The sequence below is a fragment of the Gordonia sp. J1A genome, assembly GCF_055393515.1.
In genome coordinates, this window is sequence record NZ_AP041607.1 from 681,551 (window position 1) to 795,381 (window position 113,831).

Here is a 113,831-nt window from a genome sequence, read left to right on the forward strand (position 1 = left end):
GCGAGACGAGGATCGCGTGCTCGAGTGCCATGCGTGACACCGTAGCAATGCACCTTAGTTCTATGCAATAGGGTTCATATGAACTCCGATGCATATAAAGCGGCGGGTCGGACACACCGCCGCCGATTTGCTGCTAAGACTTGGCCGTGACCTCGTTTCGCCGCATCGCCCTTCCCGGAACCGCACCCGAGGACGTGATCTGCCTGCCCGACGGGCGGGTCGTGACCGGACTCGACGACGGTCGTCTGCTGTCGGTGGAGCCGTCGACGGGGGAGATCAGCGTGCTGGCCGACACCGCCGGGCGGCTCCTCGGCCTCGACTACGGTGCCGACGGTTCGATCTACATCTGCGACCACGATCGCGGGCTGCTCGTCCTGGATCCGGATCGCTCGCGCGCACGAGTGCTCGTCGACACGGTGGACGGCAGGCCGCTGCGGTTCGCCAGCAACGTCGCCCACGCCTCCGACGGAACGCTGTACTTCTCGTCGTCGTCTCAGAACTTCATGTTCGACCGCTGGCGGGCGGACATCATCGAGCACTCCGGGACCGGCAGGCTCATGCGACTGTCGCCGAGCGGTGAGGTCCAGGTGCTGCGCGACGATCTGCAGTTCGCGAACGGCGTGGTCCTGGGCCCCGCCGAGGACTACGTGCTGGTCGCGGAGACGGGGGCCTCCCGGATCTCGCGGTACTGGCTCACCGGACCGGCGGCGGGCACCTCCGAGGTCTTCCTCGACGGTCTGGGCGGTTATCCGGACAACATGTCGATCGGCAGCGACGGGCGACTGTGGGTGGCGCTCGCCTCACCGCGGAATGCTGTGCTGGAGGGCATCTTCCGGCTTCCGCTGCGGGCCCGGAAGGTGCTCGCGCGGGTCCCGCAGGGTGTCGGTCCGACGCCGGAGGAGGTGGTCTGGGTACAGGCCTTCGACTTCGACGGCACGATGGCCCGCGAGGTGCGGATCGACGACCTCGATTTCGGTTTCGTCACCGCCGTCGCGGAGCGCGACGGGGTCCTGTATCTCGGCACCATCCTCGGCAACGCGCTCGGCGTGCTCGACCTGCGCAGCTGACACCCGGCGGATTCGTCCGTCCTCGAGTCGCACCACCTCGTCGGCGATCGCGGTCAGCCGCGAATCGTGAGTGATGAGCAGGGTGGTGCGTCCGCGGGCCAGTCGGCGCAGCGGCCCGATCACTCCGGCGACCGACTCGTCGTCGAGCGCGGCCGTCGGCTCGTCGAGGATCAGGACGGGCGTGTTCCGGAGCATCGCCCGCGCGATGGTGATCCGTCGGCGCTGTCCGCCGGACAGTTCCAAGCCGTCGCCGGCGAGCACGGTGTCGTATCCGTCCGGCAGCGCGGCGATGAACCGATGGGCGCCGGCGTCGCGCGCCGCCTCGATGATCTCCTCCCGGCCTGCCGTCGGACGGCCGAACGCGATGTTGTCGGCCACCGTCCCCGGCCGGATGTGGGCCGTCTGCGGCAGCAGCGTGACCTGTTCGCGGACCGACGCGCCGGTCACCTCGGACACGTTGTGGCCGCCGACGGTGACGGTGCCGGACTCCGCATCCTCCAGCGCGCAGATCAGCGATGCGAGCGTCGACTTGCCGGTGCCGCTGGGGCCGATGAGAGCCGTGATGGCACCCGGCCGCAACTCCAGGTCGACGCCTCGGAGGATCTGCCTGCCGTCGTACGCGAAGCAGACGCCGTCGAGCCGCACGGGCACGGGGGCGCCACTCGGGACCGGTGGCAGCGGCCGCGCGTCGCCGAGTTCGGCACGGTGCACCGGTTCGTCGAGGATCTCCGCGATCCGCTCGGCGCTCACGCATGCCTCGGCCACCGCGAGCCGCACGTCGGCGATCTGTTGGAGCTTGGGATACAGCATCGCCAGGTAGCCCGACAGTGCCAGCAGCTGGCCGACGCTGAGTGCGCCCTCACGCACCTGCCAGACGCCGACGAGGGTGACGGTGAGTGACAGACACACCTGCGCGAAGCCGAGCACTCCGCCGAAGCCGGCTTCGATGCGGGTCTGCGACACCCGGGTGCGTGCCCATCGGCGGCCGTGGCGCTCCAGCTCGTCGGCCTCGTCGCGCTCGCGGTTGTACGCGACGGTGGTCTCGTGGCCGGCCAGCGCGGAGTAGACGGCATCGGCGATGTCACTGTTCGCGGCGCGCTCGGCGTGCGTCGTCCGGCTCTGGCGCCTCCCGAAGAACGACGAGACCGCCCACAGGGCCGGGCATGCGGCCAGTGCGACCCCCGCGACGACCGGGCTCATGACGAACGCGGCAACGATCAGACCCAGCGCGTTGGCGGCCGCCACCGCCAGGGACATCATCCCGGTGCCGATCAAGTGCTCGACGGCTTCCAGGTCGCTCGAATGCCGCACGACGAGGTCGCCGAGCCCGCGGCGCCGATGCGTGATCGGCGCCAACCGCTGGACGTGCGCGAACAGAGCGGTGCGCAGCCGGAGCACCACACCTTCGGAGGCCACCGTCGACAGGAGGGTGCCGACGTAGTCGGCACCGACGCTGACCGCGGTCACGGCGAGCCACAGTGCGGCGAGACGCGCGAACGACTGCCAGTCGGAGGAACCGAGGGCACCGTCGACGACATCGGATAGGAAGAACACGCCGACGGCGTCGCATGCGGCTGCGACCAGTAGAAAGAATGCGGCACCGCTCAGTGCGACGCGATGTCCGGAGGCGAAATGGGAGAATCGGCGCATCGCGGTGAGAAATGTCATTTGGGTGATCTCCTGTAATCTTTCGAATCGGACCGATTCTTCTTCAAAAGAAATGCCGAGGCGCCGGTCCCGGAATACATTTCCGGGACCGGCGCATCCGAGGGTGTGGAACCCGATCAGTTCACACCTGGTCAGCGGACCCAGATCCAGTACCAGCGGTGATTGCGGGCATCCCAGCGACGCTCACGACGCCGACGCGGAGCGGGGTGCGCGAATCCGAAGTTCTGACGGTTGTTCTGCTCGGGGCGGCGGTTGTTGTCGAATGCCATGTCATTCTCCTTATCCGGTCGGCTCGGCGGCTATTTCCGCTCGCGTATCTCGCGTCCGACACAGATGAATTTATGGACCCCGTCTGTGGAGGATCTGGCGCGCGACTGGCAGCATTCTGGGAACATCTCGGAACCGTCGGAACTGCGGCATTCCGCCGTGTTTCAGGCTGCTCACACGGCTCCCCGCATGTCGGTGAGGGCTTCATTACGCGCCCGTGATCGCCGCGGCGACCGCCCGCAACACCGCCTGCCTAGCGTCGATCGCGACCCGGTCGAATGCCCGGGCGGACGAAGGAGGCACCGCGTGCGGATGGGACCAGCTCACACCCGACCCCGAGAACGACGAGCAGTATTCGCGTCGAGGACGATCACCGACTGGGATCCGGAGGACACCGCGGCATGGGAGGCGGGCGGATCGGCGATCGCGCGGCGCAACCTGATCTGGTCGGTGGTCGCCGAGCACGTCGGATTCTCCGTCTGGACGCTGTGGTCGGTGATGGTGCTGTTCATGCCGTCGGACGTCTACGGCATCTCGGCGGGGGACAAGTTCCTCATCGGAGCCGTGGCCACCCTCACCGGGTCTCTGCTGCGTTTCCCGTACACCCTGGCGACATCGCGATTCGGCGGCCGCAACTGGACGGTCTTCTCGGCCGTCGTGCTGACCGTGCCGGTGACGGCGACGATCGTCCTTCTCGCGAATCCGGGTCAGCCGCTCTGGGTGTACCTGCTGTGCGCCGCACTCGCCGGGTTCGGCGGCGGCAACTTCGCGTCGTCGATGACGAACATCAACGCTTTCTATCCGCAGCGCCTCAAGGGCTGGGCCCTCGGTCTGAACGCGGGCGGCGGCAACCTCGGGGTGCCCGCGGTGCAGTTGGTGGGACTGCTGGTGATCGCGTGGACCGGGGTCGGCGAACCGTACTGGGTGTGCGCGGTCTACCTCGTGCTGCTCGCGGTGGCCGGGCTCGGCGCCGCGCTCTTCATGGACAACCTCGAGGGGCCGGGCGTGGACCTGTCCGCGATGCGGTCGGCGATCACCGACCGCGACACGTGGCTGATCTCGCTGCTCTACATCGGGACTTTCGGCTCGTTCATCGGGTTCTCTTTCGCCTTCTCGCAGGTACTGGCGCTGAACTTCCTCGACCGCGGCGACACCGCGGCGCAGGCCTCACTGCACGCCGCGCAGATCGCCTTCATCGGCCCGCTCCTCGGGTCGGTGGCACGGGTGTACGGCGGCAGGCTCGCCGACCGGATCGGCGGCAGCCGAGTGACGCTCGGGGTGTTCGCCGGCATGGTCGGCGCCGCGGCCGTCCTCCTGGTGGGCTCGTCCCTCGAGGTTCAGGTGGTGGGCTTCGTGGCGCTCTTCGTGCTCTCCGGGATGGGGAACGGCTCGGTGTACAAGATCATCCCGTCGGTGTTCGACGCGAAGTCCCGCGCGCTGCCGCTCGACGAGGACGGGCGGGCGGCGTACTCGCGAGCCATGTCTGGAGCGGTGATCGGGATCGCGGGCGCGGTCGGCGGACTCGGCGGCGTCGGGATCAACATGGTGCTGCGACAGTCGTATCTGAGCTCCGGGTCGGCGACCGTCGCGGTGGTGGTCTTCGCCGCCTTCTATCTCGTCGCCGCGGCCGTCACCTGGCGGGCGTACGTCGGAGTGCCGCGCGCGGCGGCCGATGCGCCCGGCGCACCGCAGTCTGCGAAGCTGTCTTCATGAGTTCTGCCACCACCGGCGACCGGTCGGCCCCGCCCTCGCTGGCGGGGTTCACCGTCGCCGTCACCGCAGCGCGCCGAGCTGAGGAGCTCGGCGCGCTGCTCATGCGACGAGGCGCACGAGTGGTCGCCGCACCGGCGATCGAGATGGTGCCGCTGGCCGACGACCCGGCGTTGCGCGCGGGCACCGATGCGGTGATCGCGAAGCCGCCGGATCTGCTGATCCCGACGACCGGAATCGGCTTCCGCGGGTGGATCGAGGCCGCGGACGAATGGGGGCTGGCCGACGAGCTGATGGGCGCCTTCGCCGGCGCGCGCATCCTTTCGCGCGGGCCGAAGGTGACCGGGGCGTTGCGTGCGGCGGGATTGCGCGAGGAATGGTCGCCCGAGTCGGAGTCGTCGGCCGAAGTGCTGGCGCACCTGAGCCCCGACGACGTCGCCGGTCGGCGAGTGGCGGTTCAGCTGCACGGTGCGATCGACGGTTGGGACCCGAACCGCGACTTCGTCGACGGTCTCATCGCGATGGGAGCCGATGTCGTCTCCGTGCCGGTCTACAGCTGGCGCCGGCCCGCCGATCTCGGCGACTTCGATGCGCTGATCCACGACGTCGCCGCCCGCCGGCTGGACGCGGTGACCTTCACCTCCGGTCCGGCCGCCGTGTCGATGCTGACGCGATCGACTCAGCTGGGCGTGCGCGAGCCGTTCGTCTCCGCACTCCGGGAGGCGGTCGCCGTCTACTGCGTGGGCCCGGTGACCGCCGCGCCGCTCGAGCTGGCGGGGGTCGCCGCGCGCTGGCCGGAGCGGATGCGGCTCGGCGCGCTGGCGCGGCTCGTGGCCGAGGATCTGCCGGTCCGGGAGTCCGAACTCGCGGTGGCCGGGCACCGCCTCGGCGTGCATGCCTCGGCGGTGGTGGTCGACGGAGAGGTCCGTGACGTGCCCGCGTCGGCGCTGCGTCTGCTCAAGGCCCTCGCTCAGCGGCCGGGCACGGTGGTGTCGCGCACCGATCTGCTCGCGGTGATCGGCGCGGGTGACGAACATGCGGTGGAGGTGGCGATCGGCAGGCTCCGGACCGCGCTGGGATGCCGCGAGATGATCGCGACGGTCGTCAAACGCGGCTACCGGCTGGCACTGGACGAGCAGTGAACTCGCCGGCCGAGTCGATCCGGCCGCAGGCCGCGTCGACGACCGGTGCCGCGAGGCCGAGGGGGCGGGCGACGACGTCGGCCCCCGAGTCGTCCAGGCGCTGCTGAAACAGCCCGTCGGCGAGCAGGTACGACGCCACCGCGATCCGGCGTCCGGGTGTGTCCGCACGGAGGGCGGCGACGGTGTCCGGGACCGATGCGTGAGGCGAGTCCGCGCGGGTGCTCGCGAATGCGATGCGGACCGGTGTGGCCAGCCGCGCGGACAGCAGGTGCGCGGTGGTCTCGATGTCCCGCTGCGCCACCGGGTCCGCGGAGCCGGCCGCGGCCAGGACGACGGCGTCATCGCTCGTCGCCCCGGCCTCGGCCAGGCGGATCGTGAGCGCCCGGGTCAACAGCTGAGACGGTCCCAGTGCCGGGGCCAGCCGCACCGGCCGGCGGGCCGCGGCCAGGTGCGCGGCGATGTCGACCCGCACGTGGTGTCCGCGCGCCAGGAACGCGGGCAGCACCGTGACCGGGCCGTCGGGCAGATCGGGGAGCAGGTCGCTCGGCGAGGGCCCGACGACGTCGACGAAGCTCACCGCCACCGGCTCGTCCCGGCGGCGTCCGATCTCGTCGGCGAGCCGATAGATCAGTTCCACGCCCCGTGGGTCGCGGGTGCCGTGCGCGACGAGCAGGACGGTCATCGCGGGCTCGCCGGCGAACTCGTGGCGGCCCTGAAGCCCTCGGGCCGGAAGCCGAACCGGATGTCGGGGGAGTTCGCCACGAATACGGTCCCGTCGAGCCCGATGCGGGTGCCGTACACCGGGATCCGCACTCCGGGGGAATCGAGGCAGCGTCCGTCGATGAGGCTGAACGCCTCCTTCTTCAAGGGCGAGGCGACCACCGGGAAACCGTTCCGGTCGCCGACGATGCCGCGCGACATCACCGCGGCACGCGCGATCGGATCGATGTTGCCCACCGCGCGGAGCGTGTCGTCGGCGAGCCGGAACAGCGCCACCTGCGCGCCGTCCGGCAGCAGCACGGCCACGCCGCGCAGGCGGTCGAGCCGGTCGATGTGGCACGCGGCGGTCCAGTCGCGGGTCCAACGGTGGAGGTCGAAGGCGAGGGTCATGACAGACCTTTCAGGTGTGTTCGGGGGGCGGGCGGAACGGGCCGGTTCACGACTGCGGCAGCGCGGGCGAACCGAGCAGGACCGGAACTCGGCGCCCGTGGCTCTCGCCGAAGGCGACCGTCGGGTCGGGAACGCCGGGCGCGTTGACGAAGGAGACGAACCGCCGGAGCTTGTCCGGGTCGTCGAGGACGCCCTTCCATTCGCATTCGTAGGCGTCGACGTGGCGGGCCATGTCGGCTTCGAAGTCGTCGGCCAGACCCAGCACGTCGTCGACCACGACGGCCTTGAGCCGATCGATGCCGCCGTCGAGTCCGTCGAGCCAGGCGGCGGTGCGCTGAAGTCGTTCGGCCGTGCGGATGTAGTACATGAGGAAACGGTCGATGTAGGCGACGAGGGTGGCATCGTCCAGGTCGCCGGCCAGGAGCTGCGCGTGCCTGGGAGTCATGCCTCCGTTGCCGCCGACGTACAGATTCCAGCCCTTCTCGGTGGCGATGACGCCGACGTCCTTCCCGCGGGCCTCGGCGCACTCGCGGGCACAGCCCGAGACGCCCATCTTGATCTTGTGCGGCGACCGCAGCCCGCGGTACCGCAGTTCCAGATCGATCGCCATCCGAACGGAGTCCTGCTGACCGTACCGGCACCAGTCGGAGCCGACGCAGCTCTTCACGGTCCGCAGCGACTTTCCGTAGGCGTGGCCCGACTCCATCCCGGCGTCCACCAGGCGCCGCCAGATCAGCGGCAGCTGGTCGACGGTGGCACCGAACATGTCGATGCGCTGACCGCCGGTGATCTTGGTGTACAGACCGAAGTCGCGGGCGATCTCGCCGATCAGAATCAGCTGTTCGGGCGTGACGTCGCCGCCCGGCATCCGCGGGACCACCGAATAGGTGCCGTTGCGCTGGATGTTCGCCAGGAAGTGATCGTTCGAATCCTGCAGCGAGGCCTGCTCGCCGTCGAGGATGTGGCCCGAGCCGATCGACGCCAGAATGGACGCGACCGTCGGCTTGCAGATGTCGCAGCCGGTGCCGGTGCCGAACCGTTCGACGATGCCGGAGAAGGTCCGGATGTCGCAGGCCCTGATCGTCTCGAACAGCTCGGCGCGCGACTGCGCGAAGTGCTCGCACAGGGCGGTCGACTGCTCGACTCCCTCCTCGGCCAGGATCTGCGACAGCAGCGGAACGCACGAGCCGCACGACGTGCCCGCGCCGGTGCAGCCCTTGAGGGCCGCCACATCGCATGCGCCGTCGGCGATCGCGGCGCACAGCGTGCCCTTGCTGACGTCGTTGCACGAACAGATCTGCGCGTCGTCGCCGAGCGCGCCCACCCCGAGGGCCGGTGCGTCGCCGGCCGGGCTGATCAGACTCACCGGGTCTCCCGGCAGGCTCGATCCCACCAGCGGGCGCAGGAGGCCGTATGCGCTCGCGTCGCCGACGAGCACGCCGCCGAGCAGGGTGGACGCGTCGTCGGACAGCACGAGCTTGGCGTAGACGCCGCCGATCGGGTCCGAGACCACCACGTCGAGCGCTCCGGGAGTGGCGCTCAGCGCGTCGCCGAAGCTGGCGACGTCGACGCCGAGCAGTTTGAGCTTGGTGGACATGTCGGCGCCGGGGAACACCGCAGAGCCGCCCAGCAGCCGGTCGGCGACCACCTCGGCGGTGGCGTAGCCGGGGGCCACGAGGCCGTAGCAACGACCGTCGATCGCCGCGACCTCGCCGATCGCGTAGATCGACGGGTCGCTGGTGGCACAGCGCTCGTCGGTGAGGATCCCGCCCCGTTCGGCAACCGCGAGACCGCAGTCGCGGGCGAGTTCGTCGCGGGGACGGACCCCGGCGGCGAACACCAGGAGTGCGGCGTCGACCACCGTGCCGTCGGCGAGTGTGACACGCACGCCGGCGTCGCCGGGCTCGATGGACTCGGTGCCCGACGAGAGGGACACCTCGATCCCGAGTTCGCCGATCATCCGGGCCAGGTGCTCGCCGCCCCCGGCGTCCACCTGCTGAGGCATCAGCCTCGGGTTGATCTCCACCACGTGAGGCGCCAGACCCATCAATCGAAGAGCGTTGGCGGCTTCGAGTCCGAGGAGCCCGCCGCCGACCACCATGCCGACCGGCGCGGTGCGGGCATCGCGCGCGAGGGCCCGCTCCGCGTCGGCGCGGATGGCGTCCAGATCGTCGAGGGTCCGGTAGACGTGGCAGCCCGGCGTCTCGTGTCCCGGGACCGGCGGCACGAAGGCTCGCGATCCGGTCGCCATCACCAGCGCGTCGTAGGCGATCTCGGCGCCCGAAGCGGTTCGCACCACGCGACGGTCGCGGTCGATCGCGACGACGGCGTCCCCGACCCGCAACTCCACGGCGTCGTCGCCGTCGTAGCGGTTGCCCGCCAGCGCCAGCTCGGCCCGCTCCCAGGAGCCGACGTATCCCGAGAGCCCCACGCGGTCGTACGCGGGGTCGGTCTCCTCGCCGAGCACCACCACTCGCCATCCGCCGTCGACGTCCCGGGCGCGAAGTGCCTCGACGAAGCGGTGCCCGACCATTCCGTGTCCGATGACCACCACGGTTTCGCTCATCGACTCCAGGTCCTTCCACTCGAGTTCGCAGCCGATCCGTTCGGCTCGGAAGCGACGTTACGAACGGGGTGTTGCGATGCCGCTCGGGTCGCGTTGCGGTCAGATGACGAGTCCCGCACCGGGTTTCGAGCATGTTTCGAGTCGGGGGGGGCGACGGGGGTGCGGCTTCAGTACACGTCGCGGACGTACCGGCCTTCGGCGGAGAGCGCCCGCAGATAGTTCTCGGCGCCGGACGGCGCGAGACGCCCGTGTTCGGCCACGATCTGCTTGAGGGTGTCGTCCACGTCGCGCGCCATGTGCTTGGCGTCGCCGCAGACGTAGACGTGCGCGCCGCGCCGCAGCCACTCCCAGATCTCCGGGGCGCGCTCGCGCATCAGATGCTGGACGTACACCTTCTCCGGCTGGTCGCGCGAGAAGGCGGTGTCCAGTCGCGTGAGGACCCCGGCCTCCCGGAACCCGGCGAGCTCGTCTTCGTAGTAGAACTCGGTGGCGCGGTGGCGTTCACCGAAGAAGATCCAGTTGTCGCCGGCGGCCCCGGACGCGGCCCGCTCGTGCAGGAAGGCCCGGAACGGAGCGATTCCGGTTCCGGGACCGATCATGATCGCCGGAGCCTCCGGGTCGACGGGCGGGCCGAACTTCTTGTTGGGCGTGATGAAGATGCGCGCGAGGTCGGCGGGGCCGCGATCGGCCAGGAATCCCGAGCACACGCCCCGGCGCGGCGCGGACTCGTCGCCGAACCGCACCACCGAGACGGTGGCCTCCACCCGTTCCGGGTGCGCGGACGGACTGGAGGAGATGGAGTAGAGGCGGGGGCGCAGCCGTCGGCACACCGAGAGCCACTGCGCCGCGGTGGCCGAGACCGGATGAGTGGCCAGTAGGTCCACCGACTGGCGGTTCCACGCCCAGTCGGCGAAGCCGGCCGGATCGTCGAGGAGGGCGCGCAGTTCGGAGTCGCCCGTCCGCTCGGCGACGAAGGCGACCAGATCGCGGGAGCAGTCGGCGATCTCGTAGTCCTCGGTGAGCGCCTGCCGGAGCGGGACGGGGGCGCCGTCGACGGTCACCGCCTCCGCGCCGTCGAGCCCCGTGCGCGCGAGCCATTCGTCGACCAGCGTCTCGCTGTTGCGCGGCCACACGCCGAGGGCGTCTCCGGCGGTGTACTCGAGGGAGCCCGGCGGCAGATGAAACGCGATGCGGCGCACCTCCTTCGCTGTACCCGTCGTCAAGACTGCGTTCTCCAGCACGCGCGCGGTGAACGGGTTCTTCCGTGAATAGCCCGGAGCCGGAGGGGATTCGGCGCAGGTCCGGGAGTCGGCAGCGGTGTCGGGGTCGTCCGGCGAGGCCGGTGAGTCCAGCACGGCGACCACCCCGGCGAGCCATGCGGCGGCCGCGGTGTCGTAGTCGGGCTCGCAGTATCCGGCGGGCGCGATCCGCTGCGCGTCCAGCGTCGCCAGCCGTGCGTCCAGTTTGCGGGCGAAACCGCAGAAATCCGCATACGACGAGTCGCCGAACCCGAGAACTGAGAAGCGCAGTCCGTCCACGTCTTGCGCGCACGCGCCGGCGAGCGCGTCCCACAGTCCGACGGCGGCATCCGGTGCGTCGCCGTCACCGGTGGTCGAGACGATGAACAGGACGTCGCCGACCAGGTCGCCGAGTCCGGTGCGTTCGGCGCTCGCATCGATCACGTCGAAGCCGGCGTCGCGCAATGCGCCGGCGCATTGCGCCGCGTACTCCTCCGCGGTGCCGGTCTGCGACGCCCATACGAGCCGGATTCTGCGCGCCGGTGAATCGACGACGGACGCGGATCCGGGTCCCGTCATCGGAACCCGGGAGAAGTATCCGGCCAGCACTCCGTCGACCCAGATCCGGGCCGGCTCCGAGAGCGGCGCCTGTGACGGGACCGTCGGAACCGCGTCGCGGGGCGGATTGGCGGTCAGGCCGCGCAGCAGACCCGCCAGATAGCCGCGCTCGGTCTCGGTCAGCACGGGCTCGCCGGCGTCGACGCGCAGGGCGACGGCCAGCGACGACGATTCGGTCGCGGTCGGATCGGCGGCGGTCGGATCGGCGGTGGTCATGGGCGGCTCCTGGTTATCGGGCACCGGTCCGGAGAGCCGGGTGAGCGCCACGGCGCACGCCTTGAACTCCGGTTGCAGCGAATCGGGGTCGACGGCATCGGTGGTCACGGCGTTCACCGCGAGCATCTCGCCGAAGGCGTCGGACCAGTGCATGGGGACGAAGCAGACGCCGGCGCTCACCGCGTCGTCGACGCGCGCGGGTACCCGTACCGCGCCGCGGCGGGATCGCACCTCCACCATGTCTCCGTCGCCGATACCCGCCGGGCGTGCGTCGTCGGGATGGATCTGCACGAAGGAGCCGGGGTCGAGCCGGCAGAGTTTCGCGACCCGGCCGGTCTTCGTCATGGTGTGCCACTGGTGCGCCAGCCGACCGGTGGTCAGGACCATCGGATAGTCGTCGTCGGGGAGTTCGGCGGGCGGCATGTGCGGGCGGGCGAGGAACCGCGCGCGCCGGTCCGGGGTGGGGAAGAGGGGACCGGGCTCGGCCGGGTCGTCGCTGAGGTAGCGGATCGGATTGCGCGCCGGTCCGCCCGGCGCCGCCGGCCACTGAACGGGTCCTTCGCGCAGCCTCGCGTAGTCGACGCCGCGGAGGTCCCAGCCGGTCCGCGGATTGTGGAAGCCGCGGATCTCGTCGAACACGGCCGCCGCGTCGGCGTGCGAGAACCCGTCGCGGAAGCCCATGCCGCGGGCGATCTGGGAGATCAGCTCCCAGTCGGCCCGCGCCTGGCCCGGCGGCGCTACGGCGGGGGAGGTGAGACTGATGCTGCGTTCGGAGTTCACCATCGTCCCCTGCGCTTCGGTCCACAGTGCGGCGGGCAGCACGATGTCGGCGTATTCGCAGGTCTCGGTTCCGGTGAAGGCCTCCTGGACCACGACGAAGTCCGCGCGCCGGAGGGCCTGCACGACGGTCGAGCGGTTCGCCACCGAGGCCACCGGATTGGTGCAGATGATCCACGCGGCGCGGATGCGGCCATCGGCCATCGCCTCGAACATGTCGACGGTGCCGCCGCCCGGATCGGTGCTCAGCGTCCCCGGTTCGAGACCCCAGGCTGCCTCCACGTCGGCGCGGTCGCCGGCATCGAGCGCGCTGCGCTGCCCGGGCAGGCCCGGACCCATGTAGCCCATCTCGCGACCGCCCATCGCATTGGGCTGCCCGGTCAGCGAGAACGGGCCGGATCCCGTCCGGCAGATGGTTCCGGTGGCGAGATGGAGGTTGCAGACGGCATTGGTGTTCCACGTCCCGTGCGTCGACTGATTGAGCCCCATCGTCCACAGGGTCATCCAGTTCTCGGCGCCGGCGAGGATGCGGGCCGTCTCCCGCAGGGCGTCCTCGTCGACGCCGGTGAGTTCGGCGACTCGTTCGGGCGGGTAGTCGTCGAGCATCGCGGCGAGCGCGTCCCACCCCCGCGTGTGCGCGGCCACGAACTCCTCGTCCAGCCCGCCTTCGTCGACGATGAGCCGCAGCAGGCCGTTGAGCAGTGCGAGATCGGTGCCCGGCCGGACCGGGAGATGGATGTGCGCTTTGCTGGCCGTGGCGGTCCGCCGCGGATCGACCACGATCAGCCGGGCGCCCGCGGCCACCCGGTCGAGGAGGCGCAGGAACAGGATCGGGTGGCAGTCGGCCATATTGGAACCGATCACCAGGAAGGCGTCGGCGTGGTCGATGTCGTCGTAGCTGCCGGGCGGTCCGTCGGCACCGAGCGACTGCTTGTAGCCGGTCCCCGCACTCGCCATGCACAGCCGGGAGTTCGATTCGATCTGGTTGGTGCCGAGGAAGCCTTTGACCAGCTTGTTCGCCAGATACTGTGCTTCGAGTGACATCTGGCCGGAGACGTACACCGCGATGGATTCGGGGCCGTGGCGGTCACGGATCCGTGTCAGTCGGCGGGCGGTCTCGGCGATCGCGTCGTCCACGTCGGCGGGTCGGGCGTCACCGTCGCGCCGCTCCCGGATCAGAGCGGTGGTGAGTCGTCCGGGGGCGCGCAGCATGTCGGCGGTGGTGGCGCCCTTGGTGCACAGCCTGCCCCGATTGGCCGGATGGCTCTTGGTGCCCCGCGCCCCGGTGACGGCCCCGTCCGCGACGTCGAGGGTCAGTCCGCAACCCACGCCGCAGTAACCGCACACGGTGTCGACGGCAGTGGGAGCCAGCGGTTCCAGGGACATGCCAGTCACGGTTCCGTGGAACTGTTTCGGCGCGTGCAGAGCGGCGTTACAGCCAGGTCAACTATCGGGACGCCTCCTTCCCAACCGAGCGCTTGTTAGGGTATGAAGGACGGCATGCGAGATGCAGTGATTGTCGATGCCGTCCGTACTCCGATCGGTAAGCGGAACGGCGGCCTGTCCGAGATCCATCCCGGCGACCTGAGCGCGCACGTGCTGTCGGCGCTGGCCGACCGCGTGGGTTTCGATCCCGCCGGCGTGGACGACGTGATCTGGGGGTGCGTCAGCCAGGTCGGCGACCAGGCGGGCAGCATCGGCCGGGTCGGCGTGCTGGCCGCGGGCTGGCCCGAGTCCGTTCCGGCGACCGTCGTCGACCGTCGGTGCGGCTCGAGTCAGCAGTCGGTGCATTTCGCCGCCGCCGGCGTGATCGCCGGACAGTACGACATCGCCGTCGCCGGTGGCGTGGAGTCCATGTCGCGCGTACCGATGGGTGCCGCACGCGGTGACGGTGCTCCCTATCCGGCGTCCGTGCTCGACCGATACGGCGTGGACGGCTTCAACCAGGGCCTCGGCGCCGAGATGATGGCCAAGCGCTGGAACTTCAGCAGGCAGCAGCTCGACGAGTACTCGGCCCGCTCGCACGAGCGCACCGCCGCCGCGCAGGACGCAGGCGCCTTCGATGCGCAGATCGCTCCGATCCCGGACGGCCTCGCCGTCGACGAGGGGTTGCGCCGCGGCACCACGGCGGAGAAGCTCGGCGGGCTCAAGACCCCGTTCGACCCCGAGGGCGTCATCACCGCGGGCAACGCCTCGCAGATCTCCGACGGTGCCGGCGCCCTGCTGGTGACGACCAGCGAGATCGCCGCGGCCAACGGCTGGCGGCCGATGGCGCGGGTGCACACCGCGACCCTCGCCGGCGACGACCCGGTCATCATGCTCACCGGACCGATCGCCGCCACCGCCAAGGCGCTGGAACGCTCGGGACTGGCGGTGTCCGACATCGGCGCCTATGAGGTGAACGAGGCCTTCGCGCCGGTCCCGATGGCCTGGCAGGCCGAGATCGGTGCCTCCGACGACGTCCTCAATCCGGTCGGCGGTGCCATCTCGGTGGGCCACCCGCTCGGCGGGTCGGGCGCGATTCTGATGACCCGGCTCGTCCACCACATGCGCGACAACGGGATCCAGTACGGTCTGCAGACCATGTGCGAAGCTGGAGGTATGGCGAACGCAACGATTCTGGAACTTCTGTGAGCGGCGACGTGCTGCTGGTCGAGCGCGACGGCGACGTCGTGACCTGGACCGTCAATCGACCCGAGACCCGCAATGCCATCTCCGAGGACGACGCCATCGATGCACTCGTCGATGCGGCGACGGCGGTGAACCGGGACCAGTCGGTCCGGGCGGTGATCCTCACCGGCGCCGGTTCGGCCTTCTCGGCCGGCGGCAACGTCAAAGACATGGCGGCCGCGGCGGGTCTGTTCGGCGGGGCTCCGCACCAGCAGCGCGTCGGTTATCGCGAGGGCATCCAGCGGATACCGCGCGCGATGTACGCGCTCGAGGTGCCGGTGATCGCGGCCGTCAACGGCCCCGCGGTGGGCGCCGGGTGCGATCTGGCGCTGATGTGCGACATCCGGATCGCCTCGAACACGGCCTTCTTCGCCGAGAGCTTCGTGAAGCTCGGGCTGATCCCCGGCGACGGCGGCGCGTGGCTGCTGCCCCGGGCGATCGGGCCGGCGCGGGCCGCAGAAATGGCACTGACCGGCGATCGCGTCGACGCCGCGACGGCGCTCGAGTGGGGCATCGTCTCGCGCGTCGTCGAACCGGCCGATCTGTTGCCGACCGCTCGTGAGATCGCGTCGCGGATCGCCGCGAACCCACCGGTGGCGGTGCGCATGACCAAGAAGCTCCTGCGGGAGTCCTCGCAGCAGACCCTCGACCAGCTACTCGAGCTCTCGGCGACCATGCAGGCGGTGGCGCACCACACCGAGGACCATCGGGAGGCCGTCGCCGCGTTCCTCGAGAAGCGGCCCGGACGGTTCACCGGGGTGTAGTCGCCGTGCGGGTGGTCGTCGTGGGTGCGGGCATCGCCGGGTTGACCGCTGCCGCGGCCCTGGTCCGCGACGGACATGACGTGGTCGTTCTCGAATCTCGACGGCAGTCGACCGGCGGCGCGGGCATCAGTCTCTGGCCGAACGCGCTGGCAGCACTGGACTGGATCGGCCTCGGCGACGCGGTCCGGTCGCAGTCGGCACGCGTGGGCGGCGGAGCACTGAGGTGGCGAGACGGAACGTGGATCCGGAAGCCTCCGCCGGGCGCGCTCGCCGCGGCGGCCGGCGAGGAACTCGCCGTCATTCTGCGGGGAACGCTGCACGAGGTGCTCGCCAGTGCGCTGCCCACCGACTCCGTGCGCACCGGTGTCGCCGTGCAGACCGTGCGCACCGTGGGCCGCGAGGCAGTCGTGACCCTGGCCGACGGTGCTCAGATGCGAGCCGATCTCGTCGTCGGCGCGGACGGAACGCATTCCCGTATCGCCCGCGGTTTCAACGACCGTCTGTCGAGCAGGTACGCCGGGTACACCGCGTGGCGTGGCGTGGCCGACATCTCGATCGATCCCGATCTCGCGGGCGAGATGATCGGCCCGCGGTCGCAGTTCGGCGCGGTGCCGCTTCCGGCCGGGCGGACGTACTGGTTCGCCACGGCACAGGCCCCGGAGGCCGCGGTCTTCGACGACGAGCGCGCCGAGGTCGCTCGCGTCGGCAGAGGCTGGCCGGAGCCGGTCGACGCGGTGATCGCAGCGACGCCGTCTTCGGCGCTGATGCGACACGACCTGTACGACCGGCCCGTCGCACGCCGGTGGCACGACGGTCGTGCGGTGATCATCGGCGACGCTGCTCACCCGATGCGTCCGCATCTGGGGCAGGGCGGATGTCAGGCGATCGAAGACTCCGTCGTACTGGCGGCCGCTCTCCGCACGAGTGCGGGTCCGGAGGATGCACTGCAGCTCTTCCATGACGTGAGGCGTCGCCGAGTGCGGCGGGTGGTCCGTGAATCACAGATGATCGGCCGCATTGTGAATGCGCCGCAAACCCTGTTCTGGGGCCGCGTCATTCGGGTAAGTCGAATTCTTCCGGATCGCATCCTCCTGCGCCATTTGTGCGATATCGCGGGCCGTGACGCATTCACGAGGCAATTGGCGCCAGTGCGTTCTGCTCGATGACTCGACGGCCGCCTGAACTCCGCCTCACCCGATCATGACGTCGCCGTGGAACATGTTCGGAGTCGCGCCCGGCGCGCAACCGTGGAACGACGAGGTCGCCATCGGACCCATCACCCCGACTTCGTTCATCATCCCGCTGCCCTTGCGGACGGAGATCTTCACCGCGTACGCGCCGCTGAGCTGGGCGGGGACGATGTTGGGGGAGGTCTCGGTGATCGGGTAGACGAGCGAGGCGGTGTCGCCGTGTGTCCAGATGCACGTCACCGGGCCCTTCACCTGGAACGGAGTCTTGTGCATACCGTCCATGATCGTCGCGACGTAGGTCCCGTGGGTCTTGCCGTCCATGTCGCGTGCACCTTGCGCCTCGATGTTCAGCAGGTGGACGCCGGGGGCGATCATCAAGTCGCCGTCGATCGCGAGTTTCGCCGGATCGGTCATGTGCGGTGCGGCAGCGGCCATGCCGGGCGCCGCGGCGGCGCCGAGCAGGGAGAGGGCGCCGATTCCGGCCACCGTCGCCGTCCGAACGATTCGATTGTTCATGTCGGTATCTCCTTTGACTGCATGCATCTGACGACGAATACGACGCTACGCCGAAGTCGTCGTTGTGAGAACAGCTGAATGCTGTCGCAAACGAAAGGAAGTCACCGAATTTCGCGGTGGCACCGGATTCGTCGGAAATGCGCGTGAATCTCGGGTGTGAGTGACTGTTCTCGAGCGGAGGGGCGAGCGTCGACGAGAGTCTAAGAATATCGAATTACACTATTGCCATATGAGATTCAATCACATAATATGGGTACATACGTTCGATATGTGTTGCAGGGGAGGCGGACATGACGAACCCGAGCATCGACGCTGCGGGGGTGGGTGGCGTCGACACGTCTGACGCTGCCGCACAGGATCTCGCCGACATCACCGCGGTCGCGGAGATCGCCCGTCAGGAGTCCCACCTTGCGTGGTTGCGGCTCGGGCACCTGTATGCGATGCAGCGGCGTCGTGCCGCGGGCTCGGCCGGTGACGTCGAGTCCGCACGACTGCTGGCCGATGCCACCGCCATCGTGGGCGCTGAGGCCGCTATCGTGCAGGCGGTCTCGAAGGACACCGGTATCCGACAGGTCACCCTCGCCGTCGAAGCCTCCGAACGTCTGCCGCAGACCGCACGCCTGCTCCGCGACGGAGTCATCAGCGCACGTGCATTCGGCGCCATCGTCCTGCAGTGCGGCGCGGTCACCGACGCCGCGCTGATGGCAGCCATCGACGCCGAGATCGCTCAGGACCTCCGCGGGCACGGCGCTGTGTCGATGAGTGTGGCCGAGCAGACCGCGCGCCGGTTCGTCGCCGAGTACGACGCCGACGGGGTGCGCGACAAACGCCGCGCCAACACGCCCGGCGTCACCATCGCCCACGACGTCGACCAGTCCGCCCTCACCGTCGCCACCCGCGCGGAGGACGTGACTCTGATGGACAAGGCCACCAGGGCGCGCGCCGCCCGGGTGTGCGAGGCGGACTCCCGCACCGTCGGCCAGCGGCGCGCCGATGTGGTCGTCGCCGCCGTACTCGGCACCCGGTTCGGCTGCGACTGCGGCCGCGATGACTGCCGGCACGTGCGGCCGAGGAAGAGGTCCGGGCGCAGTTCGCCAAGATCGTCGTGCACGTCGTCGTCGACGCGTCCACATTGTCCGGCGGCGGGGACAAGGCCGCCTATCTCGACGGTTTCGGCGTGATCGACGCACATCACGCGAGGGAGATCGCCGCTCGCGCGGATGCGACGGTGCGGCCGCTCGACATCGCAGGCTTGGCCGAGCAGACCGCGCAGGCAGGCAACCCGTACCGCCCGACCGCTGCCTGCGACGCCGCCGTCCGCGCCGTGCACGGCACCTGCTCGGTGCCCGGCTGCAACCGGTCAGCGTGGGCGTGCGATCTCGATCATGTCTGCGAGTACAACCATGCCCAGCCGGCAGCTGGCGGGCAGACCTGCCCGTGCAACTTGAATCCGAAGTGTCGTTTCCATCATCTGATCAAGACCTACGCCGACGGCTGGCTGGATGATCAAGTCGTCGATGCGAATGGCGTGATCTGGACCGAGACCACCACGCCGTCGGGCTACACCGTCCGGGCCCGCGCCAGGAACCACTGGCTCCTGCCCGACCTCGGTTCGGTGCCGTGCCTGCACGGCGCACCCGTCGCGCCCGGATTCGTCGACACGACGACGCAGCCGGGACGGTCACGGACCCGTACTCAGGCCAAACACGCGTACCGAATGCGGCTCCGGTCGCAGCGCCGCTGCGGTGAGAGTCCTGTCCTCGACAGTCCGGGCGAACCGCCCTTCTGAGTCGGTCCCGGACTCACCGTCGCCACCGGTGAGATTCCGGCCACGTCCCTCTCGTCGGGACGAGGCTCCACCTCGTCGTGCGGCGAACCAGCGTCTCTGCAGGTCAAAGCGCCCCCAGCAGGACTCGAACCTGCGACCTAGAGATTAGAAGGCTCTTGCTCTATCCATCTGAGCTATGGAGGCTTGCCGGCCCTCGACAGGTGCCGGCGAAGGACTACTATATCCCGTCCTACAGTGGACACCATGACAGTGACGTCCGCCGGGCCGGCGGAGCAACCAGTGCGCGATCGGCTGACCGACCCGTCGGGGGTGCGGTCGGTCCTCATCGCGCTGCTGGCAGTCGTCGGATCGATCGCCGCGGTCATCGTGACCGCGGCGTCGGCGGCGACGGCGTTGCAACTGACCGGTGTGCCCGATCCGGGGTGGCTCACCACCTACGGGATGCCGGTGATGACGGTGATCGGCCAGCTCAGCGCCGCCATCGGTCTCGGCTGCGTGGTGTTCGCCGCCTTCTTCGTGCCCTCGCAGGACAACGGGGCGCTCGACGTCGGCGGCTTCCGCGCCATGCGCTGGGCGGCCACGTCGATGACTGTCTGGGCGGTGTGCGCCTTGGCGATGATCCCGCTGTCGATCTCCGACGTCAGTGGCTCACCGCTCTCCGAGACCCTCGTCCCGAAGAACCTGATGACCGCCTACGGGGTGGTCGCCGACGGCCGCTACTGGCTGTGGACCGCGATCTTCGCCGTGCTTGCGGCGGTGGTGGCGCGGGTGGCGATGCGCTGGGGATGGACGTTCCTCGCGATGGCGCTGGCGCTGCTGTCGCTCATGCCGTCGGCGCTGCTGGGGCATTCGTCGGCCGGCGGTGCGCACGATCTCGCGACCAACAGCTTGATCCTGCACATCGTGGCGGCCGCCCTATGGATGGGTGGGCTGATGGCCGTCCTGGCGTATGCGTTCGGTGACGGCCGGTGGCGGACGCTCGCCGTGGCCCGTTACTCGCGGGTGGCGTTCTGGTGTCTGCTGGTGGTGGCGCTCAGCGGCATCATCAACGCGCTGGTCCGCATGTCCCTGGGGGATCTGCTCACGACCACCTACGGTCTGGTGGCCGTCGGAAAGTTCGTCGCGGTGGTCCTCGCCGGACTACTCGGCGGCCTGCACCGCAAGGTCACGATCGACGAACTCGCAGCCACCGACGAGCCGCGCAAGTCGCTGTTCGTGCGGTTCGCCGTCGTCGAACTGGTGGTGTTCGCGGTCGCCTTCGGCCTCGGCGCCGGGCTGTCGCGCACGCCGCCGCCGGTGTTGGGGACGGCGAACGTCTCGCCGATGGAGTTGAAGATCGGATACGACCTCGACGGTCCGCCGACCTTCACGAAACTGTTCGTCGACTGGCGCTTCGACCTCATCTTCGGCACCTTCGCGATCGTCGCGGCCATCGTCTACCTGCGGGGCGTGTACCGGCTGCACAAACGCGGAGACAAGTGGCCGGTGGGCCGGACGGTGTCGTGGCTGCTCGGCTGCGCGGCGCTGTTGATCGCGACCTCATCGGGTTTCGGCCGGTACGCGCCGGCGATGTTCAGCATCCACATGATGAGCCACATGATGCTGTCGATGCTGGTCCCCGTACTGCTGGTCCTCGGCGGCCCGGTGACGTTGGCGCTGCGCGCGATCCCGCCCGCCGGACGCGGCAACCCGCCCGGGCCGCGTGAATGGATCCTCACCGCGATCCACAGCCCGTACTCGCGCTTCATCACCAATCCGTTCATCGTGGTCACACTCTTCGTCGGCAGCTTCTACGTGCTGTATCTGGGCGGACTGTTCGACGCGGTGGTCGAGAACCACTCCGCGCACCTGCTGATGAATCTGCACTTCCTGGTCAGCGGGTATCTGTTCTACTGGCTCGTGATCGGGATCGATCCCGCACCGCGGCAGATCAGTCCGGTGGCCAAGCTCGGCGTCGTGTGGGGATCGCTGCCGTTCCACGCCTTCTTCGGCGTCGCGCTGATGATGACCGGCTCGATCATCGCTGAAACCTACTACCGCTCGCTGCAGCACCCGTGGAATTTCGACATGGCGGCCGATCAGCGGATGGGCGGTGGCATCGCATGGGCGACCGGTGAGTTCCCGCTGGTGGTGGTGATGCTGGCACTGCTGATCCAGTGGCACCGGCAGGACGATCGCGCGGCCCGCAGGTTCGACCGCAAGGAGGAGCGGGACGACGACGCCGAGTTGGAGAGCTACAACCAGATGCTGCGGCGGATGAACGCCCCGGCACCCGTGTCCGCCGAGGCCGAGACGGGAGCCGAGGATCTCGCAGCGCAGGGCGACGGCGAGAGATAACCGCCGCGGCCGGGCCCGCCCGGCGGGCGGCTATGCGATCGCGAGTTGGAGTTGGCCGAGCTGAAGCGCACGCTGATGCTCGATCCAGCTGCGGAAATACACCAGGCCCGAGTGGTAGTCGAGGTGTCCGGCGGTCCACGTGCGCGCGGCGTGTGCCACGTCGGCGGTCATCTCGCCCGCCTTGTGGAGCAGTCTGCGCATGAACGAGGTCACGCGGTGCGCCCATTCGAACTCGGTGGACAGGACGCCGAGGCCGAGGAAGAAGGTCACCCAGCCGGGGCCCGGGATCGGCAAGGGGATCATCACCAGGCCGGCGAGCACCAGAAGTGTGCCGACGAAGCCGACGCCGATGCGGTAGAAGCGGTTGAGGACCGGTTGCTGACGGATCGCATAGCGTCGTCGCCGGTGCCAGATCTTCAACCGGAGTCGCATCGTGGACAGATCCCCTCGTCGTCGTAGCGGTTACCCACAGGTAACGGGTGGCCCCGCAGGGCGGTTCCCAGTGTGACACACCACACTGTGGATCGTCAGGTGCGCAGCCGTGTGTCACGTATTCGACCCACGGCCCGGGGCACGCATCGCCGCGGCGGCCGGGTACCGCGGCCGTCCGGAATCGGCCCGCGCCGGGACCGATAGGATGGACCACAGAACCATGCGCCGGCGCAGAGGCGTTCGGCCAGCATGTCCGAAGAGCAGTCATTTTCAGAGCAATCATTTCGTCGCAGCGAAGGCTGCAGGCAGGAGCTGTAACCGGTGGCCGGTGAGTTCATTTACACGATGAAGAAGGTGCGCAAGGCGCACGGCGACAAGGTGATCCTCGACGACGTCACCATGAGCTTCTACCCCGGAGCCAAGATCGGTGTCGTCGGTCCCAACGGCGCGGGCAAGTCGTCGATCCTGAAGATCATGGCCGGGCTCGACCAGCCCAGCAACGGCGAGGCCTTCCTCGATCCGGAGGCCACCGTCGGCATCCTCCTGCAGGAGCCGCCTCTCAACGAGGAGAAGACGGTCAAGGAGAACGTCGAGGAGGGCATGGGCGAGATCAAGGTGAAGCTCGACCGCTTCAACGAGATCGCCGAGCTCCTGGCCACCGATTACTCCGACGAGCTGATGGAGGAGATGGGCAAGCTCCAGGAGGAGCTCGACAACGCCGACGCCTGGGACCTCGACTCGCAGCTGGAGCAGGCGATGGACGCCCTGCGGTGCCCGCCGCCGGACTCTCCGGTCACGAACCTCTCGGGCGGTGAACGCCGACGGGTGGCGCTCTGCAAGCTCCTGCTCCAGAAGCCCGACCTGCTGCTCCTCGACGAGCCGACCAACCACCTCGACGCAGAGAGCGTGCTGTGGCTGGAGCAGTTCCTGGCGAACTACCCGGGCGCCGTGCTCGCCGTGACGCACGACCGCTACTTCCTCGACCACGTCGCTCAGTGGATCTGCGAGGTGGACCGCGGCAAGCTGCACGGCTACGAGGGCAACTACTCGGCCTACCTGGAGAAGAAGGCCGAGCGCCTCGAGGTCCAGGGCAAGAAGGACCAGAAGCTGCAGAAGCGCCTCAAAGAGGAGCTCGCGTGGGTCCGCTCGGGCGCCAAGGCCCGCCAGACCAAGAACAAGGCCCGCCTGGCCCGCTACGAGGAGATGGCGGCCGAAGCCGAGAAGCACCGCAAGCTCGACTTCGAGGAGATCCAGATCCCGACCCCGCCGCGGCTGGGCAACGTGGTGGTCGAGGTGAGTCACCTGGACAAGGGCTTCGACGGTCGCGTGCTGATCAAGGACCTCTCGTTCACTCTGCCCCGCAACGGCATCGTCGGCGTGATCGGCCCCAACGGCGTCGGCAAGACGACCCTGTTCAAGACGATCGTCGGGCTGGAGCAGCCGGACTCGGGCGAGGTGAAGGTCGGCGAGACCGTCAAGCTCAGCTACGTCGATCAGGGTCGCTCGAACATCGATCCGAAGAAGACGGTGTGGGAGGTGGTCTCCGACGGTCTCGACTACATCGAGGTGGGCCAGAACGAGATGCCTTCGCGCGCCTACGTCAGCGCCTTCGGCTTCAAGGGCGCCGATCAGCAGAAGCCGTCCGAGGTCCTCTCGGGCGGTGAGCGCAACCGGCTGAACCTGGCGCTGACCCTGAAAGAGGGCGGCAACCTGATCCTGCTGGACGAGCCGACCAACGACCTCGACGTCGAGACTCTCAGCTCGCTGGAGAACGCGCTGCAGGAGTTCCCCGGCTGCGCCGTCGTGATCTCCCACGACCGCTGGTTCCTGGACCGGACCTGTACCCACATCCTGGCGTGGGAGGGCAACGTCTCCGAGGGCCAGTGGTTCTGGTTCGAGGGCAACTTCGAAGCCTACGAGGCCAACAAGGTGGAGCGTCTCGGTGCCGACGCGGCCCGCCCGCATCGCGTGACGCACCGTCGCCTCACTCGCGACTGAACGGTCCGCCGCCGAACCGCGGCACCGAACCCGAACAGAGCCGATCCGGAACGTCCGGATCGGCTCTGTCGCTCTCGCGCGGGATCCGAACACGCGGCGCCACGGCGCGGTAACGTACGAGCCGTACGACGCTAGCAAGGTGGATCCCCGGCCGCCGGTCGGCTCGTGTTGCGCTCTGCCTTGGTCCACTAGGGAGGCAGATCAGAGTGACCGTCCCATTCGCTACGGAGTTCGCGGCCTACTATTTTCCCGATTTCTCCGACGGCGCCGCCGTCGCGTCGTCGGCCTGGGACCGCCTCGAGCGTCATCTGCGCCTCGGCGAGGTCCGTGAGCCGGGGGAGACCGCGGTCGCGACCACCGATCTGCCGGACGGATCGATCCAGATTCAGATCGTCGCCGACGACGCCCCGCTGCTCGTCGAATCGACGCTGGCGGTGCTGGACAGCCGTGGTCTGACGATCGTCGCGAACGACCATCCGGTGCTCGCCGTCCGCCGCGATGACCAGGGGCGGATCGTCGGCCTCGACGATGTGGTCGTGGTCGGCGGCGACGAGGCGGGAGCCGAGTCGTGGATCAGCGTCACCACAGCCCCCGCGTCCGGCGTCGACGGTGACGAACTGTGCGCCGATGTCGGCGCGGCACTCACCCGGGCACAGGCGGTGCACGCCGACGCCGCCCAGATCCATCGACGGCTGCTGAGCTTCGCGGACGCGTTGAGCGCGGACGACGAGGACGCGGACCTGCTGAGCTGGTTCGCCACCCGCGACAACTTCCTGCCCGTGGGCGCCCGCACCGCCGGCGGGCACGCGGAGAACGGCCTCGGGGTGTGGCGCGATCCGGACACCGACCGGCCGGAGCCGGTGGCGGGCGAGGAGCCGGTCGGCGTCGACCAGGTGTATCTGCCGACCGGTCTGCTCCGCAGCCGCTTTCCGATCATGGTGCGCGTCCGACTGGACGGCGTCGAGCACCAGGTGGTCGGCACCATCACCTCGATCGGCCTGTACCAGTCGGTGCGGTCGGTGCCCGGAGTCCGCGGCCGGGTGGCCGATGTCCTGCGTGGACTGGGTCTGAGCGAGGACTCCTACAGCGGACTGGCGGCGCTGGAACTGCTGCAGACGTATCCGCTCGCGGACCTGATGGCCGGCGACAGTGCCGAGCTCACCCGCCGGATCGGCGAACTCCTCGAGGCCCAGACCTCGCGCAATCCGCGGTTCTACGCCAGGACCGGTCCCGCTCGCGGTTTCGCGAGTGTGCTCATCTTCATTCCCCGCGAGACGTACTCGACCGCGGTGCGGTCGAGGGTTGTCACGTTGCTCGAGGAGGAACTCGGCGGCAGCCGTACTGAGTTCCTGACCCGCCTCTCGCACTCGCCGCTGGCCCAGCTGCAGGTGCTGATGCGCACCGATCCCGAGGCGCGGCACCGGGTCGACGACCGCCTGCTCGACCGGTTGAACGAGGCGGTCCGCTCGTGGCCGGACCGGGTGCGCGCGGTGCGGGAGGCCGACCCGGAGGTCGCCCGGCTGCTCGGCACCGTCAGCGAACGCTACCGGGACGAGCGGGATCCGCAGGATGCGGCCGTCGACCTGCCGATCGCGGCGGGCCTGGCCCCCGGCGGACTGCACGTCAGACTCGACCGGACCGATCCGGAGGCCTGGCGGTTCGTCCTCTACCTCGCCGACCAGCGTGCCGCGTTGACGCAGATCCTCCCGATGCTCCAGAGCCTGGGCCTGACCGTCCTCGACGAGCATCCGCACGTGGTGGACCGCCCGGACGGGGTGCAGGTGGCCGTCTACGACTTCACGGTCCGGCCCGCGCCGCACGTCGACGTCGCCGAGGCCGGCGACGTGGACGCGCGGATCGCCGAGGCGTTCTCCGACATGTGGCTCGGCGTCACGGAGGTGGATGCGCTCGGCGAGTTGGTGCTGCGCGCGGGGCTGACGTCCCGGACGGTGGCGATGATCCGCGCGTATGCCCGCTACCTCAATCAGTGCGGCGTCGGATTCGCGATGACCCACGTGGCCGCGGTCCTCGGCAACCATCGCGGTGTCACCAACGGGCTCGTGGAGTTGTTCGAGGCCAGTTTCGATCCGGACGGCGCGGAACCCGGACGGCGCGACCGTGCGCTCGAGGATCTGCGCGCGCGCATCGCGGAGATCCTGAGCTTGGACGCGGACCGAGTGGTGAGCGCGCTCGCATCGGCGGTCGAGGCCACCCTGCGGACCAACTTCTACGCAGACTCCGGCGACCCGGCGGCCGGCATCGGACCGACGATCGCGATGAAGCTCGACACCGGCGCGATCCCGCAGGCCCCGCAGCCGAGGCCGAAGTTCGAGATCTACGTGTACTCACCCAGGGTGGAGGGGGTGCATCTGCGGTTCGGCGATGTGGCGCGCGGGGGACTCCGCTGGTCGGACCGTCGTGAGGACTTCCGCACCGAGATCCTGGGGCTGGTGAAGGCGCAGGCGGTCAAGAACGCGGTGATCGTGCCGGTCGGCGCCAAGGGCGGTTTCGTCCTCCGTCACCCCCCGGTGGCGACCGGCGACGCGGCCGTCGATCAATCGGCTCTGCGGGAGGAGGGAATCGCTTGCTACCGGGCGTTCATCGCGGCCCTGCTGCAGATCACCGACAACCTCGATCCGGCCACCGGCCGGGTGCGGCCGCCGGCGCGCGTCCTCCGGCGCGACGCCGACGATCCGTACCTGGTGGTCGCCGCAGACAAGGGCACGGCCAGCTTCTCCGACATCGCGAACGAGGTCGCCGACCACTACGGTTTTTGGCTCGCCGACGCGTTCGCCTCGGGCGGCTCGGTCGGCTACGACCACAAGGCCATGGGCATCACGGCCCGTGGAGCGTGGGAGTCGGTCAAGAGACACTTCCGCGAAATGGGAGTCGACACGCAGACCCAGGACTTCACCGTGGTCGGCATCGGCGACATGAGCGGTGACGTCTTCGGCAACGGCATGCTGCTCTCGCGGCACATCCGGCTGGTGGCGGCCTTCGACCACCGGCACATCTTCATCGACCCGGATCCCGTGGCCGCGACCTCCTACGCCGAGCGGGCCAGACTCTTCGCACTGCCGCGGTCGACCTGGGACGACTACGACCGCAGCCTGATCTCCGCAGGCGGCGGCGTGTGGTCACGCGAACAGAAGTCGATCGACGTCACACCGCAGATGCGGGACGCCCTCGGGCTCGACGACGCCGTGGAGAGGATGTCGCCGCCCGACCTGATCCGCGCAGTGCTCCTCGCGCCGGTCGACCTGCTGTTCAACGGCGGCATCGGGACGTACGTGAAGGCGTCGGACGAGGCCGACGCGGAAGTGGGAGACAAGGCCAACGACCCGATCCGGGTCACCGGCGGGCAGCTCCGGGTCCGGGTGGTCGGCGAGGGAGGCAATCTCGGCGTCACCCAGCGCGGCCGGATCGAGGCCGATCTGGCGGGAGTGCGCATCAACAGCGACGCCCTGGACAACTCGGCGGGTGTCGACTGCTCCGACCGCGAGGTCAACATCAAGGTGCTGTTGGGCTCGCAGATCTCGGCGGGCGTGCTGGACGCCGACGACCGCAACGACCTGCTGTTGTCGATGACCGACGATGTCGCCGAACTGGTCCTCGCGGACAACATCGACCAGAACGCCGAACTCGGTCTCGCGCGCGACACCGCGGGAGAGGACGTGGAACTGCACGCGCGGATGCTCGCCCACCTCGCGTCGACCGGCGTCGATCTGGAACTCGAGGCCCTCCCGACTCCGGAGCAACTGCGCAGACGCCGCGCGGGCGATCTCCAGCGCGGACTCACCAGCCCCGAGCTGGCGACGATGATGGCCCATGTGAAGCTCGACGCCAAGAGCAGGCTGCTGGAGTCGGGTCTGCCGGACAACGACATGTTCGACGCGCTGGCGTCGGGCTACTTCCCCGAACCCCTGCGCGCCAGGTTCGCCGCGGGAATCCGGACTCACCGTCTCCGGCGGGAGATCGTCACCACGGTGCTGGTCAACAGGATCGTCGCCGACGGAGGCATGACACACCTGTACGCGCTGGGGGAGACCTCCGGAACCGAAGTCGAGGATGCGACGCGTGCGACGGTGGTGGCGATGCGGGTGTTCGGTGCCGCCGCGCTGCTGGAGGAACTGAGGACCGAGCAGGTCTCCGCCACGACGGTCGACGACGCGACCCGCCGGATCCGCAACCTGCTCGCGGCGGGGTCGCGCTGGTTTCTCGCGCACCGTCCGCAACCGCTCGCGATCGCCGCCGAGACCACCCGGTACGCGCAGGTCGCGGATCTGGGAGGACGCCTGGACGAATGGCTCACCGGTACGGCCGAGCGCTCGGTGCGGGAACGGGCCGCGGCCCTCGCCGACAGCGGCGTCCGGCCCGCACTGGCGCAGGCGGTGGCGATCAGTCCCTACCGGCTGCAACTGCTCGACGTGCTCGACATCGCCGAGATCTCCGACCGCTCGCCCGACGAGGTGGGCGAGCTGCTGTTCGCGGTGGTCGAGCGGTTCGGGATCGACGAGCTGGTCTCCCAGATCGCCGAACTCGGGCACGCCGACCGGTGGACCCAGCTGGCACGGTTGTCGTTGCGCGACGAGGTGTTCGCGGTGCTGCGCTCGCTGACGCGTGCGATCCTGACGATGTCCGAGCCCGAGGAGCCGGCCGCCCAGAAGATCTCGGACTGGTCGCAGGCGAGGTCGGCGATGATCGCGCGGACCGAGTCGACACTCGCCGATCTGGCCGCCACCGGCCGGTGGGACCTCGCCACCCTGTCGGTGGCGGTGCGCTCGTTGCGTAGTGTGGTCGGCTAGGAGGCACACAGCGCATGGCAGATCAAGAATCCCTCGCCGTAGACGAGAACGTCGACAAGCGAAGGCTTTTCGCGGATAACGGTTGTCGGACCGACCGGGGGTACGAGGTGTCGGTCCCGGTGCGGTGGTCGGATATGGACGTATTCGCGCACATCAACCACGCGCGCATGGTGACCCTGCTCGAGGAGGCGCGGATCCCCTGGCTCTTCTACGATGACAAGCCCACCGCGCTGATGCGCAAGGGCTGTCTCGTCGCCGACCTGCACGTCAAGTACCAGGGACAGATCCGCCACGACGAGTCGCCGATCCGCGTCACCATGTTCGTGGAGCGACTGCGTGCGGTCGACTTCACGGTGGGCTACGAGGTCCGGCCGTACGGAGCCGATCCCGAGTCCCGTCCGTCGGTGGTCGCCACCACTCAGCTGGTCTCCTTCGACATCGACACGCAGCGGCCCCGGCGCATGACCGCCGACGAGAAGGCGTATCTGCAGAGCTTCCTCCGCGAGCCGGTGAACAGGTGACCGACGCGGCGGCGGGGGAGCGGGTGCTGGTCCCGCACGGGCCGGCCGACCGAACCGATCTGGCGGCATTCCTGGAACGGGCTCGCCGGGTGGACGACTCCGGCGTGCTGCGGGTTCAGCAGCGGCCGGACGGGCGCGTCGGGTTGTGGGTGCGCACCGGCTTCGACATCCTCGCGACCCGCTCGGTGTTCGGTTCGGTGACTCCGGCCGACGTGGTCGCCGACGTCGGCGCGATGTCGGCGGCGGTGGGCGGCGACGGTCCGCTCCCGCTCGGCTTCGCACTGCCCGGAGCCTGGCAGGGCGCGCTGCCCCCGTCGGACGGCTTCGACCACCTCGACGACGTCCCGGCGCGCGAGCTGGTGTCACTCGCCCGCAGGGGCGCCGACGTGGCCCGCACGGAATCCGGCGCGCTCGGCCCGGCGTCGTCGTTGCTGGATCAGACGGTGATCGAGGTGAGCGGGCCGAACGGATCGGGCGCTCGGGCGAAGGTGTCGATGCGTGCGGTCTTCGCCCTCACCGCGATGGGCTTCGTCCGCGACGCCGCCGGCCGCGAGATCACTGCCGACTCACCGATCGACGCGATCGCGCCGGACGAGCCGGTGCGGGTCCGTCTCTCGTCCAGCTGGGTGCGGGTGGACGCGCGCTTCGGCTCGGTCTACCAACGGCGCTCGGTGCTGAATCTGGCCGTGCGCAGCTAGGCGGACACGCCGCTGCCCACGTTTCCGGCCGACATCGATTCCTGCCGGTGGTCGGTGCCGAGAAGAATGTCGGTGGTGTGGCTGATATGCCGCGCCAACGCCTCGACCGCGGCATCGGCATCTCGCGCGAGTGCGAGTTCCATGAGTTCGCGGTGTTCTGCGATCACGTCACGGTCCGGGTGCCTGAAGTGCTGCTGGGACCACGATCGGTAGAGCTCTGCGGAATCACGCAACGATGTCGCGATCCCCAGCAGTCTGGAGTTTCGGCAGCCGGCCAACAGCGCATGATGGAAATCGGCATGCGCCCGCGACCACGCGTCGCCCACGCGTTCTGGATCGTCCCGGTCGTACTGCGGAGTCCTCTCGAGTGTGTGGTGCTTCGCGACCAGATCCGACTCCCACGGAGTGTCGCCTTCAGCCAGTGACATGCGGAACACCAGGCACTCGATCGCCACGCGCGCCGTTGTGAGTTCGATCAGGTCCTCTGCGGACAGCGGGGTCACCTGAAACCCCTGGTGCGGTTGAGACCGGACGAGGTCCTGTTCGACCAAGCGGGTCAGAGCTTCGCGAAGCACCCCTACGCCGACGCCGTATCTGGTGCTCAGTTCCGGGAACTTCAGCTTCTCGCCGGGTGTCAACCTGCCGGCCAGAATGTCGGCTCTCATCGTCGCGAACGTGTCGTCCGCGCGGGTCCCATACGTGGATCGCGCCATGCTTCGACCCTAGCAGGAAAGGAACTTCTGTATAACTTTCTACTTTCTCTTAACGGATGGAAAGTTGCGGCGCATGCTGAAACGCACACCGCAGAGTGGCGCCCGTCACTCTGGAAGAGGAGGATGACGATGAAGCTGGCGAATCTTGCAGGACGAGCGGTACTGGTGACCGAAGACGGGGCGGCCGACATCGCCCGCGACAGCGAAGGGCGTTTCGGGCCGGATCCGGAGTCTGTGCTCGCACGCTGGGATGAGTTCCGCGAGTGGGCGCGGGCAGCTGCATTGACGCCGCAGAGTTTCGACGAGACGTTGCTCGGACCGCCGGTGTCGAGGCCGCGGCAGATCTTCGCCATTGCGCTCAACTATCGGGAACACGCCGCCGAGTCAGGATTCGAAATCCCGGCCAGGGCGTCGGTGTTCACCAAATTCGCCTCATCCCTGACCGGACCCTTCGGGGACATCGCCCTCGTCGACGGGAACGTCGACTGGGAAGCGGAGTTGGTGGTGGTGATCGGTCGGGAAGCACGCGGAGTGCATGTGGAGAACGCGTGGGACCACGTCGCGGGACTGACCAACGGCCAGGACATCTCGGAGCGATCCCGTCAGCTCGCCGGACCCGCACCGCAGTTCAGTCTCGCCAAATCGCATCCCGGCTTCGGCCCGATCGGGCCCTGGGTGGTCACTCCGGACGAACTGGAGAATCCGGACGATCTGGAGATCGCTTGCGCGATCGACGGAGAAGAGGTCCAGAAGAGCTCGACCTCCGACCTGATCTTCTCCGTACCCGAACTGATCGCACAGCTCTCCGAGGTCGTCACGCTCTACCCGGGCGACCTGATCTTCACCGGGACCCCGGCCGGAGTCGGCCTCGCCGCGGATCCGCAACGCTACCTCGCCGCCGGCGAGGTGCTGACTACCAGCATCGAGGGGCTGGGTCAGATGAGCCATCGCCTCGTCGCACCCCGCGACTGACGAGAAGGAGATAAGCCATGAGAGTCGTCGAGACCGATGTGCTCGTCGTGGGTGCCGGGCCCTCCGGACTGACAGCTGCGGCGTTCCTGGCGATGCACGGCGTCGATGCCGTCACGGTCACCAAGTACCCGCGTACCGCCAACACGCCGAGGGCACACATCACGAACCAGCGCACCATGGAGGTCATGCGCGACCTCGGGATCGAGGATCAGGTGCGCAGCGTCTCCGTCCCCAACGAGTTGATGGCCGACAACGTGTGGGCCACCAGCATGGCGGGCAAGGAGATCGCCCGGGTGAAGACCTGGGGGACGAAGGTCGACCGTAAAGCGGATTACGAGGCGGGAAGCCCGTCGGCCATATGCAACATGCCCCAGCACCTGTTCGAGCCCTTGATCTTGCAGGGTGCGCTCGACCGCGGGGCCGACATCCGGTTCTCCACGGAACTGACCGAGATCTCGCAGGACGCCGACGGGGTCACCGCGACCGTTCGATACAGCCACACCGGTGAGACCTATCAGGTGCGGGCGAAGTACGCGATCGGCGCCGACGGCGGTCGCTCGACGGTCGCCGAGCAGTTGGGATTCTCACTCGAGGGAGAAACAGGGCTCGGCTACGCGGTCAACATCTGGCTCGAAGCCGATCTGTCCAAGTACCGCGCTCACCGGCCGGGCGTGCTGTTCTGGACCGCACAGCCCGGCAAGGACTTCTGGCTCGGCTCCGGAGTCTTCATCACCGTGCGGCCGTGGAACGAGTGGGTGCTGGTGTTCATGTACGACCCGGACACCGAAGAGATCGACACCAGCGAGGAAGCCATGCTGCCTCGCATCTACAAGGCCATCGGTGACGACAGCATTCCGGTCACGATCAAGAACGTCTCGACCTGGCAGGTCAATCACGTACTCGCCTCCGAGTACCAGCGGGGGCGGGTGTTTCTGGCCGGCGACGCCGCACACCGCCACCCACCGGCGAACGGGTTGGGGTCCAACACCTCCATCCAAGACGCGTACAACCTCGCTTGGAAGCTCGCCGCGGTCGTCAAGGGGCAGGCCGGACCATCTCTGCTCGAGAGCTACCACCAGGAGCGTCATCCGGTAGGCAGGCAGGTGGTGGACCGCGCCTTGAAGAGTGCAGACATCGTCGGGCGGGTCCCGTCGATCCTCGGCATCCGGCCGGGCCAGACCGACGAGGAAGGGTGGGCGGCGATCGACGAATTCTTCGCCGACACCGATGACGGACGCAAGCGGCGCAAGGCGCTTGAAGACTGCATCGACGAAAACGCCTACCATTTCCACGCGCACGGTGTCGAACTCGGCCATCGGTACACCTCGACGGCGGTGGTCGGCGACGGGACCCCGTTCCCGGCTCACACTCGCGATCCCGAGCTCTACTATCAACCGACCACTCATCCAGGCGCATATATGCCGCATGTCTGGATCGAGCGGAATGGCGAACAGATCTCGACACTCGATGCCGTCGGTCACGGCAGATTCACAGTGATCACCGGAATCGGCGGCGAGGCGTGGGTCGCGGCTGCCGAGAAGATCGGTGCGGAGGTGGGCGTCGAGATCGCGAGTGCCCCCATCGGTTACCGTCTCGCCTTCGACGACGTATACGGCGACTGGGCGCGAGCCCGCGAGATCTCCGACGGCGGCTGCCTGCTGGTCCGGCCCGACCGTCACATCGCCTGGCGGAGCCACGGCATGGCAGACGACCCGCTCAGCGCGCTGCGTGAAGCGATCGACGCCGTCCTGTCCCGAGTCTGACTCCGCTCCATCTGATGAAGGAGGCTTCCAATGACCATCACGACCGGCACCATGACCGACGAACAGCGTAAGTCAGTCGCTCTGGAGTTCCTCAAACGCGTCGATACCGGTGGCGGCGTCATCGAACTCTTCGCCGACGACGCTCTGTTCTGCTTCCCCAAGTACGGCATGGTTCGAGGCGTCGAGAAGATCGAGGAGTTCCTCGGCGAACTCGGCGGAATCATCTCGTCGATCGAACACCACTCCGCCTACTTCAACTACATCGTCGACGGCGACAGGGTCGTCGTCGAAGGCACCAGCCACGCCGACGCCGACTCCGCCCGCTACCCGTGGCTCACCAGATAACCGCTCCCGATCTACTGTAAGGACCCTCACTCATGACGACCATGCGCCCGGACGCAGAACTGTCCCGCGACGAGATCATCGCCCGTAACCTCGCGGTGGTCCAAGAGCACTTCCACAATGAGAACCCCGACGACGTCGACAAGGCGATCGCCCTCTACGCGTCCGATATCTCCTGGGAAGCCCCGAACCGCGGCCTCGTTTACACCGATGCCGCCGAGGTGCGCAGCGCCTACATGAAGATCTTTCGCACGCTGCAATTCCATTCGCTCACCACGTTGCGACGCTTCGGCACGGAGCAGTTCGTGTTCGATGACGCGGTTGCCGACGTGACCGTGATCGGTGACGAGATGCCCAACCTGCCGTTCCCCATCGGCACTCGGATCAGCCTGCGGCTGGTGCACTGTTTCGAACTCCGAGACGGTGAGATCACCAAGGAGATCGCATACGAGATGTGGCGTGACGCCGCCGATCCGCTGGTCAACGACGCCGTCCCGCCGGGGTCGTCGGTGGAGTACTCGTCGGCCGGCAGCTTCGATCCAGCCGACTATCTCGCCCTCGCCCAGTCCGACCGGGTCACCCACGGAGCGTTCCTCGCGCCCACCATGCTGCGTCGTCTCACCGACGAGGTCCGAGGGGGTTCGGCACCGGCGGTTCCGCACCTGCGCAGCCTGGTCATCGGCGGAGCCGCGCTGTATCAAGAAGATCTGCAGGACGCGCTCGATACGTTCGGTCCCATCATCACCCAGATGTACGGACAGGGCGAGTGCCCCATGACGATAGCCGTGATGAAACCGGACGAGGTTCCCCACGACAGCGCCGATCCTCGGCGCAGATCCTGCGGCCAGCCGTTCACCGGCGTCGAGGTGCGGGTGGTGAACGACGACGGTGCCGACTCGCCTGCAGGTACAACCGGAGAGATCCAAGTCCGCGGCGATGTCGTCATGGCGGGGTACTGGTCAGATCCGAACGCGACCGCGGCCGCCATCAGCGACGGGTGGCTGCGCACCGGAGATGTCGGGCACTTCGATGAGAACGGGTTCCTCTACCTCACCGACCGGTCCAAAGACGTCATCATCAGCGGTGGCTCCAACATCTATCCCCGCGAAGTGGAAGAGGTCCTGCTCGCTCATCCGGCTGTCTACGAGGCCGCAGTGGTCGGCGTCCCCGACCCCGAATGGGGCGAGAACGTATGCGCGTTCGTCGTGACCGGCCCGGGCGCCGACGTCACCGAACCGCAGCTCATCGCTCACACCCGTGCGCACTTGGCGTCCTTCAAGAAGCCCAAGTCCGTCACATTTCTCGACGAGCTTCCCAAGAATGCCAACGGAAAGGTCGTCAAACGGGCCCTGCGGAACCTCCGAACCGGAGCGAACGGCTGACCGTGATCCCCGGCCCGGACCTTACACCAGCCAGGCGGCGGCGCCGGGGAGCAGCAGACCGCCCTCCAGCGGGGTACTGACCAGGAGGATCTGTCCGGGCGGAAGCGGTACCGGGCGATCGGAGGCGTTGAGCGCACAGATGAGGCCGCCGGGCCGGCGGAAGGCAAGGCAGCCCTCGGGGGCGCCGTACCACTGCACGGTGTCACCGGAGAACTCCGGACGTGCGTAGCGCAGTTCGATCGCCTGCCGGTACAGAGACAGCATCGAGTAGATGTCCTCGAGCTGAGACTCCACGGTCAGTGCCGCCCAGTCGGCGGGGATCGGCAGCCAGGTGTCCGACCGGCTGCTGAATCCGAAGGGCGGCTCGGTGCCCTCCCACGGCAGCGGAACCCGACAGCCGTCGCGACCGCGGTCGGTGTGACCGGAGTTCTCCCAGACCGGGTCGACGAGTGCGTCGTCGGGCAGATCGACGTTGGGCAGACCGAGTTCGGCACCGTTGTAGATGAAGACGGTGCCCGGCAGCGCCAGCTCCACCATGATCATCGCCCGCGCTCGGATGGTGCCGATGGCGAGGAGGTCGTCGGGCGTGCGCCCGTCGGCCGCCTCACCGGTGGGCTGGTAGCGCGTCACCTCGCGCGGCACATCGTGGTTCGAGAGGGTCCACGTCGGCACCGCGCCGACCGAGGCGGTGGCGGCCAGCGACTCGGTGATCGCCTCCTTGATCTCATCGGCGTCGAATCCGGCGGTGGCCAGCCGGAAGTTGAAGCCCAGATGCAGTTCGTCCGGCCGGACGTACCGTGAGAAGGCTTCGTTGGAGCGGACCCACACCTCGCCGACGTTGAAGGTTCCGGGGTATTCGTCCATCACCGACCGGATCGCGCGGTGGATGTCGTGGACGGCCTCGTTGTTGAACCGCGGATCGTCGTCGGAGTGCAGCAGCACCTCGGCCGGGTGCTCCAGGTCGGGCAGGCCGTCGGGCTTGGCCATGCCGTGCGCGACGTCGATGCGGAAGCCGTCGATGCCGCGGTCGAGCCAGAAGCGCATGGTCGTCTGCAGGTCGGCGAGGACCTCCGGGTTGTTCCAGTTCAGATCGGGCTGCTCGGGAGCGAACAGGTGCAGATACCACTGGCCGGGGCGGCCGTCGGGCTCCACGATCCGCGTCCACGCCGGACCTCCGAAGACGCTGGTCCAGTTGTTCGGCGGCAGCTCGCCGTCATCGCCGCGTCCGTCGGCGAAGATGTAGCGCTCGCGCTCGGGGCTGCCCGGGGCCGCTCCCAGCGCGCCGGAGAACCACGGATGCTGGTCGCTGGTGTGGTTGGGGACGAGATCCATCGTCACCCGGATGTCGCGGTCGTGGGCCTGGCGAATGAGCTCGTCGAAGGTGTCCAGGTCGCCGAAGAGGGGATCGATCGCGCGGGGGTCGGAGACGTCGTATCCGTGGTCGGCCATCGGTGAGCGCATGATCGGCGAGAGCCAGATCGCGTCCACGCCGAGCAGTTCGAGATATCCCAGCTTGTCGATCAGCCCGGCGAGGTCGCCGACGCCGTCGCCGCTGAGATCCGAGAACGATCGGGGATACACCTGGTAGACGACGGCCGACCGCCACCACTGGGCGTCGTCGGTCGCGGGGACGTTCGCCATGCTCTGCTCACTCACCGTCTTCTGTTCCCTCTCCTGCCTTCACTGAATCGTTCATACCCGCGCGGTGGGTCAGAACGGGCTGTTGACGAGCGTGTCGGCCGCCATGGTGACGTAGTCGGTCAGAGCCCGGCGATGCTCATCGTCCAGAACGTCCGATTCGATCGACTCGATGGCGATGTTCATGCACCGTAACCACGCGTCCCGTTCGATGGGGCCGATCTTGTAGGGGACGTGACGCATTCGCAATCGCGGGTGGCCGCGCTCCTCGCTGTAGGTGTGCGGCCCGCCCCAGTACTGCTCCAAGAACATTCGCAGACGTCGCTCGGCCGGGCCGAGGTCCTCCTCCGGGTACATCGGCCGGAGGATCTCATCGGCCGCGACCTCCTCATAGAAGCGTGCGGTGATCCGGCGGAACGTCTCGTGACCGCCGGCTTCCTCGTAGAACGTGCTCACGCTCACCATTGTCCACTATCGCCCCCGTGGCATCTACGACACTGTGTAGGCCCTCCGGCGACAGCGCCGCACGCGGTGCGATAAATTGAACCAGACGATCTGCACACGGCAGGTCTCCGCGCTTAGCTCCGAGCGCTAGTCGAAAGGGTGGGGTGTGGATCAACTTCTTGTCCCCGTCGGAATGACCGTCGTGGTGCTGTGTGTGATCGCAGTGGCGCTGTGTGTGGTCTCGATGGTGTTCTCTTTTGGAATGAAGCGGCCGAAGGTCACCGAGTACACGCTCGATCAGCCGTGGGAGAACGGTCCCACTCTGTTCAGCGCGACCGACATCGAGCCGATGGCCCTGAGCCGGCACTTCGAGCCGGGTGATGTCGAGGGAGGTTCGGCAAGTGGCAAGTGGTGATGTGACTCAGCAGAGCACGGCGGTCGCGCCGTCGAACGGTCTTCCGCTCGGCACCGTCGTCACCAGCAGCGGCCGCATCTCGGCCGCGCTGTTCCCGGGCGACGGCTTCGGCACCCCGCCCTTCACCCGCGACGAGTTGATCATGCTCGACGACGCTCTCAGCCAGGCCAGCGAGGTCGCCCTCGTGCGCTTCTCGGTCTACATCGGCGAGTTGGGATCCGACCCGGTCGCCGGCGCCCGCGAGATCCTCGCTCAGGCGCCCGAGCCCGCCCACGGCGCGCTCATTGCGGTGTCGCCGAACTCGAAGGACGTCGCCGTCGTGTCCGGTGCGCTGGTCGCGGGCCGGGTCAACGACCGCGTCGCGGAGCTCGGCGTCTCGGCCGCGCTGTCGTCGTTCAAGCGGGGCGACCTGATCGACGGACTGGTCTCCGCGCTGCGCGTGATGGCCACGGCTGTCGACCGTCCCTGAATCCGACTCACCGACACAGGCCCCGCCGAACGGCGGGGCCTGTCTCGTTTCGCTGGGCTGATGCCCGCGGGCGCGCTACTCGGACGAGCGGCGGTCGCGGTCCCGGGCGCGCAGTGCGCGGGCGGTGGAGTCCCGGCCTTCGGCGATCAGACGCGCCAGGGCGGGCGGATGGTCACCGGCCAGGAAGGCGTCGGCCTTCTGCAGCGCCGCGTCGGTGATGTCCCAGGACGGGTAGAGACCGATCACGACCGTCTGCGCCACCTCGCTCGTGCGCCGGTCCCACAGCGCCGCGACATCGTCGAAGTAGCGCTGCGTGTAGTCGGACAGCAATGCCGACTGGCCGGGACGCACCAGACCCTCGACGATCGACCGCACGGTGACGTTGGCGATGCCGTCGTCGTCGAAGGCACGCGTCCACGCGGTCGCCTTGGCCTCGGCGTCGGGTCGCGCCGCGCGCGCCGCCTCGGCGTGCCGTGCACCGGCCGCGGTGTTGTCCCTGCGGGCCTCCGCGTCGATCACGTCGTCGCCCACGATGCCGTGGGTCGCGAGGGCTTTCACCAGCTTCCAGCGGAGTTCGTCGTCGACGACGAGGCCCGGCAGTCCGTGATCGGCCGGCTCGTCGCCGTCGAGGAGCGCGCGCAGCAGCGGCTGCTGGTCGTCGCGGGTGACGCCGCCCAGCAGCGCGTTGACGAAGGCGAGCTGATGGTCGGAGCCGCTCTCGGCGTTCTGTGCCAGAGTCAGCAGGCGCCCGGCGAACGTGGGCCATCCGGTCTGCGCGGCCCAGGCGGGGTCGGCGTACGACTCCAGTGCGGTGACCGCCTGCAGTAGGACCCGCTGGACCACGCCGACTTCGGATTCGGCTCCGATGCCTTCGCCGACGAGCGTCAGGAAGTCGCGTGCGCTCATCTCGGCCTGCCTGGTCATCTCCCACGCGGCCGACCAGATGAGCGTCCGGGGCATCGGGTCGGCGATGTCGGCGATCCGAGCCGTCGCGGTGGCCAGCGAGTCGGCGTCGAGCCGTACCGACGCATAGGTGAGGTCGTCGTCGTTGAGCAGTACCAGTCGGCCCCGCTCGACGCCGATCAGGTCGGGAACGTCGGTGCGCGGACCCTCCACGTCGAGCTCGACGACGTGGCTGCGGACGAGCTTGCCTCCCTCGTCGGCGTACACGCCGATCCGCATGCGGTGCACGCGCGTCTCTCCGGCACCCGGCGCCGCGCCCTCCTGCAGCACCGCGAAGGAGGTGAAGCGACCGTTCGCGTCGGTCTCGAATTCGGGGCGCATGACGTTGATGCCCGTGGTCTTGAGCCACTGCGCACCCCAGCCCGACAGGTCACGGCCCGACGCCCGTTCGAGCGAGCCGAGCAGGTCGGCGAAAGTGGCGTTCGCGAAGCGGTGCTCGGCGAAGTACTCCCGCAGGCCGGTGAGGAAGGGTTCCAGCCCCACGTAGGCGACGAGCTGCTTGAGCACCGACGCGCCCTTGGCGTAGGTGATGCCGTCGAAGTTGACCTCCACCGCGGCGATGTCGGGGATGTCGGCGGCGATCGGATGGGTGGACGGCAGTTGGTCCTGCCGGTATGCCCACGATTTCTCGACGTTGGCGAAGGTGGTCCACGCGTTGGTGTACTCGGTGGCCTCGACCTGGGAGAGGACCGAGGCGAAGGTCGCGAACGACTCGTTGAGCCAGAGGTCGTCCCACCACTGCATCGTGACCAGGTCGCCGAACCACATGTGGGCCATCTCGTGGAGCACCGTCTCGGCGCGCCGCTCGTACAGGTAACGGGTCACCCGCGACCGGAACACGTAGTCCTCGAGGAAGGTGACGGCGCCGGCGTTCTCCATGGCGCCGGCGTTGAACTCGGGGACGAACAGTTGGTCGTACTTGCCGAAGGCGTACGGAACCCCGAAGACCCGGTGGTAGAAGCCGAATCCCTGCTTGGTCTCGGCGAAGAGGCGCTCGGCGTCCATGTGCTCGGCGAGTGATGCTCGGCAGTAGAGGCCCAGGGGGATCGTCCCGTGCTCGTCGGAGTACTCGTCGTTCCAGACCGCGTACGGTCCGGCGATGAGGGCGACGAGGTAGGTGCTGAACCGTTCCGTGGTCGCGAACCGGTGCACCAGCGCGCCGTCGGCCGCGGTGCCGGGCTCACCGGTGGGGGCGCCGTTGGAGATCACCTGCCAGTTCCCCGGTGCGGTGACCGTCACCGAGTAGGAGGCCTTGAGGTCGGGCTGGTCGAAGCATGCGAACATCCGCTTGGCGTCGGCGGTCTCGAACTGCGAGTAGAGGTAGACGTTGCCGTCGGCCGGGTCGACGAAACGGTGCAGCCCCTCGCCGGTGTTCGAGTACGCGCATTCGGCGACCACCTCGAGAGTGTTCTCCGCGGCCAGCCCGGGGAGCTCGAGGCCGGTGGACTCGTCGAAGGCACTCACGTCCAGTTCTTCGCCGTTGAGCGTCGCAGACACCAGCTTGGGCGCCACGAGGTCGATGAAGGTGGTGGCGCCTGCAGTCGCGCTGAAGGTCACGGTCGTGGTGGAGCCGAATCGCTCGGTGCCGGGGGCGCCGGCGCCGTCGGTGAGGTCGAGTTCGATCCGGTAGTTCTGGACCGAGAGGATGGCGGCGCGCTGCCGCGCCTGGTCACGTGTCAGATTTGGTGCGCTCACGGTGTCAACAGTAGTGGCGGGTGGCCTCCGACGCCGCCGGCCGCCGCCTCGGCGGTGGTTGAATGGGTGCATGGCTGAGAACGCTTCCTCCACCGACCGCGTCGATTTCTGGTTCGATCCGCTCTGCCCGTGGTGCTGGATCACCTCCCGCTGGATCCTCGAAGCCGAGAAGGTCCGCCCGATCGACGTGAACTTCCACATCATGAGCCTGGCGGTTCTCAACGAGAACCGGGACGTGCCCGAGAGCTACCGCGCAATGCTCGATACGGCGTGGACGCCGGTTCGAGTGCTCGCCGCGGCCGCCGCGCGCCACGGGGAGCAGGTGCTGCCGCGCCTGTACACCGAGATGGGCACCCGGTTCCACAATGAGGGCGTCAAGGATTACGACATCGTGATCCCGGCTGCGCTGCAGGCCGCGGGTCTGGAGGCCGACCTCGCCGGTGCCGCCGATTCCACCGAGTTCGACGGCGCGATCCGGGTCAGTCACCACGCGGGCATGGACAAGGTCGGCGACGACGTCGGGACTCCCACCATTCATGTCAACGGCGTCGCCTTCTTCGGCCCGGTGCTGTCGCGGATTCCGCGCGGCGAGGACGCCGGCCGCGTCTGGGACGGCACGGTGGCGTTGGCCTCGTACCCGCACTTCTTCGAGCTCAAGCGCACCCGCACCGAGGATCCCGAGTTCGGCTGATCGGTTCGCGCGCCTCAGTAGGTGCGGGTCTGTTCGAGCTGGTTGGGCAGGCTGCCGGGAGCGGTCGAGGCCGGTGGCGCCGGCGGCGGCACGGGCACCACGTTGCCGCTGCCCGAACCGCGCACGAACTGCCTGGGCCGCAGCAGAATCGCACCGGCGCGTGTCCGGTCGCGCAGTGCCGCCGCACGCCAGGTGAGGACCGGATGCGACGCCACCGCGTTCGCGAGCGTGACGAAGAAGCCCTTCTCGTGGACCGCGCGGTCGGCGAACTGATCGAAGTCGACGGCACTGAGCAGGTACTTGCCGCCCGCCAGGAGGCCGATCGCCGCGTGCGCGCCGTCGGGCCGGGTGTAGTAGCCGTAGTTGTCCGCCGTGTACTCCTGCGAACGTGAGAGAAGCGATCCCAGTAGGGGGAGCCCCATGATGAGACTGCTGAAGAGCTGTCGCCAGTAGGAGACGTGACCGGCGGCGATGTGTCCCACTTCGTGGCCGATCACGAACTCGAGGGCCTCGGGACTGCGTGCCCGGCCGCCGACTTCGAACAGGTCCGAGTACACCACCACGTAGCGGCGGAACCCGTGCCCCGAGGCGAAGGCGTTGATGGCGCCGTTGCCGTTGACGACGTATCCGTCGGGCACGTACTCCATTCCGTAGCGGGCGGCTGCCTCCACCAGCATGCGATAGCCGTCGGGGAACTGCGTCGGGCTCAGCTGCACCGCGTTGACCCGCACGTTCGCGTAATTCAGACCGCGTCCGAGGAACACGAGCAGCGGAAGCGCGAGCGCGAGCAGCAGCCATTCGGAGACCGCACCCACGGCGACCAGCACGACAACCACCGCGTACGCCGCTACCGCCATGAGCACGCCCACCACCAGCACCGGGATCTCCCACGGGTGACGCCGCGGCGCGCCCGCGTAGGCGGCGGGCGGTCGCCACACGGCACCGGGGCCGGGCAGATCGACGGGCGGTTCGACGATCAGCGGATCGTCGACGCCGGGGACTGAGGGAATGGGCCCGTGGGTATCCACGACCACCAATCTACTGGCCTCCCCGTGCCGGTCCGCCGTCGCGCAGGCCCTAGACTGACGCCATGCGGATTTATCTCGGTGCCGACCACGCGGGCTTCGAACTCAAGAACCAGATCTCCGAACATCTCACCGCGGGCGGCCACGATGTCGTCGACTGCGGTGCGCACGAGTACGACGCCCTCGACGACTACCCGGCGTTCTGCATCGCGGCCGCGCAGCGCACGGTCGCCGATCCCGGCAGCCTCGGAATCGTCTTGGGCGGCAGCGGGAACGGTGAGCAGATCGCCGCGAACAAGGTTCCCGGCGCGCGCTGTGCGCTCGCGTGGAGCGTCGAGACCGCGCAGTTGGCGCGCCAGCACAACAACGCGCAGCTCATCGGCATCGGCGGACGCATGCACTCCAAGGAGGAGGCGCTGGCGATCGTCGATGCGTTCATCTCCACCGCGTGGTCGGAGGAACCGCGTCACCAGCGTCGTATCGACATCCTCGCCGAGTACGAGCGCACCGGCGAGGCACCCGCGCTTCCCGGCGAGTAGCAGGCGGTGCCCGAAGGGCATGCGCTGCACCGGCTGGCCCGGCGGCAGCAACGTCTCCTCGGCGGGCAGCGACTATCCGTCTCCAGTCCCCAGGGCCGCTTCGCTCACGAAGCGGCCCTTCTGGACGGCATGGTCTTCCGCCGCGCCGAGGCGTGGGGCAAACATCTGATCCACCGCTACGACGACGGTCGCCGCGGCACCGCAGCCACCCGGCGGATCGTCCATATCCACCTCGGCATCTACGGCACCTTCCGCGAAGAAGCGCTGCCGATGCCGGAGCCGACGGGACAGGTCCGGATGCGGCTGATCGGCGACGTCCTCGGAATCGACTTGCGCGGGCCCAATGCGTGTGAGCTGTACATGCCTGACGATCTCGACGCTCTCGTCGCCCGGCTGGGACCGGACCCGCTGCGCCCGGACGCCGATCCGGAGATCGCGTGGCGCGCCGTATCCCGGTCGCGCCGGGCCATCGGTTCGCTGCTCATGGACCAACGGGTGGTCGCGGGCATCGGCAACATCTACCGCGCCGAGGTCCTGTTCCGCGCCGGTGTCGACCCGCATCGCCCAGGTGTCGCGGTGAGCCGCGACGAGTTCGACGAGATGTGGGCCGATCTCCTCCATCTGATGCCGATCGGGGTGCGGCGCGGCCACATCCACGTGGTACGGCCGTCCGACGATCACGGCGCCCCCGCGTATGCGCCCGACCGCCCGCGGACCTACGTGTACCGCAGGGCGGGGGAGCCGTGCCGGTTGTGCGGTACCACCGTCGCATCCGAGCAGATGGAGGGCCGGAACCTCTTCTGGTGCCCGAACTGTCAGCGGTGAGTACCCACCTCGGGTGAGCCGGTCGAAGTCCTCAGCGTTTCCTCATCCTCCACCGGATGCGACTCAAAGACTCATGGCGCATGCTCGAAGACATGGGTGCGACACTGAAATTCACGGTTCTGGTCGTGGGTGGCACGGGGGAGTCGTTCGACGGCGACACGCGGACCGAGGTCACCGGACTCCTGCGGGCGGTCACCGACCGCCTCGACGCCCGCTTCGAATCCCGCTGGGTGGGCTACCCGGCCAGCTATGGTCCGGCACCCGCGCACGACGGCGTCAGCTACGTCGAGAGCGTGTCGGCCGGCGTGACCAACCTGGCGCGGGCCATCGCCGCGGCGGAGCGGCCCGTGATGCTGATCGGCTACTCGCAGGGAGCCGCGGTGATCAGGACGTTGCTCGCCCACCCGGCGAGTCTGCGCTTCGCGGGCGCGATCGCGGCGGTCGGTTTCGTCGCGGATCCGAATCAGCCGCCCGGCGTGATCGACGGCTGCAACGGCTGGGGTGTCGCCGGCCCCGGCGCGGATCTGCCCGACGATCTCCCCGCGTACTGGGTGGGAGCGCCGTCGGACATGATCTGCAATGCCAGTGACGATTCGTTGATCCGGGACATCGCCGACCTCACCGACTCGTTGTCGCTGACCGCGCTGCGACAGTGGGTGGTCGACGCGACGGCTCGGGTGATGAGCCGGCGCATGCAGAACGCGGATGCCACCCGCTTCTCGCCGGCTCAGTGGCGCCGGGATGTGGTGCGGCTGCGCACCGCGGCCCGCGAGATCCGTGGATACCTGCCGCCGACCGTCGAACTCGGCCGCTGGCGGGTGCGCAATCCGCTGGGGGGACGTCACGTCTCGTACGCGAGCGAACCGTACCGTCGCGCCCCGATGACGGCGCCCGACACCACCGGATGCGAGACGCTGGCCCACTGGCTGCAGTTGCAGGCGACCATGGGAGAGCTGAGCCGCGCCGGGTGACGCGCACACGAAGCCGGGCCTCCCCGATCTGATCGGGGAGGCCCGGCTTCTGATGTGTCTCTGACAGTATTCGTCAGTGCACGCCGACTAGTCGCCGGTGTACTGACCGCCGACGGTGCCGCGGACGACGATCGGGGTGCCCTGACCGATGTTGTCGTACACCCACTTGCCGTTCTCGGTGCTCACGTTGATGCAGCCGTGGCTGGCGTTCGAGACGCCCTGCTGAGCGACCGACCAGGGAGCGGCGTGGATGAAGATACCGTCCCACGACATGCGCGTGGCGTATTCGACGTAGGTGCGGTAGCCCTCGGGCGAGTCGACCGGCACGCCATACGTGGAGCTGTCCATGTACATGTCCCGGTACTTCTCCTTGGTGTGGTACACGCCATTGGGAGTCGGGTGCTTGTCGGTGCCCATCGAGATCGGCATCTGCTTGACGAACTCGTGGTTCTTCCACCAGTAGATCTGGTGGTCGCCGTCGACTGCGAGCGCGACCCAGCCGGTCGGGCTCTTGACGTTCGGCTCGGCAGGCACGGCCGGCTTCTCCGGCGTCGTGGTCTGCGGCTGAGGCTTGGGCTTCGGCTTCGGCGCGGGCGCCTGCGGCAGCCCGGGCACGGTCGGCAGATCGGGGACCTGGACCGGCGGAAGGCCGGGAACGACGGTGACCGGCGCTGCCTCGGCCACTGCGGGCGCCCCCATCGCCAGCGCAGCCGCACCGGCTGCCACAGCAACGACTCGAGCGGTCCGGCTCACCCGGCGGCTCGAAGACTTGGTGGAAAACACGTGGTCTCTACCTTCATTTCGTGGTCGTGAACTAGCGCCACCCCCGTGGGCGCTCGAAGAGTATCGTTACACAACCGTTGTACCCGCGCCAACACATTCCGGGTGAACTTCACCTGTGAATCGGGCGAATCGGCAGCTCAGTGGGGTGTCATCGGTCACAGGTGGTGGAGTGGGTGGTGATCACGACGACCGCCTCGGCCGAACCGTCCGGCGCGGCGAATACGTGTTCCCGGTCGCTGGTCCACGCGTGACATTCTCCTGCGTGCACCGTCGCGGGACGGTCGGCGACGCCGACGATCAGCGTCCCCGAGACCACCGACAGCTGTTCGCGCACCCCTTCGCCGTGCGACGGCGACACATGGCGCGCCCCTGCGGGGAACTCGAGGCGGAACACCTCGATGGTCGCGCCGTCGAGATGTCGCGTCGACAACAGCACCGTCACCATGCCGCCGGCCGCGGTGCCGTGTGCGCCGGGAGTCTCGCCCAGCATGCCGGTGAGGGGGACGTCGAGCGGCTCGCACAGGGCGTAGAGGGTTTCGATGTTGGGATTGCGGCGGCCGCTCTCGATCTCCGACAGCGTGGCCTTGCCGATGTCCGCACGGCGCGCCAGCTCCGACAGGCTGAACCCGCGCGCGAGCCGAAGCTCGCGCAGCCGGTCGGCGATTCCGAGGTCGTTCACGTCTGCCGATGGTACGGCGGGAACACCCTCAGGACCGTTCGGTTTACAGAACGTTCGGTTTATGGAACGGTAGTCCCATGACTGAGACCACTCGGAACGCCGAGGTGCGCGGGCGCGAGCGGGTATCGATCGCGGTACCCGTCGGAGCAGGGGTGGTCTGCGCGCTCGTCGGCTTTACCTCGTCTTTCGCGGTGGTCCTGGCCGGGTTGCGGGCCGACGGGGCCGATGCCGCGCAGGCCGCGTCCGGTCTGTTCGCGGTGTCGGTGGCGATGGGTGCCGCGACGGTCCTGCTGTCGTGGCGGTTCCGGATACCGGTCACCTCGGCGTGGTCGACGCCGGGGGCGGCGCTGCTGGCGACCACCGGGGCGGTCGCCGGCGGGTGGTCGGCAGCCGTCGGGGCATTTCTGTCGTGCGGTGTGCTTCTCGTCGTCACCGGCTGGTGGCCCGGACTCGCGAAGCTGGTGCGGCGGATTCCGGTGTCGATCGCGCAGGCGATGCTGGCGGGCGTGCTGCTGCCGCTGTGCGTGGAACCCCTCCGCGGGCTGGCGACGAACCCGGCGGCGGTCGGACCCGTGCTGGCGGTGTGGCTGGTGCTGCTGAAGGTGCGACCGCGGTGGGCGGTGCCCGGGGCGTTCGGGGCCGCGCTCGTGGTGATCGGAATAGCACTCGCGCGTGACGGCGGCGGTCCGGGACTGGCGGACTTCGTTCCGCAGTTGAGTGTGACCTCGCCGTCGTGGACCGTCGGCGCGTCGATCGGGGCGGCGGTGCCGCTGTATCTGGTGACAATGGCCGCGCAGAACATACCGGGCGTCGCGGTGATGGCCGGCTTCGGCTACGACGTGCCCTGGCGTCCGGCGATGACGGTCACCGGCGTGGGATCGATGCTGGCCGCGCCGTTCGGTGGACACGCGATCAACCTCGCCGCGATCAGCGCGGCCCTCGCCGCGGCGCCCGACGCCGATCCCGATCGGGAACGACGGTGGGTCGCCGGACTGAGCGCCGGCGTCACGTACCTCGTCCTCGGACTCACGTCGACCGGGCTCGTGGCGGTGGTGCTCGCGGCGCCCGACGGGGTCGTTCAGGCGGTCGCCGGCGTCGCACTCCTCGGAGCCTTCGCGAGTGCCTGCGCGGCAGCGATGTCGCAGGTCGACGATCGGCTGCCGGCCGCGGTCACGTTCGTGGTCGCTGCATCGGGGATCGCGGTGGTCGGGGTCGGTTCGGCCTTCTGGGCGTTGCTCGCCGGGATCGTGCTCCGCGGGCTGGGTGTCGGCAGGCCGTGAGCGGCCCGTCGTTCTCGGCTAGCGTGAACGGCGATATGAGCATCGACCTGCAGTTCCTTCGGGCGTTCGGCGACGAGGCTCCGCTCGTCACCAGTCTCTGGCGCGTCGGGCCGGGACGTCGCGGTGTCTCGTCGGCCATGCTCGGCGGCGGTATCGGAGCGGTGGAGTGGGTGCTCAACGTGCAGGTCCCCGGCGACTATCGGCGGATGGACCCGGTGGCGCATCTCCGGGAGGTCGCCGCGGGCAGCGGACTGCGCGGACGCGGAGTGGGCATGCTGACCGCGGCGGCGGTGGATCGGACCGTGACATGCGCCGACGGCGCTGTCACCGCGTCGGCGACCGTCGGGCTGAGGGTGCCGACCTGGGCGGCGGCGCCCGTCGATGCCGCGGATCCGGAACTGGCGCCGTTGCTTCGGTCCGACCGGCCGGTGCCCGGGACCGTTGTGCCGGGGACCGTCAACATCACCGTCGACGTTCCGGTGGCCCTCACCGACGCGGCATTGGTGAACGCCGTCATCACCGTGACGGAAGCCAAGACCCAGGCGTTGCTCGAGGCCGGGTACCCGGCGACCGGAACCGCATCGGACGCCGTCGTGGTGGTCTGCGATCACGGCGGAGAACCCGAGCCCTTCGCGGGGCCGCGGTCGCACTGGGGCGGGGCGCTCGCGCGGGCCGTCCACGCCGCGGTGCGCCACGGCGCTCAGGACTACTCCCGGCGTCTCCGCGACGGCGGGCTCTGACCGTTCGGACGGGACGAGACGCTCACGACGCTTCAGTGCCGGCCTCCTGTGTCGGAGACCGGCCCTGAAGCGTCGTCTGGAGCGGGTGACGGGAATCGAACCCGCGTAGCTAGTTTGGAAGACTAGGGCTCTACCATTGAGCTACACCCGCGTGCGGCTGACGTGCCGGGAGTCCCGGCCGCGCTGCGCGCTTGCAGAACTCTACCGAGCCTCGCGCCGATTCACAAAACGGGAGGCGGGTTCGTCGTGGCGGCGCTTCGGCCCGTACTATGTTCCTTTGGTCCCGCCGGTGTTCGGCGTGGCCCGACGGGATGTGGCGCAGCTTGGTAGCGCATCCGCTTTGGGAGCGGAGGGTCGCAGGTTCAAATCCTGTCATCCCGACGAAGATGTCGCAGGCCCGACGGCACCGCCGGAGAACGGTCCGACAGTACGAACTGCCAGCACGAACCGACAAGGAGTACCAACACCGTGAAGAGCACCGTCGAGCAGCTGAGCCCGACCCGAGTCAAGCTGAATGTCGAGGTTCCGTTCGAGGAACTCTCCGGTGACTTCGACCGCGCGTACAAGTCGCTCGCCCAGCAGATCCGCATCCCCGGCTTCCGCCCGGGCAAGGCTCCGGCCAAGCTGATCGAGGCGCGTGTCGGCCGGCAGGCGATCCTGGAGCAGGTCGTGAACGACGCCGTTCCGGCGAAGTACTCGCAGGCCGTCACCGAGGCCGAGATCAAGGCCATCAGTCAGCCCGAGATCGATCTGGCCGAGCTCGTCTACGGCGAGCCGGTGAAGTTCACCGCCGAGGTCGACGTCCGCCCGGAGATCGAACTGCCGGAGTTCTCGTCCATCGCCGTCGAGGTCGACCCGATCGAGATCGCCGACGCCGACGTGGAAGAGGAGCTCGACAACCTGCGGGGCCGGTTCGGCACCCTCGTCGGAGTCGACCGCGGCGTCACCGGCGGCGACTTCGTGTCACTGGACCTGTCGGCGACCGTCGGCGGTGAGACCGTCGAAGACGCCTCCACCGAGGGGCTCTCGCACGAGGTCGGCAGCGACACCCTGATCGAGGGCCTGGACGAGGCGCTCGAGGGCGTCAAGGCCGGCGACTCGGCCACCTTCACCTCCAAGCTGGTCGCCGGTGACCATGCCGGCGAGGACGCCGAGATCACGGCCAAGGTGAACTCGGTGAAGGTCCGTGAACTGCCGGAGCTGGACGATGAGTTCGCTCAGATGGCCTCGGAGTTCGACACCGTCGACGAACTGCGCGACAGCGTTCGCGATCGGGTCGCCGACTCGAAGAAGTACGAGCAGGCGGGCGCCATCCGTGACGCCGTCCTGGAGCAGCTGCTCGACACCGTCGACTTCCCGCTGCCCGAGTCCGTCGTCGCCGACGAGGTCGAGGCCGTTCAGCACCAGCTGGTCCACGCCCTCGGACACGACGACGCACAGGTCGACCGCTTCCTCGAAGCGCAGGGCAAGACCCGCGAGGAGTGGGACGCCGAGAGCAAGGCCGACGCGGAGAAGTCGGTGCGCACTCAGCTGCTGCTCGACGCCATCGCCGACGCGACGGAGGTGGAGGTCGCTCAGGACGAGCTGACCCAGCAGATCCTGATGCAGTCGCAGCGCTACGGCATCGCGCCGCAGGAGTTCATCCAGCAGCTGCAGAACGCCAACCAGATCGGCGCGCTGTACGCCGACGTGCGCCGCAACAAGGCGCTCGCCGAGGTCATCGGCGAGGTCAAGGTCACCGACACCAACGGCGAGACCATCGACACCAAGGCCTTCTTCGGATCGGCGGACGACACCGAGAGCGATGAGGCCGAGACCGACGAGGCCGAGGACGCCTGACCGCCGGCCTCCGACACCACCGCGACAGCCGGGACGAGTGATCGTCCCGGCTGTCGCGCTGTCAGAGGGCCTTCGACCGGATCGAACATCCGCCGAGCCGTTCCGCTGTAAGCGAATAAGGGGTGTCGGAGGAACAACCCCGGGGGTGGAATTGATTAATCTCGGTGACAGCTTCTCCGAAGGACGGGCGCGATGCGTCCGATGGACTCGGTCGACGAGACCTTCCGGGGAGATCCGCACCGTTAGACAGATGGGACATCTCAGTGAGCAATCTGTACACGCCCTCGATGAGCTCGGGCGCAGTCGGCCTGAACCTGACCGACTCGGTCTTCGAGCGTCTGCTTCGCGAGCGCATCATCTTCCTGGGCACCCAGGTCGACGACGACATCGCGAACCGCCTCTGCGCGCAGATCCTGCTGCTCGCGGCCGAGGACCCGACCAAGGACATCAACCTCTACATCAACTCGCCGGGCGGCAGCGTGACCGCGGGGATGGCCATCTTCGACACGATGCAGCTCGCGTCATGCGATGTCGCCACGTACGCGATGGGCATGGCCGCCTCGATGGGACAGTTCCTCCTGGCCGCCGGCGCCAAGGGCAAGCGTCACGCGCTGCCGCACGCGCGGATCATGATGCACCAGCCGTCGGCGGGCATCGGTGGCACGGCCGCGGACATCGCCATCCAGGCCGAGCAGTTCGCCGCCACCAAGCGTGAGATGAACCGGCTCAACGCCGAGTTCACCGGCCAGCCGCTGGAGAAGATCGAGGCGGACGCCGACCGCGACAACTGGTTCACCGCCGAGGAGGCCAAGGCCTACGGCTTCGTCGACCACGTCGTGACCAGCGCGGGCGCGGTCGCCTGATCCCGTCGCCACCCACGTTCACCTCACTTCACCGGTTACGGAGAGAACATGACTAACCTGCTTCCCGCCGACGTCCGCGCGGGCATCCCGGATGCGGCCCTGGCGCTCAAGAGCATCGAGGCTCGGTACATCCTGCCGTCGTTCATCGAGAACACCCCCAACGGCCAGCGCCAGTACGACCCGTACGCCAAGCTGTTCGAAGAGCGGATCGTCTTCGTGGGAACGCCCATCGATCAGACTGTCGCCAACGACGTGATGGCCCAGCTGCTGGTCCTGGAGAGCCAGGACCCCGACCGCGACATCACCATGTACATCAACTCGCCCGGCGGCAGCGTGCCCGACATGCTCGCCATCTACGACACCATGCAGTACGTGCACTGCGACGTGATGACCGTCTGCCTCGGCGAGGCGGCCTCGGCCGCGGCGATCCTGCTGGCCGGCGGCACGCCGGGCAAGCGTGCGGCGCTGCCGAACGCGACGGTGCTGATCCATCAGCCGCGCACCGGCGGTGCCTACCAGGGCCAGGTGTCGGATCTGGAGATCCAGGCGGCGGAGATCGAGCGCATCCGCAGGCGGCTGGACGAGATCCTCGCCTCGCATACCGGCCAGGACCCGGAGAAGATCCGCAAGGACACCGACCGCGACAACATCCTCACGGCCGACCAGGCCAAGGAGTACGGAATCGTCGACGAGGTGTTCGACTACCGCAAGAAGTCGGCGCGGAGCTGAGCGAGCGTCGAATCTCAGCGACTGCCGCATTTCGGCTCGTCGAAGGCATCGTGCGCGGGTACCGTCGAGGTTGTCCGCAGATAGGGAAGTAGGTGGGGCGTAGTGGCGCGAATGGGAGACGGTGGTGACCTCCTGAAGTGCTCTTTCTGCGGCAAGAGCCAGAAACAGGTCAAGAAGCTCATCGCAGGTCCGGGGGTGTACATCTGTGACGAGTGCATCGACCTCTGCAACGAGATCATCGAGGAGGAACTCGCCGAGACCAGCGATGTGAAGCTCGACGAGTTGCCCAAGCCCGCGGAGATCCGGGACTTCCTGGACAACTATGTGGTGGGCCAGGATTCGGCCAAGCGAACCCTCGCGGTGGCCGTCTACAACCACTACAAGCGCATCCAGGCGGGTGAGAAGAAGTCCGGCGACAAGCGCTCGTCCGCGGTGGAGCCCGTGGAACTGGCGAAGTCGAACATCCTCATGCTCGGCCCCACGGGCTGCGGCAAGACGTACCTGGCGCAGACCCTCGCGAAGATGCTCAACGTCCCGTTCGCGATCGCGGACGCCACCGCGCTGACCGAGGCCGGCTACGTGGGCGAGGACGTCGAGAACATCCTGCTGAAGCTGATCCAGGCCGCCGACTACGACGTCAAGCGGGCCGAGACCGGCATCATCTACATCGACGAGGTCGACAAGATCGCCCGCAAGAGCGAGAACCCGTCGATCACCCGCGACGTGTCGGGCGAGGGCGTGCAGCAGGCGCTGCTGAAGATCCTGGAGGGAACGCAGGCCAGCGTGCCGCCGCAGGGCGGCCGCAAGCATCCCCATCAGGAGTTCATCCAGATCGACACGACCAATGTGCTCTTCATCGTCGCGGGTGCGTTCGCCGGCCTCGAGAAGGTGGTCGACGAGCGGATCGGCAAGCGCGGCATCGGCTTCGGCAACGACGTCCCGAGTAAGGACAAGGTCGACACAACCGATCACTTCGCCGAGGTGATGCCCGAGGATCTGATCAAGTTCGGTCTGATCCCCGAGTTCATCGGGCGCCTGCCGGTGGTCGCATCGGTCGCGAACCTCGACAAGGAAGCGCTGGTCTCGATTCTGTCGGAGCCCAAGAACGCGCTCGTCAAGCAGTACGTGCGCCTGTTCGAGATGGACAACGTCGAACTCGAGTTCAGTCAGGACGCGCTCGAAGCAGTGGCCGACCAGGCGATCCACCGGGGAACCGGAGCGCGTGGTCTGCGGGCCATCATGGAAGAGGTACTGCTGCCGGTGATGTACGACATTCCGAGCCGCGACGATGTGGCCAAGGTGGTCGTCACGGGGGAGACGGTGCGCGACAACGTGCTGCCGACCATCGTGCCGCGCAGCGAAGACGAGGGGCCGCGCGAGAAGTCGGCCTGACCGAGAATCACGACACGGCCGGTGTCCCGTCGAGACGGGGACGCCGGCCGTCGTCGTGCCCGGCTCCCGTGCGATGCAGCCCGCGGCCGACCGTTTGAACCAAGACGGACCCGGTTCCGCGGAGTCTTTGGGACACTGGGCAGATGACGCGCACGGGCGAAGACAGACTGGCCGGAATCATCCTCGCGGGCGGGCGTTCTCGCCGCATGGGGCAGGACAAGGCGGCGATGGAGTGGGACGGCGCGCCGATGCTCAGCCGGATCGCATGGGCGATCAGCGCCCGGTGCGAACCGGTGCTGGTCGCGGCGCCGCGGACATCGCAGGCGTACCTCGAGCTGAGCGACGAGACGGACCTCGACTGGGTCACCACGGAGAAGGCGGGCAGCGGCCCCCTCGGTGGACTGGTGGCGGCGTTGCAGGCGGCGGCGGACGCCGGTGCCGAGGCGGCCTTCGTCTGCGCCACCGACATGCCGCTCGTGGACACCGGGCTGATCGACGAACTCCTGGACGGGCTGACCGAATCGACCGACGTCGTCGTCGCGCACGAGGGTGGGCGCGATCACCCGATGGCCGGCGTCTACCGCACTCGCTCCGCGCAGCAACTCGCCGACCTCGTGGAGAAGGGCGAGCTCCGGATGGGTGCGGCCCTCGATGCGCTCGTCACACGCCGCATCGGGGTCTCGGACCCGGACTGGCTCACCAACGTCGACGCACCCGAGGACCTGCATCGATTGCGCAGTTCGCGCGCATCGTGAGGGCCGGTCAGCCGAAGACCATATCGGCTATGGCGAGTGCGGTACCCGCTAGCGCGATGACGACCACCACGCCAACGGTCGCGACCATCGTCGGCCAGACCGAACCGGTCCCGGCGACGCGGTCCGGCCCCTTCGGAAAGTGCCGGACTGCGACGTGGCACAGGACGACACCGGCGACGAACGTGCAGAGGGCCGCCGCCGGGAATCCGTGACGCAGGGCGGCGAAGCCGGCGGCCGCGCAGGCGAGCAGGACGGAGAGGCCGGTCCGCTGCCAGGCCAATGCGGTGCGCTGCGGTTGGAGGCCCGGGTCGATGCTCACGAGAGACGCAGAATCGACACGACGCCGAAGCCGACGAGCCCAGCGGCGACGACCGCGATGCCCATGACGAGCCAGGGCAGCGGCAGCGGAGGCGGCAAGGGCAGGCCGAGTCGCAGGGCCCGCTCGTTGCGCCGCCACGAGAGCAGTGCGACGATAGCGAGCGCGCCGCCGGCGACGCATGCCACCAGAGACAGCAGGTGGACGACCATCGGAGACGAGGTCAGGCCGGCGACGGTCGTCAGCGTGATACCGCCGGCGATCAGGGCGAGAGCGGTGCGGACCCAGGCCAGTGCCGTGCGTTCGTTCGCGAGGGAGAAGCGGACGTCCGGCTCCTCACCGACGGAGTAGACGGCGGCGGGTCGGCGTTGCGGGAGGGTATTGCTCATTGATCTCAATCGTCGTGGCCGGTGCCGGGGTACCGGCGCGGAGGCGTGTCGACATGAACAGCGTCGACGTAAATAGTTCTGTAGCAGACAGAAGTAGATTAACATGACTGAAACCGAGCCCGGTGTGGACCGGGTCACAGAAGACGACGGCGCATGGGAGTTGACCGCTGTGATCACGCAGCTGCGCCGGTCGCTGCGGTCGAGCGTGCGCGAGGACTTCGCGTGGGAGTCGCTGCCGATGGCGCAGGTCGAGTTCCTGCAGCGCCTCGCGCGGGAGCCGGGACTGCGGATCGGCGAGCTGGCCCGCAAACACCGGATGGCGACCAACACGGTCAGCACTCTGGTGAATCAGATGGTGAAGAACGGGCTGATCGTCCGAGAACCGGTCCCTGACGACCGCCGCGCTGTCCAGGTACGGCTCACCGAGGTCGGGCGCACCCGGCTGGACGAGTGGACGCGGGCGAACGAGCGGCGGATCTCGGAGGCGCTGGCCGGGCTGGACGGCGACCAGCGCGCGGCGATCAGGGTCGCGGTGCCCGCGCTCGCAGCGCTCGCGGCGCGACTCGACGACCTCGGCTGACACCTGGACCGGGGCTCGGGGAGTGAGCCAGGCCGCTTACGGCGACATGGCGGCGACGGCGGTGCGCGGTGTTCTCTAGAATCACCCAGGTGACCAGTGCGCAATCCCGTGACCCAGAGACCACCGCCGAAGCCCTGCCGAAGAGCTGGGACCCGAGTGCGGTAGAGGCAGACCTCTACCAGGGCTGGGTGGACGCCGGGTACTTCACGGCCGACGCCTCGAGTGCCAAGCCGGGCTACTCGATCGTCCTGCCGCCGCCGAACGTGACCGGCTCGCTCCACATGGGCCACGCTCTCGATCACACCCTGATGGACACGCTGACGCGCCGCAAGCGCATGCAGGGCTACGAGGTGCTGTGGCTGCCGGGCATGGATCACGCGGGAATCGCGACGCAGACGATCGTCGAGAAGCAGCTCGCGGCGGAGGGCACCAGCCGCGAGGAACTCGGCCGTGAAGCCTTCATCGAGCGCGTGTGGCAGTGGAAGGCCGAGTCCGGCGGCACCATCGCCGGCCAGATGCGCAGGCTCGGCGACGGCGTCGACTGGAGCCGCGACCGCTTCACCATGGACGAGGGGCTCTCCCGCGCGGTCCAGACGATCTTCAAGCGGATGTACGACGACGGGCTGATCTACCGGGCCGAGCGCCTCGTGAACTGGTCGCCCGCCCAGCAGACCGCCATCTCCGACATCGAGGTCAAGTACGAGGACGTCGAGGGAGAGCTCGTCTCGTTCCGGTACGGATCGCTCGACGACGCCGAGCCGCACATCGTCGTCGCGACCACCCGCATGGAGACGATGCTCGGCGACACCGCCATCGCGGTCCATCCCGACGACGAGCGCTACCGCGATCTGATCGGCGTCGAGCTCGATCACCCGTTCCTGGATCGGAAGATCCCGGTCATCGCCGACGACTACGTCGACCCGGAGTTCGGATCCGGCGCGGTCAAGATCACGCCGGCCCACGACCCGAACGACTTCGCCATCGGGCAGCGGCACCATCTCCCGATGATCACGATCATGGACGAGACCGCCAGGATCGAGGGGACCGGGACGCGGTTCGACGGACTCGACCGCTTCGAGGCCAGGGTCGCGGTTCGCGAGGCCCTGGCCGAACAGGGGCGCATCGTCAAGGAGGTGCGGCCGTACCTGCACAGCGTCGGGCACTCCGAGCGCGCGGGCGAGCCGATCGAGCCGCGGCTGTCGATGCAGTGGTGGGTCAGCGTCGAAGCCCTCGCCAAGGCCGCGGGCGACGCCGTCCGCGATTCGGAGACGGTGATCCATCCGGCGAGCCAGGAACCGCGCTGGTTCGCATGGGTCGACGACATGCACGACTGGACCATCTCCCGGCAGCTGTGGTGGGGGCATCGGATCCCGATCTGGTACGGCCCGAACGGCGAGGTGGAGTGCTTCGGTCCGGACGACACCGTGCCCGAGGGCTGGGAGCAGGACCCGGACGTCCTCGACACCTGGTTCTCGTCGGGACTGTGGCCCTTCTCCACCATGGGATGGCCGGACAAGACCGCCGAGCTGGACAAGTTCTATCCCACCTCGGTGCTGGTGACCGGTTACGACATCCTGTTCTTCTGGGTGGCCCGGATGATGATGTTCGGCACCTACGTCGGCAAGCTCGACGCGAGCGGGTTCTCCGGCCGAGACGCACGGGTGCCGTTCCACGACGTCTTCCTGCACGGTCTGGTCCGTGACGAGCACGGGCGCAAGATGAGCAAGTCGAAGGGCAACGGCATCGACCCGCTCGACTGGGTCGACCGATTCGGCGCCGACGCACTGCGCTTCACGCTCGCACGCGGCGCCAATCCGGGCAGCGACATCTCGGTGGGCGAGTCCCACGCGCAGAGCTCGCGCAACTTCGCCACCAAACTGTTCAACGCCACCAAGTTCGCCCTGATGAACGGTGCGCGCGTGGGCGAACTCCCCGCCGGCGAACAGCTGACGGTCGCCGACCGCTGGATCCTGTCCCGGCTCGACGAGGTGCTCGCGGAGGTCGACGAGGGCTTCGAGAGCTACGAGTTCTCGAAGGCGTGCGAGGCGCTCTACCACTTCGCGTGGGACGAGGTCTGCGACTGGTACCTCGAGCTGTCGAAGGTCCAGGTGGCCGAGGGCGGTGAGCGGGCCGAGCGGACCGCGCTGGTCCTGGGCACCGTTCTCGACAAGTTGCTGCGGGCGCTGCATCCGGTGATGCCGTTCGTGACCGAGGTGCTGTGGAAGACGCTCACCGGGTCGGAGTCGGTGGTCGTGGCGCAGTGGCCGACGCCGTCGGGCGCGCCCGCCGACGTCGACGCCGCCCGCCGCGTGGAGGACCTGCAGAAGCTGATCACGGAGGTCCGTCGGTTCCGCAGCGACCAGGGTCTCAAGCCGGGGCAGCGGGTCGCCGCGACCGTCGACGGACTCGACGCCGCGGGGCTGGCCGAACTGCGCCCGCAACTCGATTCGCTGGCCCGGCTCGAGGGCGCGGGCGACGGCTTCGCGGCCACCGCGACCGTGGAGGTCCGCCTCTCCACCGGCACCGCGACCGTCGCGATCGACACCTCCGGGACGGTCGACGTCGAAGCCGAGCGCAAGCGCGCCGCCAAGGATCTGGCCGCCGCGGAGAAGGAGCTCGCGGGCACGTCCGCCAAACTCGGCAACGAGCAGTTCCTGTCGAAGGCGCCCGACGCGGTCGTCGAGAAGATCAAGACGCGCCGGGATCTCGCCGAGGCCGAGGTGGCGCGGCTGAAGGCCAAACTCGAGGGGCTGGCCGGCCGGTGACGCGCTCACGCGATTCCGCCGACGATCTCGCCGAACTCCACGCGCTCGAAGCCGAACTCGACACGCGTTGGCCCGAGACCCGGATCGAGCCGTCTCTGACCCGGATCAACGCGCTGATGGAACTGCTGGGCAACCCGCAGCACGCGTACCCCTCGATCCACGTGGCGGGAACCAACGGCAAGACCTCGGTGACCCGGATGATCGATTCGCTGCTCCGCGCCTTCCATCGGCGTACGGGCCGGATCACCAGCCCGCATCTGCAGTCGGTGACCGAACGGATCGCCATCGACGGCGCGCCGATACCGGCGCGCACCTACATCGACACCTATCGCGACATCGAGCCGTACGTGACGATGGTCGACGACTCGTCGACGGCCGGCGGCGGACCTCGGATGAGCAAGTTCGAGGTGCTGACCGCCATCGCGTACGCGGCCTTCGCGGAGGCCCCGATCGAGGTGGCCGTCGTCGAGACCGGTATGGGCGGGCGCTGGGACGCCACCAATGTGATCGACTCGCAGGTCGCGGTGATCACCCCGATCGCAATGGACCACGCCGACTATCTGGGCGATACCCTGGCCGCCATCGCGGGCGAGAAGGCCGGGATCATCAAGCCGGGGCCGTCGGACGCGGTGATCCCGATGGATCCGGTCACGGTGATCGCACCTCAGCAGCCCGAGGTGACCGATGTGCTGCTGCGGGCCTCGGTGGAGGCAGGCACCATCGTCGCCCGGCAGGACTCGGAGTTCACCGTCCTCGAGGCCACCACCGCCGTCGGCGGACAACTGCTCACGATCCGAGGTCTCGGCGGCGTCTACGACGAGATCTTCCTGCCCCTGCACGGTGCGCATCAGGCGCAGAACGCGGCACTCGCACTCGCCGCGGTCGAGGCCTTCTTCGGTGCGGGCGCCGACCGCAGGCTCGACGTCGACTCGGTGCGAGCCGGTTTCGCCGATGTCGCCAGTCCCGGCCGTCTCGAGCGGGTGCGCAGCGCCCCGAGCGTCTTCGTCGACGCCGCGCACAATCCGCACGGCGCCCGCGCGCTCGCCCGAGCGCTGGTCTCGGAGTTCGACTTCCGCAGGCTCGTCGGGGTGATCGGCGTCCTCGGCGACAAGGACGCGCGCGGTGTGCTCACCGAACTCGAGCCGGTGCTCGACGTCGTCGTCCTGACCAACAACGGCTCGCCCCGAGCGCTCGACACCGACGCGCTCGCCGACATCGCGAACGACGTGTTCGGAGCCGAACGCGTGGTGGTGGAACCGTTCCTTCCGGACGCGGTCGAGGCCGCCGTCTCGCTCGCCGAGGAGGGCGAGGGGGGAGCGGTCTCCGGAGCCGGTGTGATCATCACCGGATCCGTCGTCACCGCGGGCGCGGGCCGTACACTCTTCGGCAAGGAGCCGTCATGACCGAGAAATCGATTCCGGAGAACGCCGCGCAGTTCACCCCGCCCGCCGCCGACCCGTGGAAGGGCTTCCGAGGGGTCATGGCGGGGACGTTGATCCTCGAGGTGATCGTGGTCGCGCTGGCGTTCCCGGTGGTGGCGAAGCTGGCCGGCGGCGTCACCTGGGCGTCGGGACTCTACCTCGGCATCGTGACGCTGATCCTGCTGCTGTTGTCCGGCCGTCAGGGCAGGCCCCGCGCGCTGGAGGTCAACCTGGTGATGCAGGTGTTCGTGATCGCGGGAGGATTCTTCCACTGGTCCATCGCGATCGTCGGCGTCATCTTCCTGATCGTGTGGATCTACATCGCGTACATCAAGCGCGACGTCGAGAAGCGGATCGAGCAGGGGCGGCTGCCGGGCCAGCACCCGATCTGATCGGCGGACGCGCTCGGCTCCCGCGGAATCGTCGATTTCTGCGACCGTCGGTTACACTCACTCACCACTGTGTCGTACGACACGGCAGCAATCGAATCGATGGAGGCAGTGGATGGGGAGGACCGACAGGGTGACGAGTCGCGCAGGCCGGGTGGGGATCGTAGTCGGGGCCGTCGCTGCGGCGACGGTGCTGGCGGCGCCGATCGCGAGCGCGGAGCCTTCGTCGCAGCCGTCGCAGCCGTCGCAGACACCGGAAGCGAGCATTCCGATGCCGGTGCGCGAGGGGGCGCTCGGCTATCTCGCGACGCGGTCCTCGACCCTGTGGCTCGCCGACCGCGGCGTCGACCAGGTGATCGCCAACCTGCCCGCGCCGCCCGCGTACTCCAGCGCCAACCGGCAGATGGCCAAGACGCTCAAGCAGGAGCTAGATGCGGCCGTCGACACGCCGGGCGCGTGCCTGCAGATCATCGTCGACGGTCCCGGCCAGACCGGCGGGGTGTTCAACTACGGGTTCTTCGCCGTCGAGAAGCAGTACTGCCCGAAGTGACTCGGGCACGGTGAACCCGCCCGCGGGGGTGGGACGGTGCGGGCGGTGTCGTGCATCGCTACAGTGTCCTGCGTGACTGAACAGACTCTCGTCCTCATCAAGCCCGACGGCGTCCAGCGCGGACTGGTCGGCGAAGTGATCGCCCGCATCGAGCGCAAGGGACTGCGCCTGGCTGCCCTGGAACTGCGTGACGTGACCGTCGAGGTCGCGAGCGAGCACTACGCCGAGCACGCCGAGCGGCCGTTCTACGGCTCGCTGCTCGAGTTCATCACCTCGGGTCCGGTCGTCGCGGCCGTCGTCGAAGGTCCGCGGGCCATCTCCGCATTCCGCCAGCTCGCCGGCGGCACCGATCCCGTCGAGAAGGCCACGCCGGGCACCATCCGGGGTGACTTCGCGCTGGAAACGCAGTTCAACATCGTGCACGGATCGGATTCGCCCGAATCCGCGGCGCGTGAGATCGCTCTCTGGTTCCCCTCTCTGAACTCCTGATTCGACGACGCCGACACGGCGCGCGGGAGCCTTTTCGTCACTCGTGTGCGGGTTACGGCCCGTGATGTGGGATACTTGCCTAGTCGTCGGAGTCACGCTTTGGCACCGACGATCGACGCACAGCCGTTTTGAGTACCCGGTTCCGTCCGACCCCAGCCCGGGGTCCGGCTTCGGTCCCAGGCCTGCGTCACGCAAGGCGTCTTGACGACGCGAAGACCACATAACACCCGGCCGTGGAGGCCGGCACACATTGGAAAGGCCCTCGCGTGGCCGCGTTGTCGAGTTCATCTGTGCGACGCGCCCGGGGGTCTTGAGGAGACCACGTGACAGATAACGGGTCGTCGGCTGATGCCACTTCGGCAGATCAGCCAGCGGAAAAATTCCCCCTTCGACTCCGCGTGCATGCGCTCGCCCGCACGCTCGGACTGACCAGCAAGCAGGTGCTCGCGCACCTGCAGGAGATGGGGGTGACGGCGCGCACCGCGCAGTCGTCGATCTCTCGAGCCGACGCCGAAGCCGTCGAGCTCCGTATCAGCGGCGCCGTCGAGGATGCGGCGGATGAGGCCGGAGAGCCGGGGGCGCCGTCGCTGTTCTCAGCGGTGGAGACGCCGCAGCCGGTGCCGACGGCGAAGGCCGAGGCGACCGCGCCGCTGTTCCTGGCGGCAGACGCCGATGAGACCGCTCCGGCCGGTGAGAAGACGGCCGGTGAGAAGACGGCCGGTGAGAAGACGGACGAGAGCGCCGAGAAGAACACCGAAGCCAAGAAGGCCGAAGGCAAGAAGTCGGACGGCAAGAAAGCCGACAGCAAGAAGTCGGACGGCAAGAAAGCTGACGGTAAGAAGACCGAGGGCAAGAAGGCCGAGACCACGGACATCCCGGAATCGGATGGGTCCGAGAAGCAGGCCGACAAGAAGCCGGGCAAGAAGAAGGCGTCGGCCAAGAAGCCCAAGAAGTCCGAGGTCGACGAGGCGGGCACCGGTGACGAGACGCCGGCCGCTCCGGAGACCGCCACAGCGCCCGTCGAGCCCGAGTCGGAGGTTCCGGCAGCCGGCGGGGAGGATGACGAACAGACGTCCGGCGAGAGCGAGAGCCGGTCCCGCAGGCGCAGGCGCGGGCGTCGCGGTCGCGGTCGCGGACGCGGCGATCAGGGCCCCGAGGGATCCGACAGTGAGTCGGACGATGCTCAGGACGGCGTGGAGTCGGACCAGAACACCGCCGAGACAAGCGGTCCCGAGAAGAACGGGCCGGACGACGACACGGCCGATGCGGACCAGGCACAGGCCGATGCGACCGGATCGGCGTCGGACGAGGAGACCGAGGCGGACTCCGAGGCAGCGGTCCCGTCGAGCAAGCGGCGTCGCCGCCGGCGCCGCCGCCGTGGCGGGTCCGACTCGGATGAGACGGTCTCGGCGGACGATCCGCCCAACACCGTGGTCCACGAGCGTGAGCCGCGCGCCAAGAAGGTGCGCGACGAGGTGCAGGGCATCTCGGGTTCCACGCGGCTGGAGGCGAAGCGGCAGCGCAGGCGAGACGGTCGTGACGCCGGGCGGCGTCGTCCGCCGATCCTGACCGAGTCGGAGTTCCTGGCGCGCCGGGAATCGGTGGAGCGCGTGATGGTGGTGCGTGAGCGCGCCGCCTCCGGTGCGGGCGACGGCCACGATCAGCATGCGGCGCCGGTGGAGGACTACACGCAGATCGCCGTCCTGGAGGACGGCGTGCTGGTGGAGCACTTCGTCACCACCGAGACCTCGCAGTCGATGGTCGGCAACATCTACCTGGGGCGCGTGCAGAACGTGCTTCCGGGCATGGAAGCCGCCTTCGTCGACATCGGCCGCGGACGCAACGGCGTCCTCTACGCCGGCGAGGTCAACTGGGAGGCCGCCGGCCTCGACGGCGGTTCGCGCAAGATCGAACAGGCTCTCAAGCCGGGCGACCACGTTCTGGTCCAGGTCAGCAAGGACCCGATCGGGCACAAGGGCGCACGGCTGACGACGCAGATCTCCCTCGCCGGCCGGTACCTGGTGTACGTGCCGGGAGGGACGTCGACGGGTATCAGCCGCAAGCTCCCCGACACCGAGCGCAAGCGTCTCAAGCAGATCCTGGCCAAGCTCGTCCCGGACGAGGCCGGCGTCATCATCCGGACCGCGTCCGAGGGCGTCAGCGCCGAGGAACTCGGCGCGGACATCGAGCGCCTCGAAGCACAGTGGAAGAGCATCGAGGCGGCGGCCGACGAGCACCGGTCGAAGGCACCGGGCACTCCGAAGGCGCTGTACGAAGAGCCGGATCTGCTGGTTCGAGTGGTCCGTGACCTGTTCAACGAGGACTTCCGCAAGCTGGTCGTCGAGGGCGAACGCGCATGGTCGCAGGTATCGGGGTACGTCAACGACGTCGCTCCCGACCTCGCCGAGCGGCTCGAACGCTTCACCAAGGCGCATGCCGACGCGCCCGACTCGTTCACCGTGCACCGCATCGACGAGCAGCTGGCCAAGGCGCTCGACCGCAAGGTGTGGCTGCCGTCCGGCGGCACGCTGATCATCGAGCACACCGAGGCGATGACGGTGGTCGACGTGAACACCGGCAAGTTCACCGGCTCGGGCGGCAACCTCGAGGAGACCGTCACGCGCAACAATCTCGAAGCCGCCGAGGAGATCGTGCGGCAGATGCGCTTGCGCGACATCGGCGGCATGATCATCGTCGACTTCATCGACATGGTTCTCGAATCGAACCGCGACCTCGTTCTGCGACGGCTCACCGAGGCCCTGGCCAGGGACCGGACGCGGCACCAGGTCTCCGAGGTCACCTCGCTGGGACTGGTGCAGATGACCCGCAAGCGACTCGGCACCGGTCTCCTCGAGGCGTTCTCGACCACCTGTACCGCGTGCTCCGGTCGCGGGGTGATCGTGCACGCCAATCCGGTTGAGGTACGCCCGGCTGACGACGGAAGCCGCAACGGCGGCGACGGAGGTTCACGCAAGTCGCGCCGCTCGCGTCGGCGCGGGGGAGACCAGCAGCCTCAGCAGGAGGCGGCGCCGGCCAAGCCCGCACCGCACAAGCCGGCCGCCGAGCATCCGCTGTTCCGCGCCATGGCTCATCCGGACGACCACGACGAGCACGACGCGGCGGCCGAGCCGGCCGCCGATACCTCGGTGCCCGATGCGAAGGCGCCCGAGGTCGAGAATGCCGAGGTCGAAATCGCTGAGGTGGCCGTGGCCGAGGTCGCTGCCACAGACGGTGCAGTGAGCGAAGTCGCGGCGGAGGTCGTCGTCGAGACGATGACGCAGACACCGGAGCCGCCGGTGGCGGTGGTGACGCGTCGACGTCGTCGCGCAGTACGCCGTGCGGCCGCACCGACGACGGCCGTCGAGTCGGTGGACGAGGTCGTGGAGCATGAGCCGGTGACGACGGTGGCCGAACAGTCCGCCGAGCCGGTGGTCGCGGTCACGCGCTCGCCCCGGCGGCGCAGTGGTCGCCGCGCCGCGGGGCCGCCGCCCGCGCAGCAGTGACCTTCCTCTCGGCGCGCGGCCCGCGCGCCGAGAGTTTGACCTGGACAGGCCCGGTACCGTAGCCTTGACAGGTCGCCTCCCGCAGGCGCGTAGACAGTTGCGCGCATCGGCGGGAGAGGTTCGAGGGCCTTGAGGCCGCGGACCGCACACACCAGATTATGTCGGACACGCAGGATCGGCCTGCGCACTCCGGCCCGATGAGACGAGTTAAGAGGACAGCGGGAATGGCAACGTACGCGATCGTCAAGACCGGCGGTAAGCAGTACAAGGTCGCCGAGGGCGACATTGTGAAGGTCGAGAAGATCGACGGAGAGCCTGGCAGCACTGTGCAGCTGCCGGTTGCGCTGGTCGTCGATGGTGCGAATCTGACCACCGACGCCGACAAGCTCGCCGCTGTCTCGGTCACCGGTGAGGTCGTCGAGCACACCAAGGGCCCGAAGATCCGGATCCACAAGTTCAAGAACAAGACCGGCTACCACAAGCGCCAGGGCCACCGTCAGCAGCTGACGGTCCTCAAGGTCACCGGTATCAAGTAGAACTCGCTCTTCAGCATTTCAGGAGGACAGTCAGATGGCACATAAGAAGGGTGCATCGAGCTCGCGCAACGGTCGCGATTCGAATGCTCAGCGACTCGGTGTGAAGCGTTTCGGCGGCCAGGTCGTCAGCGCCGGCGAGATCCTGGTCCGTCAGCGCGGCACCAAGTTCCACCCGGGTGTGGGCGTCGGCCGCGGTAAGGACGACACGCTGTTCGCTCTCGCGGCCGGTGCGGTCAAGTTCGATGTGAAGCGCGGTCGCAAGACGGTGAACATCGTCCCGGAGCCGGTCGCAGTCTGACCTGGCATCCGAACTCATAGCTCTTTTCGACAGGGCGGGCAGGGTCTCTAGACACCCTGACCCGCCCTGTCGGCTTATCTGGACCCATTCGAGGAAGGCTGGAACATGTCACGCTTCGTCGACCGCGTGAAGATCGAGGTCGTGGCGGGCAACGGCGGCCACGGCTGCACGTCCGTGCATCGCGAGAAGTTCAAGCCGCTGGGCGGCCCCGACGGGGGCAACGGCGGCCGGGGCGGCGACGTCCGGCTGGTCGTCGACCCGCAGGTGCACACCCTCCTCGACTTCCACTTCCGGCCGCATGCGCGGGCGACCAACGGGAAGCCCGGCATGGGCGGCAACCGGAACGGCGGCGCCGGTGAGGACCTGATCCTCAAGGTGCCCGACGGGACGGTGGTGATCGACGAGGACGGCGAGATCGTCGCCGACCTGGTCGGTGCCGGTACCGAGTTCATCGCCGCGCAGGGCGGCCGGGGTGGTCTGGGCAACGCGGCGCTGGCCTCGCGGGCGCGCCGGGCGCCGGGATTCGCGCTGCTCGGCGAGCCCGGAGACGAGCGGGAACTGACCCTCGAGCTCAAGTCGGTCGCCGACGTCGGGCTCGTCGGCTTCCCGTCGGCGGGCAAGTCGTCGTTGGTGTCGGTGCTCTCCGCGGCGAAGCCGAAGATCGCCGACTACCCGTTCACCACGTTGGCTCCCAACCTGGGCGTCGTGACCGCCGGTGCCGAGGTATTCACCGTCGCCGACGTGCCCGGCCTGATCCCCGGAGCGTCGCAGGGGCGCGGACTGGGACTGGACTTCCTCCGGCACCTGGAGCGCTGCGCCGTCCTGGCGCACGTCGTGGACTGCGCGACCCTCGAACCGGGACGCGACCCGGTGTCGGACATCGACGCGCTCGAGGCCGAACTCGCGGCGTACCAGCCGGCGCTGGACGCCGACCACTCGCTGGGCGACCTCGCCACGAGGCCGCGCGTGGTCATCCTGAACAAGATCGACATTCCCGAGGCGGCTGAGCTGGCGGATCTGGTGGAAGCCGACATCGCCGAGCGAGGCTGGCCGGTGTTCCGCATCTCCGCTGTGGCCCACCAGGGACTGTCGGAGCTGACCTTCGCGCTCGCGGAGATGGTGGCGCGGTACCGGGCCGAGCACGCCGAGCCCGTGGCCCGCCGCGCCGTCATCCGGCCCAAGGCAGTCGATGAGTCGGAGTTCACCGTGGTCGCCGATCCCGATGTCGAGGGCGGGTTCATCGTGCGCGGGGCCCGTCCGGAGCGGTGGGTGCGTCAGACGCAGTTCGACAACGATGAGGCCGTCGGCTATCTCGCGGATCGGCTGAACCGCCTCGGCGTCGAGGACGCGCTGGTGAAGCGGGGTGCCAAGCCGGGCGCGCCGGTGACGATCGGCGAGATGACCTTCGACTGGGAGCCCACGACTCCGATGGGCGTGGCCGTGCCGATCACCGGCCGCGGCACCGACATCCGTCTGGAGCGCAACGACCGAGTGGGTGCCGCAGAGCGCAAGCTCGCGCGCAAGATGCGCCGCCAGGCTTCCGATGAGAACGAGCTGGGTTGGGGCGCAGGGGATCTCGGGCAGGAGGAGTCGGACGTCGATGACGAGTGATGTTCGGCAGTTCCTCGCGACGGCCCGCAGCATCGTCGTGAAGATCGGTTCGTCCGCCGTCACCGACATGGTGACCGGTATCGACCACGCCAGGCTCGACGCGCTGGTCGACGCACTCGAAGCACGGATGCGCGCCGGATCGGACGTCATCGTCGTGTCGTCGGGGGCCGTCGGCGCGGGAATCGCGCCGCTGGGCCTCAAGAAGCGGCCCCGCGACCTCGCGACCAAGCAGGCGGCGGCGAGCGTCGGCCAACTCCGCCTGGCGCACGCCTGGGGGACGTCGTTCGCTCGTTACGACCGTACCGTCGGCCAGGTGCTGCTGACCGCCGACGACGTGTCGAACAGGTCCCACCACGCGAATGCGCAGCGAACTCTCGACCGGCTTCGCGCGCTGCATGCGGTGGCCGTCGTCAACGAGAACGACACGGTCGCCACCAACGAGATCCGCTTCGGCGACAACGACCGGCTGGCCGCCCTCGTCGCGCACCTGGTGCACGCGGACGCGCTCGTGCTGCTGTCGGACGTCGACGGGCTGTACAACGGCGATCCCCGCAGACCCGGCCCTGACGGCCAACCGGCGCGGCTGATCGAACAGGTCGACGGACCCGACGACCTGGACGGAGTGATCGCAGGCAACGGCGGTGCGCTGGGAACGGGCGGCATGGCATCGAAGCTGGCGGCGGCGCGGCTGGCGGCCGACTCGGGTGTCCCGGTGCTGTTGGCCGCGGCCTCGGCCGCCGGTGAGGCGCTGTCGAACGCTTCGGTCGGCACCGTCTTCAAAGCCCGGCCGACCCGGATGTCGGCCAGACGGTTCTGGGTGCGCCACGCAGCCGAGGCGCGCGGCACGTTGACGCTCGACGACGGTGCTGTCGCCGCGGTCTGCGGTCGGCGACGGTCGCTGTTGGCCGCGGGTGTCACCGCGACGGTCGGCGACTACTCCGACGGCGACGTGGTGGAGCTGGTTGACGCGGCCGGAACAGTTCGCGCCCGAGGCGTCACATCGTATGACGCCGACGACGTCGCGCAGATGATCGGCCGTTCGACGTCCGAGCTGCCCGCCGATCTGCGCCGTCCGATCATCCACGCCGACGACCTGGTCCCGGCCTGACTCCGGGTTTCGTCGGAGGGGAGTGTCGAGGCGGTGGTGTCTCGATACGCTCGCTCACTTCGTTCGCGTGCGACTCGACTGGCCTGGGGCGCGGCTTGTCGACTGGCCTGGGGGCGCGGCTTGTCGACTGGCCTGGGGCCTGGGGGAGCGGCTTGTCGACTGGCCTGTGGGGGACGGCCCGGCAGGGTTGTCGAGTAGGCCCGGAGCGCAGCGGAGGGGCGTATCGAGACCGGGCGGACACGGAACCGAAAGCGCCCACCCGACCAGCGGTCGGGTGGGCGCTTTCGCTGCGGAAACAGTCAGTCGGCTCGGTGCTTGCCCTCGCCGGCGGGGACCGTGACGAGCGGGTAGACGCCGTTCTCGTCGTGGACCTCGGTGCCGACCACCGGCGGGTTGAAGACGCACAGCATCCGCATCTGCTCGTCGACGGTCACGGTGTGACGCTCGTGGCCGTCCAGCAGGTACATGCTGCCCGCGCGGAGCGGGTAGATCTTCCCGGTCTCCCGGTCGAGCAGGGTGCCCTTGCCCTCGACCAGCCAGACGGCCTCGACGTGGTTCGCGTAGTGGAACTCGTTGATCGAGCCGGCCGCGATCGTGGTCTCGTGGAACGAGAATCCGACCCCGTCGCCACCGAGCACGATCCGCTTGGAGACCCAGTTGCCCTTCGGGTCGGCCACCTCGCGGTCGGTTCCGGTGATCTCTTCGGTGGTGCGGACGATCATGCTTCGGCCTCCTCGGGGGCGGTGTCGGCAGCGAAGGCCTCGTCGACCGATTCGCTCAGGATCTGCAGACCGTGGGCGAGATCCTCGCTGCTCATGGTGAGCGGGGGAAGGAGTTTGACGACCTCGGAGTCAGGACCCGACGTCTCGGCGAGCAGGCCCTTGGAGAACGCGATCTCGCACGTCCGGCCGGCCAGCTCGGGCTTGTCGAAGGCGAGGCCCTGGACCATGCCGCGGCCCCGGTGCGACAATCCGTCGTGGCGCTGGCACAGGTCCTCGAAGGACTGCGCGATCTCCATGCCCTTCGCCTTCACCTGGACCGAGAGCGCATCGTCGGACCAGTACTTGTTGATGGCGGCGGTCGCGGTCACGAACGCGGGGTTGTTGCCGCGGAACGTGCCGTTGTGCTCGCCGGGCTCCCAGACGTCCAGCTCCGGACGGAGCAGGGTCAGTGCGAGCGGCAGTCCGTAGCCGCCGATCGACTTCGACAGCGTGACGATGTCCGGCACGATGCCGGCCTCCTCGAACGAGAAGAACTCGCCGGTGCGGCCGCAGCCCATCTGCACGTCGTCGACGATCAGCAGGATGTCCTTGCGCTTGCAGAGGTCGGCCAGGCCGCGCAGCCACTCGGGACGCGCCACGTTGACGCCGCCCTCGCCCTGAACGGTCTCGACGATGACGCCGGCGGGCCGGTTGAAGCCCGAGCCGGAGTCCTCGAGAACACGCTCGAACCAGGCGAAGTCTGCGACGCTGCCGTCGAAGTAGTTGTCGAAGGGCATCGGCGTGGTGTGCACCAGCGGTACGCCGGCGCCGTTGCGCTTCATGGCGTTGCCGGTCACCGCCAGCGAGCCGAGCGTCATGCCGTGGAAGGCGTTGGTGAAGTTGATGACCGCTTCGCGGCCGGTCACCTTGCGGGCCAGCTTGAGCGCTGCCTCGACCGCGTTGGTCCCGGTGGGGCCGGGGAACTGGACCTTGTAGTCCAGCCCGCGGGGCTCCAGGATCTTGGCGGCGAAGGTCTCGAGGAATTCGCCCTTCGCGCGGGTCGACATGTCGAGTCCGTGAGTGATTCCGTCACGGACGATGTAGTCGACGAGCGCATCCTTCAGAACAGGATTGTTGTGGCCGTAATTGAGAGCGCCTGCGCCTGCGAAGAAGTCAAGATAGCGATTCCCGTCGACGTCTGTCAGCCAACTGCCCTGAGCAGTGTCGAAGACGGCGGGCCAATCACGGCAGTAGGAGCGGACTTCGGATTCGTGCTTGGTGAAAGTTCGGTCGTCCAGTGCAGTTTCGATTGTCATTTTCGAGAGTTTCCTCGTTTGAGTTCTGCCGGTTCCGCTATTGAGCGGAGCCCGGCGTCAGCAGATACAGGTCCTCGGGCTCATGGGAGTCGATGAACAGTTCCGCGCTGAAGAACGGTTCGCGTGTCAATTGCAAACCGAGGGCTCGGGCAGCGCCTGCGAACAGTCGCTGGGACGCCTGATTGTCGGGGCTTATCGTGGTGTTGATGGCGACGACACCGGCTTGAGCGCAGTGCCGGAACAACTCGCAGACCATCCGCTTGGCGATCTGCTTCCCGCGTTGCGTCTCGTCGACGGCCACCTGCCACACCATGAGGGTGTCGGGTGCCGCTGGTCGACGGTATCCGGTAGCGAAGCCGACGACGTCTCCGTCGAATTCAGCCACGATCGACGTCTCGGAAAAATCCTGTGACCAGAGAACGTAGGCATAGGGCGAATTAACGTCCAGCACGCGCGAATCGCGAGCGATCTCCCATATTCTCTTTCCGTCACGGGCCCGCGGTCGCCGGAAGGTGACCGTGTTTCCGTTGTCTGTCTCCGGTGAAGGATCATTCGGGTTCATGACGTGACCGAGGCTATCGGCCGTTCATAGGAAAGTCACCGCAGATCGAATATTGCCTGCGCGGAACCCCGCCTTTGTGCAGTTCAAGCAAACAATGTGGTGTACGTCACAGTAACGTTGAACGTGCGGCAGCGATGCGGTCTGCGACCGCGGGAAGAATGACCTCGCACCGGTGGTCGATCTTCAGGGTCGCCAGGTCGTCGCCGCGCGTTCGGCCGCGGTTCACGATCGCTACCGGCTTGCCCGCGGCCACCGCTCTGCGGACGAATCTCAGTCCGGACATCACGGTCAGCGACGACCCGGCCACGAGCAGCAGATCGGCGTCGTCGACCAGGGAGAACGCCTGAGCCACCACATCCGGGCCCACCGTCTCCCCGAAGTAGACGATGTCGGGCTTCAATACTCCGCCGCACCTCTCGCAGTCGAGCATCACGAAGTCGCCGATGTCCTCGAGCGCGGCGTCGGCGTCGGGGGCCACCTCGATCGCGCCTCGGGAGGCCACCCGATCGGCGTAGCCGGGGTTCGCCGCCTCCAGAGCCTCGGCGAGCCGGTGGCGGGAGACCTGTTCGCCGCAGCCCAGGCAGCGGACGCGACCGTAGGAGCCGTGCAGATCGACCACCGGGCGCGACCCGGCCTTCATGTGGAGCATGTCGACGTTCTGTGTGATCACCCCGGAGAGGACTCCCGCGTCCTGCAGGGTGCGCAGTGCCCGATGGGCGGCGTTCGGCGCGGCGGCGTCCATATGCCGCCATCCCAGATGGTTGCGGGCCCAATACCGGCGCCGGCTCTCTGGGGAGGAGAGGAAGGCCTCGATCGTCATGGGACGCCGCACGGGGGAGTCGGGGCTCCGGTAGTCGGGGATTCCGGAGGGCGTCGACAGTCCGGCGCCCGTCAGCGCCACCGCGCGGCGGCCGTCCATGAGTTCGGCGAGTTGCTCGGCACGGCCGTCCGGGTCCGGATCGGCCACCGTGGGCGCTGCCGGGGTCCAGGCCGTCGTGCGGATGCGCATGCCGACAACGCTACTGCGGGCGGGTTCGCGGCCGCGACCATCCACTACCATGGGCCTCGATATGACCAGAATCATCGCCGGTGACTTCCGCGGCCGTCGGCTCGCCGTTCCGGCCGACACCACCCGGCCGACCTCCGACCGCGTCCGCGAAGCCCTTTTCTCCATGCTCGGCTCCCGGATGGACCTGTCCGGAGTCCGGGTGCTCGACCTCTATGCCGGCACGGGTGCGCTCGGACTCGAGGCGGTGTCCCGGGGAGCGGCGTCGGCGGTGCTCGTCGAGTCCGACCGCCGGGCTGCCGGGGTGCTGCGGGACAACGTCGCCGTCTGCGGCGCAGCGTCGCGGGTCCGGATCGTCAACCGCCCGGTGGAGTCGTTTCTGGCGGCGCCGTCCGGAACGTTCGATCTGATCCTCCTCGATCCGCCTTACGAGGTGCCTTGCGAAGAGGTCGACCGAATGATCTCGGCATGCGAACCGGTTCTGGCGTCCGACGGCTGGGTGGTGGTGGAGCGCGGCCGTCGCAGCGCCGCCGTCACCTGGCCCGACGGACTGGAGGAAGTGACGTCCAAGCAGTACGGCGACACGGTGGTCGTGCTGGGCGGTCGCTGACCGCGGCCGTCGCCGCGGCGCCGGAGACGGCGTCGCGTAGATTCAGCAGACATGAGTGCTGCAGTCTGTCCCGGGTCGTACGATCCGTTCACTCTCGGCCACCGCTTCGTCGTCGAACGCACGGCTGCCCGGTTCGATCGGGTGGTCGTGGCCGTCGTGGTGAACCCGAACAAGCAGGGGATGTTCACCGTCGAAGAGCGCATCGCGCTCATCGAGCGGGACTGTGCCGACCTGGAGAACGTCGAGGTGCGCAGCTGGACCGGTCTGGTGGTGGATCTGCTGGTGGCAGAGGGCGCCGACACGATGGTCAAGGGGCTGCGTTCGGAGAGCGACTTCGCCTACGAGATCCCCATGGCGCAGATGAACCGGGAGCTGACCGGGTGTGAGACGTACTTCATGCTCACGGATCCGCGGTACGCGCACGTCTCCAGTTCGCTGGTGAAAGAGGTCGCCAAGCTCGGCGGCGACGTGACGCCCTATCTCTCCGAGCACATTCACCAGGCGCTGGCCGACCGTTTGTCGCAGACGCGCAGTGTCTGACGGATACGCCCACTGATAGTCCGGGGCCTGACGGGGCGACACGCCCGATGCGGCCCTCCGGCGTCACAGTCGCAACATTCGGCACAATGGCCTCAGTGATATCAAAGGCCGCCGAACCTACGGCTGTGCCGGATCGGAGATTGAATCGTGTACCGCGTATTTGAAGCGCTTGACGAGCTGGTCGCGATCGTCGAAGAGGCGCGCACCGTGCCGATGACCGCGGGGTGTGTGGTTCCCCGGGGCGATGTGCTGGAACTTCTCGACGATCTGCGCGATGCGCTGCCCGGCGAGCTCGACGACGCGCAGGACGTGCTCGACGAACGCGACACCCTCGTGTCGAACGCGCGTGAGCAGTCCGATCGCCTCATCACCGGTGCCGAACGCGACTCCGAGGCGATGCTCGCTCATGCGCGGGCCGAAGCCGATCGGATCCTCGCCGAGGCGAAGGCTCGAGCCGACCGGATGCTCGACGAGGCGAACGGCAACGCGCAGGCCGTCATCGCCGACGCGAACGACGAGGCCCAGCGGCTCGAGCACAGCGCCGCACGCGAGTACGAGGCCGTGACCGGCCGAGCCCGCGCCGAGGCCGGACGCGTCGTAGAGGCGGGCAACGCCAGCTACAACAAGTCCGTCGCCGACGGCATCGCCGAGCAGCAGCGGCTGGTGTCCGAGTCCGAGGTGGTCTCGGCCGCCAAGCAGGAGGCCGAGCGGATCATCGATGCGGCGCACGCCGAATCGGACCGGCTGCGCGGTGACTGCGACATCTACGTCGACGACAAACTCGCCGACTTCGAGGAGATCCTCACCGGCACGCTGCGGTCGGTGAACCGCGGACGCCAGCAGTTGCGGACGGGCGCGGGCATGCACGATTACGTCGAGTATCCGCACGGCATGGACGAGGGACCGCAGCCGGGTCCGGCGCAGATGGCGGGCTGAGGTCGCGCTCGATCCGGGACGCGGCCACTGAACTTCGTTCGAGCAGGGACTACTGAGTAACATCGTTCGGGTGACTGATTCTGGATTCGTGATCGATGTCCGGTCGGTGCCCCGCCGGGCCGGTTCGATGATCGAGAAGGCGTGGACCCTCGAAACCCCCGACCGCATCGGTGCGGAGATGATCGGCATTCCCGCCGGCGGCGAGGTGGCTTTCGACCTGCGTCTCGAGTCGGTGACCGAGGGTGTCCTCGTGACCGGTACGGTCACGGCCGTCGCCGAGGGCCAGTGCGGCCGCTGCCTGGACCCGCTGACCCAGGACGTCTCCGTGTACCTGACGGAACTGTTCGCGTACCCCGACAGTGAGACCGACCGCACAGCGGAGGACGAGGAAGAACTCGAGCGCATCGTCGACGAGCGGATCGATCTCGAGCAGGTGGTGATCGACGCGATCGCGACGGAGCTGCCGCTGTCGCCGCTGTGCACGCAGGACTGTCCGGGACTGTGCCCGATCTGCGGAGTGAAGCTGGCCGACGCCGAGGAGGGCCACGGCCACGACATCATCGACCCCCGATGGGCGAAGCTGGCCGACCGGCTGACCGAGACGGACGGGGACGCCGGCGAGGACGGTGACCGGTGAGCAAACGGCCCGACCCGTCGCTGCTCACCGATGTGCTCGGCGTCACGATCAGGAACGATCTGCTGAACCTGGCGCTGACCCACCGCTCGTACGCGTACGAGAACGGCGGGCTGCCGACCAATGAGCGCCTCGAGTTCCTCGGCGACGCCGTCCTAGGCGTGGTCGTCACCGAACGGCTGTACGTCGGCTTCCCGGACCGTCCCGAGGGCGAGCTGGCGAAGATCCGGGCGAGCGTGGTCAACATGCACGCCCTCGCGGACGTCGCCCGCGGCTTGGGCGACGGCGGGCTCGGCGCACATCTGCATCTCGGCCGCGGTGAGGAACTGACCGGCGGCCGCGACAAGGCGTCGATCCTCGCCGACGGCCTGGAATCGCTGTTCGGGGCGATCTTCCTCGACCACGGCATCGAGGTCGCGAAAACGGTCATCATGAAGCTGTTCGAGCCGATCATCGAACGATCGGGCCGGCTCGGTGCCGGACTGGACTGGAAGACCTCGCTGCAGGAGCTCTCGGCCGAGCGGAGCCTCGGCCAGCCGCAGTACCAGGTCACGTCGACCGGACCGGACCACAACAAGGAGTTCACCGCGATCGCCGTGGTCGGCGGCACTCAACTGGGCACCGGTACCGGCAGGACCAAGAAGGAAGCCGAACAGAACGCGGCCGAACTGGCGTGGAAGGCACTCGAGGAACAGCCGCGTTGATCGGACCGTCCGGTGCCTGAACTTCCCGAGGTCGAGACCATCCGTCTCGGCCTGTCGACCCATCTCTCCGGTCGGACGGCGCGCGAGGTCGAGGTGCTGCATCCGCGCGCGGCCAGACGCCACGTCGGCGGACCCGTCGATCTCTCGAATCGATTGCGCGGCAAGACCTTCGAGGCCGTCGAGCGGCGCGGTAAGTACATGTGGCTGCTCGCCGCGGACCGCGCGGACGAGGTGGCCGTAGTGGTCCATCTCGGCATGAGCGGGCAGATGCTCCTCGCCGAGCAGGGTGCCGCCGATCCGGTGCACCTGCGCATCCGCGTGCCCCTCGACGACGGGAACGAACTGCGTTTCGTCGACCAGCGGACCTTCGGCGGCTGGCATCTGGACGAACTCGTCGACGCCGGGCCGCGCCGCGTACCCGAGTCGGTGGCGCACATCGCACCGGATCCCTTCGAGCCGGCTTTCGACCGCGACGGCGTGGTCACCGCGCTGCGGCGTCGGGACACGGAGATCAAGCGCGCGATCCTCGACCAGACCGTGATCTCCGGTGTCGGAAACATCTACGCCGACGAGTCGCTCTGGCGCGCCGGCCTGCACGGCCGGCGACGCACGCGCGGCATTCCGCGCGCCCGGCTGGGAGAACTCGTCGATCACGCAACCCAGGTGATGCGGGAGGCGGTCAAGGTCGGCGGCACGTCGTTCGACGACCTGTACGTGAACGTGAACGGGCAGTCGGGTTATTTCGAACGATCGTTGAACGCCTATGGGTGCGAAGGACTTCCGTGCCGTCGCTGCGAGACGCCGATGGTGCGCGAAGCATTCATGAACCGGAGCTCGTTCTTCTGCCCGACGTGTCAGCGGGTGCCGCGGCGCCGGAGGGTTGCCTGACCGACTACTCGCAATGTATTGGTGCCTGCTGTCGGTGTACGTCGCCTTCTATCGGGCGGTCCGTTCAGAATCCTTCCTTGGAACCTGCCGCGCTCGTGTGCGTCACTCGATGTCGGTACCGGCCGATAGGGTGTAGCCATCGAGTAGAGGCCAGCAGTCGCGGGCCGACAGGAGGGAGTAACTGATGAAGTCCAGGCACCGTGTGAAGGCCCACGGTGAGGTCTTCACGCCGCGCCACATGGTTGAGCGGATGCTTGACCTGGTGCGCGAGGACCTGGAGACCGGCACTGACTTTGTCGACAGGACTTTCCTCGAGCCTGCAGCCGGCGATGGCAATTTCTTGGCTGCGAATCGACAGACAGCGGTGAGGTCAGGGTAGATACGAGCGTCATCTGCCTCGTCGGCATGAACGACTCCAGCAGGTCGCCACCAGCGAAACCAAAGCCTCGTGGAACACCTTCCTCGCCGACCTGGTCGCCCGCGGCCTCGGCGGAGTCCGCCTGGTGACCTCTGACGCCCATGCCGGGATTGGTCGAGGCGATCGCCGCGACCCTGCCCGGCGCCGCTTGGGAGCGCTGCCGCACCCACTACGCCGCAAATCTGATGGCGGTGTGCCCGAAATCGATGTGGCCGGCTGTGAAAGCGATGCTGCACAGCGTCTACGACCAACCCACACCAGAGGCGGTGAACGCCCAGTTCGACCGGCTGCTCGAATACACCGAAGACCGGCTACCCGACGTCGCCGAACACCTCGGCGACGCCCGTGAAGACCTGCTGGCGTTCACCGCGTTTCCGGAAGATGTGTGGCGCCAGATCTGGTCCAACAACCCCACCGAACGGCTCAACCGCGAGATCCGCCGCCGCACCGACGTCGTCGGCATCTTCCCCAACCGCGACGCCATCATCCGGCTCATCGGAGCAGTGCTCGCCGAGCAGACAGATGAATGGGCCGAAGGCCGCCGCTACCTCGGCCTCGAGGTGCTCAGCCGTTGCCGCCTGACCGTCACCGACCACACGCCGGAGGTGAACACCGACCCACTGATCCAACTACCCGCCTGACCACCTACGAAGGACCACAACCAGTTACACCACTACCCGGGACTTGACCGATCAGCGGTGTGGCCGGTCGAGCTCGGCCGCGAAGAAAGCCGACGCTGTCTTCAGAATCGGCGGATTCAAGCGGTCAGTGCAACGAGTCCTGTGAGATGAGGCAGTCACTGATCACAGGAGGATCCGGATGCAGGGCAAGCACGGTCATCTCAGTCGGGAGCAGAAGCGGCTGGCACTCAGGCTGCATGCGAGGGGTTGGCGGCTGGTCGACATCGCCAAGGAGATCGGCTGCAGCGCGCCGATGGTCGGGATCATGGCCCGCACCGGCAGGCACGCCGACGCCAAGCCGTTCGGCTGGGAGCCACGCCAGGGCTGCCTGACGATTGACGAGCGCGAGCAGATCCTGGTGGGGATCAATCGTGGCGACACCTTCACCGCGATCGCCGAGCACCTGGGGCGCGCGGTGTCGACCATCAGCCGCGAGGTGAAGCGCGGCGGTGGTCGCTGCGGCTACTCGGCATGGCATGCGCACGAACGCGCTCGCGATCAAGCTCGTCGGCCGAAGTCTTTCAAGCTCGCGTCAGGCCGGTTGCTCGAGGAGGTCTCCAGCCGGCTGGAGCAGTTGTGGTCCCCCGAGGAGATCGCGGCGCGCCTACGGTTGGATCACGCCGATGATCCGGAGATGCGCGTGAGCCACGAGACGATCTACCAGTCCCTGTTTGTCCAGGGCCGAGGCGAGTTGCGCCGCGAGTTGGCGCGGTGTCTACGGTCCGGAAGAGCGGCCCGAAAGCCCCGCGGCACCACTGACGGCCGCGGCCGGATCCCCGGCATGGTGATGCTCAGCGAACGCCCCGCAGAAGCCGACGACCGCGCCGTGCCCGGACACTGGGAAGGCGACCTCATCCTTGGCGAGGGCAGCCGCAGCGCGGTCGGGACGCTCGTCGAGCGATCGACGCGGATGACGCTGCTGTTGCACCTCCCAGATGGCAAGACAGCCGAGCAGGTCGAGGCAGCGATGCGCGCCGCGATCAGCAAACTACCGTCCTCGTTGGCCAGAACGATCACCTGGGACCAGGGCGCGGAGATGTCGCAGCACGCGGCGTTCACCACTGCCACGGGTATCCCGATCTACTTCTGCGATCCCCACTCGCCCTGGCAGCGCGGGAGCAACGAGAACACCAACGGCCTGTTGCGTCAGTACCTGCCCAAGGGCACCGACCTGAGCGCCGTCACCCGCGAGGAGTTGGACGCGATCCAGGACAGCCTCAACAGCCGACCGCGCAAGACTCTGGGCTATCTGACACCATCAGAGAAGCTCGCAGAGCTTCTTGCGCCCACCGCTTGAATCCGCCATCTCGTTCGCCCGACGCAGCTCTCGAACTTCCTTCTCCAACAAGCGGATCCGCTCGATATCTGAAACTGTCTCGACCCAGGCGCTTCGGCTTGGCCGTCTTCGACGCGGCGGACCCAGGTCCGCAGGGTCTCGGGGTTGACGTCGAGTTGCTTGGCGATCCGCGCCAGAGCTCCGGGCGCGGTCTCGGGATCCTTCCGAGCATCGATGGCCATCCGTGTGGCACGGTCCCGCAACTCGGGTGAGTACTTCGGTGGGCGAGGCACGAAACAAGTGTCCCTTCCGGTCAAACCTGTCTCCATCAAACCCGGGACGATTCAATCGTCACTGACCTCATGCAACTGTTGCTGACCGAGGTGCTGCGTCTGCATCTGGACACGGCTCCCGCGGCCGGTCACGGCTGGTTGACCGCCCTCCGCGACCCGGTTCTCGGCCCGGCACTCGAACAACTGCATTCGGCGCCGGATCGCAAATGGACCGTCGCCGAACTCGCCTCAGCGGCGGCCGTCTCACGATCAGTGATCGACGAGCGATTCCGAACCGTCCTCGGGCGATCGTCCATCCGGTACCTGCACGACTGGCGCATGCACATCGCGCAGAATCTGCTCGCGTCGACGAGTCTGCCCATCGGCTCGGTGGCCAGACGGGTGGGGTACGATTCGGAGGAAGCGTTCAGTCGTGCGTTCAAACGCGCCTTCGGTGAGGCCCCGAGTCTGTGGCGATCGACCGGCTCCGCCGATGCCGCTGGACTCAGAACGGCGGCTCGCCGTCGGTGACCGTCGCGATTTCCCGCTGTCGGCGGTTGGCGGCGCGCCTCTGGGTGCGGTAGCGGTGCTTGGCCTGAGTGCGGGTCAGTCGCCGTTCCGGTTCATTCTCGGCGTGTCGGTTCTCCGGGCGCGTCGCGGGCGAGTCCGACATGCCGAACGACACGCCGTGCCGGCACTGAATGTGCCCGAGCTCGGGCAGCAGCCACAGGTTCATCGCCTGTCGGCGGACGGTCATCCCGTCCGGCGTGGTGACTTCGGTCCAGATGACGCCGTTGGCGTCGACGATCTGATCATCGACCCACCCTTCGGCGTGGGTTTTCACGCCATGATGGAAACGGCACTTCGGATTCAGATTGCACACGCACGTCGGCCCGCCGTTGCCCGGATCGCGGTGGTCGAATTCGACGACGTGATCGAGGTCGGACTTCCACGCCGGGCGGTCGCAGCCGGCGACGGTGCAGGTGCCGAACAGGGCGCGGACGGCTGTGTCGACCGCCGCCGAGGGGCGGTACCGACCGGCGTGTCGCATGCAGTCGGCGATCACCGTGTCCAGATCCAACTCGCGAATCACCGCGTCGGGACGACGCACCAACTCCCGGGCGTGGCGGGCGGAGATCGGACCGACGCCATCCTCGTACGCCGGTAGCTGCGACACGCCGTCGAGCGCCTCCTTGCGCACCACGACGTGAACCATCACCTGGGCGCGCCGCGCGTCGATCTGCGCGGGCGCCAACTCCGAGACGCAGTCGTCCCGCTCGCACAGGCAGGTGAACTGGCTCTGCTGCAGCAGTGCGGTAGCGGCGTCGGACCGGCGGGCCTGCTTGGTTCGCGGGTCGAACGGGCACACGCCGTCGGCGAGCGCGTTGATCGCCCCGAGGGAGATCGCCGCGTCCTCGGTGGAGCCGACGATCACCATCTCCGACACGCCGTCGGCGACCGGCGTCACCGACACCTTCTTGCTCGACGCGACCTGCTCACGAGTCAGGGTCGCGGCGTCCGGGTCGTGCTCGGCCACGATCGCGGCGACGGTCGACTCCACCCGGTTCGCCGACAGTCCACCCATTCCGGCCAGACGATGTGCGATCTCCGCATCAATGAAGGCGAGCAGGTCGCCGTCGTCGACCAACGCGGTCTGCTCCACGGCTCGAACGAACCACCCCGGAGTGAGAACCCCGTAGCGCATCAGTCGGCCGATCGACGGAATCCGCTCGAAACACGCGATCGCCCGATCGACGAACAACTCACCCGCGTACTGCCGGACCCCGGCCGCTGTCGCATACGAGGCCGCCATCTGGCACTGCGGATCAAACAACCGCGTGTACGCATCGACCGACGCGTCGGCCTCTAATTCCGCTTGCTTCGCCCGATACAGCGAGTACACCGCCTGATAGCGATGCCACATCACCAACCCCTGATAGCAGTCAGCCCGCGCTGCGAAGGTCAACAACGCGGCACGATCAGCCCGCGACACCGCAGCCGCATCCGAACCGGACCCGTCGGTCGAACCTGCCGGACATCCGATCCGGATCACGATCGACCCGTCGTCGACCACCACCGACGAGCCGGAATGCTCCCTCACCTGCATGTTCACGCCTCCCCTTCGAGTGCCTCGAACTTACATTCGATGATATCGGCAGGGTCTGACAAATCACTCGAACGGAACGAGGCGGATTCAGCGCACCGTTCTCGGCGACGCGCTCTCGTCGACGTCCTCAAGCCGATCCGCAGGGCGAGCCGGCCACCCGGTAGGTTGAACAGTCTTGGAACGCCGACGGCCGGGAAGGTCTGCGAGGCCGGCGGCGTTCGACCGGGGGAGGCGTGAACACCGAGACGTGAACACCTCCACGAACGGCAGATGAAAGGCACGACGACATGACTGAACTGTGGGTCCAGCGGACCGGAACCCGGAGGTACACCGGGCAGAGCTCGCGCGGGGCGCAGGTCCTCATCGGCTCGGAGGACGTCGAGGGCGTCTTCACCCCGGGTGAACTCATGAAGATCGCACTCGCCGCGTGCACGGGGATGTCGTCGGACCGGCCGCTCTCGCGCCGACTGGGCGACGACTACGACGCCACCGTGCGGGTCTCGGGCGACGCCGACCGGGAGAACGAGCAGTACCCGCAGCTGGACGAGGTCCTGGAAGTGGACCTCTCCGAACTCGACCCGGAGGCCGCCGAGCGCCTGCTCGTGGTCGTCGAGCGCGCCATCGACAAGGTCTGCACGGTCGGCCGCACCCTGAAGGCGGGAACTCAGGTCTCGCTCACCATGGAGACCGAGTGATGCAGCGCCTCACCGCGTGGGTGCACGGGCGAGTCCAAGGCGTCGGATTCCGCTGGTGGACCCGGTCGCGAGCGCTGGAACTCGGTCTGGTGGGATACGCCTCGAACCAGCCCGACGGTCGGGTGCTCGTGGTCGCCGAAGGTCCGCATGAATCGCTGACGGCACTGCTGGCCGCGCTGCGCTCGTCCGACACCCCCGGCCGAGTCGATCTGGTGGTGGAGTCCTTCGAGGCGGCACGCGGTGGTTTGACGGGCTTCGTCGAGCGCTGATCCGGGTAGGCTGTCAGGTCGTGCACTTGAAGAGCCTCACCCTGAAAGGGTTCAAATCGTTCGCGTCGTCGACGACGCTGCGGTTCGAGCCCGGCATCACGTGTGTGGTGGGGCCCAACGGGTCGGGCAAGTCGAATGTCGTCGACGCCCTGACCTGGGTGATGGGGGAGCAGGGGGCCAAGGCCCTGCGCGGCGGAAAGATGGCCGACGTCATCTTCGCCGGGACCTCCGGTCGCGCCCCGCTGGGCCGCGCGGAAGTGACCCTGACCATCGACAACTCGGACGGCGCGCTGCCGATCGAGTACTCCGAGGTGTCGGTGACGCGGCGCATGTTCCGCGACGGCGCGGGCGAGTACGAGATCAACGGCAATTCGTGCCGCCTGATGGACGTTCAGGAACTGCTGTCCGATTCGGGCATCGGCCGCGAGATGCACGTCATCCTGGGGCAGGGCCGGCTGGCGGCGATCCTGGAGGCCCGGCCGGAGGAACGGCGCGCGTTCATCGAGGAGGCCGCCGGGGTCCTCAAGCATCGTCGCCGCAAGGAGAAGGCGGTCCGCAAACTCGACGCGATGGCCGCCAACCTGGACCGTCTCACCGATCTGACGACGGAACTCCGCCGCCAGCTCAAGCCGCTCGGCCGGCAGGCCGAGGTGGCGCGGCGCGCGGCGACCGTCCAGGCCGACCTGCGCGACGCCCGCTTGCGGCTGGCCGCCGACGACCTCGTGAAGCGACGCGAGGAGATGGCGCAGCACAGCGCCGTGGAGGCCGACGTCCGGCGACAGCAGGACGAGGTGGCGGCCGCGCTGGACGCCGCCACGGAGGCGCTGTCGGCAGCACAGGAGCATCTGGCGCAGGTGGCGCCCGCGGCGAGTGAGGCCGGACGCGTCTTCTACCAACTCGGCGCACTGTCGGAGCGGGTCGGCGGCACGTTGCGGCTCGCCGGTGAACGCGCGGCGAACCTGGCCTCGCCGAGCGTCGCCAACTCCGGTCCCGATCCCGAGGAACTGGAACGGCAGGCCGAACGCGCTGCGATGACCGAGGCCGAGCACACCGAGGCGGTCGAGGAGGCCGCCGAGCGGCTGGAGTACGCGACCGCCGCGCTGCAGGCCGCCGAGCAGGTGGCCAACGAGGCCGAGCGCGCGCACCTGGCCGCGGTGCAGGCCGTCGCCGACCGCCGCGAGGGTCTGGCGCGGTTGGAGGGCGAGGCCGCGAACCTGCGAACCAGGGTGGAGTCGGTGGACGCCGAGACCGCCCGGCTGACGGCGTCGATCGAGGCGGCCGCCGAGCGGGCCGACACCGCGCAGGCGGCCCTCGATCAGGAGGTGGCGCGGGTCAGGATCCTCGAGGACGCCGAACGCGGCCTCGATGAGCACCACGAACGATGTGCGGCGGCGCTGGCCGAGGCCACTGCGACCGTCGAACGGCTCCGCCAGAGTGAGCGCGAGACCGCCAGATCGATCGCGTCGCTCAGCGCGCGGATCGAAGCGCTCTCGGTCGGTCTGGAACGCGGTGACGGCGGGGCCTGGCTGATCGAACGCGGAACCGAGGGCGTCCTCGTGCCGCTGTCGGAGCTGCTGACGGTGAAGCCGGGCTACGAAGCCGCCATGGCGGGAGCGCTGGGGCCGGCCGCCGATGCGATCACGACGGTCGACGCGCTCGCCGCGGTGCGGGCCCTGCGCGAACTGCGCAGCGGCGACGGCGGGCGAGCGGCCCTCATCGTCGGGGGACTGCCCGGCGTCGACCCCGACCGTCGGCCGTCGCTGCCCGACGGTGCGGTGTGGGCCCGTGACCTGGTCACCGCACCCGACGAGGTGGCGGGCGCGCTCGACGTGCTGCTCGCCGAGACGATCGTCGTCGACGATCCCGAGACCGGGCTGGACCTGGCCCGTGAGCTCGGAGTGGTCGGCGTCACGCGCGACGGCGACCGCATCTCCTCGGCCAGCGTGGAGGGCGGATCCGCACGACGGCCGTCGACCATCGAGGTGCAGTCCGCGATCGATACCGCGACACACGACCTCGCGGCCGCCGAGGAGACGGCACTGCGTCTGGAATCGGAGCTGGCCGCGGCCATCGCCGAACAGGAACGGGCGCGTGAGGACGCCGAGGGGGCGCTCGCTGCCCTCCACGAGTCCGACGCGAACCTCGGGGCGGCCTACGAGTCGCTCGGGCGTCTCGGTTCGGACATCCGTGCTGCACGGGATGAGGCCGACCGGCTCGTGCGGCAACGCAACTTCGTCGAACAGGGCCGCGCGGAGAATCTCGAGAAGCTCACCGAGGTGGAGGAGCGCCTGGCCCGCGCCGTCGACGGTGCAGCCGAAGAGCCGGTCGCCGACGGCGACAGAGCGATGCGCGATGCCGCCGCGGCGGAAGTCGCGTCCGCTCGGTCCGCCGAGGTCGAGACGCGTCTGACACTGCGGACCGCCGAGGAACGCCTGGCGTCGGTGCGCGGCAAGGCCGAGAGTCTGCGTCGCGCGGCGGCCAACGAGCGGGCCAATCGGGAGCGCCAGCGGCGCCAGGACGCTCTCCGCAAGTACGCGGCCGGCGTGGCGAGTGCGGTGGCCGACACCGGAGAACGACTCGCGGACGCGGTGGCCGCGGCCGTGACCGACGCGGCGCAGGCTCGCGACGAACTCGAAGCCATCCGTTCCCAGCGCACGGCCGAGGTGGACGCCCTGCGGGCGCAGGTGGACCAGCTCAGCACGGTGATGAACAAACTGCGCGACGCCGTCCACCGCGACGAACTCGCCAGAGCGCAGGCCGCCTTGCGCATCGAACAGCTCGAGGAACAGGTGCTCGAACAGTTCGCGATCGCGCCGGACGACCTGGTGGCCGAGTACGGACCGGATGTCCCGATGCCGCCGTCGGATCTGGAGATGCGCGAGTACGAGGACGCCAAGGCTCGCGGCGAACAAGTGGTGGCCCCCGCGCCGATGCCCTTCGACCGCGCCACCCAGGAGATGCGTGCGCGCAAGGCGGAGAAGGACCTCAAGACACTCGGCCGCGTGAACCCGCTCGCCCTGGAGGAGTTCGCGGCCCTCGAGGAACGCTACAACTTCCTGTCGGCGCAGCTGGAGGACGTGAAGGCTGCGCGCAAAGACCTGATGGACGTCATCGACGACGTCGACGCCCGGATCCTCCAAGTCTTCACCGATGCGTACGCCGACGTGGAGCGAGAGTTCGTCCAGGTCTTCGCGACGCTGTTCCCCGGGGGCGAGGGCCGGCTGGTCCTGACCGATCCGGACGACATGCTCACCACCGGGGTGGACGTGGAGGCGCGGCCGCCGGGCAAGAAGGTGAAGCGACTGTCGTTGCTCTCCGGCGGCGAGAAGTCGTTGACCGCCGTCGCCATGCTCGTCGCGATCTTCCGGGCGCGGCCCTCGCCCTTCTACGTGATGGACGAGGTGGAGGCCGCCCTCGACGACGCGAATCTGCGCAGGCTCATCTCCCTGTTCGAACAGCTGCGGGAGAAGTCCCAGCTGATCGTCATCACCCACCAGAAACCGACCATGGAGATCGCGGACGCGCTCTACGGCGTGAGCATGCGGGGCGACGGGATCACCCAGGTGATCTCCCAACGACTGCGCGGGGTGGACGTGACCCCGGCCGCCGCCGCACCCGATCCTTCGACTTCACCAACCGACTCCGCTCCCACGAGCTGAAGGGACAACTTCTCCAGTGGACACCCAACTCATCGTCGGCATCGTCATCGCGATCGTCGTCATCCTCGCCCTGGTCGCCGGCGCCGGCTACGCGTTGAATCGCCGCCGCCGGATCTCGCTCCGGGACGAGCCCGCCGCCGGGACCGATCAGGTCACCGACGGATCGCAACGGCAAGTCGATCGTTCCGGGGGCTACAAGGCCGGTTCCGGATTCTCCTTCAGCCAGGGCGGGGCGGGATCGGCGACCCTCGACCGTCCGGAGCCGCCGACGCCGCCCACACCGGAGCCCGTCGCCGAGCCCGAGCCTGCCGCTCAGGTCGAGCCGGAGACCGACGAAACCACCGTCGTACAACCGCCGGCGGCCGAACCGGAACCGGTCGTCGAGCCCGAGCAGGTCGTCGAGCCCGAGCCGGTCGCAGAACCCGAGCCCGTGGCCGAACCCGCACCTGTCGCCGAACCGGCACCCGTCGACACCGCTCCAGCGCTCGACGAGATCGCGCCGACCGCGGGACGGCTTTCCCGCCTGCGCGGGCGCCTGTCGCGGTCGCAGGGTGCGATCGGCGCGAGCGTGCTCGGGCTGCTCGGCGCGGGCGATCTGGACGAGGACAGCTGGGAGGAGATCGAGGACACGCTGGTGATGGCCGATCTCGGCACCGCCGCCACGTCGACGGTCACCGAACGGCTCCGTGAGGAACTGGCGACGGGCAAGGTCCGCTCGGCCGAGGACGCGCGCGCCGCCCTCAAGCGGGTCCTCGTGGAGCAGTTGCATCCCGAACTCGATCGCTCCGTTCGGGCCCTTCCCCATGCGGACCGACCGGCGGTCGTGCTGGTGGCCGGGGTCAACGGCGTCGGCAAGACCACCACCACCGGCAAGCTCGCGCGCGTGCTGGTGGCCGACGGCCGCCGCGTGCTGCTGGGCGCCGCCGACACCTTCCGTGCCGCCGCGGCCGACCAACTGCAGACCTGGGGTGAGCGCGTCGGCGCAGGAATCGTCCGCGGCAAGGAGGGTGCCGACCCGGCCTCGGTCGCCTTCGACGCCGTCAGCACCGGAATCACCGAAGGCGTGGACGTGGTGCTGATCGACACCGCGGGCCGTCTGCACACCAAGGCGGGCCTGATGGACGAGCTCGGCAAGGTCAAGCGAGTGGTCGAGAAGAAGGCCGTGGTGGACGAGGTGCTGCTGGTCCTGGACGCCACGGTCGGCCAGAACGGTCTGATGCAGGCCAAGGTGTTCGCCGAAGTGGTCTCGCTGACCGGCGTGGTGCTCACCAAACTCGACGGCACCGCCAAGGGCGGCATCGTCTTCCGCATCCAGGAGGAGCTCGGCGTCCCCGTGAAGCTGGTCGGGCTCGGCGAAGGCGCCGACGACCTCGCTCCGTTCGAGCCGGAGGCATTCGTCGACGCGCTGCTGTAGCGCGCTGCTTTTTCGAACCGACGTCTGTACCGAACCGGCGTCTGTACCGAACCGGCGTCTGTACCGAACTGAGTCGCCAGGATCGTCCCTGTGACGGACGGTCGAGGACATATCGCCCTCGCCGGTCCGTCACAGGGACGATCTTGTTTTCCGACCCCCTTGTGACTTCGGTTGAATCGTGATTCAATTCTTCTAACCGTTGAATCGCGATTCAAAGTTTGCCCCCGGGCTGAGAGGTGACGATGGCGTACCGACCGACCGCGGCCACCCGACGGAGTGCGGAGGCCAAACGTGCCTCGATTCTCGCGACGGCGCGCCGGATCGTGGCCGACTCCGGTTTCTCCGGCGCTACCGTCGCGGCGATCGCCGAGGGGAGCGGAGTCAGCGTCGGATCGGTGTACTCGTACTTCGCCAACCGAGAGGCGCTCCTGGCCGAGGTCTTCCGGGACGCCGCCGGCTACGAGTTCGACCAGGTGCGTCGCGCGGTCGAGGCGGTCGGCGGCGATCCCGGCCGGGAGCTGGGCACGCTCATCGACGTCTTCGCCGACCGCGCTCTTCGCGGCCGCCGCCTGGCGTGGTCGCTGCTCTTCGAGCCGGTGATACCGACGGTGGAGGCCGAACGTCTGCATCTCCGGCAGTCGTACCGCGAGCTCGGCGAGCGGATCATCGCCGACGGCGTCGCCGCCGGAGTGTTCGTCGACCAGGACGCGCCGGTCGTGGCGTCGGCCGTGATGGGAGCGATCTCCGAAGCGCTCGTCGGAGCGCTCGACCCGGACACGGCACCGCTTCCGCACTCCGACCCGGCCGAGCTGGTGGCGACCATCCGCCGATTCTGCTTTCTGGCGCTGGGTGCCACCGCGCCGGTCTGAACCGAACCGACAGACCCCGATCGATCAACCGAAGGAGCCCGCCGCCATGCCCGCCACACACGAGGTCTTCAATCAGGCGCCCGCCCGCGTCGACGTCAACGAGTTCACCAGTCACACCGCGCTGGTGGAGGCGGTGAACGTCTACGGCGCCGGATGGGCCGCCGATGCGCTCACCGAGGCAGGCGCCCTGGTGGGCCGGGCCGATTTCCAGCGCGACGCCGAACTCGCCAACACGATCACCCCCGAACTGCACACCCACGATCGCTGGGGCAACCGGATCGACGACATCGAGTTCCACCCGGCCTATCACCGCATCATCGGCGACGCGATCGCCCACGGCGCCCACACCAGCTGCTGGTCGGAGCCGCGCGCGGGTGCCCACGTGGCGCGGGCCGCGATGTTCATGCAGTTCGGGCAGATCGAGCCGGGCCACGCCTGCCCGGTGAGCATGACGCATGCCGTCGTCCCGTCGCTGCGAGTGGACGAGAAGCTCGCCGAGCAGTGGCTTCCGCGTGTCTTCTCGCGCGAGTACCGGCACGACCTCGGTTCCGGACAGAAGACCTCGGCGATCTTCGGTATGGCGATGACCGAGAAGCAGGGCGGCTCCGACGTCCGCGCCAACACCACCCGCGCGGTGGAGCTGTCGGACGGCATGTACTCGATCACCGGCCACAAGTGGTTCTGCTCGGCACCGCAGTCGGACGCCTTCCTGGTGCTCGCCCAGACCGCTCCGGGCGTCACCTGCTTCGTGGTGCCGCGCGTGCTGCCCGACGGCACCCGCAACGTCTTCAACGTCCAGCGGCTCAAGAACAAGCTCGGCAACAAGTCGAACGCCTCGAGCGAGGTGGAGTTCGACGGCACCGTCGGCTGGCGCCTCGGCGACGAGGGCTCGGGCGTACGGACCATCATCGAGATGGTGAACCAGACCCGGCTCGACTGCGTGATCGGCAGCGCCGCGGGCATGCGCCAGTCGGTGGCCGAGGCGGCGTGGCATGTGCGCCACCGCTCGGCCTTCGGCGCGAGGCTCGTCGACCAGCCGGCGATGACGGCCGTCGTCGCCGACCTGCAGGTGGAGGCCGAGGCCGCGATCTGGACCGCGATGCGACTGGCTGCCGCCTATGACGACGACGCCGACGAGTCCGCGGCCTTCCGCAGGCTCGCGACCGCCGTCGGCAAGTACTGGGTCTGCAAGCGCGGCCCCAACCACGCCTACGAGGCGCTCGAATGTCTCGGCGGCAACGGCTACTGCGAGAACGGTTTCCCGCTCTCGCGCCGGTACCGGGAACAGCCGGTCATGGCGGTCTGGGAGGGGTCGGGCAATGTCATCGCACTCGACGTCCTGCGTGCCATGATGCGTGACCCGATGTCCGTGGAGGCGGTCGACAACGAGTTCGAGCGCGCACTCGGGGTGTACCGCGAGTACGACCTCCACGTCGAGAAGACCCGCAAACTCATCGCGCAGGCGTCCGCCGACCCCGCGGGCGCTCCCGCAGTGGCCCGCCGGCTCACCGAATCGATGGCGATCGCGCTGCAGGGCTCGATCCTCATCCGGCAGGCGCCCGAGTCGGTGACCGACGCATTCGTCGCCGGACGGATCGCCGATCCGGGTCACATGTACGGCGTCCTCGACTCGGCACTCGACCTCGCGGAAATCGTCGCCCGCGCCTGAATCCGGCGCGACCGGCCCACGGTCCACACCACCGCACCCTCCATCCCCGGCCTCCCGAGGCCGTCGTCTTTCGAAAGAGCGTCTCGATGCATCTGACCGCCACTCTGGAGCGCAGCGCGCGCCTGAATCCGACCAAAGCCGCCGTCGTCCACGGCGAGGAGGAGATCACGTACAGCGAGCTCCTCGACCGGGCGCGACGTGCGGCGTCGGTGCTCATCGGCGCCGGTGTCGGGCCGGGCGACCGGGTGGCGGTCATGACGTACAACACGCCGGGGTTCGTCGTGGCGGCGTTCGGCGCCTGGTTCGCGGGTGCCGCGCTGGTTCCGGTCAACCACAAGTTCGCCGCGCCGGAGGTGGCCTACGCGCTCGAGCACAGCGGCGCGGTCGTCGGCGTCGTCTCCGGATCCCTCGCCGAGACCGCGGTGGCCGGCGCGCCGGGGTTCCGGTGGTTCACCACCGAGAGCGCTCACGACGGCCTGCCCGACTTCGACGAGTCGGTCCGCGCCGCCGCTCCTGTCCCGGGCGCCGTCGACTCGGACCTCGACTCGGTGGCGCAGGTGCTCTACACGTCGGGGACCACCAGTTCGCCCAAAGGCTGCCTGCACACGCATCGCACCCTGTCCGGCCTGGCGCCGGCGCTCGCGGCCACCCTGGGGTTCACGCAGGACGAGCGGTTCCTGCTCGCGATGCCCATCTGGCACGCCGCGCCGCTCAACGACTGGCTGCTGACGATGATCGCCCTCGGTGCGACGACTGTTCTGATGCGTGAGTTCCATCCGGCCGAACTGCTGCCCGCCGTCGAGCGCTACCGGATCACCGCCTTCTTCGGCTCGCCGATCGCATACCTCCTGCCGGTGCAACTGGCCGACGCCGGCGCGCTCGACTTCGCCGACCACGACCTGTCGACCGTGTCGAAGTGGCTGTACGGCGGCGCGTCGCTCGGCGAGGCCACGGCCCGCAGGCTGGTGGCGGCCTACCGCAGCGACCGCTTCTTCCAGGTGTACGGCATGAGCGAGATGGGGCCGGCGGGCACGGCCCTGTATCCCCACGAGCAACTGGCGAAGGCCGGCTCGATCGGCCGAGGTCCGATGGTCGGCGTCGACCTGCGCTTGGTCGACGCCGACGGACGCGACGTCGGTCCCGGCGACACGGGCGAGATCTGGCTGCGCGGCGACACCCGGATGATCGGCTACCTGAACAACGAGACCGCCACAGCCGACTGCTTCGTCGGCGACTGGTTCCGCACCGGCGACGTCGCACGGATGGACCGGGACGGCTACCTCTACATCGTCGACAGACTGAAGGACGTGATCATCGTCGGGGGCGAGAACGTCCACTCGCAGGAGGTGGAGGAGGTGCTGCGCGCGCATCCCCGCCTGGCGGACGTCGCGGTGATCGGCCGTCCGCACCCCGAATGGGGCGAGACGGTCGTCGCGATGTGCGTCACCGTCGACGGGACCGAACTGACGCTCGACGAGGTGCGCGAGTTCCTCGCCGACAAGCTCGCTCGCTACAAACTGCCGCGCGAGGTGGTGACGGTCGAGACACTGCCGCGCAATCCCAGCGGAAAGATCCTCAAGCACGTACTGCGCGGACAAGTGTGACCCGGCCGCCGCGCAACACCCGCGAAACATTTCCGCGGATTCCTTGACGGCCCCGAAACTTCTGCGCGACGCGGCACGCAACACCAGCGTTGCACTCTTATCGCGAGACGTCGATCGGCGACGTCTCGCGAGGAGGTGCGAGGAGTGCAGACTGCATTGCCGGACAACGTGTTCGGAACCGTTGATGCGGGTAATACCGCTTGGGTGATCGTGAGCGCATCGCTCGTGCTGTTGATGACACCCGCGCTGGCGTTCTTCTACGGAGGGCTCTCGCGTGCCAAGTCCGTGCTGAACATGATGATGATGTCGTTCGCGGCGCTCGGCACGGTCACGGTGATCTACGTGCTGTGGGGATTCTCGATGTCCTTCGGGAACTCCTTGACCGGCACCGGCGACATCGGGGGACTGTTCGCCAATCCGTTCTCACTGTTCGGGTCGGACCAACTGATGCAGACCAGGTCGGTCGGCGATGCGACGCAGTTCGTGGTGTGGGGGAGCACCCAGATTCCGGCGACCGTCTTCATGGCGTTCCAACTGACCTTCGCCGTGATCACAGTCGCGCTCATCAGCGGTGCGATCGCCGAACGCGTCAAGTTCGCCACCTGGGTGGCGTTCACCGTGCTGTTCGCGACCATCGTCTACTTCCCGCTCGCCCACATGGTGTGGGGCGGCGGACTGATGTCGAACGCGAAGGACTCGATCGCCTCCTGGCTGTTCGGCGTCGCCGACGGAGTGGCGAAGGTCGCGCCCATCGACTTCGCCGGAGGCACCGTCGTCCACATCAACGCCGGCATGGCCGGCCTGGTGCTGGCGCTGGTGGTCGGCAAACGCCGCGGGTTCGGCCGCACCTCGTACCGTCCGCACAACATTCCCTTCGTGATGCTCGGCGCGGCCCTGCTGTGGTTCGGCTGGTTCGGCTTCAACGCCGGCTCCGAGCTCGCCGCCGACGCCACCGCCGGCCTCGTGTGGATCAACACCGCCGCGGCGACGGCCGCCGCGATGATCGGGTGGCTGGCCGTGGAATGGATCCGAGACCGCCACCCGACGAGCGTCGGTGCGGCCTCCGGCGTCGTCGCCGGACTGGTGGCAGTCACGCCCGCCTGCGGCGCCCTCACCCCGGTCGGCTCGTTGTTCCTCGGTGTGGTCGCCGGTGCGCTCGCGGCCGTCGCGATCGGGCTGAAGTACCGGCTCGGCTTCGACGACTCGCTGGACGTGGTGGGCGTGCACCTCGTCGCCGGTCTGTGGGGCACGATCGCGATCGGTCTCCTCTCCAAGGACTCGGGTCTGTTCTACGGCCATGACTACAAACAGCTGGTGGTGCAGGCGGCGATCGCCCTGTTCGCGCTCGTGTTCACCGGAATCCTGACCTTCGCGATCGCGATGGTGCTCAAGCCGCTCGGCTGGCGTGTGGACCGGGAGGCGGAGTTCACCGGCATCGACAGCGCCGAGCACGCCGAGAGTGCGTACGAGCCGGCATGAGTTCAGCAGACACTAGTCTCGATCGGGAGAGAAGGGTTTATCCATGAAACTGATCACCGCAATCGTCAAGCCGTTCACCCTCGAGGACGTCAAAGCCGGTCTGGAGCACATCGGGATCGTCGGGATGACCGTCAGCGAGGTACAGGGCTACGGGCGGCAGAAGGGGCACACCGAGGTGTACCGCGGCGCCGAGTACGCCGTCGACTTCGTCCCGAAGGTCCGGGTGGAGGTCGTCGTCGACGATGAGGCAGTGGACCAGGTGGCCGAGGTGATCGTCGAGTCGGCCCGCACCGGGAAGATCGGTGACGGGAAGGTCTGGGTGACACCGGTGGAGTCGATCATCCGGGTGCGGACCGGTGAACGCGGACCAGAGGCCATCTGAGGCCGGGCGGGCGCCGGGGTCCACCTCCGGCGCCACGCTCGGTGCGGCGAGATCGGTGCTGCTGCAGGACGATTCCCTGGTCGGAGCGCGTCAGCGCGAGGCGATCGGCGCACTGTTCGAGGACTGGCTCGTGGAGCGGGCACGGTCGCTCGGGATCGTCGAGCGCAGCGGATTCGCCGTTGTCGCGGTCGGCAGCCTGGGTCGCCGGGAGATGGTCGGCTACTCCGACCTCGACCTGATCCTGGTGCACGACGACCGGTACCCCGAACGACTCTCGGAGGTGGCGGACGGACTCTGGTACCCGCTGTGGGACGCGGGAATCTCCCTCGACCACAGTGTGCGATCGGTGCCGGAGGCCATGCGGGTGACGCGCGAGGACGCCACGGCCGCGCTCGGGCTCCTCGACTCCCGGTTCATCGCCGGCGACGAGGACCTCGCCCGGTTGATGACCGTCTCGGTGCGCAACCTCTGGCGGTCGGAGGCGCGGATGCGGTTGCCGCAGGTGATCGAAGCCGCGGAAGACCGCTGGCGGCGCACCGGCGACATCGCCCACCGCGCCGAGCCGGATCTGAAGAACGGCCGCGGGGGACTGCGCGACATCCAGTTGCTGAATGCGCTCGCGCTCGCGCAGTTGACCGACGGGCTCGCCCGTCTCGATCCCGGCACCGAGGGTTCGCCGCTGCCGCGTGCCTACGACTTCCTGCTCGCCGCGCGCGGCGAGGCGCATCGGATCGCCGGCCGGGCACGTGACCAGATCCGCGCCCAGGATGCCGACGACATCGCCGCGGCACTCGGTGTCGCCGATCGCTTCGAGCTCTCCCGGCGGATCAGCGATGCCGGACGGACCACCTCGTACGCTGTCGACGCCGGTTTGCGCACCGCCCAGAACGCCGTGAGCCGACGCGGGTTCTCTCGGTTGCGCCGCGCCGCGGCATTGCGGCGCCCGCTCGACGAAGGGGTGGTCGAACAGGGCGGCGAGGTGGTACTCGCACGCTCGGCCATTCCCAGCCAGGATCCGGGTCTGGTGCTGCGGGTGGCCGCCGCGGCCGCCCGGAACCGGCTGCCGATCAACGGCCCGGCGCTCGAGCGCCTGGCCACCTACGGTGCGCCGATGCCGGAGCCGTGGTCGTCGGAGGCCCTCGCCGATCTGCTGGTGCTGCTGGCGTCGGGGCACGACATGGCCGGCCCGATCGAGGCCCTCGACCGGGCCGGACTGTGGGGCGCACTGTTCCCCGAATGGGATCGGGTCCGCGACCTGCCGCCCCGCGACGGCATTCACACCTGGACCGTCGACCGGCATCTCATCGAGACGGTCGCCGCGGCGGCGGAACTGACCACCAGCGTCTCGCGTCCCGATCTGCTGCTGCTCGGCGCGTTGCTGCACGACATCGGCAAGGGGCGCGGCGGCGACCACTGCGCCGTCGGCGCCGAACTCGCCGAACACATCGGGCGGCGTCTGGGCCTGTGGGAGCCGGATCGGCGCCTGCTCGCCGAACTCGTCCGCCACCATCTGCTGCTCCACCGGGTGGTGACGCGTCGCGACCCGGCCGATCCGGAGGTCGTGGCGCACGTGGCCGACGTGCTCGGCGGGAGCGCGGTCCTGGCCGAACTCCTGGGAGCCCTCTCGGACGCCGACTCCCGCGCCACCGGCCCGGGGGTGTGGGGGGAGTGGAAGGCCACCCTGATCTCCGGGTTGGTCGAACGCGTCGTCGCGCACATCGGCGGAGCGCCGGTGCCCGCACCCGACCCGATCCCGCCGGACCTGCGTGAGCTGGCCGACCGCGGCGGTCTCCACGTGAGCCTGCGTCCCGGGGACGGTCCGAACATGACGATCGTCACCATGATCGCGCCCGACCGGCCGGGACTGCTGTCGAAGATGGCCGGTGTGCTCGCACTGTCGGGCCTGCACGCGCACTCGGCGACGGTCGCCGGTCATGCCGGGCACGCCGTCGACTCGTTCGTGGTGATGCCGACCTTCGGCGGTCCGCCCGATGCGCCGCTGCTGCGGCAACGTCTGGCCGCGGTGCTCGACGGCGATCGGGACCCGGTGGCCGAGCTGGCGGCGCGGGCGGCAGCCCGCCTGCCCGAGGCGGGGGTCTCCGGCCGACCCGCGGTCCCGGTGAGCCGCACCGCGGCGCCGCCGCGGGCACGCTGGCTCGCGGGCCCGCACGGGCGTCCGCTGCTGGAACTGCGCGCGGCCGACGACGAAGGCCTTCTCGCGCGCGTCGCCGCCGAGCTGGAGAAGGCGCGTGCCGACGTCGCCTGGGCGAAGGTCTCCACCCTGGGTGCGACGGCCGTCGACACCTTCTGCCTCAGCCTCCCGGACGACGGACCGGCGGCGCGCCACGCGGTGGCGGCGGCGGTCCTGGCGGTCTGCGCGCCCACGCGGTGAGGCCCGGCCCGGAGCCGATCACGATCCGCGCGACATCGCCGTGCCCGGACGTGGAAGGATGGAGGAATGTTCGAATCCCTCTCTGACCGGTTGACCGGTGCTCTGAAGGACCTGCGCGGCAAGGGACGGCTGACCGACGCGGACATCGACGCGACCGCGCGCGAGATCCGCCTCGCACTGCTCGAGGCCGACGTCTCGCTGCCCGTGGTCCGCGCCTTCATCAGCCGCATCAAGGAACGCGCGAAGGGCGCCGAGGTCTCCGGCGCCCTGAATCCGGCTCAACAGATCGTCAAGATCGTCAACGAGGAACTGGTCGGCATCCTGGGCGGCGAGACGCGGCGCATCCGCCTCGCAAAGAACCCGCCGACGGTCATCATGCTCGCCGGTCTGCAGGGCGCCGGTAAGACGACCCTCGCGGGCAAGCTGTCGGCGTGGCTGGTCAAGCAGGGTCACACGCCGCTGCTCGTGGCCTGTGACCTACAGCGCCCCGGCGCCGTGCAGCAGCTCCAGATCGTCGGTGAGCGGGCCGGAGTGCCGGTCTTCGCGCCGCATCCGGGCACCTCGGTCGGCGGCGAGGGCGAACTCGGCGTCGACGGCTCGGCCGATCCGGTCGCCGTCGCACGGGCCGGCGTGCAGGAGGCCCGCGACAAGCAGCACGATGTGGTCATCATCGACACCGCGGGCCGTCTGGGCATCGACGCGGAACTGATGCGGCAGGCCTCCGACATCCGGGACGCGACCGACCCGGACGAGGTGCTGTTCGTCCTCGACGCCATGATCGGCCAGGACGCGGTCACCACCGCCCAGGCCTTCGCCGACGGCGTCGACTTCACCGGCGTGGTCCTCACCAAGCTCGACGGCGACGCCCGGGGCGGCGCCGCGCTCTCGGTCCGCGAGATCACCGGACGGCCGATCATGTTCGCCTCGACCGGTGAGAAACTCGACGACTTCGACGTCTTCCATCCGGACCGCATGGCCAGCCGCATCCTGGGGATGGGCGACGTCCTCTCGCTCATCGAGCAGGCCGAGCAGCACTTCGACCAGGCCGAGGCGGAGAAGACCGCTGCCAAGATCAGCCAGGGCGAGCTGACGCTGGAGGACTTCCTGCAGCAGATGCTGATGATCCGCAAGATGGGACCGATCGGGAACCTGTTGGGCATGCTTCCCGGCGCAGGCGACATGAAGGACGCGCTCTCGCAGGTCGACGACAAGCAGCTCGACAAGATCCAGGCGATCATCCGGGGCATGACGCCCGCCGAGCGCGACAACCCGAAGATCATCAACGCCTCCCGACGGATCCGCATAGCGAACGGCTCCGGCGTCACGGTGACCGACGTGAACCAGCTCGTCGACCGGTTCTTCGCCGCACGCAAGATGATGTCGCAGATGTCGGGCCGGATGGGCATGGGCGGCGGCCGCAAGAACGCGCGCAAGGGCAAGAAGGGCAAGAAGGGGAAGGGCAAGGGTCGCGGACCCACGCCGCCCAAGGCGATGCGCGGCGGATTCCCGGGCATGCCCGGCATGCCGCCGGGCATGGGACTGCCGCCCGGTCTGGATCTGAGCAACATGCCTCCCGGCCTCGACGAACTGCCGCCCGGTCTGGAGGGCATCGACCTCAACGACCTGAAGTTCCCCAAGAAGTAGGTTTCCCGAGAAGTCAGCGGTCGCCGGCCGTCGCCGAATCGCGAACGGCTCGGCCGCGAAAGGCCCTGTGATGACTCAAGCGCTCGAATTCACCGGTACCGATCCGTTCACCGGCGAGGCCCTGACCTGCTGGGTCGTCGACGGAGCCGTCTCGACCGAGCCGGTCGCCGGCGCTGAGAAGGCCGGGGGCGGATGGATCGTCCCGGGTCTGGTGGACGCGCACAACCACGTCGGCATCGCACCCGGGCTCGGGGTCACCATCGACCGGGCGCGCGAGTACGCGAGGGCCGACGCCCGGGCCGGTGCGCTGCTGATCCGCGAGGTGGGATCGCCGCTCGACACCCATCCGCTCGACGCCGACCCGACCGGGCCCCGTTTCATCCGGTCGGGCAAGCACATCGCCCGGCCCAAGCGCTACCTGCGCGACTACGGTGTGGAACTCGAGAACCCGGACGATCTGGCGGACGAGGTGGCACGTCAGGCCCGCGACGGAGACGGATGGGTCAAGCTGGTCGGCGACTGGATCGACCGCGAGGTGGGCGATCTGGCTCCGCTGTGGACCCGCGATCAGCTCGACGCGGCCGTCGCCGCCGCGCACGAGAACGGTGCCCGGATCACCGCCCACGTCTTCGGAGCGGACGGGCTCGACGACATCATCGGGGCGGGGTTCGACTCGATCGAGCACGGCACCGGTCTGAGCGAGGACCTGATCGACGAGATGGTGCGCAAGGACATCGCGTTGGTGCCGACCCTGATTCAGCTGGAGAACTTCCCGGAGATCGCCGACGGTGCGGACCGATTCCCGAGGTACCAGGCCAACATGCGGGCGCTGTACGCCGGTCGAGGCGAGGTCTTCGCCCGGGCCCGCGAGGCGGGGGTGCGGATCTACGCGGGCACCGATGCGGGCGGGTTCATCGGGCACGGCCGGATCGTCGACGAGATCGAGGCCCTCGTCGGTGTCGGTTTCAGCCCGCTCGACGCGCTGGCCGCGGCCTCGACCGCCCCGCGCGAGTGGCTGGGAGCGTCCGGGCTCGAGCACGGTGCACGCGCCGACTTCATGGTCCTCGACGCCGATCCGGCTGCCGACCTGACGACGTTGCGGCGACCGCTCCACGTGGTCTGCGGCGGCGAGAAGATCGCATAGCCCACGGCGTGAGCCGCGCCGGTCAGCCGAGGATCTGCAGCACGCCGATCACGATCAGCAGCACCGTGACGAACCAGCCCGCATAGCGGGTCACCACTTCGCGGTTGCGCCGGCCGTAGGCGAACACCCGACCGATCCACCAGTGTGGGCGGGCACGCACCACCACCAGCGCCAGGCCGGCGAGCAGGGGCAGGCTCAGGGCCACCGTGGCGTACAGGACCACACCGAGATACCGCTCGGTGAGCGGGATGTCGGTCGCCGACAGGACCGCCAGGCCCGCGTAGAACGGCACGGACGTGGCCGACTGGACCACGCCGAGCACGAATCCGACCAGCAGGGTCAGAGGGGACGGCGCCCGCAGCGGCGTGAGGATCTTGTCGACGAGGTCCGACGAGTCACCGCCGCGCCAGGTGAGGAATGCGGTGAGCAGACCGGTCAGGATCAGCAGGATCCCGAACAGCGGCGAGGAGATCACGGCGTCGACCACCGATTGGAGGCCGTCGAACACCAGCATCACGGCGATCGCCAGAACGAGAACCCCGAGCCAGTCGCCGATCAGCACCAGCGGCGCGATCCGCCGGTACTGGCCGGGGCCCAGTATGAGCGCCAGCGTGACGAGAACCCCGATCAGGAGCACGTTCACCGAGTCGACGAATGCGAGCGACAGGGCGTGCAGCATGGATTCTCAGGTCTCCGGGGCGTCGTGCGGCGGCCGGTGCGGCCGCCGATGTCCGATGTCACGCTACCGGCTGCACGCGCCGGGACCGATTTCCGGTGGTCGGGACCCAGTGAGCCGGCGCTCCGGTTTGGGTGGCGGCTCGTACCTCTGGCAGAATGAGTCGCTGGTTCGCCGGAGCCGGCCACGGCCGACCGGCGGTCACCCCGATAGAGAACGCAAAACCGGGCTCGTCGCCGATCGGCGGGCCGCTGAATTGCGCTGTGACACAAGGAGACGCCCACATGGCTGTCAAGATCAAGCTCACCCGGCTCGGCAAGATCCGCAACCCGCAGTACCGCATCGTCGTCGCCGACGCCCGCACTCGCCGCGACGGCCGCGTCATCGAGACCATCGGCAAGTACCACCCGAAGGAAGAGCCGTCGCTGATCGAGGTCGACTCGGAGCGCGCTCAGTACTGGCTGGGCGTCGGCGCGCAGCCGACCGAGCCGGTCGCCGCCATCCTGAAGATCACCGGTGACTGGCAGAAGTTCAAGGGCCTGCCGGGCGCCGAGGGCACCCTGAAGGTCGCCGAGCCGAAGACCTCCAAGCAGGATCTGTTCAACGCCGCCCTCGCCGCTGCCGAGAACGAGCCGGCCGCCGCCGCGACCACCGCCAAGAAGAAGGCGAAGAAGGCTGACGAGAAGGCCGACGACGCCGCTGCCGAGGCTCCCGCCGAGGAGGCCGGTGACGCCAAGGCGGACGCGTGAGCGCCGTCGTCGCGGACGCCGTCGAACACCTCGTTCGCGGCATCGTCGCCAACCCGGACGACGTCCGGGTCGACCTCATCACCGGCCGTCGCGGCCGGATGGTCGAGGTTCATGTCAACCCCGACGATCTCGGCAAGGTGATCGGCCGCAACGGCCGCACCGCCACCGCGCTGCGCACCCTGGTCTCCGGCATCGGCGGCCGCGGTGTGCGCGTGGACATCGTCGACACCGATCGCTGATCGAAAGCAGGACTCGGATCTGATGGATCTGGTGATCGGTCGTGTCGTCAAGACGCACGGAGTCCGCGGTGAAGTCGTCGTCGACATCCGCACGGACGATCCCGCCGGACGTTTCGCGGTCGGCACGCGCCTGCGCGGCCGTGCCCCGCGGACTGCCGGCGGCGGGGAGACCGAGTACGAAGTGACAGCCGCCCGGATGCATGCCGGGCGGCTGTTGCTGTCGCTTGCCGGCGTAGGCGGTCGCGACGAGGCGGACCGGCTGCGCGGCACCCTGTTCGTCATCGACGCCGCCGACGTCGACTCCGGCGACGACCCGGACGAGTTCTACGACCACGAGCTCGAGGGACTGCCCGTCGCGACGGTCGGCGGTGAGAGCGTCGGCACGGTCAGAGAGGTGCTGCACCTGCCCGGTGGCGAACTGCTGTCGGTGACCACCGGTGACGGTCGCGAGGTGCTAGTGCCGTTCGTGCGCGAGATCGTCCCCACCGTGACCCGCGAGGGCATCGAGATCGATCCGCCCGACGGCCTGATCGACCCAGTCGAGGACTGACATGCGCATCGATGTCGTGACGATCTTCCCGGAGTACCTCGAACCGATGCGGGCGGCACTCCTCGGAAAGGCGATCGACGCCGGACTGATCGAGGTCGGCGTCCACGATCTGCGGCAGTGGACGTACGACGTCCACCACAGCGTCGACGACGCGCCCTACGGCGGCGGTCCAGGGATGGTGATGAAGCCACAGGTGTGGGGCGAGGCGCTCGACGCCGTCTGCCCGGACGACGCGCTGCTGGTGGTGCCGACGCCGGCGGGCGTGCCCTTCACACAGGCCACGGCCCAGCGCTGGAGTTCCGAGCGGCATCTGGTCTTCGCGTGCGGCCGTTACGAGGGGATCGATCAGCGGGTCTTCGACGACGCCGCCCGCCGGGTGCGTGTGGAGGAGGTCTCGCTCGGCGACTTCGTGCTGATCGGCGGCGAGGTGGCGGTCCTCGCCATGGTCGAGGCCACCACCCGTCTGATGCCGGGTGTGCTCGGCAATCCGCAGTCGCACCAGGAGGATTCGTTCTCCGACGGGTTGCTCGAAGGTCCGAGTTACACCCGTCCCAGGGTGTGGCGCGGACTGGAGGTGCCCGCGGTGCTCCTGTCCGGAGACCACGGCCGAGTCGCGCAGTGGCGGCACGAGCAGTCGCGCGAACGCACGCGTGAGCGGCGCCCGGACCTGCTGGAGGACTGATCCGGGCGGGCGGACGCCGTGTGCTGCGGCGTGTCGCGGAACCGGTGCGGCCGCCGCTGCGTCCAACGAGTATGAGCACCACGTGGACGGTGGCCGCCGAGGAACTCCTCGCCCGGCTCGATTCGATGGATCCCGGCGCAGCCGCGGCCGACGCCGCGGAGATCGCCCGCATCGTCGACGCCGCGCGGGCGATCGGGGAGCGGATGGCCGCCGTGTTCGGCACCGGTTCGCTCGTCGGTGCGGCCGCGGACGGCGGGGCGCGGGCCGGTGTCGATCTCGCGGAGCGGATCACTTCCACCTCGGATCGTCTCGCGAGCGGCCGTAGCTCGCTGGCCTCCGCCTCGGGCGTGCTGGCCGGAGCGGTGGCGTATCGGCCCAGGATCGTCGCACTGAGCGTCGTCGGCACCACCCAGCCCGCAGTGCTGTCGGCGCTGCTCGGCGTCGGCACCGAACTGGCCGGGGTGTACAACGCTCCGATGGACTCCTCGGCCCGCGGCCTCCTCTCCGGCGGTCCGGACGCGTCGCCTGCCTCGCACGGAGCACCCGCGGCCGCCGACACGGCCGACCGAGCGGCAGTTCCGGCAGTGGCCGGACCGATGGCCGTGGACGTCCCGTCCGGCGACGGACCGCCGGTCGGGGACGGTCCGGTCGCCGCCGCACCCGATCAGGGCGCCGGCGCCGCGCCCGCGGCCGGCCCTCCGCGACCCGGTGTCGCCGCGGATGCGGGCCCGAAGCAGTCGTCGGCGGGTCCCGGACCCTCACCGGGAGCGGCTCCGGCCGCTGCGAGAGGCCCGACCGGCCCCGCCGCGGGCGACGACGGTACCGGCCCGCCGGGCAGAACGGCCCGCCCTGGCCCGTCTCGTCACACGTCTTCGGCTCGGTCGGCGGAGCTCTCAGCCGCGCCTGGCGTCCTCGGCGCCGTCCCGCCGCCGGTGCGGGCCGCCCCGTCGGTGCCGGCCGCGCCGAGGTCGGTCGTGTCTGAGACGACCGCGCAGACGACCTCGTCCGCGTCGCGAGCGGCGTCGGTGCCGGCAGGGCGCACGGCGACGGCAGGCAATGCCTCCGCCTCCCGGCCGGGCGGCGGGCCGTACGGAGCCGCACCGTCGGCGCGACGCTCCGAGGACGAGGACGGCCACAGGCCCGCCGACTATCTGCGCTCGGCGACGGAGGGAATCCTCGTGCTGGGCCCGCAGCCGCTCGTCGCGCCGGCGGTCATCGGCGATCTCGAGGAAGGCGTCCCCGAGGCCGGGCCCGGCACCGACGTGCAACCGCCCGGCGACGATGACGACCAGGAACTCGACCTGACGCTGTGATCGCGGATTTCCCTCATGCCGGGTGGAGGTGGCACAATGTTTCAGGTTGCCTGCCGGAGACCTCGCGTCGACCGCTGCAGCGCACGGACCCCATGCCACGGGCATGAACCGGTCGAACCCCGCCGAATTCGCGTCGGGGCCGCCAGGTTCCTCTGTCCCCGCCCAGATTGGACGAGAAATGAACACCCTGGACCTCATCGACAAGCAGTCCCTTCGCGACGACATCCCCGAGTTCGGCCCCGGCGACACCCTCGACGTGCACGTCAAGGTCATCGAGGGCTCGAAGGAGCGCGTGCAGGTCTTCAAGGGCGTCGTGATCCGCCGCCAGGGCGGCGGCATCCGCGAGACCTTCACGGTCCGCAAGGTCTCGTTCGGTGTCGGTGTGGAGCGCACCTTCCCCGTGCACAGCCCGAACATCGCCAAGATCGACGTCCTGACCCGCGGTGACGTCCGTCGCGCGAAGCTGTACTACCTGCGCGATCTGCGCGGCAAGGCTGCGAAGATCAAGGAGAAGCGCTGAGCTTCTGCTCGCCCCGGCGAGAAACGAACATCCAGACCCCGTCCCGCACGGCGCCGACCACCTCGGCCCGCGGGGCGGGGTCTGTTCGTGTCGGCCCGGCGGCGCGTCGAAAGTGAACCGGGTGGTCGGGAGCGGTGACGGACATCAGTACCCTGTTCTACGTGGACGACAACACCCGCGGGGACGACCCGTCGCAGGCTAACGACGAGCGCGGCAGCAGTGGGGGCGCCGAGTCCGATTCCGGATTCACCTTCCGGGACGACGCCCCCGAGGACGAGCAGAAGGGCAAGAGCCGCTGGCTCCGCGAACTGCTGATCATCGTCGGCATCGTGCTGGTGCTCATGTTCGTGTTCACCCAGTTCTTCTTCCGGCAGTACGTGGTGCCGTCGGAGTCCATGGAACCGACCCTGCACGGCTGCTACGGGTGCACCAACGACCACATCGTGGTCGACAAGATGGTGTACCGGTTCAGTGACCCGAAGCCCGGTGACGTGGTGGTCTTCAAGGCCCCGACCAGTTCGTGGGACGAAGGGTGGTCGTCGCCTCGCTCGTCGAACCCGGTGGTGCACAAGATCCAGGACGTGCTGTCGCTGTTCGCTCTCGCGCCGCCGGACGAGAACAACCTCGTCAAGCGGGTGATCGCGGTCGGCGGGCAGACCGTCCAGTGCCGCGAGGCCGACGGCAAGGGTGTCACGGTGGACGGCAAGCCCCTCCACGAGCCGTACATCGACAAGCAGTTGCAGGCGCAGACCTACCAGCAGTCGGGCGGGGTGCTCGGTCAGGGCTCGTGCTACGGCAGCGACTTCGGCCCGATCAAGGTGCCCGAGGGCAATCTCTGGGTGATGGGCGACAACCGCAGCAACTCCGCCGACTCACGGGCTCACATCGACGACGAGTTCCACGGCACGGTGCCGGTCTCCGACGTCCGCGGCAAGGTCCGGTTCATCATCTACCCGTTCTCCCGGATCGGGGGCGTGGGCTCGGTCGACCCGCAGAGCTGATGCCCGGATCGACTCGATGGCCCCCGCGGTCGCCGGTTCGGAAGGCAGCGGGATTGCGGACACTGGAGTTCACCCTGGCCCGCCAGGGGCTCGGCCCGGTGGCCGGCGTCGACGAGGCGGGCCGGGGTGCGTGCGCCGGCCCGCTGGTGGTGGCGGCGTGCGTGCTGAGCACTTCGCAACTGAAGTCTCTCGCTGCGCTGGACGACTCGAAGAAGCTCTCGGAGCCGGTGCGCGAGAAGCTCTACTCGGCGGTCGTGCGGCATGCGGTCAGCTGGAAGGTGGTGGCGATCCCGGCGGCCGAGGTGGACCGACTCGGGGTCCACGTCGCCAACATCGAAGGCATGCGGCGCGCGGTGGCCGGACTGTCGGTGCGGCCCGGGTACGTCCTGTCCGACGGATTCCACGTGCCGGGGCTGCCTGCGCCGTCGCTACCGGTGATCGGGGGCGACGCGAACGCTGCGTGCATCGCCGCCGCCTCGATCCTCGCGAAGGTGACTCGCGACCGGATGATGGTGGCACTCGACGACGAGGTGCCGGGCTATCAGTTCGCGGTGCACAAGGGCTACAGCACGGCCCTGCACATGGAGTGTCTGGACGCGCGCGGTCCCTCGGCGGAGCACCGTATGTCGTACCGGAACGTCCGCGATAGGCTGGCCTGATGAGCGCTGAGGATCTCGAGAAGTACGAAGCCGAGATGGAGCTGTCCCTGTACAAGGAGTACAAGGACATCGTCGGTCAGTTCACCTACGTCGTGGAGACCGAGCGCCGCTTCTACCTCGCGAACGGTGTGAATCTGGTTCCGCGCAATGCGGACGGCGAAGTCTATTTCGAGATTCACATGACCGATGCGTGGGTGTGGGACATGTACCGGCCCGCTCGCTTCGTCAAGCAGGTTCGCGTGGTGACGTTCAAGGACGTCAACATCGAGGAACTGGAGAAGCCGGAACTGCGGCTGCCCGACGAGCCCTGAGCCCGGGCGGGTGGTCGCGGACTGTGCAGAACACCCGCGGTATGCACACTCGCCGAGGAACGGGTGATCGGGACCTGTCACGGGTCGCCGCAGCGGCGCATCCTGTCCCGCATGGGGGAACAACGGGAGCAGCGAAAGCGGGAGAAGCGGGGCGTGGACCGCCGCGGTCTGATCGGGCGGGTCGGCGAGGATCTGGCCGCGGCGCGCCTGGCGGATCTCGGCTGGCGGATCCTCGACCGGAACTGGCGGACGAGGTACGGCGAGCTCGACATCGTCGCCGCCGACGGTCGGACTCTGGTGATCGTGGAAGTGAAGACGCGGGCCAGCCGGACGTTCACCGATCCGCTCGGTGCGGTGACCCCCGACAAGCTGCGCCGGATGCGGCGGCTGGCACAGCAGTGGCTGGCTCAGCAGGACGCGTTCTGGGAGGTCGTCCGTTTCGACGTGGTCTCGGTGCAGTTGGACATGACCGATCCGGAGGACCTCGAGCGCGCGATGTGGTGGCACCACGTCGGTGTGTGCGAGTAGCGCCCGATGTCCGGACTGGGGAGAGTGCACTCGGTGGGGCTCAACGCCTTCGCCGCCGATGTGATCGAGATTCAGGCCAACATCAGCGCGGGGCTGCCCGGGCTGACCATCAGCGGGAGTGTGGACACCTCGCTGCGTGAGGCGAAGGAGCGCGTGCGGGCCGCGATCGCGAACAGCGCGATACAGTTCCCGACCACCAAGGTCACGATCGCGCTGGCACCGGCCCGACTGCCCAAGAGCGGGCCGGGCTTCGATCTGCCGATGGCGGTCAGTGTGCTGATAGCGGCGCAGAAGGTGCCCACCACGAGGCTGCCGGGGACGGTGATGCTCGGCGAACTGGCGCTCGACGGCCGGGTGCGTCCGGTGCGCGGGGTGCTGCCACTGCTGCTGGCAGCGCGGGAGGCCGGGTTCGAGCGGGCGGTGGTGCCGGCCGAGAACGTCGCCGAGGCGGCTCTGGTGTCGGGGCTCGACATCGGCGGGGCGCGGTCGCTGTCGGACGTGCTGTCGTGGTTGAGCGGAGATCGCGCGCTCGACACCGTCGACGGCGAGACCGCGGAGCCGGCGCCGCCGGAGATCCCCGACATGGCCGACGTGGCCGGCCAGGCGACGGCACGGCGCGCGCTCGAGATCGCCGCGGCCGGATCGCATCACCTGCTGATGACCGGTCCGCCCGGCATCGGCAAGACGATGCTGGCGTGCCGGTTGCCGGGTATTCTGCCGAGCCTCACCGAGGAGGAGTCGCTGGAGGTGACCGCGATCCATTCGATCGCGGGAACGCTGCCCGAGCATCGGCCGTTGATCACCCTGCCGCCGTTCGTGGCACCGCACCACAGCACGAGCATCACCGCGCTGCTGGGCGGCGGGACCGGGATCGCGCGGCCGGGATCGGTGTCGCGGGCGCACCGCGGAATCCTCTTCCTCGACGAATGCGCGGAGATGGGACCGAAAGTCCTCGATTCGCTGAGGCAGCCGCTGGAGGAAGGGGAGGTCCGGATCTCGCGTCGCGACGGGACCGCCCGCTATCCGGCGCGCTTCCAGTTGATCCTCGCGGCCAACCCGTGTCCGTGCGCGCCCGCGAAGGACGTCGACTGCATCTGCACGTCCATCCAGCGCCGCCGCTATCTGGGCCGGCTGTCGGGCCCGCTGATGGACCGGATCGACATCCGCGTGGCCATGGACCCGCCCGGCGACGTCACACTGCTGACCGAACGCGGTGAGCCGAGCGCGGCGATCGCCGAGCGGGTGCTGCGGGCGCGCGAGGCGGCGCGGGAGAGGTGGTCCGAATTCGGCTGGCGCACCAACGCCGAGGTGCCGGGCAGCGCGCTGCGGCACCGATTCCGGCCGGGGCCGCAGGTGCGCCGGCCGCTGGAGGCGGCGTTGCGCACCGGACGGATCACGGCGCGCGGCGCCGATCGGGCGCTGCGTCTGGCCTGGACGTTGACCGATCTGCGGGGCGGCGACGCGCCGGGGGAGGACGACATCGTGTCGGCGCTGCTGTACCGCGACCGGGGAGGGCGACCGTGACCGACGACAAGGCGGCCCGCGCGTGGGCATACCTCGCGGCGGTGGCCGAGCCGCCGTGTGCGGCACTGATCGCGTTGGTGGCCGAACTCGGCCCGCTGGACGCCGCCGCGGCGGTTCGTTCGCGGAAGGTTCCCGCCGCGCACCGCGGCGTTCTGGCACCCACGCAGGCGCGCGCCGCGACCGACACCGCGGCGGAGGACCTGGCCAGGTGTGAGCGCATCGGTGCGCGCCTGCTCACCAGAGACGATCCGGACTGGCCCGGATGGCAGCTGCTGGCGCTCGATCAGGCGGACAGTGCCGCGCGGGGCGGAGCTCCGCTCGCACTCTGGGTGCGCGGGCCGGCCTCGTGCGGTGACGCGGTGGGCAGGTCGATGGCGCTGGTCGGCTCGCGCGCCTCATCGTCGTACGGCGATCACGTCGCCGGAGCGATGGCGGCCGCGCTGGCGGACGAGGGCTGGTCGGTGGTGTCGGGTGGGGCGTACGGGATCGACGGGGCAGCGCATCGAGGAGCGCTCGGTGCGGGAGGCACCACCGTGGCTGTCCTCGCGTGCGGCATCGACCGCACGTATCCGTCCGGGCACGCGCAGTTGCTGCACCGGATCGCCGAGACCGGGCTCGTCGTCAGCGAGTATCCGCCGGGCACATCCGCGGCCAAACATCGATTCCTCACCCGGAATCGTCTGGTCGCGGCGTTCTCGTCCGCGGTGATCGTGGTGGAGGCCGGACGGCGGTCGGGCGCGGCCAACACCGCGGCGTGGGCCAAACGGCTGGGCCGGCCGCTCGGGGCGGTGCCCGGGTCGGTCACCAGCGCCACCTCGGTGGGTGCCAACGCCATGATCGCCGACGGCGACGCCGTGCTGGTCGCCGATTCGGGCGCCGCGATCTCGCTCGCGAGCCCGGACGGATGCGACACGCGGGAGGCGGCACCGCGCCGCCGCACCGACGATCTGCGTCCGGATCAGCTGCGCGTGGTGGAGGCGCTGCCCGCGCGCGGCGGTCTCACCGTCGACGAGATCGCGTTCGCCGCGGGGCTGCCGATCGACGACGTCCTTCGGGCCCTCGCGGCGCTCGACCTGTCCGGTCATGTCGCCGGCTCCGACGGCACGTGGCGGTTGGGAGCTCGATGAGTGGGACACCGCCGGTGGTGGGAACGTCGGGGGACGCCTACGATGGAGCGAGCATCTTAGGATGCCCTAATCTTGTTGTGCCGAAAGAGGAGACCAGATGGCGAAGCCGGTGACCACGTTGACGGTCCTGCGGACAGAGCGGCTGACCCCGCACATGGTGCGCGTGTGGCTGGGCGGTGACGAGTTCGCCGCCTTCCGCCCCGCGGGCGGACAGGACGGTCACTACGACACCGACATGTACGTGAAGATCGTCTTCGCACCCGAGGGCGTCGATTACCCGCGGCCGGTCGACATGGACGCGATCCGGGACACGTATCCCGCCGAACAGCAGCCGATCCTGCGCACGTACACGGTCCGTCACTACCGGCCGGACGCCGCGGAATTGGCGATCGACTTCGTGGTCCACGGTGACGAGGGCGTCGCCGGACCGTGGGCCGCAGGCGTGCGGCCGGGCGAATCGGTGACCCTCCTGGGACCGGGCAGCGGCTACCGGCCCATGGCCGACGCGCCCTGGCACCTGCTGGTGTCGGACGAAGCCGGCCTGCCCGCGCTGGCCGCGGCGCTCGAAGCGATGCCGCAGGACGCGGTGGCCAAGGTGTTCATCGAGGTCGCCGGCCCCGAGGACGAGGTGGAGCTGACCGCTCCCGCCGGTGCCGAGATCACCTGGGTGCATCGCGGGGCGCCGTCCAACGAGGCCCCCGACGACCGGTCGGGCGACAACGCGCCGGTCATCGCCGCGGTGCGCGCCGCGCAGTGGCTCGACGGTGAACCGCAGGTGTTCATCCACGGCGAGGCACAGGCGGTGATGAAGAATCTGCGCGGCTACGTGCGGAAGGAACGTGGCGTGAGCGCCAAGCGCGCGGCGTCGATCTCCGGCTACTGGCGCCGAGGCCGCACCGAAGAGGGCTTCCGCCAGTGGAAGGCCGAACTGCGCAAGGCCGAATCGCACGTGTGACGGGCGGGCGGCTCAGACGACGCGTTCGTCGCGGAGCCGGCTCGCGGGCACGCCCAGCGCGGCGACAGTCGCCAGGGCACACGTGACGAGCGCGACGATCGACGCCCACACATAGGCGTCCGTGGAGGGTACGGCGACGGCCCCGCCGGTCGTCGAGACGGTCTCGACGGACGCGGCCAGGATCATGCCGATCACGGCCGTGGCAGTGGACGTGCCGACCGATCGCATCAGTGCGTTGACGCCGTTGGCCTCCCCGGTCTGCGTCACCGGGACCCAGTCCATGATGAGGGCGGGCATCGCCGAATACGCGACGCCCAGGCCGGCACCGACGAAGCAGTTCACGATGACCATGAATCCCCACGTCGGATGCCAGGGCCCCGCGATCATCAGCAGGAAGCCCAGGTAACCGACCCCGATCACCACGCCGCCGGAGGCCAGTGAGACCCGTGCGCCGAAGCGCCGCGTCATCCACGCGCTGACGTAGGAGAACGCGAACATCACCAGCCCGGAGGGCATCAGCACGAGGCTGGCCTCCACGATGGTCAGTCCGACGCCGGTCTGGGTGGAGGTCGGGGCCTCGAGCACCTGGATCGGCATGATCTGCATGGCGTAGAACGCGAAACCGGTGGCGACGGAGGCGATGTTGGTCAGCAGGATGGGACGTCGAATGCTGGTGGCGAGGTCGATCAGCGGATTGTCCACGCGCTTCTCCCATCGCCACCACAGCGCCGAGGAGACGACGAACGCGGCGAACAGGCCGAGCACGGCCGGGCTCGACCAGCCCCAGGCGTCGCCCTTGGAGAGAGCGAGCAGAATGCAGCTCAGCAGGACGGTGAGCCCGATCGCGCCCACCAGGTCGAAGCGCCCGCCCGTGGCGATCGAACTGCGCGGGACGGCCGCCGCGACGGCCGACGCGGCGATCACGCCGACCGCCGCGCTCACCCAGAACAGTGCGTGCCAGCTCACCTGCTGGGCGATCACCGCGGCGAACGGGAGGCCGAGTGATCCGCCGACGCCGAGCGAGGCCGACATCGCGCCGATAGACGAGCCGAGGCGCGCCGGGGGCACGATGTCGCGCATCAGGCTGATGCCGACCGCGATGGTGCCGATGCCCAGACCCTGAACTCCGCGTCCGATGAGGAACAGTGCCAGCCCCGACGAGAGCGCGCAGACGACCGATCCCGCCGCTACCGCGCCGAGACTGGCGATGAGGACCAGCCGCTTGCCGATCATGTCGCCGAGGCGGCCCGAGATGGGCGTCACCACCGCACCGACGAGCAGCGTGATCGTCAGCGCCCAGGACGCATTGGTCGGTGAGGTGCCGAGGATGGCCGGCAGGTCGGGGATCAGCGGCACGATGATCGTCTGCATCAGCGCCACCACGATTCCGGCGGCGCAGAGGATTGCGACGGCCAGGCGCGGGTGTTCGGTCGTGTCGTGGTGGTCGGCGGAGGTACTGGGGGATGTCACGGGGCGGTGGAGCTTTCGAAAGAAGGATGACGCCAGGCCGGGGAACGCGAGGCATCAGGAAACTTAGCGTGAAATAGGTAACCGAGGTTAAGTAGTTTTCGCACGAGTGGGGGATACCACACCGGCATCCGCTGCTAGCTTCCTTTACGGACCGCTTTGTCTCGTCGACGGTCGCCCAGTCAACGCATGTTCTGAATAGTCAACGCATGTTCTCAGCGAATGGTGGAGTGTTCATGATTTCCGCGCCCGCGCGGCGGGGAGCCGTCCTGGCGACGGCCTTCGCCTTCCTGGTCACGATGATGGGGACCACCCTTCCCACCCCGCTGTACTCGCTCTATTCGCAGCGGCTCGACTTCACCGAGTTCACGGTGACGATCCTGTTCGCCGTCTACGCCTTCGGCGTGATGTTCGCGCTCATCGTCTTCGGACGGCTGTCCGATCAGATCGGCCGCCGCCCGATCCTGCTGACCGCCCTGGTCCTCGCCGTGATCAGTGCGGTCATGTTCTTGCTGCCGCTGTCGCTTCCGCTGCTGATCGCGGCCCGGATCGTGTCGGGACTGAGTGCCGGACTGATGAGCGGCACCGGCACGGCCGCGGTGATCGATCTGTTCGGTCCCGCAGACAAGGCGCGCGCAGGAATGCTCGCGATCGCCGTCAACACCGGCGGCCTCGGTGTCGGCACCCTCTTCGCCGGGGTCGTCGCCGATCTCTCGTCGGCTCCGCTGACGCTGCCGTACGCGGTGCACCTGGGGCTGTCGGTACTGGCGTTCGTCACACTCCGTGCGTTCACGCCGGCCCCGGCCGACCCCGCGCCGCTGCGACTGCAGGCGCCGCGACTGACCGTTCCCGCACCGATCCGCGGAGCGTTCGTCCGGGGCGTCCTCGCCGCGGGCGCGGGGTTCGCCGTGTGCGGTGTCCTCACCGCGGTGTCGGCCCTGTTCCTGGTGCGCTACCTCGGCATCGGTTCGCACACTGTGGCGGGTCTGGTGGTCTTCCTCGCATTCGCGTTCATGGTCGTCGGTCAGTTCGTCGCGCGCCGGATCTCGTCGCGCGCAGCCATGCAGGCCGGATGCGGCGGACTGGTGGTCGCGGCCGCCGTTCTCGCGGTGGCGCTCTCCGCCGAATCGCTCGCCGCGCTGCTGATCGCGCCGATCGTCCTCGGCGTATCCGCCGGTCTGTGCGTCAACGCCGGGCTCGCGGCGACCGTGGAGCGCGTCGATCCCGCCCAGCGCGGTGCGGTGTCCTCGGCCTTCTTCGCGGGCCTGTACCTCATGCTCGCCGTGCCGGCCATCGGTGTCGGCGCACTGTCGCTCGCCATCGGACTGCGGGAATCGGGCCTGGTGTTCGCGGGACTCGTCGCGCTCCTGGCCGCGGCGGTGGGAGTCGCGGACATCGCCGCGCGGGGCTCCGCCGCACGGGCGACCCCGCTGCCGTGATCCGCCCGCTGATGCTGCTGAGGTCTATGTGGTGCATGTGGTGAGACTTTAGGATCGAGTCATGGCCGACCTCCTCGATCGCTTCGCAGCGCACCTGCGATACGAGTCCGGGCGCAGTGAGCACACCGTTCGTGCCTATCTCGCCGACATCCGCGGCCTCACGGCGTTCGCCGGTGCGCGCGGAGTTCGGCTCACCGACGTCGATCTCGACCTGCTCCGCGCCTGGCTGGCGGAGATCTCGCGCCGCGGCGCCGCGCGGACCACCGTCGCGCGCCGGGTGTCGTCGGTCAAGACGTTCTGCGAATGGGCCACGCGCGAAGGCGAGATGTCCGTCGACCCCGCGGTGCGCCTCCAGGCGCCCAAGGCGCGCCGGGTGCTGCCGGCGGTGCTTGCTCCCGAGGAAGCCGCGGACGCGATCGAGGCGACGGTGCGACGGGTCGACTCCGCCGCGCCGGACGGACCCTCGTCCGACGACCCGGTATCGCTGCGCGACCGTGCGGTTCTCGAACTGCTCTACGGCTGCGGCATCCGTGTCGGAGAACTGTGCGGGCTCGACGTCGGCGATGTCGACGACGATCGCCGCGCGATCCGGGTGATCGGCAAGGGCGACAAGCAGCGGGTGGTGCCGTACGGTGCGCCTGCCGCATCGGCGCTGGACGCCTGGCGCCGCCGTGGGCGCCCGGCGCTCGCGACCGCCGCCTCGGGGGAGGCCCTGTTCGTCGGCGTCAGGGGAGGACGGCTCGATCAGCGGATGGCGCGCACGGTGGTGCATCGGGCCACCGAGGCTGCGGGACGGTCGGTGGGCCCGCACGCACTGCGTCACAGTGCGGCCACCCACCTGCTGGAGGGAGGCGCCGATCTGCGGGTGGTGCAGGAACTGCTGGGGCACTCGTCGTTGTCAACCACGCAGCTCTACACGCACGTCAGCGTGGAACGACTGCGCGCGGTCCACAAACAGGCGCACCCGCGGTCGTGAATGAGACCGGCCGCATCACCGACCCGGCAGCGTCAGCGGGGTGGTTTGAGCCGCACGGTCGACAACCCGAGCAGGCTCAGCGGGTTGAGGTAGCGGACGCTCCGCCCGCTGCCGCGACGAGCGCCCCAATGAAGGCAGGCCGTCGCGGAGCACCCCTCGTGACCGGTTTGCAGCACACCGACCAGCTGACCGGTTCGGATGTGCTCGCCGCGACGCACGCGGGGCACCACCGGCTCATACGTGGTGCTGATCCCGTCGGGGTGCAGCACCGTGACGGTGGAACGGCCGGCGACGGGTCCGGCGAAGGTGACCGTTCCGGCGCGGGCCGCGACCACCGCGGACTCGGCGGGTGCTGCCAGGTCGACGCCGCGGTGCCCGGCGAGCCAGCGCTCAGCCGGCGGATCGAATCCGCGGACCACGGGCGGGCGCGGGGCCAGCGGCCAGTGATACGCACGCTGCGCGGACGCCGCGCCGGGGCCGGCAGGCAGCGCGCTCGCGCACACCAGCGCGATGGCGGTGGCGCGACGCCGGGTATTGAGACTCCCCATAGGACCTCCTCATAGGACTTAGACGCACGGCGCGGAGGTTCGGCTCCATCGGCGTGTCGCGCGGCCGTCGTCGCCCGAGACGCTGATTTGGCTGGTGATCGCGCATCGGAGTAGTCTGGCGACGCACCCAGGCATGTCTTGGGTGACTTCGCGCGCCCGCGAGAAGCTACATCGGAACACGCGGTCCCGGATACCTCCGGGTGTGTTCGCCGATGGCGGGCGCCAGGACCGGAGCTCGACCCGAGCGCCGGTGACAACTGCGAGAGAGGACATATTCATGGCTGTCGTGACCATGAAGCAGCTGCTTGACAGCGGCGCACACTTCGGGCATCAGACCCGCCGTTGGAACCCGAAGATGAAGCGTTTCATCTTCACCGACCGCAACGGCATCTACATCATCGACCTGCAGCAGACGCTGTCGTACATCGACCGCGCCTACGAGTTCGTCAAGGAGACCGTCGCCCACGGCGGCACCATCCTGTTCGTCGGCACCAAGAAGCAGGCTCAGGAGTCGATCGCCGCCGAGGCCACCCGCGTCGGCATGCCGTACGTGAACCAGCGTTGGCTCGGTGGCATGCTCACCAACTTCAACACCGTGCACAAGCGTCTCCAGCGGATGAAGGAGCTGGAGACCATGGAGCAGACCGGTGGCTTCGAGGGTCGCACCAAGAAGGAAATCCTCATGCTCACGCGTGAGAAGAACAAGCTGGAGCGCACGCTCGGCGGTATCCGCGAC

Annotated in this window: 103 protein-coding genes, 3 tRNA genes and 2 pseudogenes (2 of these 108 running past the window's edge); 79 read left to right on the forward strand and 29 right to left on the reverse strand. The window is 68.9% G+C overall.

Annotated features, from left to right (window positions below):
* Positions 1–31: the beginning of a PadR family transcriptional regulator gene (locus tag ACZ5QD_RS03150; protein WP_006896595.1), read on the reverse strand. It extends 542 nt beyond the left edge of the window; 31 of the gene's 573 nt are visible here — the first part of the coding sequence; it begins with the start codon at positions 29–31; the stop codon falls past the left edge of the window.
* 115 nt (positions 32–146) lie between these two features.
* Here ACZ5QD_RS03150 and ACZ5QD_RS03155 point away from each other — a divergent pair.
* A pseudogene (locus ACZ5QD_RS03155) lies at positions 147–791 on the forward strand (SMP-30/gluconolactonase/LRE family protein); the annotation flags it as partial.
* 9 nt (positions 792–800) lie between these two features.
* On the opposite strand, the gene ACZ5QD_RS03160 reads toward ACZ5QD_RS03155, so the two are convergent.
* A complete protein-coding gene (locus ACZ5QD_RS03160) occupies positions 801–2,735 on the reverse strand; it encodes an ABC transporter ATP-binding protein (protein WP_006896596.1) in 1,935 nt (644 codons plus the stop codon).
* Between the two features lie 131 nt (positions 2,736–2,866).
* Complete coding sequence (locus ACZ5QD_RS03165) at positions 2,867–3,004, reverse strand: hypothetical protein (protein ID WP_156150514.1); 138 nt, start codon at positions 3,002–3,004, stop codon at positions 2,867–2,869.
* A 310-nt stretch (positions 3,005–3,314) separates the two neighbouring features.
* Here ACZ5QD_RS03165 and ACZ5QD_RS03170 point away from each other — a divergent pair, with 310 nt between their 5' ends.
* Together ACZ5QD_RS03170 and ACZ5QD_RS03175 are read left to right on the forward strand one after the other, a co-directional pair.
* The gene (locus tag ACZ5QD_RS03170; RefSeq protein WP_006896597.1) at positions 3,315–4,715 is read left to right on the forward strand and encodes an MFS transporter; all 1,401 of its coding nucleotides are present in this window, start codon (positions 3,315–3,317) and stop codon (positions 4,713–4,715) included.
* A complete protein-coding gene (locus ACZ5QD_RS03175) occupies positions 4,712–5,854 on the forward strand; it encodes a uroporphyrinogen-III synthase (RefSeq protein ID WP_006896598.1) in 1,143 nt (380 codons plus the stop codon). The genes ACZ5QD_RS03170 and ACZ5QD_RS03175 overlap by 4 nt, the downstream gene beginning before the upstream one ends.
* On the opposite strand, the gene ACZ5QD_RS03180 is transcribed toward ACZ5QD_RS03175, so the two are convergent.
* From ACZ5QD_RS03180 to ACZ5QD_RS03195, 4 genes are all read right to left on the reverse strand, one after another.
* Positions 5,817–6,536, reverse strand: coding sequence for a sirohydrochlorin chelatase (locus tag ACZ5QD_RS03180; protein ID WP_006896599.1), 720 nt, complete (start codon positions 6,534–6,536; stop codon positions 5,817–5,819). The genes ACZ5QD_RS03175 and ACZ5QD_RS03180 overlap by 38 nt on opposite strands.
* Positions 6,533–6,964 carry a nitrite reductase small subunit NirD gene (nirD, locus tag ACZ5QD_RS03185; RefSeq protein WP_006896600.1) on the reverse strand — a complete coding sequence of 144 codons (432 nt, stop codon included), beginning with the start codon at positions 6,962–6,964 and terminating at the stop codon, positions 6,533–6,535. The genes ACZ5QD_RS03180 and nirD overlap by 4 nt, the downstream gene beginning before the upstream one ends.
* A gap of 46 nt (positions 6,965–7,010) precedes the next feature.
* Positions 7,011–9,530, reverse strand: coding sequence for a nitrite reductase large subunit NirB (nirB, locus tag ACZ5QD_RS03190; protein WP_006896601.1), 2,520 nt, complete (start codon positions 9,528–9,530; stop codon positions 7,011–7,013).
* Between the two features lie 167 nt (positions 9,531–9,697).
* A complete protein-coding gene (locus tag ACZ5QD_RS03195; RefSeq protein WP_006896602.1) occupies positions 9,698–13,765 on the reverse strand; it encodes a bifunctional nitrate reductase/sulfite reductase flavoprotein subunit alpha in 4,068 nt (1,355 codons plus the stop codon).
* A gap of 114 nt (positions 13,766–13,879) precedes the next feature.
* On the opposite strand from ACZ5QD_RS03195, the gene ACZ5QD_RS03200 reads away from it, so the two are divergent.
* Genes ACZ5QD_RS03200 through ACZ5QD_RS03210 form a run of 3 tightly spaced genes read left to right on the forward strand, consistent with a single transcriptional unit; the run spans position 13,880 to position 16,979 of the window.
* Positions 13,880–15,013: a thiolase family protein gene (locus ACZ5QD_RS03200; protein WP_039867527.1), complete on the forward strand. Its 1,134-nt coding sequence runs from the start codon at positions 13,880–13,882 to the stop codon at positions 15,011–15,013.
* Entirely contained in the window at positions 15,010–15,813 is an 804-nt protein-coding gene (locus ACZ5QD_RS03205; protein ID WP_101841592.1) for a crotonase/enoyl-CoA hydratase family protein, read from the forward strand. The genes ACZ5QD_RS03200 and ACZ5QD_RS03205 overlap by 4 nt, the downstream gene beginning before the upstream one ends.
* Positions 15,814–15,818: 5 nt before the next feature.
* Positions 15,819–16,979, forward strand: coding sequence for an FAD-dependent monooxygenase (locus ACZ5QD_RS03210; protein WP_006896605.1), 1,161 nt, complete (start codon positions 15,819–15,821; stop codon positions 16,977–16,979).
* A gap of 24 nt (positions 16,980–17,003) precedes the next feature.
* On the opposite strand, the gene ACZ5QD_RS03215 is transcribed toward ACZ5QD_RS03210, so the two are convergent.
* Positions 17,004–17,519 carry a hypothetical protein gene (locus ACZ5QD_RS03215; RefSeq protein ID WP_006896606.1) on the reverse strand — a complete coding sequence of 172 codons (516 nt, stop codon included), beginning with the start codon at positions 17,517–17,519 and terminating at the stop codon, positions 17,004–17,006.
* 290 nt (positions 17,520–17,809) lie between these two features.
* On the opposite strand from ACZ5QD_RS03215, the gene ACZ5QD_RS03220 reads away from it, so the two are divergent.
* Both ACZ5QD_RS03220 and ACZ5QD_RS03225 read left to right on the forward strand, forming a co-directional pair.
* Positions 17,810–18,700 carry a DUF222 domain-containing protein gene (locus ACZ5QD_RS03220; protein ID WP_006896607.1) on the forward strand — a complete coding sequence of 297 codons (891 nt, stop codon included), beginning with the start codon at positions 17,810–17,812 and terminating at the stop codon, positions 18,698–18,700.
* Positions 18,697–19,308: an HNH endonuclease signature motif containing protein gene (locus ACZ5QD_RS03225; RefSeq protein WP_006896608.1), complete on the forward strand. Its 612-nt coding sequence runs from the start codon at positions 18,697–18,699 to the stop codon at positions 19,306–19,308. The genes ACZ5QD_RS03220 and ACZ5QD_RS03225 overlap by 4 nt, the downstream gene beginning before the upstream one ends.
* A gap of 109 nt (positions 19,309–19,417) precedes the next feature.
* On the opposite strand, the gene ACZ5QD_RS03230 is transcribed toward ACZ5QD_RS03225, so the two are convergent.
* Positions 19,418–19,491, reverse strand: a tRNA-Arg gene (locus ACZ5QD_RS03230).
* A gap of 60 nt (positions 19,492–19,551) precedes the next feature.
* Here ACZ5QD_RS03230 and ACZ5QD_RS03235 point away from each other — a divergent pair.
* Positions 19,552–21,645 (forward strand): bifunctional copper resistance protein CopD/cytochrome c oxidase assembly protein, encoded by a 2,094-nt coding sequence (locus ACZ5QD_RS03235; protein WP_006896609.1) that lies wholly within the window; start codon positions 19,552–19,554, stop codon positions 21,643–21,645.
* Between the two features lie 30 nt (positions 21,646–21,675).
* On the opposite strand, the gene ACZ5QD_RS03240 is transcribed toward ACZ5QD_RS03235, so the two are convergent.
* Entirely contained in the window at positions 21,676–22,077 is a 402-nt protein-coding gene (locus tag ACZ5QD_RS03240; RefSeq protein WP_006896610.1) for a TIGR02611 family protein, read from the reverse strand.
* Between the two features lie 321 nt (positions 22,078–22,398).
* On the opposite strand from ACZ5QD_RS03240, the gene ettA reads away from it, so the two are divergent.
* The 4 genes from ettA (at position 22,399) to ACZ5QD_RS03260 (ending at position 30,099) form a co-directional block, all read left to right on the forward strand.
* A complete protein-coding gene (gene ettA, locus ACZ5QD_RS03245; RefSeq protein WP_006896611.1) occupies positions 22,399–24,075 on the forward strand; it encodes an energy-dependent translational throttle protein EttA in 1,677 nt (558 codons plus the stop codon).
* 206 nt (positions 24,076–24,281) lie between these two features.
* Positions 24,282–28,880 (forward strand): NAD-glutamate dehydrogenase, encoded by a 4,599-nt coding sequence (locus ACZ5QD_RS03250; protein ID WP_006896612.1) that lies wholly within the window; start codon positions 24,282–24,284, stop codon positions 28,878–28,880.
* Positions 28,881–28,894: 14 nt separating this feature from the next.
* On the forward strand, positions 28,895–29,401 hold the full coding sequence (locus ACZ5QD_RS03255; protein WP_006896613.1) for an acyl-CoA thioesterase: 507 nt from the start codon (positions 28,895–28,897) through the stop codon (positions 29,399–29,401).
* Positions 29,398–30,099: a hypothetical protein gene (locus tag ACZ5QD_RS03260; RefSeq protein ID WP_006896614.1), complete on the forward strand. Its 702-nt coding sequence runs from the start codon at positions 29,398–29,400 to the stop codon at positions 30,097–30,099. The genes ACZ5QD_RS03255 and ACZ5QD_RS03260 overlap by 4 nt, the downstream gene beginning before the upstream one ends.
* Here the strand turns inward: ACZ5QD_RS03260 and ACZ5QD_RS03265 are convergent.
* Positions 30,096–30,812 (reverse strand): GntR family transcriptional regulator, encoded by a 717-nt coding sequence (locus ACZ5QD_RS03265; RefSeq protein ID WP_062367605.1) that lies wholly within the window; start codon positions 30,810–30,812, stop codon positions 30,096–30,098. The genes ACZ5QD_RS03260 and ACZ5QD_RS03265 overlap by 4 nt on opposite strands.
* Positions 30,813–30,941: 129 nt before the next feature.
* Here ACZ5QD_RS03265 and ACZ5QD_RS03270 point away from each other — a divergent pair, with 129 nt between their 5' ends.
* Genes ACZ5QD_RS03270 through ACZ5QD_RS03285 form a run of 4 tightly spaced genes read left to right on the forward strand, consistent with a single transcriptional unit; the run spans position 30,942 to position 35,271 of the window.
* The gene (locus ACZ5QD_RS03270) at positions 30,942–31,784 is read left to right on the forward strand and encodes a fumarylacetoacetate hydrolase family protein (RefSeq protein ID WP_006896616.1); all 843 of its coding nucleotides are present in this window, start codon (positions 30,942–30,944) and stop codon (positions 31,782–31,784) included.
* A gap of 17 nt (positions 31,785–31,801) precedes the next feature.
* Positions 31,802–33,547: an FAD-dependent monooxygenase gene (locus tag ACZ5QD_RS03275; protein WP_464367113.1), complete on the forward strand. Its 1,746-nt coding sequence runs from the start codon at positions 31,802–31,804 to the stop codon at positions 33,545–33,547.
* A gap of 30 nt (positions 33,548–33,577) precedes the next feature.
* Positions 33,578–33,892: a nuclear transport factor 2 family protein gene (locus tag ACZ5QD_RS03280; RefSeq protein ID WP_222111807.1), complete on the forward strand. Its 315-nt coding sequence runs from the start codon at positions 33,578–33,580 to the stop codon at positions 33,890–33,892.
* Between the two features lie 32 nt (positions 33,893–33,924).
* Complete coding sequence (locus ACZ5QD_RS03285) at positions 33,925–35,271, forward strand: AMP-binding enzyme (RefSeq protein WP_433821618.1); 1,347 nt, start codon at positions 33,925–33,927, stop codon at positions 35,269–35,271.
* Between the two features lie 21 nt (positions 35,272–35,292).
* On the opposite strand, the gene ACZ5QD_RS03290 is transcribed toward ACZ5QD_RS03285, so the two are convergent.
* Both ACZ5QD_RS03290 and ACZ5QD_RS03295 read right to left on the reverse strand, forming a co-directional pair.
* A complete protein-coding gene (locus ACZ5QD_RS03290; protein ID WP_039867539.1) occupies positions 35,293–36,912 on the reverse strand; it encodes a glycoside hydrolase family 13 protein in 1,620 nt (539 codons plus the stop codon).
* A gap of 69 nt (positions 36,913–36,981) precedes the next feature.
* A complete protein-coding gene (locus ACZ5QD_RS03295; RefSeq protein ID WP_006896622.1) occupies positions 36,982–37,374 on the reverse strand; it encodes a globin in 393 nt (130 codons plus the stop codon).
* A gap of 145 nt (positions 37,375–37,519) precedes the next feature.
* On the opposite strand from ACZ5QD_RS03295, the gene ctaJ reads away from it, so the two are divergent.
* Both ctaJ and ACZ5QD_RS03305 read left to right on the forward strand, forming a co-directional pair.
* A complete protein-coding gene (gene ctaJ, locus ACZ5QD_RS03300) occupies positions 37,520–37,768 on the forward strand; it encodes an aa3-type cytochrome oxidase subunit CtaJ (protein WP_006896623.1) in 249 nt (82 codons plus the stop codon).
* Complete coding sequence (locus ACZ5QD_RS03305; RefSeq protein ID WP_372452526.1) at positions 37,755–38,237, forward strand: DUF5130 domain-containing protein; 483 nt, start codon at positions 37,755–37,757, stop codon at positions 38,235–38,237. Before ctaJ ends, ACZ5QD_RS03305 begins: the two co-directional genes overlap by 14 nt.
* Before the next feature lie 75 nt (positions 38,238–38,312).
* Here ACZ5QD_RS03305 and pepN read toward each other — a convergent pair whose 3' ends face one another.
* Positions 38,313–40,895: an aminopeptidase N gene (pepN, locus tag ACZ5QD_RS03310; RefSeq protein WP_062367607.1), complete on the reverse strand. Its 2,583-nt coding sequence runs from the start codon at positions 40,893–40,895 to the stop codon at positions 38,313–38,315.
* A 70-nt stretch (positions 40,896–40,965) separates the two neighbouring features.
* Here pepN and ACZ5QD_RS03315 point away from each other — a divergent pair, with 70 nt between their 5' ends.
* Positions 40,966–41,586, forward strand: coding sequence for a mycothiol-dependent nitroreductase Rv2466c family protein (locus ACZ5QD_RS03315; protein ID WP_006896626.1), 621 nt, complete (start codon positions 40,966–40,968; stop codon positions 41,584–41,586).
* Between the two features lie 14 nt (positions 41,587–41,600).
* Here the strand turns inward: ACZ5QD_RS03315 and ACZ5QD_RS03320 are convergent, their stop codons facing one another.
* Positions 41,601–42,623 (reverse strand): M48 family metallopeptidase, encoded by a 1,023-nt coding sequence (locus ACZ5QD_RS03320; RefSeq protein ID WP_062367608.1) that lies wholly within the window; start codon positions 42,621–42,623, stop codon positions 41,601–41,603.
* A 53-nt stretch (positions 42,624–42,676) separates the two neighbouring features.
* On the opposite strand from ACZ5QD_RS03320, the gene ACZ5QD_RS03325 reads away from it, so the two are divergent.
* The 3 genes from ACZ5QD_RS03325 (at position 42,677) to ACZ5QD_RS03335 (ending at position 44,946) form a co-directional block, all read left to right on the forward strand.
* Positions 42,677–43,150, forward strand: a complete 474-nt coding sequence (locus ACZ5QD_RS03325) for a ribose-5-phosphate isomerase (protein ID WP_006896628.1) — start codon at positions 42,677–42,679, stop codon at positions 43,148–43,150.
* 6 nt (positions 43,151–43,156) lie between these two features.
* Positions 43,157–43,975 carry an Fpg/Nei family DNA glycosylase gene (locus ACZ5QD_RS03330; RefSeq protein ID WP_045536996.1) on the forward strand — a complete coding sequence of 273 codons (819 nt, stop codon included), beginning with the start codon at positions 43,157–43,159 and terminating at the stop codon, positions 43,973–43,975.
* A gap of 80 nt (positions 43,976–44,055) precedes the next feature.
* On the forward strand, positions 44,056–44,946 hold the full coding sequence (locus ACZ5QD_RS03335; RefSeq protein WP_006896630.1) for a PE-PPE domain-containing protein: 891 nt from the start codon (positions 44,056–44,058) through the stop codon (positions 44,944–44,946).
* 87 nt (positions 44,947–45,033) lie between these two features.
* Here the strand turns inward: ACZ5QD_RS03335 and ACZ5QD_RS03340 are convergent, their stop codons facing one another.
* Both ACZ5QD_RS03340 and ACZ5QD_RS03345 read right to left on the reverse strand, forming a co-directional pair.
* On the reverse strand, positions 45,034–45,729 hold the full coding sequence (locus ACZ5QD_RS03340; RefSeq protein WP_006896631.1) for a L,D-transpeptidase: 696 nt from the start codon (positions 45,727–45,729) through the stop codon (positions 45,034–45,036).
* A gap of 148 nt (positions 45,730–45,877) precedes the next feature.
* Positions 45,878–46,408, reverse strand: a complete 531-nt coding sequence (locus tag ACZ5QD_RS03345; RefSeq protein ID WP_045536998.1) for a helix-turn-helix domain-containing protein — start codon at positions 46,406–46,408, stop codon at positions 45,878–45,880.
* A 77-nt stretch (positions 46,409–46,485) separates the two neighbouring features.
* On the opposite strand from ACZ5QD_RS03345, the gene ACZ5QD_RS03350 reads away from it, so the two are divergent.
* Both ACZ5QD_RS03350 and ACZ5QD_RS03355 read left to right on the forward strand, forming a co-directional pair.
* On the forward strand, positions 46,486–47,688 hold the full coding sequence (locus tag ACZ5QD_RS03350) for a benzoate/H(+) symporter BenE family transporter (protein ID WP_045537000.1): 1,203 nt from the start codon (positions 46,486–46,488) through the stop codon (positions 47,686–47,688).
* A 35-nt stretch (positions 47,689–47,723) separates the two neighbouring features.
* Positions 47,724–48,428: an adenosylcobinamide amidohydrolase gene (locus ACZ5QD_RS03355; protein ID WP_045537002.1), complete on the forward strand. Its 705-nt coding sequence runs from the start codon at positions 47,724–47,726 to the stop codon at positions 48,426–48,428.
* A gap of 77 nt (positions 48,429–48,505) precedes the next feature.
* Here ACZ5QD_RS03355 and ACZ5QD_RS03360 read toward each other — a convergent pair.
* Positions 48,506–48,579: transfer RNA gene (locus tag ACZ5QD_RS03360), tRNA-Gly, on the reverse strand.
* A gap of 156 nt (positions 48,580–48,735) precedes the next feature.
* Between ACZ5QD_RS03360 and ACZ5QD_RS03365 the strand changes: the two genes are divergently transcribed.
* The 6 genes from ACZ5QD_RS03365 (at position 48,736) to mobA (ending at position 54,006) form a co-directional block, all read left to right on the forward strand.
* Positions 48,736–48,809, forward strand: a tRNA-Pro gene (locus ACZ5QD_RS03365).
* A gap of 87 nt (positions 48,810–48,896) precedes the next feature.
* Positions 48,897–50,267: a trigger factor gene (gene tig, locus ACZ5QD_RS03370; RefSeq protein WP_006896635.1), complete on the forward strand. Its 1,371-nt coding sequence runs from the start codon at positions 48,897–48,899 to the stop codon at positions 50,265–50,267.
* A 287-nt stretch (positions 50,268–50,554) separates the two neighbouring features.
* The gene (locus tag ACZ5QD_RS03375) at positions 50,555–51,130 is read left to right on the forward strand and encodes an ATP-dependent Clp protease proteolytic subunit (RefSeq protein WP_039867541.1); all 576 of its coding nucleotides are present in this window, start codon (positions 50,555–50,557) and stop codon (positions 51,128–51,130) included.
* 48 nt (positions 51,131–51,178) lie between these two features.
* Positions 51,179–51,859: an ATP-dependent Clp protease proteolytic subunit gene (locus tag ACZ5QD_RS03380; RefSeq protein WP_006896637.1), complete on the forward strand. Its 681-nt coding sequence runs from the start codon at positions 51,179–51,181 to the stop codon at positions 51,857–51,859.
* A gap of 102 nt (positions 51,860–51,961) precedes the next feature.
* Complete coding sequence (gene clpX / locus ACZ5QD_RS03385; protein ID WP_045537004.1) at positions 51,962–53,251, forward strand: ATP-dependent Clp protease ATP-binding subunit ClpX; 1,290 nt, start codon at positions 51,962–51,964, stop codon at positions 53,249–53,251.
* Positions 53,252–53,394: 143 nt separating this feature from the next.
* The gene (gene mobA, locus ACZ5QD_RS03390; RefSeq protein ID WP_006896639.1) at positions 53,395–54,006 is read left to right on the forward strand and encodes a molybdenum cofactor guanylyltransferase; all 612 of its coding nucleotides are present in this window, start codon (positions 53,395–53,397) and stop codon (positions 54,004–54,006) included.
* Between the two features lie 7 nt (positions 54,007–54,013).
* On the opposite strand, the gene ACZ5QD_RS03395 is transcribed toward mobA, so the two are convergent.
* A complete protein-coding gene (locus ACZ5QD_RS03395) occupies positions 54,014–54,325 on the reverse strand; it encodes a DUF202 domain-containing protein (RefSeq protein ID WP_006896640.1) in 312 nt (103 codons plus the stop codon).
* Entirely contained in the window at positions 54,322–54,711 is a 390-nt protein-coding gene (locus ACZ5QD_RS03400; RefSeq protein WP_039867498.1) for a YidH family protein, read from the reverse strand. Before ACZ5QD_RS03400 ends, ACZ5QD_RS03395 begins: the two co-directional genes overlap by 4 nt.
* A gap of 103 nt (positions 54,712–54,814) precedes the next feature.
* Here ACZ5QD_RS03400 and ACZ5QD_RS03405 point away from each other — a divergent pair, with 103 nt between their 5' ends.
* The 11 genes from ACZ5QD_RS03405 (at position 54,815) to proB (ending at position 67,961) form a co-directional block, all read left to right on the forward strand.
* A complete protein-coding gene (locus ACZ5QD_RS03405) occupies positions 54,815–55,291 on the forward strand; it encodes a MarR family winged helix-turn-helix transcriptional regulator (RefSeq protein WP_006896642.1) in 477 nt (158 codons plus the stop codon).
* 89 nt (positions 55,292–55,380) lie between these two features.
* The gene (locus ACZ5QD_RS03410) at positions 55,381–58,056 is read left to right on the forward strand and encodes a valine--tRNA ligase (RefSeq protein WP_045537006.1); all 2,676 of its coding nucleotides are present in this window, start codon (positions 55,381–55,383) and stop codon (positions 58,054–58,056) included.
* Positions 58,053–59,459 (forward strand): bifunctional tetrahydrofolate synthase/dihydrofolate synthase, encoded by a 1,407-nt coding sequence (gene folC, locus ACZ5QD_RS03415; RefSeq protein WP_006896644.1) that lies wholly within the window; start codon positions 58,053–58,055, stop codon positions 59,457–59,459. The genes ACZ5QD_RS03410 and folC overlap by 4 nt, the downstream gene beginning before the upstream one ends.
* Positions 59,456–59,869 carry a DUF4233 domain-containing protein gene (locus tag ACZ5QD_RS03420; protein ID WP_006896645.1) on the forward strand — a complete coding sequence of 138 codons (414 nt, stop codon included), beginning with the start codon at positions 59,456–59,458 and terminating at the stop codon, positions 59,867–59,869. The genes folC and ACZ5QD_RS03420 overlap by 4 nt, the downstream gene beginning before the upstream one ends.
* A 130-nt stretch (positions 59,870–59,999) precedes the next feature.
* On the forward strand, positions 60,000–60,416 hold the full coding sequence (locus tag ACZ5QD_RS03425) for a hypothetical protein (RefSeq protein ID WP_156150436.1): 417 nt from the start codon (positions 60,000–60,002) through the stop codon (positions 60,414–60,416).
* Positions 60,417–60,488: 72 nt separating this feature from the next.
* Positions 60,489–60,905: a nucleoside-diphosphate kinase gene (gene ndk, locus ACZ5QD_RS03430; RefSeq protein ID WP_039867500.1), complete on the forward strand. Its 417-nt coding sequence runs from the start codon at positions 60,489–60,491 to the stop codon at positions 60,903–60,905.
* Between the two features lie 323 nt (positions 60,906–61,228).
* Positions 61,229–64,408 (forward strand): translation initiation factor IF-2 N-terminal domain-containing protein, encoded by a 3,180-nt coding sequence (locus ACZ5QD_RS03435; protein ID WP_464367114.1) that lies wholly within the window; start codon positions 61,229–61,231, stop codon positions 64,406–64,408.
* Between the two features lie 224 nt (positions 64,409–64,632).
* On the forward strand, positions 64,633–64,944 hold the full coding sequence (gene rplU, locus ACZ5QD_RS03440) for a 50S ribosomal protein L21 (protein ID WP_006896649.1): 312 nt from the start codon (positions 64,633–64,635) through the stop codon (positions 64,942–64,944).
* A gap of 34 nt (positions 64,945–64,978) precedes the next feature.
* Positions 64,979–65,242 (forward strand): 50S ribosomal protein L27, encoded by a 264-nt coding sequence (gene rpmA, locus ACZ5QD_RS03445; RefSeq protein WP_006896650.1) that lies wholly within the window; start codon positions 64,979–64,981, stop codon positions 65,240–65,242.
* Between the two features lie 105 nt (positions 65,243–65,347).
* Positions 65,348–66,853 carry a GTPase ObgE gene (obgE, locus tag ACZ5QD_RS03450; RefSeq protein WP_045539525.1) on the forward strand — a complete coding sequence of 502 codons (1,506 nt, stop codon included), beginning with the start codon at positions 65,348–65,350 and terminating at the stop codon, positions 66,851–66,853.
* Positions 66,843–67,961 (forward strand): glutamate 5-kinase, encoded by a 1,119-nt coding sequence (proB, locus tag ACZ5QD_RS03455; protein ID WP_045539523.1) that lies wholly within the window; start codon positions 66,843–66,845, stop codon positions 67,959–67,961. The genes obgE and proB overlap by 11 nt, the downstream gene beginning before the upstream one ends.
* A gap of 299 nt (positions 67,962–68,260) precedes the next feature.
* On the opposite strand, the gene ACZ5QD_RS03460 is transcribed toward proB, so the two are convergent.
* The 4 genes from ACZ5QD_RS03460 to ACZ5QD_RS03475 all read right to left on the reverse strand — a co-directional run bounded on the left by ACZ5QD_RS03460 (position 68,261) and on the right by ACZ5QD_RS03475 (position 71,549).
* Positions 68,261–68,683, reverse strand: a complete 423-nt coding sequence (locus tag ACZ5QD_RS03460; RefSeq protein WP_006896653.1) for an ectoine synthase — start codon at positions 68,681–68,683, stop codon at positions 68,261–68,263.
* Entirely contained in the window at positions 68,680–69,978 is a 1,299-nt protein-coding gene (gene ectB / locus ACZ5QD_RS03465) for a diaminobutyrate--2-oxoglutarate transaminase (protein ID WP_045539522.1), read from the reverse strand. The genes ACZ5QD_RS03460 and ectB overlap by 4 nt, the downstream gene beginning before the upstream one ends.
* 37 nt (positions 69,979–70,015) lie before the next feature.
* Positions 70,016–70,540 carry a diaminobutyrate acetyltransferase gene (gene ectA, locus ACZ5QD_RS03470; protein ID WP_006896655.1) on the reverse strand — a complete coding sequence of 175 codons (525 nt, stop codon included), beginning with the start codon at positions 70,538–70,540 and terminating at the stop codon, positions 70,016–70,018.
* 106 nt (positions 70,541–70,646) lie between these two features.
* Positions 70,647–71,549, reverse strand: coding sequence for a Sir2 family NAD-dependent protein deacetylase (locus ACZ5QD_RS03475; protein ID WP_006896656.1), 903 nt, complete (start codon positions 71,547–71,549; stop codon positions 70,647–70,649).
* 61 nt (positions 71,550–71,610) lie between these two features.
* Between ACZ5QD_RS03475 and rsmD the strand changes: the two genes are divergently transcribed.
* The 8 genes and pseudogenes from rsmD (at position 71,611) to ACZ5QD_RS03515 (ending at position 78,253) form a co-directional block, all read left to right on the forward strand.
* Positions 71,611–72,156 carry a 16S rRNA (guanine(966)-N(2))-methyltransferase RsmD gene (gene rsmD, locus ACZ5QD_RS03480; protein ID WP_464367115.1) on the forward strand — a complete coding sequence of 182 codons (546 nt, stop codon included), beginning with the start codon at positions 71,611–71,613 and terminating at the stop codon, positions 72,154–72,156.
* A 51-nt stretch (positions 72,157–72,207) separates the two neighbouring features.
* A complete protein-coding gene (gene coaD, locus ACZ5QD_RS03485) occupies positions 72,208–72,696 on the forward strand; it encodes a pantetheine-phosphate adenylyltransferase (RefSeq protein ID WP_006896658.1) in 489 nt (162 codons plus the stop codon).
* 147 nt (positions 72,697–72,843) lie between these two features.
* Positions 72,844–73,632 (forward strand): DivIVA domain-containing protein, encoded by a 789-nt coding sequence (locus ACZ5QD_RS03490; protein WP_006896659.1) that lies wholly within the window; start codon positions 72,844–72,846, stop codon positions 73,630–73,632.
* Between the two features lie 88 nt (positions 73,633–73,720).
* The gene (locus tag ACZ5QD_RS03495; RefSeq protein WP_006896660.1) at positions 73,721–74,269 is read left to right on the forward strand and encodes a YceD family protein; all 549 of its coding nucleotides are present in this window, start codon (positions 73,721–73,723) and stop codon (positions 74,267–74,269) included.
* The gene (rnc, locus tag ACZ5QD_RS03500; protein ID WP_006896661.1) at positions 74,266–74,970 is read left to right on the forward strand and encodes a ribonuclease III; all 705 of its coding nucleotides are present in this window, start codon (positions 74,266–74,268) and stop codon (positions 74,968–74,970) included. The genes ACZ5QD_RS03495 and rnc overlap by 4 nt, the downstream gene beginning before the upstream one ends.
* A gap of 12 nt (positions 74,971–74,982) precedes the next feature.
* Positions 74,983–75,858, forward strand: a complete 876-nt coding sequence (gene mutM / locus ACZ5QD_RS03505; protein ID WP_062367617.1) for a bifunctional DNA-formamidopyrimidine glycosylase/DNA-(apurinic or apyrimidinic site) lyase — start codon at positions 74,983–74,985, stop codon at positions 75,856–75,858.
* A gap of 419 nt (positions 75,859–76,277) precedes the next feature.
* Positions 76,278–76,917: pseudogene (locus ACZ5QD_RS03510) on the forward strand (IS256 family transposase); the annotation flags it as partial.
* Positions 76,918–77,095: 178 nt separating this feature from the next.
* Positions 77,096–78,253: an IS30 family transposase gene (locus ACZ5QD_RS03515; RefSeq protein WP_006896665.1), complete on the forward strand. Its 1,158-nt coding sequence runs from the start codon at positions 77,096–77,098 to the stop codon at positions 78,251–78,253.
* Here ACZ5QD_RS03515 and ACZ5QD_RS03520 read toward each other — a convergent pair.
* Positions 78,202–78,561: a transposase gene (locus tag ACZ5QD_RS03520; RefSeq protein ID WP_464367255.1), complete on the reverse strand. Its 360-nt coding sequence runs from the start codon at positions 78,559–78,561 to the stop codon at positions 78,202–78,204. The two genes, ACZ5QD_RS03515 and ACZ5QD_RS03520, sit on opposite strands and share 52 nt — an antisense overlap.
* A 33-nt stretch (positions 78,562–78,594) precedes the next feature.
* Between ACZ5QD_RS03520 and ACZ5QD_RS03525 the strand changes: the two genes are divergently transcribed.
* Positions 78,595–79,035 carry a helix-turn-helix transcriptional regulator gene (locus ACZ5QD_RS03525; protein WP_006896666.1) on the forward strand — a complete coding sequence of 147 codons (441 nt, stop codon included), beginning with the start codon at positions 78,595–78,597 and terminating at the stop codon, positions 79,033–79,035.
* Here ACZ5QD_RS03525 and ACZ5QD_RS03530 read toward each other — a convergent pair.
* Positions 79,010–80,617: a DUF222 domain-containing protein gene (locus tag ACZ5QD_RS03530; protein ID WP_045540631.1), complete on the reverse strand. Its 1,608-nt coding sequence runs from the start codon at positions 80,615–80,617 to the stop codon at positions 79,010–79,012. The genes ACZ5QD_RS03525 and ACZ5QD_RS03530 overlap by 26 nt on opposite strands.
* Before the next feature lie 281 nt (positions 80,618–80,898).
* Between ACZ5QD_RS03530 and ACZ5QD_RS03535 the strand changes: the two genes are divergently transcribed.
* The 12 genes from ACZ5QD_RS03535 to ACZ5QD_RS03590 all read left to right on the forward strand — a co-directional run bounded on the left by ACZ5QD_RS03535 (position 80,899) and on the right by ACZ5QD_RS03590 (position 97,831).
* Positions 80,899–81,306, forward strand: coding sequence for an OsmC family protein (locus tag ACZ5QD_RS03535; protein WP_006896668.1), 408 nt, complete (start codon positions 80,899–80,901; stop codon positions 81,304–81,306).
* The gene (locus tag ACZ5QD_RS03540) at positions 81,306–81,575 is read left to right on the forward strand and encodes an acylphosphatase (protein WP_006896669.1); all 270 of its coding nucleotides are present in this window, start codon (positions 81,306–81,308) and stop codon (positions 81,573–81,575) included. Before ACZ5QD_RS03535 ends, ACZ5QD_RS03540 begins: the two co-directional genes overlap by 1 nt.
* A 20-nt stretch (positions 81,576–81,595) precedes the next feature.
* Complete coding sequence (smc, locus tag ACZ5QD_RS03545) at positions 81,596–85,234, forward strand: chromosome segregation protein SMC (protein ID WP_412475657.1); 3,639 nt, start codon at positions 81,596–81,598, stop codon at positions 85,232–85,234.
* A 16-nt stretch (positions 85,235–85,250) separates the two neighbouring features.
* Positions 85,251–86,648: a signal recognition particle-docking protein FtsY gene (ftsY, locus tag ACZ5QD_RS03550; RefSeq protein WP_045539695.1), complete on the forward strand. Its 1,398-nt coding sequence runs from the start codon at positions 85,251–85,253 to the stop codon at positions 86,646–86,648.
* A gap of 242 nt (positions 86,649–86,890) precedes the next feature.
* The gene (locus ACZ5QD_RS03555) at positions 86,891–87,517 is read left to right on the forward strand and encodes a TetR/AcrR family transcriptional regulator (protein WP_412475658.1); all 627 of its coding nucleotides are present in this window, start codon (positions 86,891–86,893) and stop codon (positions 87,515–87,517) included.
* 46 nt (positions 87,518–87,563) lie between these two features.
* Positions 87,564–89,186 (forward strand): acyl-CoA dehydrogenase family protein, encoded by a 1,623-nt coding sequence (locus tag ACZ5QD_RS03560; protein WP_412475659.1) that lies wholly within the window; start codon positions 87,564–87,566, stop codon positions 89,184–89,186.
* Positions 89,187–89,272: 86 nt separating this feature from the next.
* Positions 89,273–90,790, forward strand: coding sequence for a class I adenylate-forming enzyme family protein (locus ACZ5QD_RS03565; protein WP_346075244.1), 1,518 nt, complete (start codon positions 89,273–89,275; stop codon positions 90,788–90,790).
* A 144-nt stretch (positions 90,791–90,934) separates the two neighbouring features.
* Complete coding sequence (locus tag ACZ5QD_RS03570; protein ID WP_278127100.1) at positions 90,935–92,269, forward strand: ammonium transporter; 1,335 nt, start codon at positions 90,935–90,937, stop codon at positions 92,267–92,269.
* A 43-nt stretch (positions 92,270–92,312) separates the two neighbouring features.
* Positions 92,313–92,651 (forward strand): P-II family nitrogen regulator, encoded by a 339-nt coding sequence (locus ACZ5QD_RS03575; protein ID WP_006896676.1) that lies wholly within the window; start codon positions 92,313–92,315, stop codon positions 92,649–92,651.
* A complete protein-coding gene (locus ACZ5QD_RS03580; RefSeq protein WP_062366784.1) occupies positions 92,626–95,043 on the forward strand; it encodes a [protein-PII] uridylyltransferase in 2,418 nt (805 codons plus the stop codon). The genes ACZ5QD_RS03575 and ACZ5QD_RS03580 overlap by 26 nt, the downstream gene beginning before the upstream one ends.
* A gap of 66 nt (positions 95,044–95,109) precedes the next feature.
* Positions 95,110–96,687 carry a signal recognition particle protein gene (gene ffh, locus ACZ5QD_RS03585; protein ID WP_006897915.1) on the forward strand — a complete coding sequence of 526 codons (1,578 nt, stop codon included), beginning with the start codon at positions 95,110–95,112 and terminating at the stop codon, positions 96,685–96,687.
* Between the two features lie 70 nt (positions 96,688–96,757).
* Positions 96,758–97,831 carry an amidohydrolase family protein gene (locus ACZ5QD_RS03590; protein ID WP_464367116.1) on the forward strand — a complete coding sequence of 358 codons (1,074 nt, stop codon included), beginning with the start codon at positions 96,758–96,760 and terminating at the stop codon, positions 97,829–97,831.
* Between the two features lie 22 nt (positions 97,832–97,853).
* On the opposite strand, the gene ACZ5QD_RS03595 is transcribed toward ACZ5QD_RS03590, so the two are convergent.
* Positions 97,854–98,510, reverse strand: coding sequence for a hypothetical protein (locus ACZ5QD_RS03595; protein ID WP_464367117.1), 657 nt, complete (start codon positions 98,508–98,510; stop codon positions 97,854–97,856).
* Between the two features lie 281 nt (positions 98,511–98,791).
* On the opposite strand from ACZ5QD_RS03595, the gene rpsP reads away from it, so the two are divergent.
* From rpsP to ACZ5QD_RS03660, 13 genes are all read left to right on the forward strand, one after another.
* Entirely contained in the window at positions 98,792–99,256 is a 465-nt protein-coding gene (gene rpsP, locus ACZ5QD_RS03600; RefSeq protein ID WP_006897912.1) for a 30S ribosomal protein S16, read from the forward strand.
* Positions 99,253–99,495 (forward strand): RNA-binding protein, encoded by a 243-nt coding sequence (locus tag ACZ5QD_RS03605; protein WP_006897911.1) that lies wholly within the window; start codon positions 99,253–99,255, stop codon positions 99,493–99,495. The genes rpsP and ACZ5QD_RS03605 overlap by 4 nt, the downstream gene beginning before the upstream one ends.
* A 22-nt stretch (positions 99,496–99,517) precedes the next feature.
* A complete protein-coding gene (gene rimM / locus ACZ5QD_RS03610) occupies positions 99,518–100,045 on the forward strand; it encodes a ribosome maturation factor RimM (protein WP_006897909.1) in 528 nt (175 codons plus the stop codon).
* A 1-nt stretch (position 100,046) separates the two neighbouring features.
* Positions 100,047–100,727 carry a tRNA (guanosine(37)-N1)-methyltransferase TrmD gene (trmD, locus tag ACZ5QD_RS03615; protein ID WP_062366788.1) on the forward strand — a complete coding sequence of 227 codons (681 nt, stop codon included), beginning with the start codon at positions 100,047–100,049 and terminating at the stop codon, positions 100,725–100,727.
* 71 nt (positions 100,728–100,798) lie between these two features.
* Positions 100,799–102,040, forward strand: a complete 1,242-nt coding sequence (locus tag ACZ5QD_RS03620) for a hypothetical protein (RefSeq protein ID WP_464367118.1) — start codon at positions 100,799–100,801, stop codon at positions 102,038–102,040.
* 178 nt (positions 102,041–102,218) lie between these two features.
* On the forward strand, positions 102,219–102,560 hold the full coding sequence (gene rplS, locus ACZ5QD_RS03625) for a 50S ribosomal protein L19 (RefSeq protein ID WP_006897906.1): 342 nt from the start codon (positions 102,219–102,221) through the stop codon (positions 102,558–102,560).
* 134 nt (positions 102,561–102,694) lie between these two features.
* Positions 102,695–103,561 carry a signal peptidase I gene (gene lepB, locus ACZ5QD_RS03630; RefSeq protein ID WP_006897905.1) on the forward strand — a complete coding sequence of 289 codons (867 nt, stop codon included), beginning with the start codon at positions 102,695–102,697 and terminating at the stop codon, positions 103,559–103,561.
* The gene (locus ACZ5QD_RS03635; protein WP_062366791.1) at positions 103,561–104,220 is read left to right on the forward strand and encodes a ribonuclease HII; all 660 of its coding nucleotides are present in this window, start codon (positions 103,561–103,563) and stop codon (positions 104,218–104,220) included. Before lepB ends, ACZ5QD_RS03635 begins: the two co-directional genes overlap by 1 nt.
* Complete coding sequence (locus ACZ5QD_RS03640; RefSeq protein ID WP_006897903.1) at positions 104,220–104,531, forward strand: DUF2469 domain-containing protein; 312 nt, start codon at positions 104,220–104,222, stop codon at positions 104,529–104,531. The genes ACZ5QD_RS03635 and ACZ5QD_RS03640 overlap by 1 nt, the downstream gene beginning before the upstream one ends.
* Positions 104,532–104,642: 111 nt before the next feature.
* Positions 104,643–105,059, forward strand: a complete 417-nt coding sequence (locus tag ACZ5QD_RS03645) for a YraN family protein (RefSeq protein ID WP_082781265.1) — start codon at positions 104,643–104,645, stop codon at positions 105,057–105,059.
* A 6-nt stretch (positions 105,060–105,065) separates the two neighbouring features.
* Positions 105,066–106,583: a YifB family Mg chelatase-like AAA ATPase gene (locus ACZ5QD_RS03650; protein WP_062366794.1), complete on the forward strand. Its 1,518-nt coding sequence runs from the start codon at positions 105,066–105,068 to the stop codon at positions 106,581–106,583.
* Positions 106,580–107,710, forward strand: coding sequence for a DNA-processing protein DprA (gene dprA, locus ACZ5QD_RS03655; RefSeq protein ID WP_346075262.1), 1,131 nt, complete (start codon positions 106,580–106,582; stop codon positions 107,708–107,710). The genes ACZ5QD_RS03650 and dprA overlap by 4 nt, the downstream gene beginning before the upstream one ends.
* Before the next feature lie 97 nt (positions 107,711–107,807).
* Positions 107,808–108,665, forward strand: coding sequence for a siderophore-interacting protein (locus ACZ5QD_RS03660; protein WP_062366798.1), 858 nt, complete (start codon positions 107,808–107,810; stop codon positions 108,663–108,665).
* A gap of 12 nt (positions 108,666–108,677) precedes the next feature.
* Here the strand turns inward: ACZ5QD_RS03660 and ACZ5QD_RS03665 are convergent, their stop codons facing one another.
* Positions 108,678–110,135 (reverse strand): MFS transporter, encoded by a 1,458-nt coding sequence (locus ACZ5QD_RS03665; protein ID WP_433820659.1) that lies wholly within the window; start codon positions 110,133–110,135, stop codon positions 108,678–108,680.
* 233 nt (positions 110,136–110,368) lie between these two features.
* Here ACZ5QD_RS03665 and ACZ5QD_RS03670 point away from each other — a divergent pair, with 233 nt between their 5' ends.
* Together ACZ5QD_RS03670 and ACZ5QD_RS03675 are read left to right on the forward strand one after the other, a co-directional pair.
* The gene (locus ACZ5QD_RS03670; protein WP_006897897.1) at positions 110,369–111,571 is read left to right on the forward strand and encodes an MFS transporter; all 1,203 of its coding nucleotides are present in this window, start codon (positions 110,369–110,371) and stop codon (positions 111,569–111,571) included.
* Between the two features lie 61 nt (positions 111,572–111,632).
* Complete coding sequence (locus tag ACZ5QD_RS03675) at positions 111,633–112,547, forward strand: tyrosine recombinase XerC (protein WP_006897896.1); 915 nt, start codon at positions 111,633–111,635, stop codon at positions 112,545–112,547.
* Between the two features lie 32 nt (positions 112,548–112,579).
* On the opposite strand, the gene ACZ5QD_RS03680 is transcribed toward ACZ5QD_RS03675, so the two are convergent.
* Positions 112,580–113,095 carry a M23 family metallopeptidase gene (locus ACZ5QD_RS03680; RefSeq protein WP_062366803.1) on the reverse strand — a complete coding sequence of 172 codons (516 nt, stop codon included), beginning with the start codon at positions 113,093–113,095 and terminating at the stop codon, positions 112,580–112,582.
* A 277-nt stretch (positions 113,096–113,372) separates the two neighbouring features.
* Here ACZ5QD_RS03680 and rpsB point away from each other — a divergent pair, with 277 nt between their 5' ends.
* Positions 113,373–113,831: the 5' portion of a 30S ribosomal protein S2 gene (gene rpsB / locus ACZ5QD_RS03685; protein ID WP_006897894.1), read on the forward strand. Its footprint extends 372 nt past the window's final position; the window shows 459 of its 831 coding nt (coding positions 1–459); its start codon is at positions 113,373–113,375; its stop codon lies off the right edge, out of view.

Excerpts from the sequence above, each read along its gene's own strand:
- ACZ5QD_RS03160 (WP_006896596.1), bottom strand. The coding sequence starts at position 2,735 with ATGACATTTCTCACCGCGATGCGCCGATTCTCCCATTTCGCCTCCGGA.
- ACZ5QD_RS03165 (WP_156150514.1), bottom strand. The coding sequence starts at position 3,004 with ATGGCATTCGACAACAACCGCCGCCCCGAGCAGAACAACCGTCAGAAC.
- ACZ5QD_RS03170 (WP_006896597.1), top strand. The coding sequence starts at position 3,315 with ATGGGACCAGCTCACACCCGACCCCGAGAACGACGAGCAGTATTCGCG.
- ACZ5QD_RS03175 (WP_006896598.1), top strand. The coding sequence starts at position 4,712 with ATGAGTTCTGCCACCACCGGCGACCGGTCGGCCCCGCCCTCGCTGGCG.
- ACZ5QD_RS03180 (WP_006896599.1), bottom strand. The coding sequence starts at position 6,536 with ATGACCGTCCTGCTCGTCGCGCACGGCACCCGCGACCCACGGGGCGTG.
- nirD (WP_006896600.1), bottom strand. The coding sequence starts at position 6,964 with ATGACCCTCGCCTTCGACCTCCACCGTTGGACCCGCGACTGGACCGCC.
- nirB (WP_006896601.1), bottom strand. The coding sequence starts at position 9,530 with ATGAGCGAAACCGTGGTGGTCATCGGACACGGAATGGTCGGGCACCGC.
- ACZ5QD_RS03195 (WP_006896602.1), bottom strand. The coding sequence starts at position 13,765 with ATGTCCCTGGAACCGCTGGCTCCCACTGCCGTCGACACCGTGTGCGGT.
- ACZ5QD_RS03200 (WP_039867527.1), top strand. The coding sequence starts at position 13,880 with ATGCGAGATGCAGTGATTGTCGATGCCGTCCGTACTCCGATCGGTAAG.
- ACZ5QD_RS03215 (WP_006896606.1), bottom strand. The coding sequence starts at position 17,519 with ATGAACAATCGAATCGTTCGGACGGCGACGGTGGCCGGAATCGGCGCC.
- ACZ5QD_RS03220 (WP_006896607.1), top strand. The coding sequence starts at position 17,810 with ATGACGAACCCGAGCATCGACGCTGCGGGGGTGGGTGGCGTCGACACG.
- ACZ5QD_RS03235 (WP_006896609.1), top strand. The coding sequence starts at position 19,552 with ATGACAGTGACGTCCGCCGGGCCGGCGGAGCAACCAGTGCGCGATCGG.
- ACZ5QD_RS03240 (WP_006896610.1), bottom strand. The coding sequence starts at position 22,077 with ATGCGACTCCGGTTGAAGATCTGGCACCGGCGACGACGCTATGCGATC.
- ACZ5QD_RS03255 (WP_006896613.1), top strand. The coding sequence starts at position 28,895 with ATGGCAGATCAAGAATCCCTCGCCGTAGACGAGAACGTCGACAAGCGA.
- ACZ5QD_RS03265 (WP_062367605.1), bottom strand. The coding sequence starts at position 30,812 with ATGGCGCGATCCACGTATGGGACCCGCGCGGACGACACGTTCGCGACG.
- ACZ5QD_RS03270 (WP_006896616.1), top strand. The coding sequence starts at position 30,942 with ATGAAGCTGGCGAATCTTGCAGGACGAGCGGTACTGGTGACCGAAGAC.
- ACZ5QD_RS03275 (WP_464367113.1), top strand. The coding sequence starts at position 31,802 with ATGAGAGTCGTCGAGACCGATGTGCTCGTCGTGGGTGCCGGGCCCTCC.
- ACZ5QD_RS03280 (WP_222111807.1), top strand. The coding sequence starts at position 33,578 with ATGACCATCACGACCGGCACCATGACCGACGAACAGCGTAAGTCAGTC.
- ACZ5QD_RS03285 (WP_433821618.1), top strand. The coding sequence starts at position 33,925 with ATGACGACCATGCGCCCGGACGCAGAACTGTCCCGCGACGAGATCATC.
- ACZ5QD_RS03290 (WP_039867539.1), bottom strand. The coding sequence starts at position 36,912 with ATGGCGAACGTCCCCGCGACCGACGACGCCCAGTGGTGGCGGTCGGCC.
- ACZ5QD_RS03295 (WP_006896622.1), bottom strand. The coding sequence starts at position 37,374 with ATGGTGAGCGTGAGCACGTTCTACGAGGAAGCCGGCGGTCACGAGACG.
- ACZ5QD_RS03315 (WP_006896626.1), top strand. The coding sequence starts at position 40,966 with ATGGCTGAGAACGCTTCCTCCACCGACCGCGTCGATTTCTGGTTCGAT.
- ACZ5QD_RS03325 (WP_006896628.1), top strand. The coding sequence starts at position 42,677 with ATGCGGATTTATCTCGGTGCCGACCACGCGGGCTTCGAACTCAAGAAC.
- ACZ5QD_RS03335 (WP_006896630.1), top strand. The coding sequence starts at position 44,056 with ATGCTCGAAGACATGGGTGCGACACTGAAATTCACGGTTCTGGTCGTG.
- ACZ5QD_RS03350 (WP_045537000.1), top strand. The coding sequence starts at position 46,486 with ATGACTGAGACCACTCGGAACGCCGAGGTGCGCGGGCGCGAGCGGGTA.
- ACZ5QD_RS03355 (WP_045537002.1), top strand. The coding sequence starts at position 47,724 with ATGAGCATCGACCTGCAGTTCCTTCGGGCGTTCGGCGACGAGGCTCCG.
- ACZ5QD_RS03375 (WP_039867541.1), top strand. The coding sequence starts at position 50,555 with ATGAGCTCGGGCGCAGTCGGCCTGAACCTGACCGACTCGGTCTTCGAG.
- ACZ5QD_RS03380 (WP_006896637.1), top strand. The coding sequence starts at position 51,179 with ATGACTAACCTGCTTCCCGCCGACGTCCGCGCGGGCATCCCGGATGCG.
- mobA (WP_006896639.1), top strand. The coding sequence starts at position 53,395 with ATGACGCGCACGGGCGAAGACAGACTGGCCGGAATCATCCTCGCGGGC.
- ACZ5QD_RS03400 (WP_039867498.1), bottom strand. The coding sequence starts at position 54,711 with ATGAGCAATACCCTCCCGCAACGCCGACCCGCCGCCGTCTACTCCGTC.
- ACZ5QD_RS03405 (WP_006896642.1), top strand. The coding sequence starts at position 54,815 with ATGACTGAAACCGAGCCCGGTGTGGACCGGGTCACAGAAGACGACGGC.
- ACZ5QD_RS03420 (WP_006896645.1), top strand. The coding sequence starts at position 59,456 with ATGACCGAGAAATCGATTCCGGAGAACGCCGCGCAGTTCACCCCGCCC.
- rplU (WP_006896649.1), top strand. The coding sequence starts at position 64,633 with ATGGCAACGTACGCGATCGTCAAGACCGGCGGTAAGCAGTACAAGGTC.
- rpmA (WP_006896650.1), top strand. The coding sequence starts at position 64,979 with ATGGCACATAAGAAGGGTGCATCGAGCTCGCGCAACGGTCGCGATTCG.
- obgE (WP_045539525.1), top strand. The coding sequence starts at position 65,348 with ATGTCACGCTTCGTCGACCGCGTGAAGATCGAGGTCGTGGCGGGCAAC.
- proB (WP_045539523.1), top strand. The coding sequence starts at position 66,843 with ATGACGAGTGATGTTCGGCAGTTCCTCGCGACGGCCCGCAGCATCGTC.
- ACZ5QD_RS03460 (WP_006896653.1), bottom strand. The coding sequence starts at position 68,683 with ATGATCGTCCGCACCACCGAAGAGATCACCGGAACCGACCGCGAGGTG.
- ectB (WP_045539522.1), bottom strand. The coding sequence starts at position 69,978 with ATGACAATCGAAACTGCACTGGACGACCGAACTTTCACCAAGCACGAA.
- ectA (WP_006896655.1), bottom strand. The coding sequence starts at position 70,540 with ATGAACCCGAATGATCCTTCACCGGAGACAGACAACGGAAACACGGTC.
- ACZ5QD_RS03475 (WP_006896656.1), bottom strand. The coding sequence starts at position 71,549 with ATGCGCATCCGCACGACGGCCTGGACCCCGGCAGCGCCCACGGTGGCC.
- rsmD (WP_464367115.1), top strand. The coding sequence starts at position 71,611 with ATGACCAGAATCATCGCCGGTGACTTCCGCGGCCGTCGGCTCGCCGTT.
- coaD (WP_006896658.1), top strand. The coding sequence starts at position 72,208 with ATGAGTGCTGCAGTCTGTCCCGGGTCGTACGATCCGTTCACTCTCGGC.
- ACZ5QD_RS03515 (WP_006896665.1), top strand. The coding sequence starts at position 77,096 with ATGCAGGGCAAGCACGGTCATCTCAGTCGGGAGCAGAAGCGGCTGGCA.
- ACZ5QD_RS03520 (WP_464367255.1), bottom strand. The coding sequence starts at position 78,561 with ATGGAGACAGGTTTGACCGGAAGGGACACTTGTTTCGTGCCTCGCCCA.
- ACZ5QD_RS03525 (WP_006896666.1), top strand. The coding sequence starts at position 78,595 with ATGCAACTGTTGCTGACCGAGGTGCTGCGTCTGCATCTGGACACGGCT.
- ACZ5QD_RS03535 (WP_006896668.1), top strand. The coding sequence starts at position 80,899 with ATGACTGAACTGTGGGTCCAGCGGACCGGAACCCGGAGGTACACCGGG.
- ACZ5QD_RS03540 (WP_006896669.1), top strand. The coding sequence starts at position 81,306 with ATGCAGCGCCTCACCGCGTGGGTGCACGGGCGAGTCCAAGGCGTCGGA.
- ACZ5QD_RS03555 (WP_412475658.1), top strand. The coding sequence starts at position 86,891 with ATGGCGTACCGACCGACCGCGGCCACCCGACGGAGTGCGGAGGCCAAA.
- ACZ5QD_RS03560 (WP_412475659.1), top strand. The coding sequence starts at position 87,564 with ATGCCCGCCACACACGAGGTCTTCAATCAGGCGCCCGCCCGCGTCGAC.
- ACZ5QD_RS03565 (WP_346075244.1), top strand. The coding sequence starts at position 89,273 with ATGCATCTGACCGCCACTCTGGAGCGCAGCGCGCGCCTGAATCCGACC.
- ACZ5QD_RS03575 (WP_006896676.1), top strand. The coding sequence starts at position 92,313 with ATGAAACTGATCACCGCAATCGTCAAGCCGTTCACCCTCGAGGACGTC.
- ffh (WP_006897915.1), top strand. The coding sequence starts at position 95,110 with ATGTTCGAATCCCTCTCTGACCGGTTGACCGGTGCTCTGAAGGACCTG.
- ACZ5QD_RS03590 (WP_464367116.1), top strand. The coding sequence starts at position 96,758 with ATGACTCAAGCGCTCGAATTCACCGGTACCGATCCGTTCACCGGCGAG.
- ACZ5QD_RS03595 (WP_464367117.1), bottom strand. The coding sequence starts at position 98,510 with ATGCTGCACGCCCTGTCGCTCGCATTCGTCGACTCGGTGAACGTGCTC.
- rpsP (WP_006897912.1), top strand. The coding sequence starts at position 98,792 with ATGGCTGTCAAGATCAAGCTCACCCGGCTCGGCAAGATCCGCAACCCG.
- rimM (WP_006897909.1), top strand. The coding sequence starts at position 99,518 with ATGGATCTGGTGATCGGTCGTGTCGTCAAGACGCACGGAGTCCGCGGT.
- trmD (WP_062366788.1), top strand. The coding sequence starts at position 100,047 with ATGCGCATCGATGTCGTGACGATCTTCCCGGAGTACCTCGAACCGATG.
- ACZ5QD_RS03620 (WP_464367118.1), top strand. The coding sequence starts at position 100,799 with ATGAGCACCACGTGGACGGTGGCCGCCGAGGAACTCCTCGCCCGGCTC.
- rplS (WP_006897906.1), top strand. The coding sequence starts at position 102,219 with ATGAACACCCTGGACCTCATCGACAAGCAGTCCCTTCGCGACGACATC.
- ACZ5QD_RS03635 (WP_062366791.1), top strand. The coding sequence starts at position 103,561 with ATGCCCGGATCGACTCGATGGCCCCCGCGGTCGCCGGTTCGGAAGGCA.
- ACZ5QD_RS03640 (WP_006897903.1), top strand. The coding sequence starts at position 104,220 with ATGAGCGCTGAGGATCTCGAGAAGTACGAAGCCGAGATGGAGCTGTCC.
- ACZ5QD_RS03645 (WP_082781265.1), top strand. The coding sequence starts at position 104,643 with ATGGGGGAACAACGGGAGCAGCGAAAGCGGGAGAAGCGGGGCGTGGAC.
- ACZ5QD_RS03650 (WP_062366794.1), top strand. The coding sequence starts at position 105,066 with ATGTCCGGACTGGGGAGAGTGCACTCGGTGGGGCTCAACGCCTTCGCC.
- ACZ5QD_RS03660 (WP_062366798.1), top strand. The coding sequence starts at position 107,808 with ATGGCGAAGCCGGTGACCACGTTGACGGTCCTGCGGACAGAGCGGCTG.
- ACZ5QD_RS03670 (WP_006897897.1), top strand. The coding sequence starts at position 110,369 with ATGATTTCCGCGCCCGCGCGGCGGGGAGCCGTCCTGGCGACGGCCTTC.
- ACZ5QD_RS03675 (WP_006897896.1), top strand. The coding sequence starts at position 111,633 with ATGGCCGACCTCCTCGATCGCTTCGCAGCGCACCTGCGATACGAGTCC.
- ACZ5QD_RS03680 (WP_062366803.1), bottom strand. The coding sequence starts at position 113,095 with ATGGGGAGTCTCAATACCCGGCGTCGCGCCACCGCCATCGCGCTGGTG.